We start from the raw sequence: 110,037 nt of genomic DNA on the forward strand, positions 1-110,037 counted from the left end.
GCCGGTGTCCTGCCACACCGACTCCATGACGGTGAACCCCATCGCCAGCGGCCCGAGCACGGCGACGACGAGGGTCAGCGTGGGGGTCCGGCGGACGGCGTAGATCGCGAGCATCACGATGGCGATCTGCACCACCCCGAGGATGGCGCGGCCGGCCGTCGAGCTGTCGAGGAACGGGTAGGCCAGCACGGCCACCACCTGGGCGACCAGCAGCAGCCCGGACGGGTGGCGCCGCACGGTCGTGGGGTCCAGCGCCGGCACGGCGTGGTCGTTCACGCGATCACTCCTCCGGTCCCTCGCCTCAGGCGCATCCTAGGGCGCGCTTCCGGGTGGCACCCTTGAGCCGAGGCGGTCCGGCGCGCCAAGATCGCGACGTGCCTGCCGACAGCCGCCGGGTCGAGACCGACCTGCTGATCATCGGGGCCGGTCCGACCGGCCTCTACGCCACCTACTACGCCGGTTTCCGGGGCCTGCGGGTCGCGGTCGTCGACTCGCTGCCCGAGCTCGGCGGGCAGATCACGGCGATGTACCCGGAGAAGGCGATCCTCGACGTCGCGGGGTTCCCCACCGTCAAGGGCCGCGAGCTGGTGGAGGGCCTGGTCGAGCAGGCCGGCACCGCGCACCCCGAGTACCTCCTCGACCGCACCGCCGTCCGCCTCGAGCAGCACCCCGACTCCGTGACCGTGGGGCTCGACGACGGCACCGAGGTCGGCGCCGGCGCGGTCATCGTCACCGCCGGCATCGGGAAGTTCAGCCCGCGCCCGCTCCCCGCCGGCGAGGGCTGGCTGGGCCGTGGCCTCGAGTTCTTCGTGCCCAGCTTCGCGCCGTACGCCGGCAAGGACGTGGTGGTCGTCGGCGGCGGGGACAGCGCGTTCGACTGGGCGCTGCACCTCGAGCCCGTCGCGAGGTCGGTGGCCCTGGTGCACCGGCGCGACGCCTTCCGGGCCCACGCGCGGACGGTCGAGCAGGTGCGGGCGTCCTCCGTCGAGATCATCACCCGGGCCGAGGTGAGCGCGCTGCGCGGCAACGGGACCGTCGAGGAGGTCGACATCACGGTCGACGGCGAGACGACGACCCGCCCCGCCCAGGCGGTGGTCGCGGCGCTCGGCTTCGTCGCCGACCTGGGTCCGCTGCAGCAGTGGGGGATCGAGGTCCACAAGCGGCACGTGGTCGTCGACTCGTCGATGCGGACCAGCCTCGACCGGGTGTTCGCCGCCGGCGACGTCACCGAGTACCCCGGCAAGGTGCGGCTGATCGCGGTCGGGTTCGGAGAGGCCGCGACCGCCGTCAACAACGCCGCCGTCGTGCTCGACCCGAGCGCCCACGTGTTCCCCGGGCACTCGAGCGAGGGCAGCTGATGTCTCGCGACCGGGTGCGGATGACCCCGGAGGAGGTCGCCGCGTTCCTGGCCGACGAGGCCAAGGTGCAGGTGGCCAGCATTGGGCGCGACGGGGTGCCCCACCTGACGACGCTCTTCTACGTGCTCGACGAGGGCCGGATCGCCTTCTGGACCTACGGCCGCAGCCAGAAGGTGCGCAACCTCGAGCGCGACCCGCGGCTGACCTGCCTCGTCGAGTCCGGCTCGGCGTACGCCGAGCTCCGCGGCGCCTCGGTGACCGGTCGCGCGGAGCTGGTCCGCGACCCCGACCGGGTCCGGGCGATCGGGACCGCCGTCGCGGTCCGGATGCTCGGTGTCGGGTCGGCGGAGGACCTCGGCGAGATCGGCCGGGCCGAGGTCGAGCGGCAGGCCGCCAAGCGGGTGGCGGTGGTGGTCCACCCGGAGCGGGTGGCGAGCTGGGACCACGCGAAGCTCTGACCGGCCGGTAACCCGACCGGCGGACTGCCCGGGACCGGCGACTACGCTGACCCCCTCCGGGGCCCGTGGGGGCCCGTCCACGGGTCGGTCGGAAGGGGGCGCTGGGATGCGCGTCGCACTGCTCTCCTACCGCAGCAAGCCGCACTGCGGGGGTCAGGGCATCTACGTGCGCCACCTCAGCCGCGAGCTCGTCGCGCTCGGCCACGACGTGGAGGTGTTCTCGGGCCAGCCCTACCCCGAGCTCGACGTGGGTGTCCGCCTCACCAAGGTGCCCAGCCTCGACCTCTACCGCGAGCCCGACCCGTTCCGGGTGCCGGGGCTGCGGGAGTTCCGCGACCTGGTGGACGTCGAGGAGTTCCTGACGATGTGCACCGCCGGCTTCCCGGAGCCCAAGACGTTCAGCACCCGGGTGGCCCGGCTCCTCGCCGAGCGGGCCGACGACTTCGACGTCGTCCACGACAACCAGGTGCTCGGCTACGGCATGCTCCGCATCGAGAAGCTGGGCCTGCCGCTGGTGACCACGATCCACCACCCGATCACCTTCGACCGCCGCATCGACCTCCAGGCCGCGCCCACCTGGCGCAAGCGGCTCAGCCTGCGCCGGTGGTACGGCTTCCTGCGGATGCAGGGCAAGGTCGCCCGCCGGGCCCGGATGGTCCTGACGCCGTCGGAGAGCTCGCGCCGCGACATCGCCCGCGACTTCGGCGTCGACCCGGCGCGGATGCGCACCATCCTGCTCGGCGTCGACGAGGGCTTCGCCCCACCGACGACGCCGCGGGTGAAGGGCCGGATCCTGGCGATGGCCAGCGCCGACGCCCCGATGAAGGGCATCGACACGCTGCTCGAGGCCTTCGCCAAGCTGCGCACCGAGCGCGACGTCGAGCTGGTCCTGGTCACCCGGCCGCAGCCCGGGGGCCGCACCGACCAGCTGGTCGACCAGCTCGGGATCGCCGACCACGTCCGCTTCGTGCACGGGCTCAGCGATGCCGAGCTCGTCGAGCTGATGGGGTCGGCCGAGGTCGCCTGCGTCCCGTCGCTCTACGAGGGCTTCAGCCTGCCCACGGCCGAGCTGATGGCCTGCGCCACCCCGCTCGTCGTGTCCCGCGCCGGCGCCATCCCCGAGGTCGTCGGGCCCGACGGGCTGTGCGCCGACCTGGTCACGCCGGGCGACGTCGGCGAGCTCGAGCTGGCCCTGCTGCGGATGCTCGACGACGACGACCGACGTGCCCGGATGGGGGCGGCCGGCCGGCGACGCGTGGAGGAGCTCTTCAGCTGGCGGGCGGTCGCGGCGGCCACCGCCGCGGCGTACGACGACGCGGTGCGCGAGTACCGCTCCGAGAGAGGGATGTGACGACATGCTGACCGTCGACTTCGACCGGCTCGGCCTGCGGCCGGGCGAGCGCGTCCTCGACATGGGCTGCGGCGCGGGCCGGCACGCCTTCGAGATGTACCGGCGCGGCGCCGACGTCATCGCGTTCGACCAGGACGCCGACGAGCTCGCCGGCGTCCGCGAGCTCTTCGCCGCGATGAAGGACCAGGGCGAGGTCCCGGACGGCGCCGAGGCCGACGTGAAGGAGGGCGACGCCCTCGCGCTGCCGTTCGGGGACGGCGAGTTCGACCGCATCGTCGCCGCCGAGGTGCTGGAGCACATCCCGGCCGACATCCAGGCGCTCGACGAGCTGGCCCGGGTGCTGCGCCCGGGCGGCACGATCGCGATCACGGTGCCGCGGTGGCTGCCGGAGGCCGTCTGCTGGCGCCTCTCCGACGAGTACCACGACACCCCCGGCGGGCACATCCGCATCTACACCGACAAGGAGCTGGCCACCAAGGCGGCCAACGCCGGCCTCGTCCTCGACGGTCGCGACTACGCGCACGGCCTGCACACGCCGTACTGGTGGCTCAAGTGCGCGGTCGGCGTGAACCGCGACGACCACCCCCTCGTCCGCGCCTACCACCGGCTGCTGGTCTGGGACATCATGAAGCGGCCCCGGACGACGCGGGTAGCCGAGCGGCTCCTCGACCCGATGATCGGCAAGAGCCTGGTGCTCTACTTCCACAAGCCGCTGCGCGAGGCCGCCCGTGCAGACTGACATCCCGTACGTCGAGGGCGTGCTGACGGCGCCGCAGGTCGAGCAGACCGCCGCGGCGATCGCCGCGATGCAGGAGCCCGACGGCGCCATCCCGTGGACGACCGGCCAGCACACCGACGCGTGGAACCACGTCGAGGCGGCGATGGCGCTGCTCGTGGGCGGCGAGTCGGCCGCGTCGGCGCGCGCCTACCAGTGGTGCCTCGACACCCAGCGCGAGGACGGCTCGTGGCCCATGAAGATCGTGGGCGGCCGGGTCGAGGACGCCAGCGGCGAGACCAACATGGCCGCCTACCTCGCCGTCGGGACCTGGCACCACTGGCTGCTGCGGCGTGACGCCTCGGTCGTCGAGCGCCACTGGCCGTCCGTGCGCCGCGCGCTCGACTGGGTCGTGTCGATGCAGCTGCCCTGGGGCGGCATCGCCTGGTCGCAGGAGTGGGCCGACGGCCGGCCGGGCCGCGTCAACGAGGAGGCGCTGCTGGCTGGGTCCTCGAGCATCCACCACGCGCTGCGGGCAGGCTTGGCCCTCTCGGAGCTGGTGGAGGACCCGCAGCCCGGCTGGGAGCTCGCCTGCGGCCGGCTGGCGCACGCGCTCCGCGAGCACCGCGACCTGTTCCTCGACAAGGCGACGTTCTCGATGGACTGGTACTACCCGGTCCTCGGCGGCGCCGTTCGTGGTGAGGAGGCGCGGCGGCTGCTCGCCTCGCGCTGGGACGACTTCGTCGTGCCCGACCTCGGGATCCGCTGCGTCGACACCAACCCGTGGGTGACCGGCGCCGAGACCTGCGAGCTGGTGCTCGCACTCGAGGCGCTGGGCGAGCGCGAGCGTGCGCTGCGGCTCTTCACCGACGTGCAGCACCTGCGGACCGCCGACGGCGGCTACTGGACCGGCTTCGTCTACGAGTCCGAGGAGCACGAGGGGGGTGCCGTATGGCCGCGCGAGAGCACGACCTACACCGCCGCCGCGGTCATCCTCGCCGCCGACGCGCTCGGGGTCGGCACGCCGGGCGCGGACATCATGCGCGGCGCCACCCTGCCGGAGCCGGCGGAGCTGGCGCTGGACTGTGGCTGCGCCTCAGGCGAGCGGGTCGCCGGCGTCCCCGCGCACGCGTCGTAGCACCCTGACCGAGCCGAGGACCTCGACCTCGGCGAAGCAGTCCTCGAGTGCCCGCAGGTAGACCTCGTACGGCGGCCGGCCGCCGTCGGCGGGGTCGGGGAAGACGTCGTGGATGACGAGCAGCCCGCCGGCCATGACCCACGGCGCCCAGCCGTCGTAGTCGTCGTGGGCGGGCACCTCGCCGTGCCCGCCGTCGATGAAGAGCATGGACAGCGGGGTGCGCCAGTGCGCGGCGACGGTCCGCGACGCCCCGACGACCGCGACGACCTGGTCCTCGAGACCGGCGCGCTCGATGGTCCGGCGGAAGCGCGGCAGGGTGTCCATCCGGCCCGACTCGGGGTCGACGAGCGACGCGTCGTGGTGCTCCCAGCCGGCCTGGTTCTCCTCCGAGCCGCGGTGGTGGTCGACGGTGAACACCGTGCCGCCCACCTCGCGCGCCGCGGCGCCGAGGTAGACCGCCGACCTGCCGCAGTAGCTGCCGACCTCGAGCACCGGGCCGTGGGGCAGCCGCTCCCGCGCCACCCGGTGCAGCAGCAGGCCCTCGTCGTCGGGCATGAATCCCGTAGCCGCGCGGGCGTGGGCGAGCAGGTCTGCGGGCATCTCCTCGGGCACCCGAGAACCCTAGGGGGCAATGGCTAGGGTCGCGGCATGGCGTCGTCGCGCAGCACGTCCAGTGGGGCGTCGGGGAGGGGGTCCGGCAGGTGCGTGCGGCTGGTGCTGCCCCACCAGCTCTTCGCCGAGCACCTCGAGGCCCCCGCCGGCACGGTGTTCGTGCTCGTCGAGCACGACCTGCTCTTCCGCCAGTACCGCTTCCACGCGCAGAAGCTCGTCCTGCACCGGGCGTCGATGCGCCGGTTCGCCGACCGGCTGCGGGAGGCGTCGTACGACGTGGAGGTGGTCCCGACCGATGCGTCCCGCAGCAGCCGGGAGCAGCTCGCGGCGCTGCTCCGCGAGCTCGACCCGGACGAGGTCACCGTCCTCGACGTCGTCGACGACTGGCTCGCCCGGGACCTGCGCGCGGCGGTGTCGGACGCCGGGCTCGAGCTGGGGGAGGAGCAGGTGCTCGAGTCGCCGGGCTTCCTCACCAGCCGGGCCGACCTGCGCTCGTTCTTCGGCGACGGCCGGCCGCGGATGCAGTCCTTCTACGCCTGGCAGCGCCGCCGGCTCGACGTGCTCGTCGAGGACGGCGGGCCCGTCGGCGGACGCTGGTCCTTCGACGAGGAGAACCGCAAGAAGCTGCCGAAGGGGCACCCGGTGCCGGACGTGCCCTCGCCGGACCGGCACCCCGAGGTGGAGGAGGCGATCGCCTGGGTGTCGGAGGAGTTCCCCGACGCGCCGGGCTCGGCCGAGTCGTTCCGCTGGCCGACCTCCCCGGACGAGGCAGAGGCGGCGCTCGAGGCGTTCCTCGCCGACCGGCTCGGGGAGTTCGGCCCCTACGAGGACGCGATCTCCGCCGAGCACGCCGTGGTCTTCCACTCCCTGCTCACGCCGGCGCTCAACATCGGCCTGATCTCTCCCCGGCGGGTGCTCGAACGCGTCCTCGAGCACGCCGAGGACCGCGCCGGTGGTGACGACGAGGTGCCGCTGGCGTCGCTGGAGGGCTTCGTCAGGCAGCTGATCGGCTGGCGCGAGTACATGCGCGCCGTCTACGAGCTCCACGGCCGCCGGTTGCGCAGCGGCAACCACCTCGGCCACGCCCGGCCGCTCGGCGAGGGCTGGTGGACCGGCGAGACCGGGCTCGACCCGGTCGACCTCGTGCTGCGGCGGGTCCTCGACACCGGCTACGCCCACCACATCGAGCGGCTGATGGTGCTCGGCAACGCGATGTGCCTGCTGCGGGTCGACCCGGACGCGGCGTACGAGTGGTTCATGGAGATGTTCGTCGACGCCTACGACTGGGTGATGGTCCCCAACGTCTACGCGATGAGCCAGTTCGCGGCGGGCGACGCGATCACCACCAAGCCCTACGTGTCCGGCTCGAACTACCTGCGCAAGATGTCCGACCTCCCGCGCGGGGACTGGTGCGACGACTGGGACGCGCTCTACTGGACGTTCGTCCGCGACCACCAGGACGTCTTCGCGGGCAACCCCCGCTCGCGGATGATCAGCAACCTCTACGACCGGATGGACCCCGGCACCAAGGGGGCCCACACCCGGCGGGCCCGCGGGCTGATGGGCGGCTGACGCCCATGCCGCTGCACTCGCTCGAGCTGCTGCCCGACGCGGCCGGCCACGCGGCGGTACGCCGGGACTGGCAGGCGCTGCGCGACGCCGGGCTGCCGTCGCAGCTCGACCACCAGGGCGACACGAACGCACCCCACGTGACGCTGCTCGAGGCGACGGCGATCGACGCCGAGGTCGAGGCGCTCGCGCGGGAGCTGGTCGCCCCGCTGCTCCCCTTCACCGTCCGGGCCGCGGGGCTGGTCCTCCTGGGCGGGCGAAGACTCACGGTGGCCCGACTGGCCGAGGTGCCCGAGCCGGTGGTGCGGGCCGCGCTGGAGCTGCGGGCGGCGGTCGCCGACCGACGCCACGACGGCTGGCTCCCGCACGTCACGCTGGCGCGCCGGATCGACCGGTCGCAGGTGCAGGCCGCTGTCGACGCCGTCGGCAACGGCGAGCTCGCGCTGACCATCACCGAGCTCCGCCGCTGGGACCCGGACTCGCGTTCGGTGCGCACCCTCAGCCGGACGTGAGGTGGCCGGAGAGCCAGGTGAGCGCGGTGACCGTGTGCCGGTTCCAGAAGACGCGGGTGTGTCCGGCGTCGGCCCACGTGGTGATCTCCGGGGGCTCCGGGAGCCGCCGGACGAGGGTGCGCACCGGCTCGTAGAAGATGTCGCGGGTCCCGCACCAGACACCGAGCGGCAGCGTCGCGAGCGGCGTCAGATCCTGGAGCTCCGGCTCCGCGTCGCCGACGGCGGGGCTGAAGAGCGCCGCCGCGCGTGCCCACCCCGGGTGGTCCAGCGCCAGCCGCAGGGCGCCGTACCCGCCCCGCGACCAGCCCCACACGGCGATCCGGCCGGCGTCGAAGCCACGCTGCGCGAGCCAGCGCGGCAGCTCGGTGAGCAGCATCGCCGGCGGGTCGGCACCGCCGCCGGGCAGCCAGCCCGCCGGTCCGTCGTCGGTGCCCGCCAGCACGAAGGGCGGTGCTCCCGCGGCCACCGCGGCGGAGACGAAGCGGCCCAACCCTAAGCCCCGCAGGGCCGCTGCCGACGCGCTCGAGCCGTGCAGCACGACGACCACCGGCAGCCCGAGGCCGGCGCCCAGCCCGGCGGGCACCGCCGTGAAGAGGTCGACGGCGGCGCCCATCGCCACCGAGGGCACCCGTTCGAGCCCCACGAGGCCCTCGGGGGCGTCCGGCACCCACGGCTCGGGGGCGGCGCTCCACACCGCGGTGGCCGTGCCGCCGACGGCGAGCAGCGTGGCGCCACCGAGGAGCAGCTGCCGCCTGGTGGGACGTGGCGCGGGCACTGGCGCGTGCCTCCTGAGGGGGGAGAAGGTCCCCGCACGGTAGGTCCGTCGCCGGGGCCGTGACGGCCCCGCCGACGGACATCACCAGAAGTGGCGAGCGGGGCTCCCCAAGACCGGGTACACCGCGCCCGCGTGCGTTCTCAGGCGTCGACCAGGTCGCGCTCGCCCACGGGTCCGCCGGTGCGCGGGGCGTCGTACGCCGCCCGGTCGAGGATGCCCTCGCGCTGGGCCACGATGGTCGGGACCAGCGCCTGGCCGGCCACGTTGGTGGCGGTGCGCACCATGTCGAGGATCGGGTCGATGGCCAGCAGCAGGGCCACGCCCTCGAGCGGGAGGCCGAGCGTGGTGAGGGTGAGGGTCAGCATCACCACCGCGCCGGTCAGGCCGGCGGTGGCCGCGGAGCCGATCACCGAGACGAAGGCGATGAGCAGGTAGTCCTGCAGGCCGAGCTCGATGCCGAACACCTGCGCGACCGTGATGGCCGCCAGTGCCGGGTAGACCGCCGCGCAGCCGTCCATCTTGGTGGTGGCGCCGAAGGGCACCGCGAAGGACGCGTACTCCTGCGGCACGCCGAGGTGCCGGGTGGTGACCTGCTGGGTCAGCGGCATGGTGCCCACCGAGGAGCGCGACACGAACGCGAGCTGGATCGCGGGCCACGCGCCGGAGAAGTACTTGACGGGGGAGAGCCCGTGCAGCTTGAGCAGCAGCGGGTAGACGCCGAACATGACCAGCGCGCAGCCGACGTAGACGTCGATGGTGAACACGGCGAGCGGGGCGACGAGGTCCCAGCCGTACGTCGCGACCGCGGCGCCGATGAGGCCGAGCGTGCCCAGCGGTGCGAGGCGGATGATCCACCAGAGGACCTGCTGGATCACGGCGAGCGCGGAGCGCAGCACGCCCAGGAACGGCTCCGCCTTCTCGCCGGTCCTGAGGATCGCCGCACCGACGACCAGCGCGAGCACCACCACCTGCAGCACGCTGAAGGACGGGCCGTTGTCGTTGACCGACAGCCCGAGGTAGTTCGACGGGACGAGCCCGGTGAGGAAGTCGAGCCACGAGCCGGTGGTGCCGTCGTACGTCGCGCCCTCCGGCGAGATGTCTGCGGCGCGGCCGGGGTTGGTGAGCAGGCCGAGGCCGAGGCCGATGCCCACGGCGATCAGCGACGTGATCATGAACCACAGCAGCGTCTGCGCCGCCAGCCTGGTGGCGTTGGCGACCTCGCGGAGGTTGGCGACGCTCACGGCCACGGCGGTGAAGACGAGCGGCGGCACCGCCGCCTTGAGCAGGCCGACGAAGATGCCGCCGATGGTCTGCAGGGCCGTGGTCAGAGCCACGACCTCCTGGGTCCGGGCGACGAGGCCCAGCAGGACGCCGAGGACGAGACCGGCGACGATCTGCGCCCAGAAGGGCGTCTTGCGCAGCGCGAGCAGCATGGAGTGCCTTTCCACCGTGGGGAGGAGTAGTGGTTGCCGATCCCCATCAACACGGCGGCGCCGGGTGCCATGCCCCTTCGCAGGGTGAGGTCCCTCACCCCTTCGGGAGTGACCCGGCGGGCCTCAGCGCTTCAGCGCGGCGAAGAGGCGGAGCGAGCTGCTCACGATGACGACGGGAGCGATCACGATCAGGGCGAGGAGGACGAGGGTCTCGAGCACCGGGAGACCGTAGGTGCGGCGATGCGCCCGCCGGGCATCCGCGCGGTCATAAGGTTCGTCACATGACCCGGTACGGCGCCCAGTACGGGCCCGACATCACGTTCCTCGGTGTGCCCCGGTGCGACCTCGACGACGAGGCGACGTACTCCGGTGCCGACGTCGTCGTCCTGGGGGCGCCGTTCGACGGCGGCACGTCCCACCGCCCCGGGACCCGCTTCGGGCCGCAGGCGATCCGGATGACCGACTACCTGCCGCACGACGGCTCGCGGCCGTCGCTCGCGCTCCGCACCGACGGCCTCGTGGACCTGCGGGTCGTCGACGCCGGCGACGTGGAGATGTTCTCCGGCGACATCGAGCGGTCGCTGTCCGCGCTGGAGGCGGCCGTCGAGCGGGTCGCGCGGGCCGGGGCGATCCCGGTCGTGCTCGGCGGCGACCACGCCATCGCGTTCCCGGACGCCAAGGGCGTCGCCAACGTGCTCGGCCACGGCCGGGTCTCGATGATCCACTTCGACGCGCACGCCGACACCGGCGACATCGAGTTCGGGTCGCTGTGGGGCCACGGCCAGCCGATGCGACGACTCATCGAGTCCGGCGCGCTGCGCGGCGACCGGTTCCTCCAGGTCGGGCTGCGCGGCTACTGGCCGCCGCCGGAGACGCTGGACTGGATGGCGGGGCACCGGATGCGGTCCTACGAGATGACCGAGATCGGCCACCGCGGGCTGCAGGAGTGCCTCACGGAGGCGTTCGCGATCGCGACCGACGAGTGCGACGGGGTGTTCCTGTCCGTCGACATCGACGTCTGCGACCCCGGCCACGCCCCGGGGACGGGCACGCCCGAGCCGGGCGGCCTGACCGCCCGGGAGCTGCTCGACTCGGTGCGCCGTATCTGCCTCGAGCTGCCGGTGGTGGGCGTCGACGTGGTCGAGGTGAGCCCGCCGTACGACCACGCCGACATCACGGTGGCCCTGGCGAACCGGGTGGTGCTGGAGGCGCTGAGCGCGATCGCCCGGCGCCGGCGCGACGAGCGCGACGGGACCGGGTGGGACCCGTCGCGCCCGCTGCTCGACCGGTAGGGGTCAGGCGGGGGTGCGGTGCGCCGCCCAGATCATCCGCATCCGCTCCGCCTGGCCCTCGGTGAAGTGGTCCATGCAGGAGTCGTAGGTGTAGTCCATGAAGTTCGTGACCGGGTCGGTCCCGGGCTGCGGGCAGGTGTCGCGCCCGATCTCGCAGTCGAACGCCGGCACGGCCTCGTACGGCGTGTCGTCGACGTGGTCGCCCTCGCCCTCGCAGCCGTTCTCGAACGTGTGGAAGAGGCCGAGCCAGTGCCCCACCTCGTGGGTGCCGGTGTCGCCGAGGCCGTAGAACTGCCCGTACGCGCCGCCCGGCAGGGTGCGGTAGTCGACGACGACGCCGTCGAGGTAGCGCGGCAGCGTCTCGCCGTTGTCACCGGTGAAGTCCCAGGGCAGGTACGCCCAGCCGAGGAGGTACTGCGCGAGCGAGGAGGAGTAGATGTTGAGGGTCTGCGCGTCGCCCTGACGCAGCGACTCCTTCATGTTCACCTCCTTGCTGCCACCGCGCACGAAGCGCCGGTCGCTGCCCTGCGTGGGCAGCAGCGGGAACCACTGCGGGGCGGTGGTCCGGGTGGTGCCGACCAGCTCGAAGTCGAAGCCGGTGCCGGCGAAGCTGGTGTTGAGGACCTCGACCTGGTCGACGATCTGCTGCTGGTCCACGTCGCCCGGGCCGCCCTCCGACTTGCGGATGACGTGGAAGTGCACCGGGATCGTCACGGTCTCGCCGGCCTGCAGGGTCGCGGCGGCGCCCGCCTGGGCGGGGTGCTCGGCGACCCACGCCTCGAGCGGGTCCTTGTCGACGTGGATGGCGTCGTCGCGCGGGATCATGCCCTCGGGCGCCGCGACGAGGTCGCCGTACTGGGTGCAGCTCTTGTCCTTGCCGCCGCCGTTCCCGTTGGACTTGTCCGCGGGGGCGGCGCCGACGGGGCTGCCGAGGGTGGTCACGACGCCGAGGGCGACGCAGGCGGCGGCCACCCGGGCGAGGCGGCGACCGGTCGTGGGGCCAGTGGTGGGGCCGGTGGTGGGGCGAGTGATCGGGGGAGTGGACATGGGGGGAGGACCCTTTCCCGGGAGAGGACACACTGCGCCCCAAACTAGGCCGTGACCGGTGCGGCGTCAGGGATTTGGCGGAGCCCGTCCCCGCGCGCGCCTACTCGAGCGTGGCGCTGTGGTCCGGGACGTACGTCGAGTGCTCGCGGGGCGTGCGGACGTAGCCGGTGGACTCGGGCCGGTGGGGGATCTCGAGGGCCGGTCCGTCCACGTCGGTGTAGTCGAGCGTCGAGAGCAGGTGGGCGATCGTGTTGAGGCGGGCCCGCTTCTTGGAGTCGCTCTCGACGACGTACCAGGGCGCCTCGGGGATGTCGGTGTGGACCATCATCATGTCCTTGGCACGGGAGTAGTCCTCCCAGCGCGTGATCGACTCGAGGTCCATCGTCGACAGCTTCCACCGGCGCAGCGGGTCGTCGAGCCGCGACCGGAAGCGCTTGAGCTGCTCCTCGTCGCTCACCGAGAACCAGTACTTCCGCAGGTGGATGCCGTCCTCGACGAGGAGCCGCTCGAAGATCGGGCACTGGTGGAGGAAGCGGCGGTGCTCGGTGGGGGTGCAGAAGCCCATCACCCACTCGACGCCGGCGCGGTTGTACCAGGACCTGTCGAGCAGCACGATCTCGCCGGCCGCCGGGAGGTGCTCGACGTAGCGCTGGAAGTACCACTGCTGCCGCTCGCGCTCAGTCGGCGCGGGCAGTGCGACGATGCGGGCGACGCGGGGGTTGAGGTACTGCGTGATCCGCTTGATCGTGCCGCCCTTGCCGGCGGCGTCGCGCCCCTCGAAGACGACCACCAGACGCTCGCCCTCGGCCCGGACCCACTCCTGGACCTTGACGAGCTCCGCCTGCAGCCGGGCGAGCTCGGCCTCGTAGACCTCCGTCTTCATGCCTCGACTCTCGCACCGCGGAGGCGAGCGCGCGACCGTTCCGCCGCCCTGCCATGCTGGGGCCATGTCGTCCGCCCGCCCGAGCCAGCCCCGGCCCGCGGAGCCCGACGGCTTCGAGTGGCGCCGCGGCGAGACGAGCCCGGTCCAGTCGGCGGACCCGGTCGCCGCAGCGGCGGCCCGCCGCTTCCGCGACGTGCTGGGCCGCTTCGCCTCCGGGGTGACCGTGGTGACGGGTGTCAGCCGCGGCGAGCCGGTCGGGATGACCTGCCAGTCCTTCTCGAGCGTCTCCCTCGACCCGCCGCTCGTGCTGTTCGTGCCGGCGACCACGTCGCGCGCCTGGCCGCGGATGCGGGAGGCCGGCACGTTCTGCGTCAACGTCCTCGCGGCCGGGCAGGAGGCGCTGTCGGAGCGGATGGCCAGCCGCGGCACCGACAAGTTCTCGGGCGTCGACTGGCGACCCTCGGCGGCCACCGGGTCGCCGGTGCTCGGCGGCGCGATCGCCTGGGTGGACTGCCGGATCCACGCCGTCCACGAGGCGGGCGACCACCACGTCGTCCTCGGCCGGGTGCTGGACCTCGGCGTTCCGGGGCCCGGCGACGCGGGTGCCGACGCGGAGCCGCTGCTCTTCTTCCGCGGCGACTACATTCCCCCTTCATGACGACCGACGATCCCCCCGTGGCGACCGGCACCCATCCGCTCTGGCGCCCGTTCGAGCTCGCCGACCTCGACGAGGTCGCGAGGGCCCGGGTCGGCGGCGGGCCCTCCCGGCCGGTCGAGGTCGTGCCGTACGACGAGGGGTGGCCGGCCGCCTTCGACCGGGTCGCCGCGCGGGTGCGCGACGCCCTCGGCGACGGCGTGCTCGCGCTGGAGCACGTCGGCTCCACAGCGGTGCCCGGCCTCAGCGCCAAGCCCGTGATCGACGCGGACCTCACCGTGGCCGACCCCGCCGACGAGGCGTCGTACGTCCCGGCGCTCGAGGCGGCCGGCTTCACGCTCCGGATCCGCGAGCCCGAGTGGGAGGAGCACAGGCTCCTCGTGCTGGACGACCCGCGCACCAACCTCCACGTCTTCCCGCCCGGCGCCCGCGAGCCCCGTCGCCACGTCCTCTTCCGCGACTGGCTGCGGGGCGACGACGAGGACCGTGCGGCCTACGGCGCCCTCAAGGCGGAGCTCGGCGGGCGGGGCTTCAGCGACGCCATGGACTACAACAACCACAAGGCCGCGCTCGTCTACGACATCTACGAGCGGGCGTTCGCGGCCGACCCGGGCCACCCGCACGAGGCTCGGCCGCGTCGCTGAGGGTCCGTCCGAGAAACCGGTGGCGGGCGCCCGTCGGGGCGGCCATGCTCGGGGTATGACAGGCAAGTCCGGCGCGCAGCTGCGGGAGCTCGGCCCCGACGACGCGGTGGCGGTGCATGCCTTCGTCACCGTCGAGAACGCCGTCCGGGCCCATGACGCGCCGTGGCAGCACCCGGACACGCCGTTCCGTCGTGAGATGACCATGCGCCACGGCTGGGACGGCGAGGTGGGCCGGCACTTCCTGTGGCTCGCCGAGGGAGCCCCGGTCGGGACCGTCGTCGTCGAGACCAGCGAGTGGGACAACCGAGACCTCGCCTGGCTCCACGTGGCGATCCACCCCGACCACCGCCGGCGCGGGCACGGCACCGCAGCGCTGGAGGCGGCGTTCGACGTCGCCCGGGGCATGGGCCGCACCCTGGTGGGCCTCGACGGCTGGGACAGCGAGCGCACCACGGGCTTCGCCACGGCGACGGGCTTCGACCTGAAGTCGCAGTCGATCAACCGGCGCCAGCACCTGCGCGAGCTCGCCCCGGGCCTCGCCGAGGAGGTGCGGGACGAGGCGGCGCGGCACGCCGCCGACTACGAGCTGCTGCGCCTGCAGGGCACGAGCCCCGACGACCTGCTGGAGGAGCTGGCCGAGGTCTCCGCGGCCATCAACGACGCCCCGCTCGACGACCTCGAGCTCGAGGACGAGGTCTACACCGCCGACCGGCTGCGGGACTACGAGGCGGCCCAGGCCGCCGGGGGCTACCGCCTCTACCGGGTCGTGGCCCGGCACCGTGGCACGGGCGCACTGGCGGGCCACACCGCCGTGGCCGTCGACGCCGAGCGGCCCGAGCTCGGGGAGCAGCACGACACCGCGGTCGCTCGGCAGCACCGCGGCCACCGGCTCGGGGCGCTGGTCAAGGCCGACATGATGCTGTGGCTCGCCGAGGCGGAGCCCCAGCTCGCCACGGTCGACACGTGGAACGCAGAGTCCAACGACCACATGATCCGGGTCAACGAAAGGCTCGGCTACCGTGTCGTGGCGCGCCAGCTGGAGTTCCAGCGGCGGATCTGAGCACGGGGAGGACGAAGCAGGCGATGGTGACGGGGGAGACGCACGAGCGTCGGTCGTGGCGCCGGCTCGTGGTCGTCGGCGTCGCGGTCGTGCTGGGTGCCTCGCTGCTCGCGGCGGACCCGAGGCCCGCGACCGGGCGCTCGTTCCCGCCGCCGACCCCCGCTGCCGACTGCGGTCCCGGTGCTCGCGAGGAGACCGACATCCAGGGACGGGTCCCGCAGGCGGACTACGAGTCCGGCCGCGTGGAGAAGGGCTACCGCTGCAACACCCGGCCCGTCGCCGGCCACGGCAGCACCGGCGGGTTCAAGGTGCAGCGCTACCGCGACGACGACGGCCGCGTCTGCGCGTTCTACGACTCGACCCTGCTGTTCCCCAAGGACACCCTCATGAACCCCGCCGAGGGGATCGGCGTCGTCGTGCTCGACATGACCGACCCGCGAAAGCCGCGGCAGACCGCCATGCTGACCACCCCGGCCATGGAGAGCCCTCACGAGTCGCTGCTCCTCAACCGCCGCCGCGGGCTCCTCGCAGCGACGCTCGGCAACGCCGCGACCAATGTCGGCGTCCTCGACGTCTACGACGTCCGCGACGACTGCCGCGAGCCGCGGCTGCTGTCGTCGACGCCGGTGGCGCTCCTCGGCCACGAGAGCGGCTGGTCACGCGACGGGCTCACGTTCTGGGCCGCCAGCACCGCCGGCCAGACGCTCGTGGCCCTCGACCTGACCGACCCGGCGACGCCGGTGCCGGTCTTCGAGCAGGCCGGTGTCAACTACCACGGACTGCGGCTCTCGCGCGACGGCCGGACCATGTACGTCGCCAACATCGGGACCGAGGCCAACGGTGCCTTCGCCTCCGGCGGGCTGCGCATCCTCGACGTCTCCGAGGTGCAGGAACGGCACCCGACCCCGGCGGTGCCGGTGCTGGCCGACCTCACCTGGCCGGAGATGTCCATCCCGCAGGTCGCCGAGCCCTTCCGGCGGGGCGGTCGCGACTACCTGCTCGAGGTCGACGAGTTCGCCAACTACAGCACCGACGCCGGCGCTGACCAGTCCGGCGCCCCGGTCGGCGCGGCCCGGATCGTCGACGTCACCCACCCCCGCCGGCCGCGCGTGGTCTCCCACCTGCGCCTCGCCGTCCACCAGCCGGCGGCGCGGAGAGGGGAGCAGCAGGACGACCCCGGGGCGCAGAGCCCGGTCCAGGGGTACGCCGCCCACTACTGCTCGGTGCCGCGCTACCGGAACCCGAAGGCCGTCGCCTGCTCGATGATCGCCTCCGGGCTGAGGCTCTTCGACATCCGTCGCCTCGACGCCCCGCGCGAGGTCGGCTACTTCAACACGCCCGTCCGGCCCGGCTCCCAGCCGGAGAACCCGGAGGCCGAGGGCGGCTACGCCATGGCCCAGCCGGCGTGGGACCTGCGCCGCCGGTCGGTGTGGTACTCCGACGGCCACACCGGCTTCCACGTCGTCCGGCTGACCAACGGCACGGGCCGGCTGCTGCGGCGCTGACCTGCACCGGAGGTCTACCAGCCCCGCTCGCGCCAGTCCCTGAGGTGGGGCCGCTCGGCGCCCAGCGTCGAGTCGTTGCCGTGGCCGGGGTAGAACCAGGTGTCGTCGGGCAGCCGGTCGAACAGCTTCGCCTCGACGTCGTCGACGAGCGACCGGAAGTCCTCGTCCGACCAGGTCTTCCCGACGCCCCCGGGGAACAACGAGTCGCCGGTGAAGAGGTGCGCGGGGCCGCCGGGCTCGGCGTACAGCAGCGCGATCGAGCCGGGCGTGTGGCCCACGAGGTGGATCACGTCGAGGCGGCAGGAGCCGACGGCGACCGTGTCGCCGTCGCCCACCCGGTCGGTCACCTCGACGCCGGTCTGCTCGGTGATCGCGTCGGCGTCCGGCGCGCCCGCGACGACGCGGGCCCCGGTCGCGGCGACCACGTCGGCCAGTGCGCGGTGGTGGTCCCAGTGCTGGTGGGTGGTGACCACGGCGACGAGCCCCGCGTCGCCGACCAGCGGCAGCAGCCGCTCGGGCTCGGCGGCCGCGTCGACGAGCACCTGGTCGCCGGTGGCCCGGCAACGGAGCAGGTAGCAGTTGTTGGACATCTCGGGGTCGACCGCGACCTTCGTGATGGTGATCCCGCCGGCATGCCGGGTCTGGGCGTCGCCCCCGGGCGTCACCTCTCCGGTGTAGCCCTCGGTCACCACGCCTCGATCCCCGGCAGCTCCCCGTCGCTGGTCAGCCCCTCGCCGTCGCCGCGGCCGGTGAGCCACCAGGCCAGGTCGGCGGCGGTGCCCTGCACGGTCGGCCCGCCCTCGCCGTACTCCCAGGTGCCCTCGAGGTCGGTCGGGTCGACGACGACCGGGCCGCGGGGGAGCCCCCGGGCGACCATCCCGTCGAGGAGCAGCCGGGTGAACTCCGGCGACCAGTCGTGCCGGGTGAAGCCGGCGCTGAGGTCGACATGGTGGATCTCCACCTCGCGAAGCCGCATCGAGACCGCCTCCCGGGCGGTGATCTCCTTGCCGCCGGGGGTCCGCTCGAACGTCGCGTCCCAACGGTCGTCCGGCACCTCGGACACTGCCTCGGAGAAGGCGGTGCAACCGCCCATCAGCCGGTCGCGCAGCTCGTCCGGGTGTGCCTCGCCCAGCTCGTCGATGGCCTGGTCGCGCTCCTCCTGAGAGGGGTACATCGGCACCGGCCGCTCCCGGGCGATGCCGTCCAGCGCCCCGGCCAGCCCCTCGGCGTTGAGCGCGAGATGGGCGACCACGTGGCCGCGGGTCCACCCCGGCAGCGCCGAGTCCTGGGTCCAGTCGTCGTCGCCGAGGCGGTCGACGGTGCGGACGAGACGGACCGTGGCGGCCGCCAGCAGCCCGCGCTCCGCGGCGAACTCGGACGGGTCGTCGGTCCCGCCGGGGCTCGTGGGGTCGGCACTCGTGGGGTCGGCGGGGCCCTCGTGCATGTCGTCGCTCACGCGTCCATCCTCACATCCCGGGCCGTCCTTCCCCTCCGAACGGGTGAACGTTTCTCCAGCGTGTCGGACCCCCCACGTAGGCTGGCGCGCGTGGATCAGCTGATCATCCGTGGCGCCCGCGAGCACAACCTCAAGGACGTCTCCCTCGACCTGCCCCGTGACTCCCTCATCGTGTTCACGGGGCTCTCCGGGTCCGGGAAGTCCAGCCTGGCCTTCGACACGATCTTCGCCGAGGGCCAGCGCCGCTACGTCGAGTCGCTGTCGGCCTACGCCCGGCAGTTCCTCGGCCAGATGGACAAGCCGGACGTCGACTTCATCGAGGGCCTGTCCCCGGCGGTCTCCATCGACCAGAAGTCCACGTCGAAGAACCCCCGCTCCACCGTCGGCACCATCACCGAGGTCTACGACTACCTCCGCCTGCTCTACGCCCGCATCGGCCGTCCCCACTGCCCGACCTGCGGCGCGCCGATCGAGCGGCAGACGCCGCAGCAGATCGTCGACCGCGTGCTCGCGCTCGAGGAGGGCCGCCGCTTCCAGGTGCTCGCTCCGGTGATCCGGGGCCGCAAGGGCGAGTACGTCGAGCTCTTCCGCCAGCTCCAGGCCCAGGGCTTCTCCAGGGCCCGCGTCAACGGCGAGACCTACACGCTGGACGCGCCTCCCACGCTCGACAAGCAGAAGAAGCACACCATCGAGGTCGTCGTCGACCGGCTCGCGGTCAAGGAGTCCGCCAAGCGGCGGCTGACCGACTCGGTCGAGACCGCCCTCAACCTCGCCTCCGGCCTGGTGCTCCTCGACTTCGTCGACCTGCCCGACAAGGACCCGCAGCGCGAGCTGCGGTTCTCCGAGCGGATGGCCTGCCCCAACGAGCACCCGCTCGACACCGACGAGCTCGAGCCGCGGTCGTTCTCGTTCAACTCGCCGTTCGGCGCCTGCCCGGTCTGCCACGGCCTCGGCACCCGCATGGAGGTCGACCCGGAGCTCGTGGTCCCCGACCCCGAGGCCACGCTCGGCGAGGGCGCGATCCAGCCGTGGGCGGGCGCCCACGTCGCCGACTACTTCCTGCGGCTGATGGGTGCGCTGGGCGACGAGCTCGGCTTCGACCTGAACACGCCGTGGAAGGACCTGTCCGCCAAGGCGCGGAGGTCGATCCTCCAGGGCCACGGCACCAAGGTCCACGTCGTCACCCGCAACCGCTACGGCCGGCAGCGCGCCTACTACGCCGAGTTCGAGGGCGTGCAGAGCTACATCGAGCGCCGCCACCGCGAGGCCGAGTCCGACACCAGCCGGGAGCGGTTCGAGGGCTTCATGCGCGAGGTGCCGTGCCCCGCGTGCGAGGGGAGCCGGCTCAAGCCGGTGTCGATGTCCGTGACCCTCGGCGGGCGCAACATCGCCGAGGTCTGCGCGCTGCCCATCAACGAGACCGCCGACTTCCTGCGCGGCCTCGACCTGTCGCCTCGCGAGAAGCAGATCGGCGAGCGGGTGCTCAAGGAGATCCAGGAGCGCCTCGCCTTCCTGCTCGACGTCGGCCTCGACTACCTCTCCCTCGACCGGCCCTCGGGGTCGCTGTCGGGCGGCGAGGCGCAGCGGATCCGGCTCGCCACCCAGATCGGCGCCGGCCTCGTCGGCGTCCTCTACGTCCTCGACGAGCCGTCGATCGGCCTCCACCAGCGCGACAACCAGCGGCTCATCGAGACGCTGGTGCGGCTACGCGACCTCGGCAACACGCTGATCGTGGTCGAGCACGACGAGGACACGATCCGCACCGCCGACTGGATCGTCGACATCGGTCCGGGCGCCGGCGAGCACGGCGGGCAGGTCGTCCACTCCGGCAAGGTCCCCGACCTGCTGACCCACCCCGACTCGATGACCGGCCAGTACCTCTCCGGCCGCCGCGAGATCCCGGTGCCCGAGGTCCGGCGGCCGCGGACGAAGGGCCGCGAGCTCACGGTCCACGGCGCCCGCGAGCACAACCTGAAGAACGTCGACGTGACGTTCCCGCTCGGCCTGTTCGTGTCGGTGACCGGCGTCTCGGGGTCCGGCAAGTCCACGCTGGTCAACGACATCCTCTACACCTCGCTGGCCAAGCAGATCTACAACGCCCGCACCGTCCCGGGGCGCCACCAGAAGATCACCGGCCTCGAGCACGTCGACAAGGTGATCCACGTCGACCAGTCGCCCATCGGCCGCACCCCGCGGTCCAACCCGGCGACGTACACCGGCGTCTTCGACCACATCCGCAAGCTCTTCGCCTCCACGCCGGAGGCGAAGATGCGCGGCTACCTCCAGGGCCGCTTCTCGTTCAACGTCAAGGGCGGCCGCTGCGAGGCGTGCGCCGGCGACGGCACGATCAAGATCGAGATGAACTTCCTCCCGGACGTCTACGTCCCGTGCGAGGTCTGCCACGGCGCCCGCTACAACCGCGAGACGCTGGAGGTCCACTACAAGGGCAAGACCATCGCCGAGGTCCTCGACATGCCGATCGAGGAGGCGGCCGAGTTCTTCGCGGCGGTGCCGGCCATCGCGCGCCACATGAAGACGCTGTGCGAGGTCGGCCTCGGCTACGTTCGGCTCGGCCAGCCCGCCACGACGCTGTCGGGCGGCGAGGCGCAGCGCGTGAAGCTCTCCTCCGAGCTCCAGAAGCGCTCGACCGGTCGCACCGTCTACGTCCTCGACGAGCCCACCACCGGGCTGCACTTCGAGGACATCCGCAAGCTGCTCCTCGTCCTCGGCCGGCTCGTCGACCAGGGCAACTCCGTCCTCGTCATCGAGCACAACCTCGACGTGATCAAGACGTCCGACTGGATCATCGACATGGGGCCCGAGGGCGGCTCCCGCGGCGGCACGGTCGTCGCCCAGGGCACCCCCGAGGAGGTCGCGGCGGTCGCGGAGAGCCACACCGGCCAGTTCCTGGCCCCGCTCCTCGACGGCCGCGAGGCGAGGCAGTCCGCCCCCGTCCGGGCGGCCGCTGCCACGGCGCCGGCGAAGAAGCCGGCGAAGAAGGCGGCCAAGAAGGCGACGACGAAGAAGGCGACGGCGAAGAAGGCGCCCTCGAGGAGGACCGCCTCGTGACCTGCCCCGCGGGTCTCAGGGATTTCCAAGGTTGCTGAGTAATGTCACGGGCATGACCACTCACGGAGTCAGCCGCCGTCATGCCCTCCAGGGTGCAGCGATCGTGGGCGTGGGACTGCCGGTCCTCGCAGCCTGCGGCAACGACGACAGCGGCGAGGCCGCCGACCCGGCGACCGACACGGGGAACGGCACGAACGGCGAGACCGACGAGGCCTCGTCGGTCATCCGCTGCGGCTGCCACGGCAGCCGGTTCTCGGTCGAGGACGGGTCGGTGCTCGGTGGCCCGGCGACGGCGGCGCTGGCCGAGAAGTCGGTGACCGTCAACGGCGACGACGTCGAGGTCGACGGCGAGGTCGTCGGCAGCGCGGCGGACGTCCCCGAGGGCGGGGGAGCGGTCTTCCCCGACGCCGAGGTGGTCGTGACGCAGCCGGAGGCCGGCAGCTACAAGGCCTTCACCGCGGTCTGCACCCACCAGGGCTGCATCGTCGCGGGCGTCGAGCCGGCCTGACCGTGGCTGTCCGGGGTCGCCCGTAGGGTTGGGGCGTGCCCCGCCGCCCCACCCTCAGCTACCGGCCCGAGCCCGGCTCGGTCCCCACCCAGCCGGGGGTCTACCGGTTCCGCGACGCCAAGGGCCGCGTGGTCTACGTCGGCAAGGCCAAGAACCTCCGGGCCCGGCTGTCGTCGTACTTCCAGGACATCGGCAACCTCCACCCGCGCACGGCCACCATGGTCACCACGGCGGCCAGCGTGGAGTGGACCGTGGTCACCACCGAGGTCGAGGCCCTGCAGCTGGAGTACTCCTGGATCAAGGAGTTCGACCCCCGCTTCAACGTCAAGTACCGCGACGACAAGTCCTACCCGTGGCTGGCCGTCACGGTCGGCGAGGAGTTCCCGCGGGTGATGGTCGGCCGGGGCGCCAAGAAGCGCGGCACCCGCTACTTCGGCCCCTACAGCCACGCCTGGGCGATCCGCGAGACCGTCGACGTGCTCCTGCGCGTCTTCCCCATGCGCTCCTGCAGCAACGGCGTCTTCAAGCGCTCCCAGCAGGTCGGCCGGCCCTGCCTGCTCGGCTACATCGACAAGTGCTCGGCCCCCTGCGTCGGCAACGTCTCCGCCGAGGAGCACCGCCGCATCGTCGACGACTTCTGCGACTTCATGGCAGGGCAGACCAAGCCGTTCATGAACCGCATCCGCAAGGAGATGTACACCGCCTCCGAGGAGCTCGACTTCGAGCGCGCCGCCCGGCTGCGTGACGACCTCGGCGCGATGGAGCGGGCGCTGGAGAAGCAGGCCGTGGTGCTCGGCGACGGCGCCGACGCCGACGTCGTCGCCTTCGCCGAGGACCCGCTCGAGGTCGCCGTCCAGGTCTTCCACGTCCGCGGCGGACGCATCCGTGGCCAGCGGGGCTGGGTCGCCGACCGGGTGGAGGAGGGCGGGACCGCCGACCTCGTCGACCACTTCCTGCTGCAGTTCTACGGCGGGACCCCCTCCGACGACAACGGCGGCACCATCCCGCGCGAGATCCTGGTGCCGGCGCTGCCGCCCGACGTCGAGACCTTCGAGCGCCTGCTCGGCGACCTCCGCGGCAGCAAGGTCTCGGTGCGGGTGCCGCAGCGCGGCGACAAGAAGGCGCTGCAGGAGACCGTGGCGCGCAACGCGGCGCAGGCGCTGGCGCTCCACCGGACGAAGCGCGCCAGCGACCTGACCACCCGCAACCGCGCGCTCGAGGAGATCCAGGAGGCGCTGGCGCTCGACGAGGTGCCGCTGCGGATCGAGTGCTACGACGTCTCCAACCTCCAGGGCACCGAGGTGGTCGCGTCCATGGTGGTCTTCGAGGACGGGCTGGCCCGCAAGAGCGAGTACCGCCGCTTCGTCATCAGGGGCGTCGACGGCCAGAACGACGTCGCGTCGATGCACGAGGTGATCACCCGCCGGTTCCGCCGGCTCCTCGACGAGCAGGCCGGCTCGCAGCAGGTGGAAGGTGACGACGGGCCGATGCTGGTCGACCCCGAGACCGGCCGTGCCCGCAAGTTCGCCTACGCCCCCGGCCTCGTGGTCGTCGACGGCGGCCCGCCCCAGGTGGCGGCGGCGCAGCGGGCGCTCGACGAGCTCGGCATCGACGACGTGCCCGTGTGCGGGCTGGCCAAGCGGCTCGAGGAGGTCTGGCTCGCCGGCGAGGAGGACCCGGTGATCCTGCCGCGCAGCTCCGAGGGCCTCTACCTGCTGCAGCGGATCCGCGACGAGGCCCACCGGTTCGCAATCGCCCACCACCGTTCGCGCCGGTCGAAGACCATGGTCGAGAGCGTGCTCGACGACGTGCCGGGCCTCGGCGAGGTGCGGCGCCGGACCCTGCTCAAGCACTTCGGCTCGCTGCGCAAGCTGCGCGCCGCGACCGTCGAGGAGATCGCGCAGGTGCCGGGCATCGGTGCCCGCACCGCCGCTGCGATCAAGGATGCGGTGGCCGACGGGAGCGGCCAGACTGTGGCGGTCAACACTGCCACCGGAGAGATCGAGGAGTCCTGATGACGGACGGCCAGCAGGTCGGGGGCCAGCAGGCCGGGAACCACCAGCCCGGCGGCGAGCTCGTGGTGGTGACCGGGATGACCGGCGCCGGCCGCAGCACCGCCGCCAAGGAGCTCGAGGACCTCGGCTTCTACGTCGTCGACAACATGCCGCCCAGCCTGCTGCGCGACGTCGTGCGGCTCGTCGACGAGAGCAGCGGCGTCGAGCAGCCCATCGCCGTGGTCGTCGACGTCCGCTCCGGCTCGTTCTTCCGCTCGCTCCAGGCCAACCTCGCCCAGGGCGCGACCGGCCGTCAGGCCACGCTCGTCTTCCTCGACGCCAGTGACGAGGTGCTCGTCCGCCGCCAGGAGGCCGCGCGCCGTCCCCACCCGCTCCAGGGCAGCGGCCGGCTGCTCGACGGGCTGCAGCGCGAGCGCGAGGTGCTCGGCGAGCTGCGCAGCGAGGCGGACCTGGTCATCGACACCTCCAACCTCAACGTCCACCAGCTCACCGACCGGGTCGCCGAGGCGTTCGGGTCGGCCGACGCCACGCGGCTCAAGGTGACGGTCACCAGCTTCGGCTTCAAGTACGGCATCCCCGTCGACGCCGACTTCGTCGCCGACATGCGCTTCCTGCCCAACCCGTTCTGGGTCCCCGACCTGCGCCCGCTCACCGGCTGCGACACCGAGGTCGCCGACTTCGTCAAGAGCCAGCCAGGCGCCCAGGAGTTCCTCGACGCCTACCTCCCGGTGCTCGAGGGCGTCGCCGAGGGCTACCTGCGCGAGGGCAAGCGGTTCATGCACATCGCCATCGGCTGCACCGGCGGCAAGCACCGCAGCGTCGCCATGACCGAGGAGGTCGCCCGTCGCCTCGCCGACCGCGGCCACAGCGCCCAGGCCACCCACCGGGACCTCGGGCGTGAGTGAGCTCTCCGTCGTCGCCCTGGGCGGCGGGCACGGCCTCCACGCCTCGCTGTCCGCGCTGCGCCACGTCGTGGCGCAGCCGACGGCGGTCGTCACCGTCGCCGACAACGGCGGCTCCTCGGGCCGGCTGCGCGGGGAGTTCGGCGTGCTGCCCCCCGGCGACCTGCGGATGGCGCTGGCCGCGCTCTGCGGCGACGACGAGTGGGGCCGCACCTGGGAGCAGGTCGTCCAGCACCGCTTCGCCGGCGAGGGGGACATGCGTGGCCACGTCGTCGGCAACCTGCTCATCGTCTCGCTGTGGGAGCTGCTCGGCGACCACGTGCAGGCACTCGAGTGGGTCGGCCGGCTGCTGGGGGCCTCCGGCAGGGTGCTGCCGATGGCGCTGACCCCCCTCGACATCACCGCCGAGGTGCGCGGGCTCGACCCGGCGCTGCCGGAGGAGTGCACCACCGTCCGCGGCCAGGTCGCGGTGGCCACCACGCCGGGTGAGATCGTGTCGGTCAGCCTCGACCCCCACGACCCGGTCGCCTGCCCGGAGGCGGTCGCCGCGGTGCGCGCCGCCGACTGGGTCGTGCTCGGGCCGGGCTCGTGGTTCACCTCCGTGATCCCGCACCTCATGGTCCCCGAGCTCCGGGAGGCCCTCGTCGGGACCGCCGCACAGGTGCTGGTCGTGCTCAACCTCGAGGCGCAGGACGGCGAGACCGGCGGCTTCGACGCCGAGGACCACCTCGCCGCTCTGCTCGAGCACGCGCCCGACCTGAAGGTCCACACCGTGCTCGCCGACACCCGGAGCGTCGCCGACGGCGACGGGCGGGCAGGGCTCGCCCGGGCGGTCGCGGCGTACGGCGCGGAGCTGGTGGTCGAGGACGTCGCCGTCGGCGACGGCACCCCCCGCCACGACCCCGACCGGCTCGCCGCGGCCTATGCCCGGATCTTCCGACAGGGGTCCGAGGGTCGTTGACGCGCGTGGCAGGATCACCCGCATGGCGATGACGGCTCAGGTGAAGGCGGAGCTTGCGAGCACCCCGGTCACCAAGACCTGCTGCCGCAAGGCGGAGGTCGCATCGATGCTCAGGTTCGCCGGCGGGCTCCACCTCGTGAGCAGCCGGATCGTGGTCGAGGCGGAGCTCGACACGGGCGCCGCCGCGCGAAGGCTCCGCAAGGACGTCGCGGAGGTCTACGGCCACCAGTCCGACGTCGTGATGGTGCAGGGCAACGGCATCCGCCGCGGTAGTCGCTACCTCGTCCGGATCGCCCGCGACGGCGAGTCACTCGCCCGCCAGACCGGCCTCCTCGACCAGCGCGGACGCCCGGTGCGCGGCCTGCCGCCCCATGTGGTCTCCGGCGGCGGCTGCGACGCCGTCGCTGCCTGGCGCGGCGCCTTCCTCGCCCACGGCTCGCTCACCGAGCCGGGCCGGTCCTCGTCGCTCGAGGTCACCTGCCCCGGCCCCGAGGCCGCGCTGGCGCTCGTCGGCGTCGCCCGACGGCTCGGCATCTCGGCCAAGGCCCGCGAGGTCCGCGGCGTCGACCGGGTCGTCATCCGTGACGGCGACGCGATCGGGGCCCTGCTGACCCGGCTGGGCGCCCACGAGTCGCTGATGGCCTGGGAGGAGCGCCGGATGCGGCGCGAGGTCCGGGCGACCGCCAACCGGCTCGCCAACTTCGACGACGCCAACCTGCGCCGGTCCGCCCGGGCCGCCGTCGCGGCCGGGGCCCGTGTGGGCCGCGCGCTCGAGATCCTCGGCGACGACGTACCCGACCACCTCAAGCTGGCGGGCCACCTGCGGCTCGAGCACAAGCAGGCCTCGCTGGAGGAGCTCGGCCAGCTCCACGACCCGGTCCTCACCAAGGACGCCATCGCCGGCCGGATCCGCCGGCTGCTGGCGATGGCCGACAAGCGTGCCGAGGAGCTGGGCATCCCGGACACCGAGGCGTCGCTGACCCCCGAGATGCTGGCCGACGAGGCCTGAGCCCCGGTTACCCGTACGTACGACGGACAGACCCGTGAGGGGGCTGTCCGGCCGCGCGATAGGGTCGCCACGTCCGCTGATAGCACCCGAGGAGCACCCCCGTGACCGTACGTGTAGGCATCAACGGCTTCGGCCGCATCGGCCGCAACTTCTTCCGCGCTGTGAGGGCGTCCGGCGCGGACATCGAGATCGTCGGCGTCAACGACCTGACCGACAACGCCTCCCTGGCGCACCTGCTCAAGTACGACTCGATCCTGGGTCGCCTCGACGCGGAGGTCTCCTCGACGGAGTCCGCGATCAAGGTCGGCGACCAGGAGATCGCCGCCTTCGCGGAGCGTGACCCGGCCAGCCTCAAGTGGGCCGACCTCGGGGTCGACGTGGTCGTCGAGTCGACCGGCTTCTTCACCGACGCCACCAAGGCGAAGGCCCACGTCGACGCCGGCGCCAAGAAGGTCATCATCTCCGCGCCCGCCTCCAACGAGGACATCACCGTGGTGATGGGCGTCAACCACGAGCAGTACGACCCGGCGGCGCACACCGTCATCTCCAACGCGTCGTGCACCACCAACTGCCTCGCGCCGATGGCGAAGGCCCTCAACGACGGCCTCGGCATCACCAAGGGCCTGATGACGACCATCCACGCCTACACCGCGGACCAGAACCTTCAGGACAACATCCACAAGGACCCGCGCCGGGCCCGCGCAGCCGCGCTCAACATCGTGCCGACCTCGACCGGCGCCGCCAAGGCGATCGGCCTGGTCCTGCCGGAGCTCAAGGGCAAGCTCGACGGCTACGCCCTCCGGGTGCCGACCCCGACCGGCTCGCTGACCGACCTCTCCTTCGAGGCGTCGCGCGAGACCTCGGTCGAGGAGGTCAACGAGATCGTGAAGGCGGCCGCCGACGGCCGCTTCATGCGCTACTCGACCGACCCGATCGTCTCCTCCGACATCGTGACCGACCCGGCGTCGTGCATCTTCGACGCGCCGCTGACCAAGGTCATCGGCAACCAGGTCAAGGTCGCCGGCTGGTACGACAACGAGTGGGGCTACTCCAACCGCCTCGCGGACCTGATCACCTACATCGGCGAGTCCCTCTGACCGTGACGATCGAGAGTCTCGGAGACCTCCGCGGCAAGCGGGTCCTGGTCCGGTCCGACCTGAACGTCCCGCTCGACGGGAGCACCATCACCGACGACGGCCGGGTGCGCGCCAGCGTCCCGACGATCCGCCGCCTCGCCGAGGCGGGCGCGCGGGTCGTCGTGGTGGCCCATCTCGGCCGCCCGAAGGGCGAGCCCGACCCGGCGTACTCGCTGGCACCGGTGGCCGAGCGGCTCGGCGAGCTGCTCGGCGCCCCGGTCGCGTTCGCGACCGACACGGTGGGGGAGAACGCGACCGAGACCGTGGCCGGCCTGGAGGACGGGCAGGTCGCGGTGCTGGAGAACGTCCGCTTCAACGCGGGCGAGACCAGCAAGGTCGACGAGGAGCGGGCCGCCTTCGCGGGCGAGCTCGCCAAGCTCGCCGACGCGTTCGTCTCCGACGGCTTCGGGGTCGTCCACCGCAAGCAGGCCTCGGTCTACGACGTGGCCCTCCGGCTGCCCCACGCGATGGGGCAGCTGGTGGCCGCGGAGACCGAGGTGCTGCGCCGGCTCACGGTCGACCCCGAGCGCCCGTACGTCGTGGTGCTCGGCGGCTCGAAGGTCTCCGACAAGCTGGGCGTCATCGACAACCTGCTCGGCAAGGCCGACAAGCTGCTGATCGGCGGCGGCATGGTCTTCACCTTCCTCAAGGCCCAGGGCCACGAGGTCGGGCGCAGCCTCCTCGAGGAGGACCAGCTGCAGACCTGCCGCGACTACCTCGCCCGGGCCGAGGAGTCCGGCGTCGAGATCGTGCTCCCGTCCGACGTCGTGGTCGACACCGAGTTCCCGTCGGGCGGCCGTGCGCCGCAGCCGCGGGTCGTGGCGGCCTCGGAGATCCCGGCCGACGCGCTCGGCCTCGACATCGGGCCGGAGTCGGGCGAGGCGTTCGCCGCCGCGTTGGCCGGCGCCCGCACCGTCTTCTGGAACGGCCCGATGGGCGTGTTCGAGGTCTCCGCCTTCGCCGAGGGCACCCGCGCGGTGGCCGAGGCCCTCACCCGGGTCGAGGGCCTCTCGGTGGTCGGCGGCGGCGACTCCGCCGCCGCGGTGCGTGCCCTCGGCTTCGACGAGGACGCCTTCGGCCACATCTCCACCGGCGGCGGCGCGAGCCTCGAGTTCCTCGAGGGCCGCGAGCTGCCCGGCATCGCCGTCCTCGAGCGCTGAGACCCGCCCCGGTCCTCACCCTCCATCACCGTCACAAGGAGTCCCATGCCCGCGAAGCAGTCCGACCGCACGCCGCTCATGGCCGGCAACTGGAAGATGAACCTCAACCACCAGGAAGCGGTGGTGCTGGTCCAGAAGCTCGCGTGGACGCTGGCCGACAAGAAGCACGACTACGGCCAGGTCGAGGTCGCGGTGGTGCCGCCGTTCACCGACCTGCGTTCGGTGCAGACGCTCGTCGACGGTGACCGGCTGCTCGTGAAGTACGGCGCGCAGGACGTCTCGATGCACGACTCGGGCGCCTACACCGGCGAGATCTCGGCGGGGATGCTGGCCAAGCTCGGCTGCTCCTACGTCGTGGTCGGCCACTCCGAGCGTCGCGAGTACCACGCGGAGACCGACGAGGTCGTCAACGCCAAGGCCCACAAGGCGCTCGACGCCGGGATGACCCCGATCGTCTGCGTCGGCGAGGGTCTCGAGGTCCGCCAGGCCGGCGACCACGTGTCCTACACGCTCGCCCAGGTCGACGGCTCGCTGGCGGGCTTCTCGGCCGAGCAGGTCGCCGGGCTCGTCATCGCCTACGAGCCGGTCTGGGCGATCGGCACCGGCGAGGTCGCCACGCCCGACGACGCGCAGGAGGTCTGTGCCGCGATCCGCGAGCGGATCCGCGAGGTGCACGGCGACGCCGCCGCCGACGGCGTCCGGATCCTCTACGGCGGCTCGGTGAAGGCCAACAACGTCGCCGGGATCATGGACCGCAAGGACGTCGACGGGGCGCTCGTCGGGGGTGCGAGCCTCCAGGCCGACGAGTTCGGTGCCATCTGCCGGTTCTACGACATGCCGCTCCTCTGAGCGCGGGAAGCATCACGTAGGCTTCGGGACGTGGAAACCTTCTTCACCATCATCCTCATGGTCACCAGCGCGCTGATGATCCTGCTGGTGCTCCTGCACAAGGGCCGTGGGGGCGGCCTGTCCGACATGTTCGGCGGCGGCGTGTCCAGCTCGCTGGGCGGCTCGTCGGTCGCCGAGCGCAACCTCGACCGGCTGACCATCGGCATCGGGGTCATCTGGTTCGCGGTCGTCATCGCCCTGGGCCTGGTCAAGGCCTACTGACACGCCCGGGCCGCTGAGTCCGAGGGCTACTGAGAAAGGGTTCACCCTGTGGCTGGTGGAGGAAACGCAATCCGCGGGAGCCGGGTCGGCGCGGGCCCCATGGGGGAGGCCGAGCGCGGCGAGGCAGCCCCGCGACAGGCGGTCACCTACTACTGCTCCCACGAGCACCGCTCGGTGGTGACGTTCTCCGTCGAGGCCCAGGTGCCCGACTCGTGGGACTGCCCCAAGTGCGGCCTGCCGGCGAGCCTCGACTCGGAGAACCCGCCCCCGGCCCCCAAGATCGAGCCCTACAAGACACACCTCGCCTACGTGAAGGAGCGCCGCTCCGACGCCGAGGCGGAGACGATCCTGGACGAGGCCATCCAGCTGCTGCGCACCCGCCGCAAGAACGGCGAGATCATCTTCTGAGCATCGCGGCCCGGAGCCTGCCGGCCCCGGCGCTGCTAGAGCTCCGAGGCCGCCGGCCGGTCGAGGAACCACGTGGTCTCCTCGCGGCCGGCCAGCGCGGCCGCCGGGATCTCGTGGCGGTCCGTCCCCTCGTCGAGCGCGCGGGCCACGGCCCCGGCCTTCGCGTCCCCGCTGACGAGGAACCACACCACCCGGCTGCGCTCCAGCGCCGCACAGGTCAGGGTGATCCGCTCCGGCGGCGGCTTGGGCGAGCCGGTGACCGGCACCGCGACGCGGTCGGTCACGTCGAGCTGCGGGAACCCGGGGAACAGCGACGCGACGTGGCCGTCGGGCCCCACACCCAGCATCACGACGTCGAACTCGCCGGCGCCGTGCGCGCGCACCTCGTCGGCGTACGCCGCGGCGGCGTCCTCCAGCGAGCGGCCCTCGTCGGCGGCGGGCATCTCGTGCACGCGGGAGGGGTCCACCCCGACCGCGTCGAGCAGCGCAGCCCGCGCCTGGCCGGCGTTGCGGTCCGGCGAGCCGCGCTCGACGAAGCGCTCGTCGCCCCACCAGACCTCGACCCGGCCCCAGTCGACCTCGGAGTCCGGGGAGAGCCGGGCCAGCTCACGGTGGATCGCGTCGGCGATCGTCCCGCCGGTCAGCACGACCTGGGGGACGCGGCCGGCGCGCTGCACGTCGACGAGCCGCGACAGCAGCTCGCCCGCGACGGCCGTCGCCAGTGCCGCCGCGTCGTCGTGGACCTCGATGAGGGGGGACGGTGCGCTCAACTCTTCCTCCCGCGCTGCTTGGCGAGCCGCCGGGCGGTGGCGGCGTAGACGTCGTCCTCGTCGAGGCGACGGAACTCCTCGGCGAGCAGCTCCGGCAGTTCCCGACGCTTGAGCGCCACCGGCCGGTCCGGACGGCCCGGCGAGGAGAAGATCGCGAGCTTGCCGTCGGGACGGCTGATGGTGATCGGGCCCTCCTTGGTCTCGAGCACCACCTCGGTGATGCCGGGGCCTTCGCTCGTGCGACGGTCGACCCGGACCCGGAGCCGGTCGCTGAGCCACGCGGCGAGCAGGTCGGCCGAGGGGCTGATCCGCTCGGAGGTCACCGAGGCGCGCGTGACCTTGAGCCGGTGCTGGTCGAGCGCGGCGGCGAGCAGCGCGCGCCACGGCGTGATGCGTGTCCAGGCGAGGTCGGTGTTGCCCCGCGAGTAGGCCATGCACTGCAGCTGGATGGCGCGGGTACGACGTCGCGTCGCCGCCGCCGAGTCGGTGACCCGACGCTGCGCCAGCGACCCCAGCGGGTCGGCGGCCGGGTCGTCGGGGCTGTCGGTGGGCCACCAGATGGCGACGGGGGAGTCGGGGAGCAGCAGCGGCAGCACCACGGACTCGGGGTGCTTGGTCACCTCGCCCTTGAGCCGGATCAGTGCGGTCTCACCCGTCCAGCCGGAGCCCGAACCGATCCCCACCTGGGCATTGACCTGCGACGAGCCGCGGCCGTCGCCGAGGATCACGCCGAGGACCCGGGCGGGGTGCTCGTGCGAGGCCGCCTGGGCGGCCTCCATGGCGTCCTCCGCGTCGTCCTCGTCGACCACGATGATGAGGGTCATCACCATGCCCATCGCCGGGCTGCCGGCGCGGGTGCGGGCCCGCACGAACTCGGCGGCGATCTCTGCCGAGTTGGTGTCGGTGAGCTCGATCATCGCTGTCCCTCCGCCGTCACGGTCGCCTCCACACCCGGCCGTCGCGGGCCAGCATCTTGTCCGCCGACGCGGGTCCCCAGGAGCCGGACGGGTAGGGCTCCGGCTTGCCCTTGCGCGAGGAGTCCTGCCGCGCCCAGTGGTCGAGGATCGGGTCGAGGATCTTCCACGACAGCTCCACCTCCTCGTGGCGCGGGAACAGCGGCGGGTCCCCGAGCAGCACGTCGAGGATCAGCCGTTCGTAGGCTTCGGGGCTGGCCTCGGTGAAGCTGCCGCCGTAGGCGAAGTCCATGTTGACGTCGCGGATCTCCATGGAGGTGCCTGGCACCTTCGACCCGAAGCGCATGGTCATGCCCTCGTCGGGCTGAACCCGGATCACCAAGGCGTTCTGGGTGAGCTCCTCGGTCGAGGACGCCGCGAACGGCAGGTGCGGGGCCCGCTTGAAGACGATGGCCACCTCGGTCACCCGGCGGCCGAGCCGCTTGCCCGTGCGCAGGTAGAACGGCACCCCGGCCCATCGCCGGGAGTCGATGTGGAGCGTCACCGCGGCATAGGTCTCGGTGGTCGACGAGGCGGGGATCCCTTCCTCGTCGAGGAAGCCGCCGACCTTCTCGCCGCCCGCCCAGCCGGCGGCGTACTGGCCGCGGGCGGTGGTGAGGTCGAGCCGGTTCGGAAGCCGGACGCTCGCCAGCACCTTCTGCTTCTCGAATCGGAGGCCCTCGGCGTCGAACGACGTCGGCTCCTCCATCGCGACGAGCGCCATCAGCTGCAGCAGGTGGTTCTGGATGACGTCGCGCGCGGCGCCGATCCCGTCGTAGTAGCCGGCCCGGCCCCCGATGCCGATGTCCTCGGCCATCGTGATCTGGACGTGGTCGACGTAGTTGGAGTTCCAGATCGGCTCGAACAGGGTGTTGGCGAAGCGCATCGCGAGGATGTTCTGGACGGTCTCCTTGCCGAGGTAGTGGTCGATCCGGAAGATCGAGCCGGACGGGAAGACCTGGCCCAGGACCTCGTTGAGCTCCCGGGCCGACTCGAGGTCGTGCCCGAACGGCTTCTCGACCACGACCCGGCGCCAGCTGCCGTCGCGCTCCGTGGCGAGGCCGTGCTCCTTGAGCTGGCCGACGACGTCGCCGAAGAAGCCCGGCGGGATGGCGAGGTAGAACGCGTGGTTGCCGCCGGTGCCGCGCTCCTCGTCGAGCTCCTCGATCGTGCGCCGCAGCTGGTCGAACGCCTTGTCGTCGTCGAACTCGCCCGGCACGAACCGGAAACCCTCGGAGAGCTGGCGCCAGACCTCCTCGCGGAACTCGGTACGGGAGTGCTCCTTGACGGCGTCGCGGACGATCTGCTCGAAGTCCTGGTTGGCCCAGTCACGCCGCGCGAAGCCGACCAGGCTGAAGCCCGGCGGCAGCAGCCCCCGGTTGGCCAGGTCGTAGATCGCCGGCATCACCTTCTTGCGCGACAGGTCGCCGGTGACGCCGAACAGCACGAGGCCACAGGGCCCGGCGATCCGGGGGAGCCGACGGTCCTGCGGGTCCCGCAGCGGGTTGACGTACGTCATCGAGTGCGGTGCCTCCGGTAGTAGTCGATGAGGGAGCGGGTGGCGGGGTCCTGTGCTGCGAGGGCCTCCTCGTCGCCCCCGACGGCCGGGGCGACCTGCTGCGCCAGCTGCTTGCCGAGCTCCACGCCCCACTGGTCGAAGCTGTCGATGCCCCAGACGACGCCCTGCACGAAGGTGATGTGCTCGTAGAGCGCGATCAGCTGGCCGAGCACGGCGGGGGTGAGCTCGGGCGCCATGATCGAGGTGGTCGGACGGTTGCCGGCAAACGTGCGTGCCGGGACCAGCGCCTCGTCGGTCCCCTCCGCGCGGACCTCGTCGGGCGTCTTGCCGAAGGCCAGTGCCTTGGTCTGCGCGAAGAAGTTCGAGAGGAACAGCTCGTGCACGTCCTGGTCGCCGTCCGCCAGGGGGTACGCCGGGCGGGCGAACGCGATGAAGTCGGCCGGCACGAGGCGCGTGCCCTGGTGGATGAGCTGGTAGAACGCGTGCTGCCCGTTGGTGCCGGGCTCGCCCCACCAGACCTCCCCGGTGCCGGTCGTGACCGGCGAGCCGTCCCAGCGCACGGACTTGCCGTTGGACTCCATCGTGAGCTGCTGCAGGTAGGCCGGGAACCGGTGCAGCAGCTGGGCGTAGGGCAGCACGGCATGGGTCTCGGCGCCCAGGAAGTCGGAGTACCAGACGTTGAGCAGCCCCATCAGCGCCGGGACGTTGCCTGCAAGCGGGGTGGCGCGGAAGTGCTCGTCCATCGCGTGCATCCCGGCCAGCAGCTCGGCGAACCGCTCGGGACCGATCGCGACGACCAGCGACGCGCCGATCGCGGAGTCCATCGAGTAGCGGCCACCGACCCAGTCCCAGAACCCGAACGCGTTGTCGGGGTCGATGCCGAAGTCGGCCACCTTGTCGAGGGCGGTCGAGACCGCCACGAAGTGGCGCGAGACCGCCTCGCCGCTGTCGTGACCCGACAGCCCGTCCAGCAGCCACGCCTTGCAGAGCCGGGCGTTGGTCAGCGTCTCGAGGGTGGTGAACGTCTTGCTGGAGACGATGAAGAGCGTCGTGGCCGGGTCGAGCCCCTCGAGCGTCCGCGCCGCGTCGGTGGGGTCGATGTTGCTGAGGAACCGGCACTCCAGCCCGTCCTGCACGTACGGCGCCAGTGCCTCGTAGGCCATCACCGGTCCGAGGTCGGAGCCCCCGATGCCGATGTTCACGACCGTCCGGACGCGCTCGCCGGTCACGCCGGTCCACTCGCCCGAGCGCACCCGCCCGGCGAAGTCGTAGACCCGTCCGAGGACCTCGTGGACGTCCGTCACGACGTCCTGCCCGTCGACCTCGAGCTTCGCGTCGGCGGGCAGCCGCAGGGCGGTGTGCAGGACTGCGCGGTCCTCGGTCACGTTGATGTGGTCGCCGCGGAACATCGCCTCGCGGCGCTCCAGGAGCCCGACCTCGCCGGCGAGGTCGAGGAGCGCCGCCAGGACGTCGTCATCGACCAGGTTCCGGGAGAGGTCGACGTGGAGGTCGGCGGCCCCGAGCGTCAGCCGCTCGACCCGCCCGGGCTCGTCGAGCAGCGCCCGGAGGTCGGGTGCGAACCCGTCGGCCAGGCGGGCCAGCCGTCCCCACGCCTGCGTCGTGCTGGCGTCGACCGGCGCGTCGCTCACTGCTTCGCCGCCTCCAGCTGGCCCTGCACGGTCTCGAGCAGCTCGTCCCACGACGCCACGAACTTGTCGACGCCCTCCTGCTCCAGGGTGGCGATGACGTCGTCGTAGTCGATGCCGACCTCCGCGAGCGCCGCCATCACCTGCTCGGCGTCGTCGTACTGCGTGGTGACCTGGTCGCCGTCGACCTCGCCGTGGTCGGCGAAGGCCTCCATCGTCTTCTCCGGCATGGTGTTGACGATGTTGGCGACCACGAGGTCGGAGACGTACATCGTGTCCCGGTAGTCGGGGTTCTTCACGCCCGTGGACGCCCACAGCGGACGCTGGGTGTTGGCGCCGGCCTCGGCCAGCGCCTGCCAGCGGTCGCCGGAGAAGAACTCGCGGTAGGCGCGGTAGGCGAGCCGGGCGTTCGCGACGCCGGCCTTCCCGCGCAGCGCCAGCGCCTCGTCGGTGCCGATCGCCTCGAGCCGCTTGTCGATCTCGGTGTCGACGCGGGAGACGAAGAACGACGCGACCGAGTGGATGCTCGAGAGGTCGCGGCCCGCGGCGTGCGCCTTCTCGAGACCGGCGACGTAGGCCTCCATCACCGAGCGGTAGCGGTCGAGGCCGAAGATCAGCGTGACGTTGACGCTGATGCCCTCGGCCAGGGCGTCGGTGATCGCCGGCGCCCCCTCGGTCGTCGCGGGGATCTTGATGAAGAGGTTCTCGCGGTCGACGGCAGACCACAGCTCCTTGGCGGAGGCGAGCGTGCCGTCGGTGTCGAAGGCCAGCGTCGGCGCCACCTCGATGGAGACGCGGCCGTCGACGCCACCGGTCGCCTCGAACACGGGGCGCAGGACGTCGCACGCGGCGCGGACGTCCGCGGTGGTCAGCTCGAAGACGGCGCTGTCGACGTCGGTGCCGCGGCCGGCGAGCTCGCGGACCTGGTCGTCGTAGCGCTCGCCGTCGGCCACCGCGGCGGCGAAGATCGTCGGGTTGGTGGTGACCCCGACGACGGAGCGGTCCTTGATGAGGTCGGCGAGGTTGCCGGTCTCGATCCGCTCGCGCGACAGGTCGTCGAGCCAGACGGAGACTCCGGCCTCGCTGAGCTTCTGGAGACGGTCGAAGGTGTCGGACATGGTGGTGCTCCCTTCCCGGGTCAGCGTGCTGCCTTCTCGACGGAGCGAAGGCTGTCCTGCGCAGCGAGCACCACCGCGTCCGCGGTGATGCCGAACTGCTCGAAGATCGTGGCGTAGTCGGCGGAGGCGCCGAAGTGCTCGAGCGAGACGCTGCGGCCGTGGTCGCCCACGACCTCGCGCCAGCCCTGGGCGACGCCGGCCTCGACGCTCACCCGGGCCCTGACCAGCGGCGGCAGGACGCTGTCGCGGTAGGCCTGGTCCTGCTCGTCGAACCACTCGCGGCACGGCATCGACACGACGCGTGCGGCGACGCCCTGCTCGCGGAGCAGGCTGCGCGCCTCAACCGCGAGCTGGACCTCGGAGCCGGTCGCGACGAGCACCACGTCGGGGGTGCCGTCGCGGTCCTCGAGCTGCGGCGCGTCGAGCAGGACGTAGCCGCCGCGGCGGACGCCCTCGACGCCACCCCACTGGGCGCCGTCCTCGCCCGCGCCGCGCGGCAGCACCGGGACGTCCTGGCGGGTGAGGCAGAGGCCGGCGGGACGGTCGGTCCGCTCGAGGACGGCCTGCCAGGCGGCGACGGTCTCGTTGGCGTCGGCGGGGCGGACCACGTCGAGGCCCGGGATGGCGCGCAGCGCCGCGAGGTGCTCGACGGGCTGGTGCGTCGGACCGTCCTCGCCGAGGCCGATCGAGTCGTGGGTCCAGACATAGGTGACCGGCAGGCCCATCAGCGCGGCGAGCCGCACCGCGGGGCGCATGTAGTCGGAGAACACCAGGAAGGTGCCGCCGTACACGCGGGTGCCGCCGTGCAGCGCGATGCCGTTCATGATCGAGGCCATGCCGTGCTCGCGGATGCCGAAGTGGAGCACCCGGCCGTAGCGGTCGCCCTGGAAGTCGCCGGTCGAGCGCTCCTGGGGGATGAACGACGGCTCGCCCTTGGGCGTGGTGTTGTTCGAGCCTGCGAGGTCGGCCGAGCCGCCCCACAGCTCCGGCAGGACGGGCGCGACGGCGGAGAGCACGGCGCCCGAGGCCTTGCGGGTGGCGACGCCCTTGGCGTCCGCGTCGTACGACGGCAGCGCGTCGGCCCAGCCCGCGGGCAGCGTCCGCGAGGACATCCGGTCGAGCAGCGCCTTGCGCTCGGGGTTGCTGGCGGCCCAGCCGTCGAGCTGCTCCTGCCACAGCTTCTGGGCCTCCCGGCCGCGCTCGACCAGCGAGCGGGTGTGGGCGAGCACCTCGTCGGGGACGTCGAAGGTCTTGCTCGGGTCGAAGCCGAGGATCTCCTTGGTGGCGGCGACCTCGTCGTCGCCCAGGGCGGAGCCGTGCGAGGCGCCGGTGTTCTGGGCGTTCGGCGCGGGCCAGGCGATGATCGTCCGGAGCACGACGAGGCTGGGCTTGTCGGTGACCCGGTCGGCCTCCTCCAGCGCCTCCCAGAGCGCCGGCACGTCCTCGGCGTACTCGTCCGAGTCGCCGGTCCAGTCGACGGTCTGGACGTGCCAGCCGTAGGCCTCGTAGCGCTTCGCGACGTCCTCGCTGAACGCGATGTCGGTGTCGCCCTCGATGGAGATCCGGTTGTCGTCGTAGACCACCGTGAGGTTGCCGAGCTGCTGGTGGCCGGCGAGGGACGAGGCCTCGGCGCTCACGCCCTCCTGCAGGTCACCGTCGCTGCAGACGGCGTACACGTGGTGGTCGAAGGGGCTCTCGCCCTCGGCGGCGTCGGGGTCGAGCAGGCCGCGCTCGCGGCGGGCGGCCATGGCCATGCCGACGGCGTTGGCGACGCCCTGACCGAGCGGCCCGGTGGTGGTCTCCACGCCGGCGGTGTGGCCGTGCTCGGGGTGGCCCGGGGTCTTGGAGTCCCAGGTGCGCAGCGCCTTCAGGTCGTCGAGCTCGAGGCCGAAGCCACCGAGGTACAGCTGGGTGTAGAGCGTGATGCTCGAGTGGCCGCACGAGAGCACGAAACGGTCCCGGCCGGCCCACGTCGGGTCGGCGGGGGAGTGCCGCATCTTCTTCTGGAAGAGCAGGTAGGCGAGCGGCGCCAGGCTCATGGCGGTGCCGGGGTGGCCGTTGCCCACCTTCTGCACGGCGTCCATGGCGAGCACCCGGCAGGTGTCGACTGCCTTGGCGTCGAGGTCGGTCCAGTTCAGCTGGGTCACGGGGGTCCTCTCGTGTTGCAGATCACCGACGGCGGCGGGGGCGTCGAGTCCCCGCGAGCCTATCGACCCGGGGCGATAGACTGCGAGCCGCACCTGACGCACCCCCACCCGAGGTTCCCCGTGACGCATGTCGGCCAGTCGGCCTCCGCTGTCGAGCAGCAAGAGCCGACTCGCGCGACCGTCGGTGACGTCGTCGCGGCGTACGTCGGCCTGACCAAGCCCAGGGTCATCGAGCTTCTCCTCCTCACGACGGTGCCGGTCATGTTCTTCGCCGCCCGGGGCGTCCCCGAGCTGTGGCTCGTCGTCGCCACTGTCGTCGGCGGCACCCTCTCCGCGGGCTCCGCGTCGGCGCTCAACTGCGTCTACGACCGCGACATCGACGAGCAGATGCGCCGTACCCGACGCCGGGCACTTCCACGCCACATCGTCTCGCCGCGATCCGCGCTGGTCTTCGGCCTCGCGCTCGGCGTGCTGTCGACGGTGATCCTCGCCGTCTGGGTGAACTGGCTCTCGGCCGGTCTCGCGCTCCTGGCCAACGCGTTCTACGTGCTCGTCTACACGATGGTGCTCAAGCGCCGGACGACGCAGAACATCGTCTGGGGCGGCCTCGCCGGCTGCTTCCCGGCCCTCATCGGCTGGACCGCGGTCACCAACCAGCTCTCCTGGGTGCCCGTGGTGCTCTTCATGGTGGTCTTCTTCTGGACCCCGCCCCACACCTGGGCGCTGGCGCTGCGCTATCGCGAGGACTACGCCAACGTCGACGTGCCGATGCTGCCCGTGGTCGCCTCCGCCCGCGAGGTCGGCAAGCAGATCGTCCTCTACTCGTGGGTGATGGTCGCGACCTCGCTGCTGCTGTGGCCGGTCGCCGGCACCGGCCCGTTCTACCCCGCCGCCGCCGCGGTGCTGGGCGCGGTGTTCCTCGTCGAGGCGCACCGGATGTGGGGCCGCACCCGCGGCACCGAGGACCTGAGCCGGATCCAGCCGATGCGGCTGTTCCACTCCAGCAACCTCTACCTGTCGCTGCTCTTCGTCGCGGTCGCGCTAGACCCGCTGCTCGGGGGCTGACCCCCGCGGGTCGGTGGGCCGTCAGCGGCCCTCGCGCACCTCGAGCACGGCGTGCGTCATGGCGGCGGAGATGACGGCTGCGCCGAAGAGATGGATCCCGACGAGCAGCTCGGGCAGGTCGGTGTAGTACTGCACGAACCCGACGAGGCCCTGCGCCAGCTGGATCCCGAGCAGGGCTGCCACGGCAGTGGCGACGGCGCCGCTGCGCCCGGCGACGCGCACGGCGAGCAGCAGGCCGACCGTGAGACCGACGAAGAGGAACACCGCGTCTGCGTGAAGCTGGCTGAGCTGCAGCGGGTCGAGGCCGTTGCGCGGCGAGTCCGCGTCGCCGGCGTGCGGCCCGGCGCCGGTCACGATGGTGCCGATGTAGAGCACCACCCAGCCGGCGGCGAAGGTCAGCCAGGCGAGGGTCAGCAGCGGCCCGTGGTGGACCACGGGGGCGGACTGGTCGATGCGGCGCAGGAAGAGCACCGCGAGCCCGATCAGCCCGAGGGACAGCACCAGGTGCAGGCTGACGATCCACGGGTTCAGGTCGGTGAGGACCGTGATCCCGCCGATCACCGCCTGGGCGGGGATGCCGAGGGCCAGCACGAGGGCCAGCCGGCGCAGCTCGCGCCGGCCGGTCTGCCAGGCGGCCATGAAGGTGAGCAGGGCGACCGCCACGAGGACGAAGGTCAGCAGCCGGTTGCCGAACTCGATGGCGGAGTGGATGTCCATCTCGCCGTGCGGCGTGAACGACTCCTCGGTGCATCGCGGCCAGGTCGGGCAGCCCAGGCCGGACCCGGTGAGGCGGACGGCGCCACCGGTGACCACGATCATGATGTTGGCGGCCAGGGTCGCCCAGGCCAGCGCCTTCACGCGGCCGGCCAGCTGGGGCACTCTCACTCCCACCGGAAGGTCCTCGTGGTAAGGGCCGTGCCCGCGACCGCCCAGACGAGCAGCACGAGCAGAGCGGCCGAGTCGGTGCGGCCGTCGGTCAGGGCGGCCCGCATGGCGTCGCCGAGCGCGCCGGACGGCAGCCACGGGGTGACGCCGCCCCACGCGCCGTACGCCGACGAGGGCAGCACGACCGCGCCGCCGGCAAGCAGCAGCAGGTAGACGAGGTTGGCGGCGGCCAGCGTGGCCTCCGCGCGGAGCGCGCCTGCGAGCAGCAGTCCCAGTGAGGCGAACGCCGCCGTGCCGAGGACCAGCGCCAGCAGCGCGCCCAGCGGGGCGATCTCCGGCGACCAGCCGAGGACGAGCGCCACGGGGACGATCACGGCGAGCTGGAGCCCCTGCACGAGCAGCAGCGCCAGCACCTTGCCGGCGAGCAGGCCGGCGCGCGGCAGCGGGGAGGCGCCGAGGCGCTTGATGACGCCGTAGCGCCGCTCGAAGCCGGTCGCGATGGCCAGCGAGGTGAAGGCCGTGGACATCACGGCCAGCGCCAGGACGCCGGGAGTGAAGACGTCGACCGCCGGGCGCGAGAAGTCGAGACCGAGGCGGTCCGAGCCGGCGACACCGCCGACGAGGACGATCACCGGGATCACGACCGCCAGCAGCAGCTGCTCGCCGTTGCGCAGCATCAGCCGCGACTCCATCGCCGCCTGGGCGACCACCTGGCGCGGCAGTGGCGCGGCGCCCGGCCGGGGGGCGAAGGTGCCGGCGCCGGGCTCGTGACGGCTCATGACTCGAGCTCCCGTCCGGTCAGCTGGAGGAACACGTCCTCGAGGTTGCGCTGCCCCAGCGTCAGCGACTCCGGCAGCACCCCTGTCTCCTCGCACCACGCGGACACCTTGGCCAGCGTCGAGGCGTCCGCGGGCCCGGTCACCAGCAGGCTCACCTCGTCGAGCTGGGTCACCTCGGTGGCCTCGCCGAGGGCGAGTCGCAACGACTCGGGCGCACCGGGCGGGAAGGGCTTGGTGACGACGAGCCGGATGGTCGCCGTGCGGCCGCCGCGGGTCAGCTCCAGCGGCGTGCCGCTCGCGATGAGCCGGCCGCGGTCGATGATGTGGATCCGGTCGGCGAGCCGCTCGGCCTCGTCCATGTAGTGGGTCGTCAGCACGACGGTGACACCGTCGCCGCGCAGCTCCTCCAGCAGCTCCCAGGTGCCGCGGCGGGCCTGCGGGTCCATGCCCGCGGTCGGCTCGTCCACGAAGACGATCTCGGGACGGCCCACGACCGCCAGCGCCAGGCCGAGCCGCTGCTGCTGCCCGCCGCTGAGCCGCCGGTACGGCGTGCTGCCGCAGTCGTCCAGGCCGAGCCGGTCGGCGACCATGTCGACGTCGAGCGGGTGGGCGTGGAGCCGGGCGACGTGGCGCAGCATCTCCATGGCCCGGACGCCGCTCCACGCTCCGCCGGCCTGCAGCATCACGCCGATCCGCGGCAGCAGGTCGCGCCGTTGACGCACCGGGTCGAGGCCGAGCACGCGGACCGTCCCGTGCTGCGGGCTGCGGTAGCCCTCGCAGGTCTCCAGCGTGGTCGTCTTGCCGGCGCCGTTGGGGCCGAGGACGGCCGTGATGGTGTGCTGCTCCACCTCGAGCGAGAGGTGGTCGACGGCGACCTTGTCGCCGTACCGCATCACCAGGTCGTCGACGACGACGGCGGCGGAGGAGGCGGGCACCGCACCAGTCTAGGAAGCGGTGCCACGCCTCAGGATCGTCGGGCCAGCAGCGAGTGCAGCACGTGAGGCTCGTCACTGATGATGCCGGTGACGCCGAGGGACAGCACCTCGTCCAGGGTGGTCTCGTCGTTGACCGGCCAGGTCATCACCACCTCGACCTGTGCGGCCAGCTCCGCGACGACCTCGTCGTCGAGGAGCGAGACGTGCACCGAGACCCCGTGCGGGGGTCGTTCGGGTCCGCGCAGCCGTCGCCGCAGCCGGGTGAGCTCGCGGTTGTTGCGCGCGGAGAGGACCGGCGAGACGTAGGGCAGGGCGCCCACGGCGTCCACCGTGGGCCACCAGCGGCCGCACACCAGCAGCGGGTGCTCGACCCGCTCGTGCAGCAGCCGGGCGACCCGGCGCGCGGTCGACGGGCGGCGTCCCTTGACGTCCAGCATGAGGGTCACGCCGGCGTGGTCCGCGGCCAGCAGCTCCTCCAGCCCGAGCCGCGGTTCGCTCGCGGGGGCGAGCTCCCAGGTGTCCCAGAGGAACGGCAGCGGTCCCGCGGACTTGAGGTGGCGCACCTCGAGTCGGCCGCGGTACTCCCGGACGTCGCACTCGATGACGTCGACCCCCATCTCGCGGGCCGCGTGCAGTCCGGCGAGCGAGTTGCCGGCCCGGTGGGCCACCGCCAGCGGCGTCATGAGGGTGCCCCGTGCCCGGGTCGGTGCCCCGTGCGCCGGTGACGGCGCCTCTCGAGGTACAGGGCGGCGACGTGGCCCAGCAGTGCCAGCGCCACCCCGGCGACCACGTCGAGCACGTAGTGGTTGGCGGTGGCGACCACCGCCAACCCCATGAGCACGGGCAGGGTGTAGCCCACGACCTTGAGCGCGGTGGTGGTGGCCGCGGTGACGATGGCGATGCCCACCAGCAGGTCCCAGCCGGAGTGCAGGCTCGGCATGGCGGCGTACTGGTTGGTGAACGCGGGCGGTTGCAGCACGCGGTAGGCCTGCGAGCTCTCGGTCACGGTGTCGACGAGCCCGAGGTCCATCAGCCGAGGCGGCGCCACGGGGTAGGTGACGAAGACGACCAGTCCGAGCGCCCCTGAGACCAGCATCCCGTCACGCAGCCGGAGGAAGACGTCGCGGTGGCGCCACACCAGCCACACCATGGTGGTGACGATGACCGGCCAGTGGCCCCAGATGTAGACCCAGTTGGCGAACGTCTCGAGGGTCGCGGACGGTGCGACCACCGCCTGCAGCTCCGCCTCGACGTGGATGCCGAGCGTCCGCTCCAGCGCCACGATGTCGCGGGCGTGGGCCTCGGCGACTGCCGACGAGCCCTCGTTGAGGCCGCGGGTGCGGAAGTAGACGAAGACACCGAGCACCACCACCACGGCCTGGGTCGTCACCCACAGGACGGGCGAGCGTCGCACGGCCCGGGAGACGTCGACGACCCCCCGGGTGGAGATGTCCATCTGTCCCTTTCCCAGTCCCGTCCGTCAGGCCCCCGCGCCTCCGGCCATCGTGCGTGACGGGCGGCGCATGCGTGACGGGGCGAAGGTCCCGACTCGGGCCCGGGGCTCAGGCGGCGGCGGGCGCCGGCGCGCCGCCCAGCGCCCGGCGCCCGGCGCGACGGGTCAGCACCAGGCTGACGCCGCCGAGGAGCAGCGCGGGCAGCCACGCGACGGCTGCCTTGACGGCGACGGCCGCGGCCGCGGCCGCCCACGGGACGCCCATCGCGGCCAGGGCGACGACCAGCGCGCCGTCGCGGGGGCTGGCGCCGTGGGGTCCGGGCAGCGCGCCGGCGAGCTGGCTGGCACCGAACGCGCCGAGGAGCGCCCAGGGGGACAGCTCGTGGCCGGTGGCCGCAACGGTGCCGAACAGCAGTGCCGCGATGCTCAGCTGGTAGCCGGTCGAGAGCAGCAGCCCGTGCGCGAGCTGGCGCGGGCGCGGTAGCGGGCGCTGCGGCAGCAGCTGCGGCCGGAACCGGCGCAGCAGCAGCCCGACGCCGAGCAGGCCGACGCCGACCGCGCCGGCGACCAGCAGGTACTGGACGGGCAGGGTGGTCCCGGCCAGCACCACGAACGCCGCGAGACCGAGGGCGCCCACCAGCCGGTCGACGCCGACGCTGAGCATCGCGTCGGGACGGCGCATGCCGGTGCCGTGCAGCCGGTGGACCCGCCAGGCGTCCGCGCCGACGTGGCCCGGGGTCAGCAGGCCCAGCAGCTCGGACTCGGCGTACGCCCGGAGGTGCCAGCGGCGCGACAGTCCCGCGTCCGTGAGCACCCGCCAGCGCAGCGGGCACAGGACGTACTTCCCGACGACCCAGGGAAGGAGGCCCAGCGCCACCGGCCAGAGGCTCACGTCGGGGAGCCGGGGCAGCGTGAGGGCCGGGACGAGGATGCTGACGGCGACGCCGAGCAGCAGGACGGTCCGGGAGTGGATGACACGGTGGAGGCGCGGAGGCAGGGTCACGGCGTGCGGTTCCGAAGGCGGTCTCGGGGGCGGGACCTGTCGAGTTCAGCATGTCCGCCAAGGCCTCACCCAATCTTCGAGACCGGGATCACGGGCCGTCGGGACGGTCCGAGCGGGCCGGTGTGGCGCACGTCGCACGGCTGCGACCCCACCTTTAGGCGACCCTTACTTGAACGCCCCGGCGCATTAACAGCACACTGGCGTTGTGGAATTCGAGGACCGGCACCCCCAGGTGCACGACCAGCCGACGCGTGAGCGCGTCGTGCGGTCGATCCTGGTCAACGGGCCCTCCACCGCCGCGGCGCTCGCCGAGCGTCTCGACATCACCCCGGCGGCGGTGCGCCGCCACCTGGACCAGCTGCTCGACGAGGGGACGCTCGAGGCGCGGGAGCCGCGCCACGGCACCACCCGGGGCCGCGGCCGCCCGGCGAAGGTGTTCGCCCTCACCGAGGCGGGGCGCGACCACTTCGAGCAGCAGTACGACGACCTCGCCAACCAGGCGCTGCGGTTCCTGCGCGAGACCGGCGGCGAGGAGGCCGTCCGGGAATTCGCGAACCGTCGCGTGGCGTTCGTCGAGGAGAGGTTCGAGACGGTCTCCGCGGAGCACCCCGAGCTGAGCCCGGTCGAGGTACTGGCCCGGGTCTTCAGCGACGCCGGGTACGCCGCCTCCGTCAAGGACGCACCCGTGGGGGAGCAGCTGTGCCAGCAGCACTGCCCGGTCTCCCACGTGGCCCACGAGTTCCCCGAGCTCTGCGAGGCCGAGACCGAGGCCATCGGTCGCGTGCTGGGACACCACGTCCAGCGCCTCGCCACGATCGCCCACGGTGACGGGGTGTGCACCACCTGCATCCCGTCGGCCGCCACGTTCACCAACCAGAAGGAGCGGGTCACCACATGACCTCGATTGAAGAGCTGAACCCCGAGCTGCAGGGCATCGGCCGCTACGAGTTCGGCTGGGCCGACCCGGACGTCGCCGGCGCCTCCGCGCAGCGTGGTCTGAACGAGGCCGTGGTCCGCGACATCTCGGCCAAGAAGGACGAGCCGCAGTGGATGCTCGACCTCCGGCTGAAGGGCCTGAAGCTCTTCGAGCGCAAGCCGATGCCGACCTGGGGCTCGGACCTGTCGACGATCGACTTCGACAACATCAAGTACTTCGTGCGCTCCAGCGAGAAGCAGGCGACCTCGTGGGAGGAGCTCCCCGAGGACATCAAGAACACCTACGACAAGCTCGGCATCCCGGAGGCGGAGAAGCAGCGCCTCGTCGCCGGCGTCGCGGCGCAGTACGAGTCCGAGGTCGTCTACCACTCGATCCGTGAGGACCTCGAGGCGCAGGGCGTGCTGTTCCTCGACACCGACACCGCGCTGAAGGAGCACCCGGAGCTCTTCAAGGAGTACTTCGGCACCGTCATCCCGGTCGGTGACAACAAGTTCGCCGCGCTCAACACCTCGGTGTGGTCCGGCGGCTCGTTCATCTACGTGCCCAAGGGCGTCCACGTGGACATCCCGCTGCAGGCCTACTTCCGGATCAACACCGAGAACATGGGCCAGTTCGAGCGGACGCTGATCATCGTCGACGAGGACGCCTACGTGCACTACGTCGAGGGCTGCACCGCGCCGATCTACTCCTCCGACTCGCTGCACTCCGCAGTCGTGGAGATCATCGTGAAGAAGGGCGGCCGCTGCCGCTACACGACCATCCAGAACTGGTCGAACAACGTCTACAACCTCGTCACCAAGCGGGCGACCTGCGAGGCCGGCGCCACCATGGAGTGGGTCGACGGCAACATCGGCTCCAAGGTGACGATGAAGTACCCCGCCGTCTACCTCATGGGCGAGCACGCCAAGGGCGAGACGCTGTCCATCGCCTTCGCGGGCGAGGGCCAGCACCAGGACGCCGGCGCCAAGATGGTGCACGCGGCGCCCCACACCTCGTCCTCGATCCTCTCCAAGTCGGTGGCGCGCGGCGGTGGCCGGACGTCGTACCGCGGGCTGATCCAGGTCAACGAGGGCGCCCACGGCTCGAAGTCGAACGTGCTGTGCGACGCGCTGCTGGTCGACCAGATCAGCCGCTCCGACACCTACCCGTACGTCGACATCCGCGAGGACGACGTGTCGATGGGCCACGAGGCGAGCGTCTCCAAGGTCTCCGACGACCAGCTCTTCTACCTCATGTCGCGCGGCATGGAGGAGGACGAGGCGATGGCGATGATCGTCCGCGGCTTCGTCGAGCCGATCGCCAAGGAGCTGCCGATGGAGTACGCCCTCGAGCTCAACCGCCTGATCGAGCTGCAGATGGAGGGCGCGGTCGGCTGACGCCGTACCAGCCCCGCTGCCACCACCGATCGACGACCAGAAAGCAGAACCTGTGACTGTGACCGACACCCCGGCTGTTGCCGAGGCGATCGAGACCACCAAGGTCGAGAGCCACCTCCACCCGGAGGGCTCCTTCGACGTCGCGGACCACGCCGTCCCGACGGGCCGTGAGGAGATCTGGCGGTTCACCCCGCTCAAGCGGCTCCGCGGCCTGCACGCCGACGCCGAGTTCATGCCCAGCGCCACCGCCTGCACCTGGAACACCCCCGAGGGTGTCCGGGTCGAGGGCGTCAGTGGCGACGAGGCCCGTGCGCTGCGCGGCGTGAGCGGCCTCGTGCCGAACACCCGCTTCGCGGCCCGCGTGCTGGCCGAGGTGCCCGACACCCTCCTGGTGGACGTGCCCGACGACCTCGTGGTCGCCGAGCCGATCACCGTCGACCTGACCGGCGAGAACGCCGAGGTCACCGAGGCCGGCCACATCGTCCTCCGCTTCGGCCGCCACAGCAAGGCCATCGTGGTGCTCAACCACACCGGCCACTCCTCGATGGCGCAGGTCGTCGAGGTCGTCGTCGGCGACGGCGCCCAGGTCAACGTGATCTCGCTGCAGGACTGGGCCGACGACGCGGTCCACCTGACCCACCACGAGGCGAGCGTCGGCCGCGACGCGACGTACAAGCACGTCGCGATCTCGTTCGGTGGCGACGTGGTCCGGATGGACTCCAACGTCCGGTACGCCGGTCCCGGCGGCGACGCGGAGATGCTCGGCCTCTACTTCGCCGACGAGGGCCAGCACCTCGAGCACCGCCTCTTCGCCGACCACACCGCGCCGCGCACCAAGAGCCACGTGCTCTACAAGGGCGCGCTGCAGGGCGAGGGTGCCCACACCGTGTGGGTCGGCAACGTGCTGATCCGCAAGGTCGCCGAGGGCATCGAGACCTACGAGGAGAACCGCAACCTCGTGCTCTCCGACGGCTGCCAGGCCGACTCGGTGCCGAACCTCGAGATCGAGACCGGCGAGATCGAGGGCGCGGGCCACGCGTCGGCGACCGCCCGGTTCGACGACGAGCAGCTCTTCTACCTGCGCTCGCGCGGCGTGGAGGAGAAGGAGGCGCACCGCCTCGTCGTGCACGGCTTCTTCAACGACCTCATCCGCAAGGTGGGCCTCGAGCCGCTCGAGGAGCGGCTGCTGGCCACGGTCGAGGAGGAGCTCGCGAAGAACGTGCTGAAGGCGGACGCCTGATGGCCTTCGAGCGCGTCTGCACCACGAGCGAGGTCCCGGCCGACGAGGCGCTCGGCGTCACCGTCGGCGACCTCGACCTGGCGATCGCCCGGGAGGGCGAGGAGTACTTCGCCGTCCAGGACCTCTGCTCGCACGCCGCGGTGGCGCTGAGCGAGGGCGACGTCGCCGACTGCTCCATCGAGTGCTGGCTGCACGGCTCGCGCTTCGACCTCCGCACGGGCAAGCCGATCGGGCCGCCCGCCACCGAGCCGGTGTCGACCTTCCCCGTGGAGGTGCGCGACGGCGACGTCTACGTCGACGTCGAGAACCCGCTCAACGGCGTCCAGCCCGGCTGACCCCCCAGACTTCGAACACAGGAAAGAGACACGAACTGATGAGCACGCTGGAGATCAAGGACCTGCACGTCTCGGTCGACGCTGACAACACTGCGGACGGCACCGGTCAAAAGCAGATCCTCAAGGGCGTCACGCTGACCATCAAGGACGGCGAGACCCACGCGATCATGGGTCCGAACGGGTCCGGCAAGTCCACGCTGGCCTACTCCATCGCCGGCCACCCGAAGTACACCATCACCGGTGGCTCGGTGACCCTCGACGGCGAGGACGTCCTCGAGATGTCCGTCGACGAGCGCGCCCGCGCCGGCCTCTTCCTCGCGATGCAGTACCCCGTCGAGGTGCCCGGCGTCTCGGTCGCGAACTTCCTGCGGACCGCGAAGACCGCCATCGACGGCGAGGCCCCCAAGCTCCGCACCTGGGTCAAGGACGTCAACGGCGCCCTCGAGCGGCTCAACCTCGACGCGTCGTTCTCGCAGCGCTCGGTCAACGAGGGCTTCTCCGGTGGTGAGAAGAAGCGTCACGAGATCGCCCAGCTCGAGCTGCTGAACCCGAAGGTCGCGATCCTCGACGAGACCGACTCCGGCCTCGACATCGACGCGCTGAAGATCGTCTCCGAGGGCGTCAACCGGTTCCGCGAGCAGGAGGGCAAGGGCGTCCTGCTGATCACGCACTACACCCGGATCCTGCGCTACATCCAGCCGGACTTCGTCCACGTCTTCGTCGACGGCAAGATCGCCGAGGAGGGCGGGCCCGAGCTCGCCGAGCAGCTCGAGGCCGAGGGCTACGACAAGTACACCCGCACGGCGGTCTGAGATGACCCGCCTGGAGGGTCTCCTCCCGGAGCTCGAGGTGGTCCGCAAGGACTTCCCGATCCTGACGCGGTCGGTGGCCGGCGGGCACCCGCTGGTCTACCTCGACAGCGCCAACACCTCGCAGAAGCCGCAGGTGGTGATCGACACGATGGTCGACCACCTCGAGCGGCACAACGCCAACATCGCCCGCGCCATGCACACGCTCGGCGCGGAGGCGACGCAGGCGTTCGAGGAGGCGCGCGACAAGGTCGCGTCGTTCGTCAACGCCCCGAGCCGCGACGAGGTGATCTTCACCAAGAACGCCTCCGAGGCGCTCAACCTGGTGGCGAACACGCTCGCGTGGGCACGCGGCGACTGGGCGGACGGCGTCGGGTCGCTCGGTGAGGGCGACGAGGTCGTCATCACCGAGATGGAGCACCACTCCAACATCGTGCCGTGGCAGCTGCTCACCGAGCGGACCGGCGCGACGCTGCGGTGGTTCGGGCTGACCGACGAGGGCCGGCTCGACCTGTCGAACATCGACGACCTCATCACCGAGCGCACCCGCGTGGTCTCGCTGACCTGGGTGTCCAACATGCTCGGCACCGTCAACCCGGTCGCCGAGATCGCCCGGCGCGCCAAGCAGGTCGGTGCGCTCGTGGTCGTCGACGCCTCGCAGGCCGTGCCGCAGCTGCCGGTCGACCTGACGGCGATGGCCGAGGCGGGCGTCGACCTCGCCGCCTTCACCGGCCACAAGGTCGTCGGTCCGACCGGCATCGGCGTGCTGTGGGGCCGCAAGGCCGTTCTGGACCAGCTGCCGCCGTTCCTCGGCGGCGGCGAGATGATCGAGACCGTCCGCATGGAGCGCTCGACGTACGCCGGGATCCCGCACAAGTTCGAGGCGGGCACGCCGCCGATCGTCGAGGCCGTCGGCCTCGGCGCCGCGGTCGAGTACCTCGGCCACCTCGGCATGGACGCCGTGCACCGCCACGAGCAGGCGATCACGGCGTACGCGCTGCAGGGGCTCGCGTCCGTGCCGGGCGTCCGGATCCTCGGGCCGACCGACGCCGCCGAGCGCGGGGGAGCGGTCAGCTTCGAGATCGAGGGCGTCCACCCGCACGACGTGGCGCAGGTGCTGGACTCGCGCGGCATCGCCGTGCGCGCCGGGCACCACTGCGCCAAGCCCGCCCACGCCCGTTTCGGGGTCCAGAGCTCGACCCGGATGTCGTCGTACCTCTACACGACGCCGGCCGAGATCGACGCGCTCGTCGAGGGCCTCGAGTACACCCGTTCCTACTTCAAGGTGGGTTGATCCTTTGTCCGCTGAACTGGACGCGCTGTACCAGGAGATCATCCTCGACCACTACAAGAACCCGCACCACGCGGGCCTGCGGGAGCCCTTCGAGGCCGAGGTCCACCACGTGAACCCCACGTGCGGGGACGAGGTCACCCTGCGGGTGCACCTCGAGGACGGGGTCGTCTCCGACGTGTCGTACGACGCGGTCGGCTGCTCGATCTCGCAGGCCTCCACCTCGGTGATGACCGACCTCGTCATCGGCAAGTCGGTCGAGGAGGCGATGGCGATCCACCAGTCGTTTCTCGAGGTGATGCAGGGCAAGGGGACCGTCGAGCCCGACGAGGACGTGCTCGAGGACGGCATCGCCTTCGCGGGCGTCGCCAAGTTCCCGGCCCGCGTGAAGTGCGCACTACTGTCGTGGATGGCCTGGAAGGACGCCACGACCCAAGTACTGGAGGAGAGCAGCAATGGCTGACCAGACCGAGCAGACCGGCCAGACCCCGGAGACCGCCGTCGACCACGGCGACCTGCCGGAGGTGCCGGAGGCCGGCACGGCCACCGCGCCCGTCGGCACCTCGACGGTGACCGTCGACGACGTGACCGAGGCGATGAAGGACGTCGTCGACCCCGAGCTCGGGATCAACGTCGTCGACCTCGGCCTCGTCTACGGCGTGCACCTCGACGAGGACACCAACGCCGTCATCGACATGACGCTGACCTCGGCGGCCTGCCCGCTGACCGACGTCATCCAGGACCAGACCAACTCCGCGCTGGAGGGCCTCGTCAACGACGTCGCCATCAACTGGGTCTGGATGCCGCCGTGGGGCCCGGACAAGATCACCGAGGACGGTCGCGAGCAGCTGCGGGCGCTCGGCTTCAACGTCTGAGCCGATGGCTGACCGGACGCTCGGCCTCGCCGACCACCTGGCGGACTACGTCCGCCGGGTCGGGACGCGCGAGGTCGAGGTCCTCGCCCGGCTGCGCGGGGAGACCGCCGCGCTGCCGCAGCACCGGATGCAGGTCGCGCCCGAGCAGGGCGCGTTCCTCGCGCTGCTGGTCGAGCTCACCGGCGCCCGGCGCTGCCTCGAGGTCGGGACGTTCACCGGCTACTCCTCGCTGGCCGTCGCCCTGGCGCTGCCCGACGACGGCCGGATCGTCTGCTGCGACGTCTCGGAGGAGTGGACCTCGGTCGCCCGGCGCCACTGGGAGGCGGCCGGTGTCGCGGACAAGGTCGACCTGCGGATCGGCCCCGCGGCTGAGACCCTCGACGCGCTGATCGCCGACGGCGAGTCCGCGTCGTACGACTTCGCGTTCGTCGACGCCGACAAGACCGGGTACGACGGCTACTACGAACGGCTGCTGCGCCTCGTCCGCCCCGGCGGCCTCATCGCGATCGACAACGTCCTGTGGGGCGGCAAGGTCGCCGACCCTTCCGTGGACGACACGGACACGGCCGCGCTGCGAGCGCTCAACGAGAAGCTCGCCGCCGACGAGCGGGTCTCGCTCGTGATGCTGCCGATCGCCGACGGGGTGACGCTCGCGCGGGTGCGGTGAGCGTGGGAGGGTGTCGGCCGTGCTGACCACGGCCTGGCCCCTCTTCGGGCTGACGATCGAGACTCCTCGCCTGACGCTCCGACTGGCCCGCGACCACGAGATCGCGGAGCTCAGCGAGGTGGCCGCCGCGGGCGTCCACGAGCCGCACGAACGGCCGTTCCTGACGCCATGGGCGGAGGGCAGCCCGGAGGACCGCGCCCGCTGGGTGATGCAGGGACACTGGGACGCCCTCGGCGCCTGGGAGACCGAGCAGTGGCGCCTCGCCCTCGCCGTCTTCCACCGTGACCGTCCCGTGGGACTCGTCTCCCTGCGTGCCCGGCAGTTCCCGGTGGTCCGCGAGGTGACGACCACCTCCTGGCTCGGGCTCCCGCACCACGGCCAGGGCCTCGGGACCGAGGCGCGTGCCGGCGTGCTGACCCTGGCCTTCGACCACCTCGGCGCGGAGTCGGCGGTGACCGAGGTGTTCCCGGACAACCACGCCTCGCAGGGCGTCTCCCGCAAGCTCGGCTACGAGCGCGACGGCATCTCGCGGGATGCGCGTGGGGACGAGGTCCTCGTGTCGGACCGGCTCCGCCTCACCCGTGAGCGGTGGCGGTCCCTGGCCCCCGAGCGGCCGCCGGTGTCGGTCCTGGGCTTCGAGGCGAGCCGCACCCTCTTCGGCGTCTGACTCGGCTCTGTCCCCAGACCGACCCGGACTGTTCGGACCATGGCCCATCGCTCACCCGCCTGACAACGTGGGAACGGACGACCGACCACGGAGAGGGTGGCGAGGATGGACAGGCAGGTCATCGCTGACGGGCCGTTCAAGGCGATCATTCCCGACGGGGTGCGCGTGGGGGACGTGATCCACCTGTCCGGGGCGGTGAGCGTCGACGACGAGGGCAACCCGGTCCACGCGGGCGACTTCATGAAGCAGAACCAGCGCGCCTACGAGAACATCCGAAAGGTGCTGGCGGGCTTCGGCGCCGACCTGGACAACGTCGTCAAGGAGACGGTCTTCGTCACGGACATGTCCATGCCGGCGGGCAGCGCGGACGCTCCCTGGGAGGCGTACGCCGCCATGCGGGACGAGGTGTACGGCGGCCGTGGCAACGAGGTTGCGCAGTCACTGATCCAGTGCGCGGGCCTGGTGATGCCGGAGCTGCTGGTGGAGATCGAGGTGACGGCCCACCTCTGACCTGTGGCGTCGGCTACTTGTCAGCCGGAACCACGCAGCTCGCCGTGACGGGTGCGCCCTCGCAGCACGGACGGATGTAGCCGCACCGGTCGCACCGCGAGTGGGAGGTCTCCCAGCGCATCCGCGCGCCGCAGTTGTCGCAGTCCATGTCGTCCATGACCCCCGATGCTGTCACGCCGGCTGCGCCTCCGGTCGGTGCCGCGCGGGAAGCCGGTCGAGGTGGTGGTCGAGCATCAGCCTCGACAGCGAGTAGTCGAGGGCGTCGTCGGACAGCAGCCCCGACCCGAGGTCCTCGGGGAGGTGGTGGGTTCCGCGGTGGTCGACCAGCCGGTAGTGGCCGTGGGGTGTTCGCCAGACGTACTCGCCCGGCCCGAGTTGTCGGCACTTGTAGGGCAGGTGGGTCTTGGTGCGGTGGCTGCGGCGGCTCAGTGGCTGGGAGTTGTGGGTGCCGGTCTGTCCGGCTGGGCCCCGCGCCCGGAACTCTGTCGGGTGGTCGAAGTCGACGGAGTGGCGGCGGCCACCGGTGGCGTGGGGGAACCGGTCGCCCGGGCTGGTCAGCCAGACCCGGTCCTTGAGGAACTCGGGGTGCTCGTAGCTGGTCACCGCCACCCGGTCGTTCAGGTCGAGGACCGGAAGGACGGTGACGCGGTCGTGCCCGAGCAGGTCCGCGACCTGCTTTGCGAGCAGCGGCTCGAGGCCCTCGCAGCGGGCGGTCGCACCGGCCGGACCCTCGAGCGCAGCCTGGTGGAGGTGGACGTGGAGGACCGCGCGCGGCCGCAGCCGGTCACGGGTCGGGCCGTCCATCGCCTGCAGCGTCGCGAGCAGCTCGCGGTCGTCGTCGCCGAGGTCCTCGCCGTTCTCCAGCAGGAGCCGCAGGACGTCGAGCGGCCGGGCCAGCCAGCCGAGCGCGATCGAGCGCCGCTCGTCCTTGCCGGCCTCGGGGTGCTGCGTGGTGAGCAAATCCGCGACCCGGTCGACCATGGCGTCGAGTCGTGCGGCATCCCCCAGGGACATCCGCGCGACGAGGCAACGGTGGCCCAGCCCGTCGGAGCGGGTGAGGCCTGCGAACCGACGGTGCTTCTGCTCCGCCACACGGTCGGAGTGTGCCTGCGGGTCGGCCTCGATGACCTTGGCGTCCACGACGTCGAAGACCCGCGACGGGGACTCCGTCGCGAGGACGTCGGCCACCGCGGCGTCGACCAGCGGCATGGCGTCGCGGGGGAGTGCGCGCGTCCTGACGGCGACCCGGCGAGCGACCCAGGCGTCGACCTGGAGCTCCTCGACCAGCCGCCAGCAGGTCGGGAGCCGGTGCTGCAGGTCGAGCACGTCGGCCATGGTGGCGCGCAGGGAGAGGACGTGGACCTCGCGCACGATTGCGAGCTCGGCGAGGCAGAGCTCCCGCACCCGCGGCGTGCCCTCGCCGCCGACGTCGACCAGGCGGTCCTCACCGCACCACACCCGCCGGCTGTCCCGGCCGCCGCGTGGGTCGGTGGAGTGGAGGGCGGCCCAGTGGGAGACGACCCGCAGGTCGGCGAGCTCGGCCCGGCGCCGCTCGAGCACCAGCTCCTCCGCGAGGGCCAGCGTGGCCGCCGCGTCGAGGGAGTCGATGGTCCCGAGATCCATGCCTGATTGTATCGAACAAATGTTCGAGTAGGCAAGAGGTTGCCGACCAGTATGTGGGAGACATGACCTCCCCTCAGCGGGCGTGTCCCCCCGAGGCTGACCGACGAGCAGTGGGAGCTGCCGGAGCCGGTGCTCAACACGCCGGGTGTTCGGGCGGGGCGCGGGTTATCTTCGAGCCGCCCATAGTGAACGAAGGGGTCTGAGTGGACCGCACGAGCGTCGTCTCGCTGAGAGACGTTGACCTGTTCGTCCGAGAGATGGGTCCCGACGGTGTCGAGCCGCCATTGGTGGTCATCCACGGAGGACCGGATTGGGACCACACCTACCTTCTGCCGGGCCTCACTCCCGTTTCCCAGCATCGTCGCGTCGTCATGTTCGACATGCGCGGCTGCGGGCAGAGCACTCGCGGTCTCGGCCCGGATGGCTACCAGCCCGAGTTCGTTGTCGAGGATCTCGCGCAGCTGATCCAAGCCCTCGGGTACGACAGCGTTGACCTTCTCGGTTTTTCCACCGGCGGGCAGGTGGCTCAGTTGTTCGTCGAGGCGCACCCCGACATCGTTCGCCGGCTGGTCCTGGCGTCCACCACCGCGTACTCCAGCGTGGACAGCTACCTGGCCGGGTGGCCGGACTACGAGCGCAGGCTGGAAATCGAGGTCGAGCGCCCGGCCTGGGCTCGTTGCCGGTCGGACGAGCACGACCAATACGTCCGTGGAACCGTGCAATGGGCGCTGGAAGGGGCTCCGACTGCGATCTGGGACCTCGACCGCCTGTCCGAGTACCTGCAGCTGCTCGGAAGGGTGTCCTTCTCAGGCGAATGGCTCCGTCCGTTCCGCGAAGGCCGCCTACACGCATGGCGGCCCGCCGACCCTGAGCAGGTTCTTCGTGACTTCGCCGGCCCGATCCTCATCCTCCACGGCGCCCAAGACATGGGGTTTCCCGTATAAGTAGCGCGACGACTTCATGACGCCGTCCCAACGGCATCATTGGGGGTCATCGACCGTGCGGGTCACATGGCGCACTTCGATCGACCAGAGCCATGGTCGTCCGCAGTGCTTGACTTCCTCGACTCGTGAGGACCCGTGCCTCGCCCCGTCCGCGCGAACTCATTGCCCCGAGGCGCCGCCGCGAACGCCTGGACAGGGAAACACCCAGTTGGTCCAGAAGCACCTCCCGCGCTGGTGACCAGTTGTCCGAGTAGGGTCCGCGCATGGTCGGCTCGGGCTCCACCTCACGCAAGGCAGTCAAGGTGCTCCTCCTCGACCCGGACGACCGGGTTCTGCTGCTCAGCGGTCGCGAGGACGAACACAGTGACCCGTTCTGGTTCCCAGTCGGCGGAGGCATCGAGCCCGGGGAGGACGCGGCGACTGCCGCGCGGCGTGAGGTGGCGGAGGAGACGGGCCTCGGGGACCTGCGACTCGGTCAGGAGGTCTGGACCCGGCGGTCGACGTACGCGTGGCGGGGTGAGTCCAGGGTTGTCGAGGAGCGCTGGTTCGTGGCGCGGACCGAGAGGTTCGAGCCCTCGGGAGAGGCGATGACGCCAGACGAGCGCGGCTACGTCACCGGCTTCCGTTGGTGGACCGTTGCCGATCTGGCCGCCAGCTCGGCGAGCGTGTTCCCAGCCGACCTCGCCTCGCGCCTGGGCGACCTGCTGCTCCGCGGTGTGCCCTCGGCGCCCATCGACATCTCCTCGGGGAAGGTGTCCACGTGATCATCTGGATCAACGGCACCCACGGCGCCGGCAAGACGACGACCAGCGCACTCGTGCAGCAGCTCATCCCGGAATCCCGGGTGCTGGACGCCGAGAAGGTGGGCGAGACGCTCATGGACGTCGAGCCGGGACTTCCGGAGCTGGGCAACTTCCAGCACTGGCCCCCGTGGCGGCCGCTCGTGGTCGAGACCGCCCGCCGTGTGCTCGACTACACGGGCGGCACGCTCGTCATGCCGATGACGGTCCTGGTCGAGCAGTACTGGCGCGAGATCAGCGAGGGGCTCGCCGGCCACGGCATCCCGGTCCGCCACTTCGTCCTGCACGCTGACCAGGAGACCCTGCGCCGGCGCATCCAGGAGGACGCCGTCCTCGGCCCGTCGACGTTCCGGTTCGCTCATCTCGAGCCGTACGCCGAGGCGTCGCGCACCTGGCTGCACGACGAGGCCGAGGTCGTCGACACCACCGACCTCACGCCCGCCCAGGCGGCCGCACACATCGCGGACGCTGTCGCGGGCTGAGGCGGCTCAGCGCTTGCGCTGCTGCTTGAGCTTGTCCACGGTAGAGCGGATCTTCGCCTGGTTGTGCGGCTTGCGGGCCTCGTCGTAGACCTTCTTGGCGATGCCGGCCATGGCGGCCATCCTCAGGAGCTTCATCCCTGAGGTCTATCACGACTGCATCCCGGCGAAGGCCCTCCGTAGGGTGACCGCATGGCCCACGTCCACGTCCCCGCCGAACGCTTCGAGCGCTGGGTGCAGAACTTCCAGGGCCGCCACGGGGTGACCGCGCTCGCGGTCGTCGACGGCGCGCTGACGGGGGCGGCGAGTGACGGCTCGACGTTCGCGGCGCACCTCCCGTTCGGCACGTCGTACGCCGGTCTGCCGGACGTGGGCGCCTTCGCCCACGACGTCGAACCGCCCGCCACCTGGGGCGTGCTGCTGGTGCGCAAGGGCGGGTTCGCGGTGGCCCGGCTCGAGGGCGGCAGGACAGTGGAGTCGAAGGTGGGGCAGCGCCACGTGCAGGGCCGCACCAAGGCGGGCGGGCAGAGCCAGCAGCGGTTCGCCCGGCGGCGGGCCAACCAGGCGCGGCAGGCGTACGAGGCGGCGGCGGAGCACGCCGTGCGCATCCTGGGCGGGGTCACTCCCGTCGCCGTCGGCGGCGACCACACCGCCGTCGACGAGGTGCTGGCGGACCCGCGTCTCGGCCACGTGCAGCGGCTCGAGCCGTGGCTGACGGTGCCCGACCCGAGGCGGGGCGTGCTCGAGGACGCCGTCGCCCTGGCGCAGTCGATCCGCGTCGAGGTCCACAACGCCGACACCCCGCCCGCCTAGAGTCGAAGGCGTGAGCGAGGAGACCGCCCATACCGAGAGCCCGACCGAGAGCTCGATCGAGAACCCCGTCGAGATCCGGGGCCTGGTCAAGACGTTCGGGGCCACCCGGGCGCTCGACGGGCTCGACCTCACGGTGCGCCGAGGCGAGATCCACGGGTTCCTCGGCCCCAACGGCGCCGGCAAGTCGACGACCATCCGGGTGCTGCTCGGGCTGCTGCGCAAGGACTCCGGCGAGGTTCGGCTCTTCGGTGGCGACCCCTGGCACGACGCGGCGGAGCTCCACAGGCGGGTGGCCTACGTGCCGGGCGATGTGAACCTGTGGCCCAACCTCACCGGCGGCGAGGCGATCGACCTGCTGGGTCGGCTGCGCGGCGGCCTCGACGAGCAGCGCCGCGCCGAGCTGGTCGAGCGGTTCGAGCTCGACCCGACCAAGAAGGGCCGCAGCTACTCCAAGGGCAACCGGCAGAAGGTCGCGCTCGTCGCGGCGCTCTCCTCCGACGTCGAGCTGCTGCTGCTCGACGAGCCCACCTCGGGCCTCGACCCGCTCATGGACGCCGTCTTCCGGGAGTACGTCGACACGTTCCGCGACGAGGGCCACTCCGTGCTGCTGAGCAGCCACATCCTCGCGGAGGTGGAGCACCTCTGCGACCGGGTGAGCATCATCCGCAACGGCGTCACGGTCGAGTCCGGGACGCTCGGCGAGCTGCGCCACCTCACCCGCACCCTGATCGCCGCCGACCTGCGCACCACGCCCCACGGGCTGTCCGCGCTGCCCGGCGTCCACGACGTCGAGGTCGACGGCACCCGGGTCCGGCTCCAGGTGGACACCAACTCCCTCGACCCCGTCCTCGACGCCCTGCAGGCGGCGGGGGTGCTCTCGCTGACCAGCCAGCCGCCGACGCTGGAGGAGCTGTTCATGCGCCACTACGGCGACCGGGTGCCGGCCGCGCCGCCGGCGGAGGAGCCGTGACCGGCAGCGGGATCCTGCTCGGCGCCTTCCTGCGCCGCGACCGGCTGATGGTCCTGCTGTGGTCCGTCGGCGGGATGTTCCTGTACTGGACGCAGGCGTTCAGCGTGGACGGCCTCTACGCGACGCAGGCCGAGTTCGACCGCGCCGCCGCGAGCATGGAGGGCAACGCCGCGTTCATCGCGATGGCCGGGCCGCCACGTGCGCTCAACACGATCGGCGGCCAGGTCACCTGGCAGGCCACGGCGTTCGGCGCCATCCTCGCCGGGCTGATGAGCATGGTGCTGGTGGGGCGCCACACCCGCGCCGAGGAGGAGAGCGGCCGCGACGAGCTCGTGCGCGCGGCCGCCATCGACCGCCGCGCGCCGATGACCGCGGCGGTCGTGGTCGCCCTGCTGGCCAACGTCCTGCTCGGGCTGCTCGTGGCCGCCAGCCTCGTCGCCTACCCGCTCGCGGTCGCCGACTCCGTCGCCCTCGGCGTGGGGCTGATGCTGTGTGGCTGGCTGTTCACCGGGGTGGCGCTGGTCGCCGCGCAGCTCACCGCGACCACCCGGTCGATGTACGGCATCACCGGCGCCGTCATCGGCGTCGCATACGTGCTGCGGGCGGTCGGCGACGTCGGACCCACGGCCCTCAGCTGGCTCTCGCCGATCGGCTGGTACCAGGCCATGCACGCGTTCTCCGGGCTCCGCTGGTGGCCGGCGCTGCTCCTCGTGGCGGCCGCGGCGGTGACCTTCGTGGCGGCGTACGCCGTCTTCGAGCGGCGCGACTCCGGCTCGGGCGTCCTCGCCGCCCGGCCCGGCCCGGACAGGGCGGGCCGGGGCCTGCGCAGCGCCGTGGGCCTGGCCTGGACCCTCCACCGCGGGGCCGTCATCGGCTGGACGGTCGGGCTGGGGCTCACCGGCCTGTCCTACGGCGCCATCGGTGACGAGGTCGAGGAGCTGATGGGGGACGCGGGCGCCTCCGAGATGTTCGCGCAGGGCGGCGGGTCGCTGGTCGACGGCTTCTACGCCACCGCCGCGGTGATGCTGGCGCTGCTCGCCTCGGGCTACGCCATCTCCTCGGCCCTCCGCCCGCGCGCCGAGGAGGACGCCGGCCGTGTCGAGGCGCTGCTGGCGACGGCGCTGCCGCGTCGCCGCTGGCTGCTCGGGCACGTCGCCGTCACCGTCGGCGGCGTGGTGGCGGTGCTGCTGGCCGCGGGTGTCGGCCTGGCCCTCGGCTACGCACTGGTCACCGGCGACCCCGCCGCGGGCGCGCGCCGCGCGCCGCCGGTCCTGCTGTACGTCGTGCCGGTCCTCGTCCTCAGCGGCGTGGCGCGCCTGCTGGTCGGGATCTCGCCCCGTCTCGGCACGCTGGCGTGGCTGCCGCTGGTCCTCGCGGTCGTCGTCCTGCTGTTCGGGGAGGTGTTCCGGCTGCCGCAGTGGTTCCAGGACCTGTCGCCGTTCGAGCACGTCCCGCTGGTGCCGGTCGAGGACTTCCGGTGGCAGCCCCTCGCCGCGCTGGGCGCCGTCGCCCTGGCGCTGAGTGCCGCGGGCCAGGCGGCGTTCGCCCGACGCGACGTGAGCTGACGGCCGCCGACGACCGCCGAGGTCCACAAGATCCGGGCCCCGCTCTGCCACGATGTGGTCATGTGGCAGCCCGAGCCCGGGTGGCACCCCCTGCCCGGCGGGACCTCGCTCTCGTCGGTGGGCGTCTGGCGCACCGAGGTCGACGGCCGGCCGGTCGTCGTCAAGCGGTTCCGCGCCCCGGGGGAGCACGACCCGGCGGAGCTGAGCGACCCGCACCACTTCGCGTGGTGGCGCCGCGAGGTCGAGGTCGCCCGGACCAAGGCCGTCGTCGCGACGCCGGGCCTGCGCGGGCCGCTCGAGGCGCGCGTCGAGGAGGACGTCGACGGCGCCACGCTCATCAGGGACTGGATCGAGGACGGCGCGGTCTCCGGGCTGTTCGCCGCCCACGCCATGGGCCGGTTCGCCGGGGCCGAGCTCGGGGACGTGCCCTGGCTGGCGCGCGACCAGCTGCGCGACCGGCTCGCCCGGGTGGCGCGACGCGGTGGCTGGGAGACGCTCGCGCGTACGACGGTCGCGGACGTCGCGGACCACCTCTGGCGCCACCGCGAGAGCCACCTCGACGCGCTCGACGGGATCCCGCAGGTGGCGCAGCACGGCGACCCGGTCCCGGGGAACCTCCCCGGCCGCGAGGGCGACGAGCTGGTCGCGGTCGACTGGGGGATGCTCGGCACCGGCCCCGTGGGCGCCGACCTCGGCTACTACCTGCTGTCGGCGCGCGAGGGGTTCGAGCCGCTCGTCGAGGCGTACCTGCTGGGCCTGCCGGACGGGCTGGCCGAGCCCGAGGAGGTCGTCCTCGGCGCCCGGGTCACCGCCGTCTACACCGTGCTGACACGTGCCGACTGGGCGCTGGCCCGGGTCGCGACCGGCGAGGGCGCGCTCGCCGCGAAGTACCGCCACCCCGCCGTCGCGCCGTACCTCCGGGCGCTGCAGCGGCAGTTCCCGCAGATCGAGGCCCTGGTCGGCTGAGGGGCCGCGGACCGGTCAGAGCGACGACGCGGCGAAGGTGTCGCAGTCCTCGAAGCTTCCGTTCTCGTAGCCGACGAGGAACCACCGCACCCGCTGCTCGGACGAGCCGTGGGTCCAGCCGTCGGGGTCGACCCGGCCGCCGCTGCGCTGCTGGATGCGGTCGTCGCCGACCGCCTTCGCCGCACCGACGGCCTCCTCGATGTCCTCGCGGGTGAGCTCGGTGAAGAGCGGCTCGCCGCCCGCGTCGTCGGTCGAGCTCGCGGCGCCGGCCCACATCCCGGCGTAGCAGTCGGCCTGGAGCTCGAGCCGGACCGCGTCGCTCTCCGGACCCTGCTGGGTGCGGACCCGGCCCAGCGCGCCGGTGAGGTTCTGCAGGTGGTGGCCCATCTCGTGGGCGAGCACGTAGGGCTCGACGAAGTCGCCGTCCCCGCCGCCGAGCTGCCGGTCGAGCACCTCGTCGAAGAAGGTCGTGTCGAGGTAGATCGTGCGGTCCGCCGGGCAGTAGAACGGGCCGGTCGCCGATGTGGCGGGCCCGCAGCCGGTGTCGACCGACCCGTCGAAGGTGACGAGGTCGCGCTGCGGCCGGAACTCCACCCCGGCCTGCTCCGGCAGCGTCTCGGACCAGTAGTCGTGGAGGGAGTTCTCGACGGCCACCCGGGCGCAGTCGGCGCTCTCGTTGGCGTCGGCACCGGTCAGGCACTGCTCGTAGCGGCCGTCGTCGGCGGACCCGCCGCCACCGCCCGTGTCGCCGCCGCCGAGCTGGGTCAGCAGCAGGAAGGCGATGACCACGACGACCAGGCCGATGCCGCCTCCTGCGGCGGCTCCGCCGGGCACCGGCAGCCGGGTCCCGCCGCCTCCGAGACCGCCGCCGCCACCGCCACCGCGGCTGCGGTGGGAGACCCGACGGGTGTCGAGCCGGGCCTTGGGGTTGAAGCGCATCGGGTGCCTCCCGGACAGTCCTCGCCGGACCCCCGGGGTGGGGCCGACTCCCAGAGGAATACCCGCCCGACGGCGGCACTACACTGGCGACCCTCATGATCACCGCCCAGCACCTGGAGGTCCGTGCCGGGGCCCGCCTCCTCATGGAGGACGTCAGCTTCCGGGTGGCCGCCGGCGACAAGGTCGGACTCGTCGGCCGCAACGGCGCCGGCAAGACCACCCTCACCAAGATCCTGGCCGGCGAGGCGCTGCCCGCGTCGGGCACCGTCACCGCCGCCGGCCCCGTCGGCTATCTCCCTCAGGACCCCCGCACCGGCGACCCCGAGGTCCTGGCGCGCGACCGGATCCTGTCCGCGCGCGGCCTCGACGACGTCGTACGCCGGCTCCGCGAGGCTGAGGCCCAGATGGGCAGCGACGACCCCAACGTCCGGGAGAAGGCGATGCGGCGGTACTCCCGTGCCGACGCCGAGCTCCACGCCGGCGGCGGCTACGCGGCCGAGTCCGAGGCGGCGACGATCGCGAGCAGCCTCGGCATCGAGGACCGGATCCTCGGCCAGCCGCTGCGCACCCTGTCCGGCGGCCAGCGGCGCCGGGTCGAGCTGGCCCGGATCCTGTTCTCGGGCGCCGACACGCTGCTGCTCGACGAGCCCACCAACCACCTCGACGCCGACTCCATCGTGTGGTTGCGCGAGTTCCTCAGGGCCCACAAGGGCGGGCTCATCGTGATCAGCCACGACACCGGGCTGCTCGAGGCGACGGTCAACAAGGTGCTCCACCTCGACGCCAACCGCGCCGAGATCGACGTCTACAACATGGGCTGGAAGGCCTACCTCCAGCAGCGCGAGACCGACGAGAAGCGCCGCAAGCGGGAGCGCGTCAACGCGGAGAACAAGGCGAAGACGCTCACCGACCAGGCCAACAAGATGCGCGCCAAGGCCACCAAGGCCCAGGCCGCGCAGTCGATGCTCAAGCGCGCCGAGAAGCTGATGGCCGGTGTCGAGGCCGAGCGGCAGTCGGACCGCGTCGCACGGATCGCGTTCCCCAAGCCCGCGCCGTGCGGGAAGACGCCGCTCACCGCCTCGGAGCTGTCGAAGTCCTACGGCTCGCTGGAGGTCTTCACCGACGTCGACCTCGCGATCGACCGCGGCTCGCGGGTGGTCATCCTCGGCCTCAACGGTGCCGGCAAGACCACGCTGCTGCGGATCCTGGCGGGCGTCGACCAGCCCGACACCGGGCAGGTCGAGGCGGGCCACGGGCTCAAGGTCGGCTACTACGCCCAGGAGCACGAGACCCTCGACACCGACCGGACCGTCCTGGAGAACCTCCAGAGCGCCGCGCCGCAGCTCACCGACACCGAGGCCCGTTCGGTGCTCGGGTCGTTCCTCTTCTCCGGCGACGACGCGCACAAGCCGGCGAAGGTGCTGTCCGGCGGCGAGAAGACCCGGCTGGCGCTGGCGACGCTGGTCGTCTCGAGCGCCAACGTGCTGCTGCTCGACGAGCCCACCAACAACCTCGACCCCGCCTCCCGCGAGGAGGTGCTGGCGGCGATCCGGTCCTACGAGGGCTCGATCGTGCTGGTCACCCACGACGAGGGGGCCGTCACCGCGCTGGAGCCGGACCGGGTGCTGATCCTGCCCGACGGCGTCGAGGACCTCTGGACCGCGGAGTACGCCGACCTGGTCTCGCTGGCCTGACCGGGTCGCTGGGCTGACCGAGTCGCTGGCCTGACCTACCCGTCGGTAACTATGCTCGGGGCATGACTCCGGAAGAGCTCGCCGCCGCAGGTCTGCGCTACGCCGTCGACGGCGCGGTCGCGACGATCACCCTCGACCGCCCCGAGGTGCGCAACGCCCAGACGCCGACCATGTGGCGCGCGCTCGCGCAGCTCGCCCGCGAGATCCCCGACGAGGTGCGGGTCGTCGTGGTCCGGGGGAGCGGCCACAGCTTCTCGGCCGGCCTCGACCGGGCGATGCTCGACCCCACCGGCGGCGGCAGCCACGAGTCGGTCGCCGACCTGCTGCGGCTGAGCGACGAGGAGATGTCGGCGACGATCGACGAGTACCAGCAGGGCTTCACGTTCCTGCGGGACCCGCGCTTCGTCTCCGTGGCCGTCGTGCAGGGCTACGCCATCGGCGCCGGCTTCCAGCTCGCCCTGTCGTGCGACCTGCGGGTGCTCGCGGACGACGCGCTGCTGTGCATGAAGGAGCCGGCCCTGGGCCTGGTGCCGGACCTGACGGGAACAAAGCCGCTGGTCGCCAGCGTTGGCTACGCCAGGGCACTGGAGATCTGCGCCACGGCACGGATGGTGACCGCCCGCGAGGCCGTCGAGATCGGCCTGGCGACGGCCGCCGTACCCGCGGCGGAGCTCGACGGCACCGTCGAGGACCTCGTCGGCGCCCTCACCGCACCCCTGGCGGGCGCGGTGCGCGAGACCAAGGCGCTGCTGCTCGACGCCTCGGACCGCTCGCTGGAGGAGCAGCGTAGGTTCGAGCGCGAGGCGCAGGTGCGGCGCTTCCGGGAGGTGGCCCGGCTGATGGCCGGGGTGGAGTAGCCGGGGTGGAGTAGCCGGGGAACGAGGAGGACGTCGTGTCGCTGAGCATGGGAATGGGGCCGGCCTGGCGCCACATGCGGACGGACCGCGAGGCGGCCAAGGCGCGCATCGACCCGCGCACGCTCCGGCGCGTGCTCACCTTCGCAGGCCCCCACAGGGGCACGATCGCGGTGTTCCTGGCCGTCACCGTCCTCGACGCGGCGCTCGTCGTGGTCAACCCGCTGCTGGTGCAGCGGATCATCGACGACGGCATCGCCGAGGGCGACGGCCGGCTCATCACGCTGCTGGCGCTCGGCATGGCGCTCACCGCGCTCGTCGGCGCCGTGCTCGGCGTCCTCGGCGGCTGGCTCTCCGCACGGATCGGCGAGGGCCTGATCTACGACCTGCGCACGCGGGTCTTCGGGCACGTCCAGCGGCAGTCGCTGGCGTTCTTCACCCGCACCCAGACCGGCGCGCTCGTCTCCCGCCTGAACAACGACGTGATCGGCGCGCAGCGCGCCTTCACCTCCACCCTGTCCGGGACCGTCTCCAGCACCATCTCGGTCGTGGTCGTCGGCATCGCGATGTTCGCGCTGAGCTGGCAGGTGACGCTGCTGTGCCTGGCGCTGTTCCCGCTGCTCTTCCTCTCCTCCCGGCTGGTGAGCTCGCGCATCGCCCGGCTGACCCGGGAGCAGATGGACGGCAACGCCGACATGGGCAACGTGATGACCGAGCGCTTCAACGTGGGCGGCGCCATGCTGCTCAAGCTGTTCGGCCGCCGGGACGAGGAGGACGCCCACTTCGCCGGCCGTGCCCGCACGGTCCGCGACCTCGGCGTCCGGATCAGCCTGGTGACCCGCATCTTCGTGTCGACGATGCTGCTGGTCCCGGCCCTGGCGACGGCGGTCGTCTACGGCGTCGGCGGCCACCTGGTGCTCTCGGACGCCCTCACCGTCGGCACCGTCATCGCGCTCGGCACGCTGCTGGTGCGGCTCCTCGGGCCCCTGCAGAGCCTGTCCAACGTCCGCATCGACGTGATGACCGCGCTGGTCAGCTTCGAGCGTGTCTTCGAGGTGCTCGACCTGCCGTCGATGATCAGCGAGAAGCCGGACGCGTCGGACCTGCCGCCGACGGCGGCGAAGCTCGAGTTCGACCACGTCGCGTTCACCTACCCGCGCGCCGACGAGATCTCGCTCGCCTCGCTGGAGGCGGTCGCCCGCACTGAGAGCCGCGACACCGGCCAGGTGCTCAACGACATCTCCTTCACCGCCGAGCCGGGGCAGATGGTGGCGCTGGTCGGCCCGTCCGGGGCCGGCAAGACCACGGTGACCCACCTCGTCGCCCGGCTGTACGACGTCGAGTCCGGCGCCGTGCGGGTCGACGACCACGACGTCCGCGACGTCACGCTGCAGTCCCTCGAGGACACGGTCGGCTACGTCACCCAGGACGCGCACATGTTCCACGACACCATCCGCGCGAACCTGCTCTACGCGCGGCCCGGCGCCTCCGACGAGCAGGTCTGGTCGGCGCTGGAGGCGGCGCAGATCGCGACCCTCGTCCGCTCGCTGCCGGACGGTCTCGACACCGTCGTCGGCGACCGCGGCTACCGCCTCTCCGGAGGCGAGCGGCAGCGGCTCGCGATCGCCCGGCTGCTGCTCAAGGCGCCGTCCATCGTCGTGCTCGACGAGGCCACCGCCCACCTCGACAGCGAGTCCGAGGCCGCCGTGCAGCGCGCCCTCGACGCCGCGCTCGAGGGCCGCACGTCGCTGGTCATCGCGCACCGGCTCTCGACCGTCCGCGGCGCCGACCGGATCCTCGTGCTCGACGAGGGGCGGATCGTCCAGGCCGGCACCCACTCCGAGCTGCTCGCGCAGGTCGGGCTGTACGCCGACCTCTACCGCACGCAGTTCATCGAGGACGCGCCCGTCGCCTAGTCCTGCCGCCGGCGCCGGATCGTTGATCTGGGCGATGCGCCGGGCCACCGGGCCGGCACACGATCGAGGCATGAGCCAACCCCCACGCGCCAGCAAGGGGCGGAGCGCCCCACGCCCACAGCTCGAGGCCCTGGACAAGCTGATGATCGGCTTCGTCGCCGCCCTGTTCGGGCTGCTGCCTGCCACTCTCGTCGGGCTCTTCGGCGGCGACGTGGCCGTGGCCACGGCGGCCTACGTCGTCGGCTCGATCCTCTTCTACCTCGTCATCTGCGAGGGACTGAGCCGCCGACCCCGCTCGCGACGCCGTCACCCGTAGTCGCACCGGGCCGCGAGCCGCGTCCGGGGCGCTTGCGCCACTCGTCCCAGGCCAGGTAGCCGAAGCCGACGAGGGCGAGCAGGCCGAAGAACCACCACTGCAGGCCGTAGAAGAAGTGCGGGCCGCTGTCGAGCTCGGGGAGCTCGGCGGGGGCCAGCGGCTCGGCGGGCGCGGGGCTCTCCTCGCGCAGCTCGACGAAGCCGCCGTACACCTCCCGGTCGAGGGCCTCGCCGATCGCGTCGCTGGAGATGGCGCGGGTCGACTGGTCGGTGACGGAGGAGCTGTCCCCGGTGGCGTCCACGCGGACCCAGCCGGTGACGGTGACCTCGCCCTGCGGCGGGGCCGGCACGTCGTCGGGGTCGGCGGTGCCCCGGTTGTCCGTCGGCAGCCAGCCGCGGTCGACCAGCAGGGCGGTGCCGTCGGCGGTCACCAGCGGCACCACGACCTCGACGCCCGCGGCGCCGTCGCGGGTCCGGTAGCGGACGATGACGGTGTCCTCGACAGCGTAGGTGCCGGTCGCGGTGACGGTGCGCCACTCGTCCGAGGCGGCCACGTCGTCGCCGACGGGCATCAGCTCGCCCGGCGGCACGGGCGGCGCCTGCTCGTTGCGCTCGATGAGGGCGTTGCGGTCCTGCCGCTCCTCGAGGCGGTCGAACTGCCACTGCCCGAGCACCCACGCCAGGTAGGCGAGCAGCCCGACGACGAGGGCGAAGAGCACCCAGCGCCGGCTGAGCAGGAACCGCAGGGAACTCACCCCCGAAATCTATCGGGCGGCCCGAACCGCCCGGCCCGCCGGTGGTCGCTCGGCTTCCTGCTCCGTGGCGCCTAGACTCGCGAACGTGACGACGCACACGCTCGAGGACCGCTACGGCCGGGTCGCGACGGACCTCCGGGTCTCGCTGACCGACCGCTGCAACCTGCGGTGCTCCTACTGCATGCCCGCCGAGGGTCTCGACTGGCTGCCCGGCGAGGACGTGCTCACCGACGACGAGGTCGTCCGGCTGATGGGGATCGGCGTCCGGCTGCTCGGCATCCGCGAGGTCCGCTTCACGGGAGGCGAGCCGCTGGTCCGCCGAGGGCTCGTGGACATCGTGCGCCGCACGAAGGAGATCGACCCGTCGGTCGAGCTGTCGCTCACCACCAACGCCCTGGGGCTCGCCCGCACCGCCGGCGCGCTGCGCGAGGTGGGCCTCGACCGGGTCAACGTCAGCCTCGACACCGTGCGTCCCGACACGTTCCTGGAGATCACCCGACGCGACCGGTTCCACGACGTGGTCGCGGGGCTCGAGGCGGCTCGCGAGGCGGGCCTGACGCCCGTGAAGATCAACGCCGTGCTACTGCGCGGCGTCAACGACGACCAGGCTCCGGAGCTGCTGCGGTGGGCCCTCGCGGAGGGTTACGACCTGCGGTTCATCGAGCAGATGCCGCTCGACGCCCAGCACGGCTGGAGCCGCACGGCGATGGTGACCGCCGACGAGATCTTCGACCACCTCCGGCGCGAGTTCGAGCTGACCCCGGTGTCCGAGCCGCGCGGCAGCGCGCCGGCCGAGCTCTTCCACGTCGACGGCGGCCCGGGGACGGTGGGTGTCATCGCGTCGGTCACCCGGCCCTTCTGCGGCGACTGCGACCGGGTGCGGCTCACCGCCGACGGGCAGGTCCGCAACTGCCTGTTCGCTCGCGAGGAGTCCGACCTGCGGGCGGCACTGCGCGGCGGGGCCGACGACGAGGACCTCGCCGAGCGCTGGGTCGCGGCGATGCGCGGCAAGCGCGCGGGGCACGGCATCGACGACCCGGCGTTCCTGCAGCCGGAGCGGCCGATGTCGGCGATCGGCGGCTGATCGTGACCGGGTCTAGGCGTCCGGCCGCTCGTCGACGGGGACGACGTCCCTGAGGAACCCGCGGGCGCCCAGGAAGTCGCCGAGCGTGCTGCGGTGCTCGTCGCACGCGAGCCAGGTCTTGCGCCGGTCGGGCGTGTGCAGCCGCGGGTTGTTCCACAGCAGGGCCCACGCGGCGTCCGCCGTGCACCCCTTGGCGGAGCAGGACAGCAGCTCGGCCGGCTCGTCGGAGGCGTCACTCACCGGGACAGGCTCTCAGGTCCGTTGGGGGCGCCGGGCAGCGGCCGGCACGTGCCCAGGATGTGACAGTGCCGGACGACCACGCGGACCGTCCGGCACTGCTTGGGCTGGAACGGGGGAGACCCAGCCCGAAGGGGGATTCTTGGCCAACGGCCGTCGGACGTCAACCGGTGGACTGGCCCGGTCCGCGTACGGATTCCGTGCCGGACGTGAGCTGCGGCCGCTGGGTCAGGTCGTCCTGGAGCGCGAAGTCGTCGGACTTCGACGCCACCGCGTTGGCCATCACCACGGCGATGTAGGGCAGCACGATGGCACCTGCCACGAGAACCCATCGGAACCAGCCGGGACCCACGAGGATCGCGCCGACGAAGCAGATCGTGCGCAGCGACATCGAGTAGAGGTAGCGCCGCTGCCGGGCCTTGAGGTCGGCCTGCGGGCTCGTCGCGGCCGTCGTGATGCGTACCGCGTCGGAGGATGCTCGCTTGTCCCTGCCCATGCTTCGAGCGTACGTGGCTACGATCCGGGTTCAACGTGGTGTGCGTCGCGCGCACCGGATCGTCGAGAGGAACCCATGTCGAACCGCACCTACCGCGTCACCGAGATCGTCGGCACGTCCCCCGAGGGCGTGGACCAGGCGATCCGCAACGGCATCGACCGGGCCAGCCGCACGCTGCGCCACCTCGACTGGTTCGAGGTCACCCAGATCCGCGGCCAGGTCAAGGACGGCGGCGTCGAGCACTTCCAGGTCGGCATGAAGATCGGCTTCCGGCTCGAGGACGAGTGAGTCCTTTTCGGATACCCCGCGGTAATCGCTAGCGTCGCGTGACGTGAGCCAGACCACGGGAACCGACCCCGACCAGCCCGACAAGCAGTCCGAGCCGAGGTCCGTCCTCGTCACGGGCGGCAACCGTGGCATCGGCCGTGCCATCGCCGAGGCGTACCTCGCCGCCGGCGACAAGGTCGCGGTGACCACCCGCAGCGGCGGCGCCCCGGTGGGCGCGCTCGACATCCGCTGCGACGTCACGGACCCGGCCGCGGTCGAGGCGGCGTTCGCCGCCGTCGAGAAGGAGCACGGGCCGGTCGAGGTGCTCGTCGCCAACGCCGGCATCACCGCCGACACGCTGCTGCTGCGGATGTCCGAGGACGACTGGTCGTCGGTCCTCGAGACCAACCTGACCGGCTCCTTCCGGCTCGCCAAGCGCGCCGCCAAGGGGATGCTCCGGCTGCGGCGCGGCCGGATCGTCTTCATCTCCTCCGTCGTCGGCCTGCTGGGCTCTGCCGGCCAGGTCAACTACGCCGCCTCCAAGGCCGGGCTCGTGGGCATGGCCCGATCCCTGGCGCGGGAGCTCGGGTCACGCTCGATCACCGCCAACGTCGTCGCGCCCGGCTTCATCGACACCGACATGACCGCGGTGCTCACCGACGACCAGAAGGACGCCATCAAGGGCCAGGTGCCGCTGGGCCGCTACGGCTCGACGGACGAGGTCGCGCAGACCGTGCTCTGGCTGACCGGCCCCGGCGCCTCCTACGTCACCGGTGCGGTCATCCCGGTCGACGGCGGACTCGGCATGGGTCACTGACCCACCGACGGCACAGGTCACTGAGCGAAGGAACGGGAGACGGACATGGGAATCCTCGACGGCAAGCGCATCCTGGTCGCCGGAGTCACGATGGACACCTCCATCGGCTTCGCCACCGCCAAGGTTGCCCAGGAGCAGGGCGCCACGGTGCTCATCTCCAACTTCGGGCGCGCGCTCGGCATCACCAGGCGGATCGCCAAGCGGCTGCCGACCGAGCCACCGGTCCTCGAGCTCGACGTCACCGATGACGACCACCTCGCCGGGCTGGCCGACGCGGTCCGCGAGCACGTCGACGGCCTCGACGGGGTCGTCCACTCGATCGCCTACGGCAACCCCGAGACGCTGCTCGGCGGCAAGTTCCTGGACGGCCCGTGGCCCGACGTGGCCCAGGCGGTGCAGGTCTCGGCGTACTCGCTGAAGTCGCTCGCGACGGCCTGCAAGCCGCTGATGTCCGAGGGCGGCTCGGTCGTCGGGCTGACCTTCGACGCGACGGTGGCCTGGCCGGCGTACGACTGGATGGGCGTCGCCAAGGCGGGGCTGGAGTCGTGCGCGCGCTACCTCGCCCGCGACCTCGGCCCCGACGGGATCCGGGTCAACCTCGTCTCCGCCGGGCCGCTCAAGACGCTGGCTGCCAAGGCGATCCCCGGCTTCGAGGAGCTCGAGTCCATGTGGAGCGACCGCGCCCCGCTCGGCTGGGACGAGACGGATCACACGCCCACGGCGCGTGCGGTGTGCGCGCTGCTGTCGGACTTCTTCCCGGCGACCACCGGCGAGATCGTCCACGTCGACGGCGGCTTCCACGCGATGGGCGCCTGAGCGAGCGGCCTGGGGGGTCACCCCTCGTCGGACAACCGCAGCAGCGCGTCGAGCAGGTCCGTCGTGCAGTCGTATGTGCCCGGCACCCGGCTCTCCCGGGGACCCGCCACGTTGAGCACCAGCCCGTCCCGCAGCCAGTCGAGCACGGCCTCCGGGTCGGTGCCGTCGGTCATCAGGTGGGGACGCCCCAGGCGGACCGCCTCGTCGCGGGTGTACGCCGTGCCGCCGGTCAGCGCGTGGCCGGGTGGGACGAGCAGCAGCGTCGCGTCGCTGTCGCGGACGTTCCAGGAGGTGCGCACGGCGTACTCGGCCGTGGGGGTGGCCCGGAGCCCGGGGTAGTCGTCGAGCAGGCCGGGCGGGTCCGGCCGGTCCTCGGCGAGGCCGCCCGCGGGGCACCAGCCGCCGTGGGGCACCCCGTGGCGGACCGCCCAGTCCAGGGCGGCCCGGTCGGCTCCGGTCTGGCCGCCGGACACGAGACGGGAGGGCGGGAAGCGTCCGCTCACGGCTTCGAGGCTAACGCCCCCGGCGAGCTCCGGTCCGGCCCCGATAACGTGTCCCGGTGACGTCCCTCGTCGAGCTCCGCGTCCTCGAAGGCCCCAACCTGTACTTCCCGCGTGCAGCCATCAAGCTCACGCTCGACGTCAGCCCGCTCGTGAACGCCTCGGAGGAGACATCCCTGCGCCTCGCGCGCCGGATCGGTCTGAAGAACGCCCGCCCGGGGCCGAGCGAGTCCGGCTTCCGGCAGCGCTTCGCGGCCCGGGCGGTGGCAAAGCTCGTCCGTGCCGTCGCGCTGGAGTCGGGCACGGTGCGGCTCGCAGTCCGGGTGCGGCCGACGCCCGACCCGCACCGGCTCGTCGTCGCCTACCCGTGGCGCCACCGCAACCGGGCCCAGGAGATGGGGCGCGCCGTCGCGGACGTGCTCGACGCCGTGCCCGGGGCCGACGTCGAGGCGGCCGTGGGGCGCGCCGCCGAGCGGGTCATGGCTGCCGAGGACGGGGAGGGGCCGCGCACGCTCGTCCCCCGGGTCCCGGTGGTCGCGGTGACGGGGACGAACGGCAAGACCACGACCTCGCGGATGATCGCGCACCTCGCCCGGACGAGCGGGCTGCTCGCCGGCTGGTCGAACACCGACGGCATCTACATCGACGGCACGCTGGTCGAGGCGGGCGACTACTCCGGGCCCAGCGGGGCCGGTCGGGTGCTCGCCCACCCGGAGGTCCAGCTCGCCGTCACCGAGACCGCACGCGGCGGGATCCTGCTCAAGGGCATCGGCCTCACCCGCAACGACGTCTCCGTCGTCACCAACGTCTCGGCAGACCACCTCGGCCTCCACGGCATCGACACCGTCGACCAGCTGGCCGAGGTGAAGTCGGTGGTCGCCCGGATCACCCGCAAGAGCGGGTGGTCGGTGCTCAACGCCGACGACCCCCGCGTGCTCGCCATGCGGGCGGCGATCAAGGCCCAACCGTGGGTGTTCTCCCGCGACCCCGACTCCCCGGCGATCCGCGAGGTCCTCAGCACGGGTGGCCGGGCGACCACCGTGATCGACGGCTGGGTGTCGGTGCTGCGTCCCGACGCCGACCCCGACCCCCTGGTGCCGCTGGTCGACGTGCCGATGACCCTGGCCGGGCTCTCCCGCTTCAACGTCGAGAACACCCTCGCGGCCGCCTCCGCCGGGTTGGCCGTCGGGCTGCCGCGCGAGGCCGTGGTCGAGGGGCTGCGCACCTTCCGGCCGGACGCCGAGCACAACCCGGGCAGGATGAACGTCTTCAGCCTCGGCGAGGTGTCGGTGGTCGTCGACCTCGCCCACAACGAGGCCGGCCTCGAGGCCCTGCTGGAGATCATGAACGGCATCCGGCCACAGGGGGGCCGGCTGCTGCTCGCCCTCGGCGTCGTCGGCGACCGCCAGGACGAGCTCATCGAGAAGCTCGGCGAGATCGGGGCGCGCGACAGCGACCTGATGGTCGCCGCCCACAAGGGCCGCTACCTGCGTGGCCGCAGCATGGAGGAGCTCGACGGGCTGATCCGGGCCGGAGCGGCCCGGGTGGGCGTCGAGGAGGTGCCGTCGTACCCCACCGAGGTCGAGGGCCTCGCCGCCGTGGTGGAGCAGGCCGAGCCGGGCGACGTGGCGGCGCTGATGTGCCACGAGGACCGCGAGGGCGTCTACCGCTGGATCGCCGACCACGGGGGCACGCCGGACACGCCCGAGACGCTGCGGGACAAGGTGCTCCGCGCGCAGCCGTAGGCTGGGTGGATGCCAACGCTCCCGCGTGACGGCTGGGCCCTCCACTACGAGGAGCGGGGTGCCGGTGCGCCACTGCTGGGGATCCACGGCAGCCCGGGCTCGGCCGCCTTCTGGGAGGACGCCGCCCGAGAGCTCGCGTCGAGGGCCCGCACGATCGTCTACGACCGCCGCGGCTACCACCGCAGCGGGCCGGACCGTCCTGCGCTTGTGGACCTCGACGACGCCGTCGACGACGCCGTCGCGCTGCTGGAGCACCTCGACGCCGCGCCGGCGGTCGTGATGGGGCGCAGCACGGGCGGGCTGGTCGCGCTGGCGCTCGCCGTGCGTCGCCCGGACCTGGTGCGCGCGCTGGTGCTGCTCGAGCCGGCGGTCTTCGCCCTCGACCGGCACGCCCAGCGCTGGGCAGACGGGCTGCGGAAGGCCCTGCTGGCCGCCGGCGACCAGCCCGACCCGGTCCAGGCCTCGCGCGCCGTGCTGGACCTCGTGCTCGGGCCCGGCACCTGGGCGGGGCTCGACCGTGTGTCGCGGGAGGTCTACGAGAACGCCGGCGCAGTGCTGCTGGCCGAGGTCCGCGGGCAGGGCCTGGACCTCTCCGCGGAGCCGTTCGCCCCGACGGCCGAGGAGCTCGCCGGGGTGGACCTGCCGGTGCTCGTGGTGACGGCGGCGGCCTCCTCGGAGACCGCCCGGGCCGTCGACGACCGGCTCGCGGACCTGCTGCCCGACGTCCGGCACGTCGTCGTGCCGGACGGCCGGGTGATCCACCCGGCCCACGCGACGGTCCGGGAGTTCCTCGGCGAGGTGCTGCCCGCCACGGAGCGGTAGTGGGTCAGGACTCCGGTGAGGACGGGGCGTAGTCCGGGTCCGCGGCCGGTGCGTCGGCGCTGGCGCCCGACCCGGCCTGGGCCTGGTGCGACCAGCCCTCGAGCTCGGTCATCACCGCCGAGTGCTGGTCGACGCAGACCACCACCAGGTCGCCCCGGTTGGCGCGGCTCATCGCGTGGCGGACCGCCTCGATCTCCTCGAGCACGGTCTCGACCTGCTTGCACCGCGCGCCCTCACCCATCGCCTTCTGCACGCCCTCGACGACCAGCGCCGCGACGTCGCCGCGCTCCCGGCCCCTCAGCTGGACGTCCTCGCGGACGATGACCACGTCGAAGTGCTGGGCGGCCACCTCACCGAGCTCGCGGGCGTCCTCGTCACGACGGTCGCCGGCGGTCGACACGATGCCGATGCGGGACGGCCGGGCGAGGTCGTGCGAGGAGGACATCGAGTCGCCCATGCGGTCGACGAAGTCGCCCAGCATCCGCATGCCCGGTGCGTTGTGGCAGTAGTCGACGATGACGCTGATGCCGTCGACGTCGACCTGGTTGAGCCGGCCGGGGGAGAGGTAGTAGCTGGTGGAGAAGGTGCGCAGGCCCTGCCGGATGTCGTGCAGCGGCGCACCCGCGGCGAAGGCCGCGGCGGCGGCGGCGAGCGCGTTCTGGACGTTCATCCGCGCCTTGCCGCCGAAGGTCGCCGGGAGCAGGTGGGTCCAGGCGAGCTGCATCTCGCGCGGACCGTGCTTGACCACGATCATCTCGCCGCGCTCCGAGGAGTTCAGCACGAGCGCCTTGCCGCCGCGGCGGCAGTGCGCCTCGATCATGTCGCGCACCTCGGAGCCGGGCGGCTCCATGGAGAACCACACCACCTGGCCGGAGCAGCGGCGCCGCATCTCGCGGACCAGCGGGTCGTCGGCGTTCAGGACGGCGTGGCCGTCGCGGGGGACGGCCTCGACGATGACGGCCTTGACGTCGGCGAGCTGCTCGACGGTGTCGATGCCGCGCAGCCCGAGGTGGTCGGGCTGCACGTTGAGCACGACCGCGACGTCGTTGCGCTCGTAGCCGAGGCCCTCGCGCAGTATGCCGCCGCGTGCCACCTCGAAGACGGCGAAGTCGACTCGGGGGTTCTGCAGCACCATCCGGGCGGAGCGCGGACCGGAGGCGTCGGCGCGGATCAGCAGCCGCTCGTCGATCACGACGCCGTCCGTCGAGGTCATCCCGACCTTGCGGCCCATCCCCTTGAAGACGTGGGAGATCATCCGCGACGTCGTGGTCTTGCCGTTGGTGCCGGTCACCGCGACGATCGGGATCCGTGACGGGGCGCCCGGCGGGAAGAGCATGTCGATCACCGGCTTGGCGATGAACTGCGGCTCGCCGATGGTCGGGTGGGTGTGCATCCGGAAGCCGGGCGCGGCGTTGACCTCGCAGATCGCGCCGCCGGTCTCGCGGACGGGCTCGGTGATGTCCGGGCAGATGAAGTCGATGCCGGCGATGTCGAGTCCGATCATCTGGGCCGCCTCCTCGGCGATCTCGACGTTCTCCGGGTGCGCCTCGTAGGTGCGGTCGATGGAGATGCCGCCCGTGGACATGTTGCCCGTCAGGGTCAGCTTCACCATCTCGCCGGCCGGCGGCACGGAGTCGAGGTCGTAGCCCTGGGCGGCCAGCAGCTCCTCGGCCGCGGCGTCGACCTTGATCCGGGTCAGCACCTTCTCGTGACCGACACCGCGGCGCGGGTCCGCGTTGGTGAGGTCCACGAGCTGGCGGACCGTGGAGGTGCCGTCACCGACGACGTGGGCCGGCACCCGCTCGGCGATCGCGGCCATCTTCCCGTCGATGATCAGGCACCGGTAGTCCTTGCCGGTGATGAACGACTCGACGATCACCGTGCCGCGGCGCGACTGCTCCTGGGCCACGGGGAACGCCTCGCGCACCGCGTCCTCGTCGCGCAGGTCGAGGCAGACGCCCCGGCCGTGGTTGCCGTCGAGTGGCTTGACGACGACCGGGAATCCGATCCGTCGGGCGACGGCGACGGCCTGGTCGACGGTGCGCACCGACTCCTGCTTCGGCACCGGCAGGCCGGCCGCGCTGAGCAGCCGGGTCGTCAGGTCCTTGTCGGAGGCGACGTCGACCGCGATGGAGGAGGTCTCCGACGTCATCGTGGCGCGGATCCGCTTGGCGTGGACGCCCTGCCCGAGCTGGACGAGGGAGTACTTGTTGAGCCGCAGCCACGGGATGTCGCGCGAGACCGCCTCGTCGACCAGCGCCTGGGTGGACGGGCCGAACGCCGTCCGCTCGGCGCGCAGGATGAAGGCCTCGAGCTCCTTCTCCCAGTCGAACTCGGGGTCGGCCTGCACGAGGTGGTTGACCAGCCGCACCGCCAGCCGCCCGGCCGCCAGGCCGACCTGCTCGTCGATGTAGCCGTAGATGACGTTGTAGACGCCGGTCGTCCCCTTGACCTGCCGCGTCTTGCCCCGGCGTACGTCGTGCCCGACGACCTGCTGGAGCGCGAGGGCGCAGTGCTCGGCGACGTGGCCCAGCCAGGTGCCCTCGTGGAGCCGCTCCACGAAGCCGCCGCGGCGGCCGCGCGAGCAGGAGTGCTCGCGCAGTCCGGGCAGCGCCTGGAGGAGGTGGTCGGTGAAGCCGGGCAGCGTGTTGGTGGGGTGCTGCTCGAGGACGCCGAGGTCCACGACGAGGTGGATGGCCTTGTCGTAGGACCAGACGTTCGGTCCCCGGTAGACCCTCGTCTCGACGATCGACAGGTCGGGGGTCGGTCGTTCGGTCATCGGGAGGCTCCGTCCTCGTCGGGGGTGGGGGACTGTGGGCGTCGGGAGCGCGCCAGCCTGCGTCGCAGGGCCGACGGCGAGGCGTCGGCGGCCGCGATGTCGCGGGCCAGCTGGCGCAGGTCGCGGCCGGCCTCGGCGATCTCGGCCGCCTCCGCGGGGTCGACGGTGGCGGGCTGGGGGACCAGGGTGCGGGTGGTGAGGTCGAAGGTGCTGCCATGGGGGAGGACGTGCAGCACCACCCCGCTGGCCAGCAGCGGCGAGGAGCGCTTCGCCTCGTAGGCGTTGGTGACGATCCGGGCCGGGTCGAAGATCGCGACCGCGCCCCGGCCGACGACCCGGAGGAGCTCGTGGCCGTCCACGTGCTCGACCACCGCGGCCGTGTCCTCGTCGACGCCGATGCCGAGCAGGGACGGCGACTGGCTCACGATCATCAGCAGCCGGCCGTAGCGGTTGCGCTGGTCGAAGTGCTGGTCGATCACCGCGGACTGCAGCAGCCCGAGGCCGGCCGCCACCTGCGTCATGCGCTGCTTGGGCGTCGAGCCCGGGCCACCGAACGCCACCATGTGCGACGACTGGATGCTGGCCCCGGCGGAGGTGCCGCCGACGACCACGCCGCGCTCGTGGGCCTCCACGAGGGCGTCGCCGAACGGGGTGCCGCAGATGACAGCGGAGAGCTTCAGCTGGTTGCCGCCGGTCATGAAGATGCCGGTGGCCTTGCCGAGCTGCTCGACGAGGTCGGGGTCGTGGGCGTCCTCGCGGCTCTCCGGCCGCACCGAGACCACCTCGGCGGCGCCCAGCTTGCGGAACAGCGCGTCGTACACCTCGACGACCTCGGGACCGAGGGACGACGCCGTCGCGATGACCGCGATCCGGGACTCCTCGCCGCCGGCCGCCGCGACGAACTCCCGCAGGATGGTGCGCTTGCCGAGCTTGTCCTCGGCGCCGCCGATGATCATGAGGGGTCCGGGCATGACAGGGAGGCTATCGGCTGCCAGAGTGGGCCCGTGCAGCAGCAGCAGCGACGGACGCGCCACCTCGTGGTGGTCCGGCACAGCAAGGCCGAGCAGGACGGCCCCACCGACTTCGAGCGACGGCTCACCGACCGCGGGCACGACGACGCGGCCGCCGCCGGCCGCTGGCTGGCGGCCCGCGGCATCAGTCCGGACCACGCCCTGGTCTCGGCGGCGTCGCGTGCCGTCGGGACCTGGGAGTCGCTCGCCCGGGGCGCCGGCTGGGACGTCGAGGCGGACCTCGACCGCGGCCTCTACGCCGCTTCGCCGGAGACCGCTCTCGACCTGGTGCGGCTGACCCCCGACGAGGCCACGACCCTCGTGGTCGTCGGGCACAACCCGACCGTCGCCACGCTCGCCAGCCTGCTCGACGACGGTGACGGCGACGCCGGCGCGTCGGCGGAGATGATGGCGGGCTACCCCACGAGCGGGATCGCGGTGTTCGCCTACGAGGGCAGCTGGGGCGACCTCGCGGAGGGCACGGCGCGGCTCGAGGCCTTCCACGTCGGACGCGGCTGAGCCGCGGCCGGACCCGGCCCGGTCAGCCGAGCGGCGGCGCGGGGGTGACGATGCCGGCCTCGGCGTCGGCGGCCTCGATCTCCTCCCGGGAGATCCCGAGGAGGTACATGATCGCGTCGAGGTAGGGGACGTTCACCGCGGTGTCCGCGGCGTCGCGGACCACCGGCTTGGCGTTGTAGGCGATCCCGAGGCCGGCGGCGCTGAGCATGTCGAGGTCGTTGGCGCCGTCGCCGATGGCGATGACCGAGGCCACCGGGACGCCCACCTCGGCGGCGAACTGGCGCAGCGCTGCCGCCTTGCCGGCGCGGTCGACGACGTCGCCCACGATGCGGCCGGTGAGCTTCCCGTCGACGACCTCGAGCTCGTTGGCGCGCGAGAAGTGGATGCCGAGCTCGTAGGCGAGCCGGTCGGTGATCTGGCTGAACCCGCCGGAGACGATGGCGAAGCGGTAGCCGAGGCGGCGCAGCACGCGGACCATGGTGCGCGCGCCCGGCGCGAGCTGGAGGTCGTCGTGGACCCGGTCGAGAGCGCTCGCGTCGAGGCCCTCGAGCAGCGCGACCCGGGCCCGCAGCGACTCCTCGAAGTCGAGCTCGCCGCGCATGGCCCGCTCGGTGATCTCCGCGACCTCGGCCTCGTGCCCCGCGTGGGCGGCGAGCATCTCGATGACCTCGCCCTGGACCAGCGTCGAGTCGACGTCCATGACGATGAGCCGCATCCCGCGTCGCATCAGGTTGGCGGGCTGCACCGCCACGTCGATGCCCTGCTTCGCGGCCTCGAGGGCGAGCAGCGCGCGCAGCTTGTCGGGGTCGGCGCCGGAGACGTGGAGGTCGATGGCGGTGACGGGGTAGCGCGCCATCCGCTCGATGCGGTCGATGTTGGCGCCGCTGTCGGCGATCCGGCCGGCCACCGCCGCCATGGCGGCCGCGCGCAGCGGCGTACCGATGACGGTGACGTGGGCGCGCCCCTCGCGACGCGGCTTGTTGTCGCCGACCCCGCGCTCGGTCTCGACGGTCATGTCGAGCTCCTGCGCCGTGCGCTCGACGGCGTCGCGCAGCCGCTTCCAGTCGCGGGGGAGCGTGACCAGGACACCGAGCACGAGCCGGCCGCGGAGCAGGATCTGCTCGATGTCGAGGACCTCGACGCCGGCGCGGGACAGGGTGTCGAAGACGGTGGAGGTGACGCCCGGCCGGTCCCTCCCGGTGAGGGTGATCAGCAGGGTCTGCGGGGCGTCCCCGTGGGTGGCGTCGCTGTGCTCCATGGCGGGCACGAGGCTAGCGGCCCGGAGGCCTCCCGCCTCACTCCGGCCATCAGTCGGGCCTCACTCCGGCCATCAGTCGGGCCTCACTCCGGCCAGACCTCGGGCGAGCAGGCGGCCACCACCGCGTGCCGGCCGGCCGTCGCGAGCGGCTGCAGCGCGTCCCGCCGCCGCTGCATCTCGTGCGCCGACACGGCGCCGCCGTCGTCCTCGAGGGCCAGGTCGACGATCGTGATCGCCTGCAGCCCGCGACCGGCGAGGTCGAGGCAGCGGGCCGGGGTGCCGGGCGGCGCGGCTACCGGTCGCGGGTGGCGCAGGTCCATGAGCTCGTCGGCCACCTCCGGCCGCCACCGGGCGACGTCGAGGGCGGCGAGAGCGTCGGCGGTGTCGAGGAGCGCCCGACGCAGCGCGCGGTCCGCCTCGCCGACGTCGGGCAGCGGCCGCCGGTCGGCGGGCAGCACCTGCCACACGACCGCCGCGCCCACCCGCTGCGGGACCAGGCCGAGCCCCGTGCCGGTCGCGACCACGGCCTGGCCGGCCTCGAGGGCGGCGCTGTTGAACTCCCGCGGCCCGCCGAGGCCGACCGGGTCGCCGGGCGTCGGCACGGCACAGCCGAGCGCGCTCGCACCGGCGGCGCGCAACGCGGCCAGCCCCGCCAGCAGCGTGGTGGTGCCCTCCCCGTCCGGTGCCGGCATCCCGGCGACGGCGTGGGTCGCGTCGCCGCCGATCACCGCGTCGAGCAGGTCGTCGGGCGCCGCGTGACCGCGGAGCCACGCGGTGCCCCACCACGCGAGCACGGCGGAGACGGGGAGGTCGGAGGTCACGGCGAACGACGATACGCAGGGTGCCCTAGGGTTGCCGTCATGTCCGCCGTGCTCGAGTTCGCCGACGTCACCGTCCGGCGGGGCAGGGCCACCCTCCTCGACCGGGTCAGCTGGACCGTCCACGCCGACGAGCGGTGGGTGGTGCTGGGCCCCAACGGTGCCGGCAAGACCACCCTGCTGCAGGTCGCGTCCGCCCAGATCCACCCCAGCTCCGGCGTCGCCGGCATCCTCGACGAGGTGCTCGGGACCGTCGATGTCTTCGACCTCCGCCCGCGGATCGGGATCACCAGCGCCGCGCTGACCGACCGCATCCCGCGCAGCGAGCGGGTCCACGACGTCGTCGTGTCGGCGTCGTACGGCGTGGTGGGGCGCTGGCGCGAGACCTACGACCACCTCGACCACGACCGGGCGCGCGACCTGCTCGTCGAGGTCGGCATCGCGCACCTCGAGGACCGCACGTTCGGCACCCTCAGCGAAGGGGAGCGGAAGCGGGTGCAGATCGCCCGGGCGCTGATGACCGACCCGGAGCTGCTGCTGCTCGACGAGCCGGCCGCCGGGCTCGACCTCGGTGGCCGCGAGGACCTCGTGTCGACGATGTCGGTGCTGGCCACCGACCCGGACTCGCCGGCGACCGTGCTGGTCTCCCACCACGTCGAGGAGATCCCGCCCGGGTTCACCCACGCGCTCCTGCTCCGTCAGGGGCAGGTCGTGGCTGCCGGACCCGTCGACGAGGTGGTCACCGAGCCCCACCTCTCGGCGACCTTCGGGATGCCGCTGCAGGTGACCCGGGAGGACGGCCGCTTCGCGGCGCGCCGCCGCACCAGACGGCAGGCGACCTCACCGGTCAGCGGCTAGGGTCACTGCATGGAGTGGTTCCAGGAGCACGCGTGGCAGGCGTGGCTGGGGCTCGGTATCGCGCTCGGCGCGGCCGAGATGCTCGGCCTCGACCTGATCCTGCTGATGCTCGCCATCGGAACGCTGGCCGGCGTGGTCACCGCCCTGCTCGGCGCCCCGGTCGCGGTTCAGCTCCTCGCCGTCGCGGGCGCGTCGGCGGCGATGCTGGCCCTGGTCCGTCCCAACCTCGTCAGGCGCATGCACAACGGCCCCGAGCTCCAGCTCGGCCACGGCAAGCTCGTGGGCCGGCAGGGGATCGTGACCGAGTCCATCAGCGCCGTCACACCCGGCCAGGTGCGGCTCGGCGGCGAGATCTGGTCGGCGCAGCCGTTCGACGAGACGCTGACCATCGATGCGGGGGAGACCGTCGAGGTCCTGGAGATCCGGGGCGCCACGGCGTACGTCCATCCGCTTCCCAAGCTGGAGCCGTGACGTCTACGCCGTGTTCTCGGCACTGAGAGGAGCCTGACCGTGGAATTCCTACTGGTCCTGATGGCCCTGCTGTTCCTGTTCGTGGTGGTCCTCCTCGCGAAGACCATCCGGATCGTCCCGCAGGCCCGCGCCGGCATCGTCGAGCGCTTCGGCAAGTACAAGGGCACCCTGCCCGCCGGACTCAACGTGGTCGTCCCCTTCATCGACCGGGTGCGCTACATGATCGACCTGCGCGAGCAGGTGGTCTCGTTCCCGCCGCAGCCGGTGATCACCGAGGACAACCTGGTCGTCTCCATCGACACGGTCATCTACTTCCAGGTCACCGACCCGGTGTCGGCGACCTACGAGATCGCCAACTACATCCAGGCGGTCGAGCAGCTCACCATGACCACGCTGCGCAACATCGTCGGCGGCATGGACCTCGAGGAGACGCTCACCAGCCGCGACGCGATCAACAGCCGGCTGCGCGGCGTCCTCGACGAGGCGACCGGCAAGTGGGGCATCCGCGTCAACCGCGTCGAGCTCAAGGGGATCGACCCGCCGCCGTCGATCAAGGACTCGATGGAGAAGCAGATGCGCGCCGACCGCGACAAGCGGGCCGCCATCCTCGCCGCCGAGGGCCAGCGGCAGTCCGCGATCCTCACGGCCGAGGGCGCCAAGCAGTCCGCGATCCTCAACGCCGAGGGTGACCGCGAGTCGCAGATCCTGCGGGCCCAGGCCGACCGCGAGGCCGCGATCCTCCGCGCGCAGGGTGAGGGCCAGGCCATCCAGACGGTCTTCCAGGCCATCCACGACGGGCAGCCCGACCAGTCGCTGCTCGCCTACCAGTACCTCCAGATGATGCCGAAGATCGCCGAGGGCGACGCCAACAAGGTGTGGATCGTCCCCAGCGAGATCGGCAAGGCGCTCGAGGGCCTCGGTTCCACCATGAACAACCTGCAGGGCATCCCGCAGGACGCGGAGCCTCGGAAGCGGGTCGACATGGGCCCGAGCGAGCCGCAGCTCGAGCGCGGCGCCCAGGAGGACGCCGAGCTGCGCAGCACCAGCGAGGCGGTCGAGGCCGCGATCGCGGAGGCCGCGACCGCCGCCAACCCGGGGGCCGGCAAGTCCGCCGACGTGCCGGAGGGTGACTCCGGGTCGAGCGGGGAGGCTCCCACCGGTCCGTGACCGGGCTGGAGATCGCCGCGGTCCTGCTGGCCGGGGTCGCGGCCGGGACCATCAACACGGTCGTGGGGTCGGGAACGCTGATCACGTTCCCGACCCTGCTGGCGTTCGGCGTGCCGCCGGTGACGGCCAACGTCTCCAACACGATCGGCCTGGTGCCGGGCAGCCTGTCCGGGGCGATCGGTTACCGACGCGAGCTCGTCGGGCAGCGGGAGCGGCTGCGGCGGCTGGCCCCCGCCTCCGTGCTCGGCGGCGTCGCCGGCGCGCTGCTGCTGCTGGTGCTGCCTGCCGCCGCCTTCGGGGCGATCGTGCCGGTGCTCATCGCGCTCGGGGTCACGCTCGTGGTGCTCGGCCCGGCAATCGGCCGTCGGGTCGCGGCCCGGCACGCCGCCCGCGGGGGACTGCCCGACCATGGTGCCCCCTGGGTATGGCCGGCCGTCTTCGGCACCGGCGTCTACGGCGGCTACTTCGGAGCGGCCCAGGGGGTGCTGCTGGTCGCCGTGCTCGGCATCGGCATCGACGACGACCTGCAGCGCCACAACGCCACCAAGAACGTGCTGGCGCTGCTCGTCAACACCGTCTCCGCGCTGGTCTTCGTGCTCGTCGCCGACGTCGACTGGGCCGCGGCCGGACTCATCGCGCTCGGCTCGGTCGTGGGCGGGCAGATCGGCGCCGGCGTCGGACGGCGGCTCCCCGCGGTCGTGCTCCGCGGCGTGATCGTCGTCGTGGGCGTGGTCGCCCTCGTCAACCTGCTCCGCTGACCTGCCGCCCGGGTGGTTCAGCCGCGCTTGAGCACGTAGGTGCCGCCCGCGAACTGGTCGTGGTAGCCCTGGCGCCGGTTCGGGTCGTTGTTGATCGACACCGCGATCAGGATCACGACCGCGAGGGACGCCAGGGGTCCGACGACCCAGCCGACGAACGGGATGATCGTGATCAGCTGGATCGCGTAGAACGCGTTGCGGCGGACCGCCTGCTCCATCGTGGGCAGGGAGCCGTCGGGGCCGTGCACCTCGAGCTTCATCAGCATCTTGCCGAGGGTCTGGCCACGCGTGGACTCCAAGTAGGCGAAGTAGCCGATCGCGACCGCGACGAACGAGATCGACAGGAAGAGGCTGTAGAGGAAGATCTCGCCGGTCGAGTAGACCAGGCCGCGCCGGAAGATCGGCGAGAAGATCGCGGACAGGATCGAGTAGGCGATCCCGAGGAGCACGCCGTCGATGAGTCGGGCCAGGAACCTGTCCAGCAGCTCGCCCGGATGGCCGCTGACAGCCTCTCCGCTCTGCTGGGGATGGGTGGGCATGTCGGTCACGGGAGGCCTCCTCGTGTCGGTTCACCTCCACGTTAGGAGCGCCGCGCCCGGGTCCGCATGGCCCATTCGGGTGGTCTGCTACCCGTCACCCACGCTGATCGGCTGCGACTCGACGTACGACTCGACCCAGCGGCCCATCTCGTCGTAGACGCGCTTGCGGACGTCCGGGAGCGACAGGACCACGTCGTGCCGGGCGTCCTGGATGGCGACGCTGGTGACGTGGCGGCCGAGCGAGGTCGCCCACCGGCGGATCTGCCGGACGTCGAGGACGATGTCGTGGCGGTGGACGTCGTCGCCCATCTCGACCGGTTGGGCGCTGCCCAGCGACGACATCACCAGCGCCGGGCAGCCGACGTCGAGGCCGCGGTGCAGCCGGGCGTGGCCGTGCCGGATCGCGCGCAGCCAGCCGGCGTAGACCGGCCACGACTCGACCGGCTTCCACGCCAGGTCGAACTCCCACTCGCCCTCGTGGTCGCGGTGGAGGCTGCGGGTGTAGAAGCCGGTCACCTCGCGCTTGATCTCGCGCAGCGGCTGCCGGGCGCCGAGCCCCTTCACCACCGCCATGCCGACAGTGCGGACCAGCATCGAGCCGTGCATGTCGAACCACGGCGAGTTGAGCACCAGGCCGGCGGCGGCGGGCTTCCGGGCGTCCGCCCACAGCGAGATCGTCAGCCCGCCCGTGGAGTGGGCGCTCAGCACCACGTGGTCGTGGCCGTCGCGCTCGGTGACCCGCTGCCAGGCGGCGTCGAGGTCGGGCCAGTACTCCGCGAGGTCCGTCACGAAGTTGGGCGTCTGGTGCGGCCGCAGCGACCGGCCGTACTTGCGCAGGTCGACGGCGTAGAAGTCGTAGCCTCGGGCGTTCCACCACTCGGCGTACTCGGTCTGGAAGAAGTAGTCGGCGAAGCCGTGCACGTGCAGGACCGCCCGGCGGGTGGGGGAGTCGGCGGGCCGCTTCACCAGCGTCGCCACCACGGGTCCCTCGCGGTCCGGCGGGAAGGCGATCGTCTCCGCGGTGTACGGCGCGCCCAGCACGTCCGTGGGCGGGGCCGGGTAGGTCATGCCTGAACCCTAGGGCCTCTCGTCAGGGCCGCTCGTAGGAGGCGGCCGCGCGCACCAGCCCGGCGAGCAGACCCACGTCCTCGGCGGTCTCCGGGTGCCACTGGACGGCGACGCAGAACCGCTCGCCGGTCGCCTCCATGGCCTCGAGCGTCCCGTCGGCGGCGTGCGCCGCCGGCAGGTAGCCCGGGTGCGAGGCGACCGACTGGTGGTGGTGGCAGGAGACGCGTAGTGCGTCCCCCAGCAGCCCGGCCACCCGGGTGCCGCCCACCGTGGTCACGTCGATGTCGCCGAACGTGTCGCCGCCGGGGCTGTGCTGCTCGTGCCCGACGAGGTCCGGCGTGTGCTGGTCGAGCTTGCCGCCGGCGTGGACGGCCATCAGCTGCATGCCGCGGCAGACCCCGAGCACCGGCAGCGCCGCCGCCTCGGCCGCGTCGAGGAGCGCGAGCTCCCACGCGTCGCGGTCGGGGCGCCAGCCGGCGGTCCGCTCGTGCGGCGCCGCGCCGTACCGCTCCGGGTCGACGTCGGCGCCGCCGCTGATGACCAGTCCGTCCAGCCGCGCCACCACGGCGTCCGCCGCCCCGGGCTGGGTGACGGGCGGCAGCAGCACGGGGATGCCCCCGGTGGCCTCGACGGCGGCGGCGTACTGCGCGGGCAGCACGTCGGCGCGCTGGTGCCAGACGCCCCACGCGGCGTCCTCGCGGTAGGTGGTCAGCCCGATGAGTGGTGCGGTCACGAACCGGCCCGCCTCACAGCGGGGTGACGTAGGCGCCCGAGATGCCGCCGTCGACCAGGAAGGTGTTGGCCGTGATGAAGCTCGACTCGTCGGAGGCGAGGAAGACCACGGCGTTGGCCATCTCCACGGGCTCGGCGAACCGGCCCATCGGGACGTGCACCAGCCGGCGCGCGGCCCGCTCCGGGTCCTTGGCGAAGAGCTCCTGCAGCAGCGGGGTGTTGACCGGTCCCGGGCAGAGCGCGTTGACCCGCACCCCCTCGCGGGCGAACTGCACGCCGAGCTCGCGCGACATCGACAGCACGCCACCCTTGGACGCCGAGTAGGAGATCTGCGAGGTGGCGGCGCCCATGACGGCCACGAACGAGGCGGTGTTGATGATCGACCCCGACCGCTGCTCGAGCATGTAGGGGAGCGCGGCCTTGCAGCACAGGTAGACGCTGGTGAGGTTGACCTCCTGCACCCGGCGCCAGGCGTCGAGGTCGGTGTCGAGGATGGAGTCGTCCTCCGGGGGCGAGATGCCGGCGTTGTTGAACGCGATGTCGACCGAGCCGTAGGTCTCCTTCGCCGTCCTGAACAGCGCGTCGACCTGCTCCTTGTCGGTGACGTCGACCCGGACGTACGTCGCCTGGTCGGTGCCGCCCAGCTGGCCGACGAGGGCGTGGCCGCGCTCGTCGTCGATGTCGCCGATGACGACGCGTGCGCCCTCCTCGACGAAGCGGTTGACGGTGGCGAGGCCGATGCCCGAGCAGCCGCCGGTGACGACGGCGGTCTTGCCCTGGAGGCGTCCTGGCATGGGTGTTCCTTTCGGGGGTGTGAGACGGACCGACCCGGGGGTCAGTGCGCGATGAAGACGTTCTTCTCCTCGGTGAACGCCTGGGGCGCGTCGGGGCCGAGCTCCCGGCCGAGGCCGGACTGCTTGTAGCCGCCGAACGGCGTCCAGTAGCGCACCGCGGAGTTGGAGTTGACGCTGAGGTTGCCGGCCTCGACGCCGCGCGCGACCCTGAGCCCCCGACCCAGGTCGCTGGTGAAGATGGAGCCGGACAGGCCGTACTCCGTGTCGTTGGCGAGCGCCACGGCGTCGGCCTCGTCGTCGAACGGCATCACCGCCACGACGGGACCGAACACCTCCTCCCGCCAGATCGGCGCCCCGGGGTCGTCGGCGAGGACGACCGTCGGCGGCACCCAGAAGCCGTCACCGCCCGGCGTGGAGCCCGCGAAGGCCACCTCGACACCGTCGAGGTAGCCCTGCACCCGGGCCTTCTGCTGCGCGGAGATGAGCGGCCCCATCTCGCTGCTCTCGTCGCTGGGGTCGAGCACGCGCATGCCGGTCACGGCGGGCTCGAGCAGGGAGAGGAGCTCGTCGTACGCCGAGCGCTGGACGAGGATCCGGGACCGGGCGCAGCAGTCCTGCCCGGCGTTGTCGAAGACGGCGTACGGCGCGGCGGCCGCGGCTGCCTTCAGGTCGGCGTCGGCGAAGACGATGTTCGAGGACTTGCCGCCCAGCTCGAGGGTCACCCGCTTCACCTGCTCGGCGCAGCCGCGCATGATCTGCTTGCCGACCTCGGTGGAGCCGGTGAAGGCCACCTTGCGCACGAGCGGGTGGGTGACGAAGCGCTGGCCGACGACGGAGCCCTTGCCTGGGACCACCGTGAAGACGTGCTCGGGCAGCCCCGCCTCGAGGGCGAGCTCGCCGATCCGGATCGCGGTGAGCGGCGTCAGCTCGGCGGGCTTGAGGACGACGGTGTTGCCGGCCGCGAGGGCGGGCGCCATGCCCCAGCCGAGGATCGGCATGGGGAAGTTCCACGGGACGATGATCCCGACGACGCCGAGCGGCTCGTGGAACGTGACGTCGGTGCCGCCGGGCACCGGGATCTGCCGGCCGAACAGTCGCTCGGGCGCGCCGGCGTAGTAGTTGAGGCAGTCGCGGACGTTGCCGGCCTCCCAGCGGGCGTTGCCCCAGGTGTGGCCGGCGTTGCGGACCTCCAGCTCGGCGAGCTCGTCGACGTGCGCGTCGATCACCGCCGCGAAGTGGCGCAGCAGGGCGGCCCGCTCGCCGGGGGCGACGGCGCGCCAGGAGTGGAACGCCTCCTGGGCGGCCTCGATGGCCCGGTCGGCCTCCGCCTCGGACGCCAGCGGCACATCGGTCAGGGGCTTGGCATCGGCCGGGTTGACGACCGTGAACAGCTCGGACATCCCTAGAGCCTCTCGAAGCCGCGCCGGAGCTCCCAGTCGGTGACCGCGGCCTCGAAGGCGCGGAGCTCGACGTCGGCCATGTTCGTGTAGTGGTCCACGACCGCGTCACCGAGGGCAGATCGTGCCACCTTCGAGTCGGTGAACGCATCCCGGGCCTCGCGCAGCGTCGTCGGCACCCGCTCGGCCCCCGACTTGTAGGCGTTGCCCTCCGTCTCGGGCACCGGGTCGAGCCCCTGCTCGATGCCGTGGAGGCCGCCGGCGAGCATCGCCGCCAGCGCCAGGTAGGGGTTCACGTCCCCGCCCGGGATCCGGTTCTCGAGTCGGGCGGACGCGCCCTGACCGACCAGCCGGATCGAGCAGGTCCGGTTGTCGAGCCCCCACGCGACTGCGGTCGGCGCGAACGACGCGTCGGCGAAGCGCTTGTAGGAGTTGACGTTGGGCGCGTACAGCAGCGTGAAGTCGCGCGCCGTCGCGAGCAGGCCCGCCACGAACTGGTCGTAGAGGGCGGTCCGGGCGTTGAGCTCCTGGTCCCAGAACACCAGGTCGCCGTCGACGCCGCGCAGCGAGAGGTGGATGTGGCAGGAGTTGCCCTCGCGCTGGTCGTACTTGGCCATGAAGGTGATCGACTTGCCGTGCTGGGCGGCGATCTCCTTGGCGGCGTTCTTGTAGACCGCGTGGTTGTCGGCGGTCACCACGACGTCGTTGTAGAGGAAGCCGATCTCGTGCTGGCCGAAGTTGCACTCGCCCTTGGCGCCCTCGACGTCCAGCCCCGCGGCGTACATGTGGTTGCGGATGTCGCGCAGCAGCGGCTCGACCCGGGTGGTGCCGAGGATGGAGTAGTCGACGTTGTACTGGTTGGCCCCGCGCAGCCCCTGGTAGTTCGAGGCGAACGCCTCCTCGTAGGTGTCCTCGAAGACGATGAACTCCAGCTCCGTGCCTGCGTGTGCGGTGAAGCCCATCTCGCGGGCCCGGTCGACCTGCTTCTGCAGGATGGCGCGGGGCGACTCGGCGACGGGGCTGTGGTCGGGCCACAGCAGGTCGCACTGCACCATCGCGGTCGCCGGCAGGTAGGTCAGCAGCCGTAACGTGCTCCAGTCCGGGACGAACTCCATGTCGCCGTAGCCCTTGTCCCACGACGAGATGGCGTAGCCGTCCACGGTGTTCATGTCGACGTCCACCGCGAGCAGGTAGTTGCAGCCCTCGGTGCCGGCGGAGAGTGCGACGTCGAGGAAGTACTGCGCGTGCAGCCGCTTGCCCTGCAGTCGGCCCTGCATGTCGGTGAAGGCCATGACCACCGTGTCGACCTCGCCACCTGCGACGAGGTGTCGCAGCCGGTCGAGCGTGAGCATGCGGTCGTTGACCGGCTGGTCGGTTCCCTCGGTCAGGTGGCTCACTGTCAGTGCAGTCCCTTCTCGGCCTTCTCGATGTCGGCGAACTCCTCCTCGGGAGCGCCCTGGACGATGTGGTGGCGGCTGTAGAGGCCGAAGTAGGCGATGGCCAGCGCGAAGACGACGGCGGTGACGATCAGCACGCGCGGCTCGACGAGGAAGCCGGCGACGACGGCGACGCAGGCCAGCACCAGCGCGATGCCCGTGGTCACGACGCCGCCCGGCGTGCGGTACGGCCGCTCGAGCTCGGGCTCGCGGACCCGCAGCACGATGTGCGACAGCATCATCAGCACGTAGGAGATCGTGGCGCCGAAGACGGCGACCAGGATGAGCAGGTCGCCCTGGTTGAGGACCGCCATGACGAAGCCGATGACGCCGGGCACGATCAGCGCGAGGTACGGCGTCTTGCGGGTGCCGGTCTTCGAGAGCACCTTCGGCAGGTACCCAGCCCGCGACAGCGCGAACGTCTGGCGCGAGTAGGCGTAGATGATCGAGAAGAAGCTGGCGATCAGGCCGAGCAGGCCGACGATGTTGACGAAGGTGCTGACCGCGTTCGAGCCGCCGTACGCCGCCTCGAGGGTGTCGACGAGCGGGTTGCCGGACTCCTGGATCACCGAGGCGCCGGCGGCGCCCGGGGCGACGACGAGGATGAGCGCCGCGAACGCCAGCAGCGTCAGCATGGCCGCGATGATGCCCTTGGGCATCGACTTCGCCGGGTCCTTGGTCTCCTCGGCCGCCAGCGGCACGCCCTCGACGGCGAGGAAGAACCAGATGGCGTAGGGGAGTGCCGCCCAGATGCCGACCAGGCCGAACGGCAGCAGCTCGCTGGCGCCGGCTGCGTCGGTGGGGGCGATGTCGGTCAGGTTGGACGCGTCGAACTTCAGGGCCGCGGCGACGACGAAGACGGCGAGCGCCACGACCGCGATCGCGGTGATCGCGAACATCAGCCGCAGCGCCTCGCCCACGCCGTAGAGGTGCAGACCCACGAAGACGACGTAGAAGACGAGGAAGACGATCGGGCCGCTGATGCCGATGAGCGAGTCGACGTAGGCGCTGATGAAGTTCGCGATCGCGGCGGGGGCGATGGCGTACTCGACGAGGATCGCGGTGCCGGTCAGGAAGCCTCCCCACGGCCCGAGCGCGCGGCGGGCGAAGGCGTAGCCGCCGCCGGTGGTCGAGATCGCCGAGGACAGCTCCGCGAGCCCGAAGACCATGAAGAGGTACATCGCGCCCATGATCAGCGTGGCGAAGAGCAGACCACCCCAGCCGCCCTCGGCCAGGCCGAAGTTCCACCCGGCGAAGTCACCCGAGATGACGTAGGCGACGCCGAGACCGGCCAGCAGCACCCAGCCGGCGACGCCGCCCTGGAGCTGGCGCTCGGCGAAGTACTCGTCGCCCTCGCGCTCGTACTCGACTCCACCGTGGTGGTGGCCCTTGCCGTGTGCAGCCATGGGTGTGTTCCTTCCCGTCGAGAAGAAGAACCGGGACCCGGACCCGGGGGGTGTGGGCAGGCTAGTGCCGCGCGACACGCCGCCACAAGGAACTCGCGGGGCGAGTGCCACCCTCGTCCGTACAGGTCGCGGATGACGATCACTTCGGTCACGGGCCGTAACGAATCACGTCGGTGTCGTTTGCTTGGTCATGACGACACGAAAGAACGCCGTCCGTCACGGACTCGCCGTCACCGCCGCGCTTGCCGCGGCGGCTCTCGGGGCGAGCCCGGCGGTCGCGGACCCGGGCTCCGGCCGGGGTGGCGAGCACTCCCAGCAGGACGGCAAGAAGAAGGGTCACGAGACCCCTGACGACACCGACGACACCGACGACACCGACACCGACGACGAGGACAGCGACGACACCGACACCGGCGACGAGGACACCGACGACGAGGGCGACGGGGACGACACCGACGAGGAGTCGGACCCCGAGGACGACGGCGAGTCCGACGAGGGCGACGACTCCGAGGGCGACGCGGACGACGACGCCGGAGACCCGGCCGGCAACAACGGGACCGTGAAGATCTCGCCGCACGGCGAGCTCGACGGGATCCCGCAGAACTCCCCGCACCCCGGCTGCACCTTCGACGTCGAGTGGTACGGCTTCGACGAGGGCGAGGACGTCGTCTCGACCGTCACGTTCGCGATGCAGGCTCCCACCGCCGACACCGTGCTCACCGTGGACGGCCCGGCCGAGGTGTGGGTCGGCGAGGACGCCGCCTCCGGCGCCGGCACCGACAGCGGCCTCGACGGGAAGGAGGCCTACACGCTCTCCTTCGACGGCGAGCCGCACCGCCAGCAGGGCTACCACGTGAAGCTCACGGTCACCACGCCACACTCGCTCGGCAACGACACCAAGTCGAAGGTGTTCTGGGTGGAGGCGTGCGCCGCCACGGGTGCCGACATCGGCACCCCCGCGTCCGGCAAGGCGCCGCAGGTGCTCGGTGTGCAGGCTTCCGCCGCGGACGAGGAGTCCGCCGTGGAGGCAGCCGCCGCCGAGCGCGCCGGGGACGACTCGTCGGTGCCGACCTCGGTCGACGCCGGCGGCCTCGGCGCCACCATGGCGGACGCCGCCTCCTCGCCGTGGGGTGGCCTGCTGGCCGTCGGCGCGGGAGCAGCGCTGCTCGGCGGCGCCGCCGCCCGCCGGCGAGCCGGAGCCTGACCGCGCGCGGACGTGGTCTTCGACACGTCCGCACGGATTCCGGACCTCTGCGGGTTTGCACCCGCGGAGGTCCGGGGAAATCCGTTCGACATCCGGACACGTCGTACGACGTCGCCGGACCACCGCCGTCGAGCCAGGTGCCTGCCTGGGGGAGTCAGGAGACCCGACATGTCACGCCCCGTCCACGTCCGATCCGTCGCCGCCGCTGCCGTCCTCGGCCTGACCGCCTGGGGGACCGCTGCCCCGGCGCTGGCCGAGCCCGGGAACGGCAAGGGCAAGGGCCACGCCCACGGCCACGCCAAGCAGGGGGAGCGCAAGCAGCAGGACAAGCAGGAGAACCGGCGCAAGCAGCAGGGCAAGTCCGAGAACCGGGGCCAGCAGGGCAAGCCGGAGAACCCGGGTCAGCAGGCGCCGGCGTCGGGCAAGGGCAAGGGCAAGGGCGAGCACGGCGGCGGAGCCGGCGACCCGGCCGGCAACAACGGCACGGTCAAGGTCGCGCCCTACGGCGAGATGGACGGGATCCCGCAGAACAGCCCGCACCCCGGCTGCGAGTTCCAGGTCGAGTGGTACGGCTTCGACGAGGGCGAGGACGTCGTCTCGACGGTCTCGTTCGCGATGCAGGCGCCGACGCGCGACGTCGACCTCTCGGTCTCCGGCCCGACCGAGGTGTGGGTCGGTGAGGACCCCGCCAGCGGTGCCGGGACGGAGACCGGCCTCGACGGGACCGAGACCTACACGCTCTCCTTCGACGGCGAGCCCCACGCGCAGCAGGGCTACCACGTGAAGCTCACGGTGGCGACGCCGCGCTCGCTGGGCAACGACACCAAGAGCAAGGTCTTCTCGGTCGAGCCGTGCGAGACCGACTCCAGCATCACCACCGCGTCGCGCGAGCGCACCGGCGACTCGACCGACGACACCGCCGGGGAGACCGTCGAGGAGGAGACCCAGGACGGGCAGGTGCTGGGCGTGCGCGCCTCCACCGGTGACGTCTCGGACGAGAAGGCCGCCGCCGCCGAGGGCGCCGCCGAGGGTGCCGCCGACGTGCCGACCGCGGTCGACGCGGGCGAGGACGCCAACCCGGTGGTCGAGCTCGTGGCCTCGCCGTGGGGTGCCCTGGGCGTCGTCGCGCTCGGTGCCGCGCTGGTCGGCGGCGTCGCGGCGCGGCGCCGCTCCTCGGTCCAGGGCTGACCGCGTGCCCGCGGAGTCCCGCCGTCCCTGGTGGCCGGCGCTGCTGGGTGCGGTCCTCATGGCGGCGGGCCTCGCGTGGTTCCTGCAGGCGCCCACGGCCAGCAAGACCGACATCCCCGGCCGGGCGGAGAGCACACTGCCGCCGCCCGGCACCGGCACCACCGCCCAGGCGACCCCGGGGGAGTGGCGACCGGGCGCGCCCAGGCGCGTGCGGATCCCCGCGCTGGGCGTCAGCGCCCCGGTCGAGCCGGTGACGGCGCCGAACGACACGCTCGTCCCCCCGGCCGACCCCACGCGGCTCGGGTGGTGGTCGGACGGCGCCAGGCCGGGCGACGAGCTCGGCAGCGCCCTGGTCGCGGGCCACACCGTCAACGGCGGCGGCGGCGCGCTCAACCGGCTCGAGCAGCTCGAGGCCGGCGACGTGGTGACGGTGACGACCTCGCGCGGCCGGATCGACTACGTCGTCCAGCGCACGCAGGTGTTCCGCAAGGGTGCGCTCGCCCGCGAGGCCCAGCGGCTGTTCAGCCAGGAGGTGCCGGGACGGCTCGTGCTCGTGACGTGCGAGGACTGGGACGGCACCCGCTACCTGAGCAACGTGGTGGTCACTGCTGTCCCGGAGTAGCCGCGCCGCGGAATAGCCGGTCGGGGCCGCGTGTTGGCAGGATGGTTCGCGTTTCAACCACCCAGCAGGGAGCCCGCATGCAGTTCGGCATCTTCACCGTCGGCGACGTCACGCCGGACCCGACGACCGGTCGCACCCCGACCGAGCACGAGCGGATCAGGGCCACGGTCGAGATCGCGAGGAAGGCCGAGGAGGTCGGCCTCGACGTGGTCGCCGTCGGCCAGCACCACAACCCGCCGTTCGTCGCGTCCTCGCCGACGACCACGCTCGCCTACATCGGCGCGCACACCGAGCGGGTCATCCTGTCGACGTCCACCACGCTGATCACCACCACCGACCCGGTCCGGATCGCCGAGGACTACGGCACCCTCCAGCACCTCGTCGACGGCCGGATGGACCTCATGCTCGGCCGCGGCAACACCGGCCCGGTCTACCCGTGGTTCGGCAAGGACATCCGCGAGGGCATCAACCTCGCGATCGAGAACTACGCGCTGCTCCACCGGCTCTGGCGCGAGGACGTCGTCGACTGGCAGGGCCGCTTCCGCACCCCGCTGCAGGGCTTCACCGCGACGCCGCGGCCGCTGGACGGCATACCGCCGTTCGTGTGGCACGGCTCGATCCGCAGCCCCGAGATCGCCGAGCAGGCGGCGTACTACGGCGACGGCTTCTTCGCCAACCACATCTTCTGGCCGAAGACCCACACCGAGCAGATGGTCGGCCTCTACCGTCGCCGGTTCGAGCACTACGGCCACGGCTCGGCGGACCAGGCGATCGTCGGCCTCGGCGGCCAGGTGTTCATGCGCCGCAACAGCCAGGACGCGGTGCGCGAGTTCCGCCCGTACTTCGACAACGCGCCGGTCTACGGCCACGGCCCGTCGCTGGAGGACTTCTCCGCACAGACCCCGCTCACCGTCGGCTCGCCGCAGCAGGTCGTCGAGCGCACGCTCGGGTTCCGCGACTACGTCGGCGACTACCAGCGACAGATGTTCCTGGTCGACCACGCCGGGCTGCCGCTGAAGACGGTGCTCGAGCAGCTCGACCTGCTCGGTGAGGTGGTCGCCGAGCTGCGGCGCGAGTTCGACGCCCTGCGCCCGGCACACGTGCCGGACGGCCCGACGCACGCGAGTCGGCTGCAGGCTGCGCGCGAGGCGACCGAGGTGACGGCGTGACCGCGCGCCTCGTCGTCGTCACCGCGGGACTGGCGGTCCCCTCGTCGACCCGGCTGCTGGCCGACCGGCTCGCCGACGCCACCTTCGACGCCCTCGGCGAGGCCGAGATCGAGGTCGTCGAGCTGCGACCGCTCGCCCACGCGCTGGCCGACCACATGCTCACCGGCTTCGCGTCCGGGGAGCTGGCGGAGGCACTGGCAACGGTTGCCGCCGCCGAGGGGCTGATCGTGGTCACGCCGGTGTACGCCGCGTCGTACAGCGGGCTCTTCAAGTCTTTCTTCGACGTGCTCGAGCCCGGTTCGGTCGACGGAACGCCCGTGCTGCTGGCCGCGACCGCCGGCACCGCCCGGCACTCGCTGGTGCTCGAGCACGCGCTCCGCCCGCTGTTCGCCTACCTGCGGGCGGTCCCGGTCCCCACCGGGGTCTTCGCCGCGACCGACGACTTCGGGACCGACGCGGACCTCGGCGGCCGCATCGACCGGGCGGCCGGCGAGCTCGCCGCACTCATGGGCAAGGTCGACCCGACGGCGCGGCAGCGGCGTACGACCGGCGACGAGGTCGCCGACCCCACGCCGTTCGAGGAGCTGCTGCGCCGCGCGTCCGGCTAGTGCTGGTAGGTCCCGTGCAGGATCGCGCGCCCCGCGGTCTTGAAGGCGAGGTTGAACGACACCACCGCCGGGGAGGCGTCGGAGTCGACGCCCAGGGTGTCCTCGGCGACGGCGTGTACGACGAAGTAGTAGCGGTGGACCTGGTCGCCCTGCGGGGGCGCCGCGCCCATGAAGCCCTTGTCGCCGCCGTCGTTTCGGCAGTGGAAGGCCTTGCCGGGCAGGTCGCCGGCCGCGGCGCCGGCCGGGAGCGAGGTGACGTCGGCGGGGACGTCGACGAGGACCCAGTGCCAGAAGCCGCTCGGCGTCGGGGCGTCCGGGTCGAAGCAGGTGATGGTGTAGCTCTTCGTGCCCTCCGGTGCGCCCGCCCAGGAGAGCTGGGGAGAGGTGTTGCCCTTGGCGGCGACCTGGTCGTCCTTGAGGGGCTGGCCGTCGGTCACGTCCTCGCTGGTCACCGTGAAGGACGGGACGGGCGGGAGCAGGTCGTAGGGGTTCGGGCTGACCGGACGGTCGAGGCTCATGGTTCTCCTAACTCGTGGACGGGCTCGCGCTCAACCTAGTCCGCGGACTGAACGGTGGCCACGGTCCGCCCCTCGCCCTTTCGACAATGGCCGGGTGACCGACTTCCCGACCTACCCCTCCGGCCTGCGACTCGCGGGCCGGCGCGTCGTGGTGGTCGGCGGCGGCCACGTCGCCCAGCGGCGGGTGCCCTCGCTGCTGGCCGTCGGGGCGGACGTCGTGGTCGTCTCCCCGGAGGTCACCCCGGCGCTCGAGGGGCTGATCGGGGCGGGCGAGGTGCGCTGGGAGCAGCGGGGCTTCGAGGACACCGACCTCGACGAGGCGTGGTACGTCGTCGCGGCGACCGACGACCGGGCCGTCAACGAGCTGGTCAGCGAGGGCGCGGAGCGGCGTCGCGTCTTCTGCGTGCGCGCCGACGACGCGACGGCGGCCACCGCCTGGACGCCTGCCGTCGGGCGGCACGCCGGCGTCACCGTGGCGGTGCTGGGGAATCGCGACCCGCGACGGTCGGCGTCGGTGCGCGACGAGATCGTCGAGGCGCTGCGCGAGGGCCGGATCGTGGCCCGCCACCACCGCGGCAAGAAGCCGGGCGTGACCCTCGTCGGCGGCGGACCCGGCGACCCGGAGCTGATGACCGTCGCCGGCCGTCGCGCCCTGATGGAGGCCGACGTCGTGGTCGCCGACCGGCTGGCGCCGCGCGAGCTGCTGGGCGAGCTGTCGCCCGACGTGGAGCTCGTCGACGTCGCGAAGCTGCCGCGCGGCCGCTCGGCACTGCAGGAGGAGATCAACCGGGTCATCGTCGACCGCGCGCTGGCCGGCAAGCGGGTGGTGCGCTTCAAGGGCGGTGACAACTTCGTCTTCGGCCGCGGCTACGAGGAGGTGCTGGCGTGCCGCGAGGCGGGCGTGCCGGTCACCGTCGTACCCGGTCTCTCGAGCCCCATCGCGGTCCCCGGCGTCGCCGGCATCCCGGTGACCCACCGCGGCGTCGCGCACGAGTTCACCGTCATCTCGGGGCACCTGCCGCCCGGACACCCGGAGTCGCTCGTGAACTGGTCCGCGGTGGCGCAGCAGGCCGGCACCGTCGTGCTGATGATGGCCGTCGAGAACGCCCCGCACATCGCGGCGGCACTGATGGACGGCGGGCGTGCGAAGGAGACGCCGGTCGCGGTCGTGTGCGACGGGACGATGCCGGGGGAGCGGACCGTGCTGTCCACGCTCGGCGGGCTCTGCGACGACCTGCTGGCCCACGGGGTCCGGCCGCCGGCCATCATCGTGGTCGGTGAGGTGGTCGCGGTGGCGCACCCCGGGCACTACGCCTGAGATCCTTCTCGGACCATGGCGAGCCTGCACGAGATCTCCGACCCCGACGACCCCCGGCTGAGCGACTACCGCGACCTGCGCGACGTCGAGCTGCGCAAGCACCTCGAGGCCGAGCACGGGCTCTTCCTCGCGGAGGGCGAGAAGGTGGTGCGGCGTGCCGTCGAGGGCGGCTACACGCCGCGGTCGTTCCTGATGGCGCCGCGCTGGCTCGACGGCCTGGCCGACGTTCTCGACGCATCCGACGCGCCCTGCTTCGTGGTGAGCGAGCAGCTCGCCGAGGAGGTGACCGGCTTCCACGTGCACCGCGGTGCGCTGGCCTCGCTGGAGCGGCGGCCGCTGCCGTCCGTGGAGTCCGTCCTCGAGGGGGCGCGGTCCGTGCTGGTGCTCGAGGACATCGTCGACCACACCAACGTCGGGGCCATCCTGCGCTCCGGGGCGGCGCTCGGCTTCGACGCGGCGCTGCTCGCGCCGCGGTGCGCCGACCCGCTCTACCGCCGCGCGATCAAGGTCGGGATGGGCGCGGTGTTCTCGACGCCGTGGACCCGCCTGCCCGACTGGTACGACGCCCTGCCGACGCTGTCGTCGTACGGTTTCACCACGGTGGCGCTGACCCTGGCCGACGACGCGGTGCCGATCGAGTCGGCCGTGTCCGGGTTGGACAAGGTGGCGCTGGTGCTCGGGTCCGAGGGGCACGGCCTGTCGCCGCGGTGGGAGCAGTCGGCCGACCGGCGGGCGATCATCCCGATGCGCGAGGGCATCGACTCGCTCAACGTCGCGGCCGCGACGGCGGTGGCCTGCTACGTGACGGCGCGGCGCTGATCCCGCCCGCTCGGGGTGGCGTCTAGGTTGCTCGGGTGAGCGACTACGAGACCCACCACGCCGACTCGCCGTACCACCGCCTGCTTCCCGTCGGGAAGCAGCTCTCTGCCCAGCCGCTGGTAGACGACGAGCTGTCGTGCTTCGAGCACGTGACGTTGAGGCCGCTCGAGCCGATGCGGGTGCCGGAGCAGCCGCGGGTGGGTGAGCTCGACGGGGCCGCGTGCCCGCACTGCCGGCCCTCGGAGCACACGATCTGGCGCGACGAGCTGTGGCACGTCAACGCCGGCTTCGAGCCGATGCGGATCCCGTTCATCGGCGGCCTCGCACCCAACCAGCACTGCCGGCTGGAGGACGCGCCCGTCGAGCTGCTGGCCACGCTGGGCCCGCTGCTGCAGCGGCTGAGCACGGCGGTGAAGGCGATCCCGGGCGTGGCGCGCACGCACTTCGCGCGGTGGGGCGACGGGTCGGAGCACTTCCACATGTGGGCGCTCGCCCGGCCCGAGGGGATGATGCAGGGCCGCGGGGCGATGCTGGCGTTCTGGCAGGACGTCCTGCCGGAGGTGCCCGAGGAGATGGCCGCCGAGCACCTGCGGATCGTGGCCGAGTCGCTGGCCGAGTGTGGGGGAGAGGTGTTCCCCTACCGCGAGACGTCGAGCTCGTAGACCAGCTCGAGGCCGTCCTCGTCGTCCCACTGCTCGCCGACCTGGGCGAAGGGGTGGTGGGCGATCAGGTGCAGCGAGGCCTCGTTGTCCGGGGAGATGCTGGCGAGCAGCCGCGTGGCTCGTGGTTCCTGCCGTGCGCGGGCGATCATGGCGTCGAGCGCGGCGCGCGCGTAGCCCCGGCGGCGGTGCGCCGGGTCGACGGCGTAGCCGACCTCCACCATCCCGTCCTCGTCCGGCGCCGCGTGGAAGCCCGCCTTGCCGACGGCCCGCTGGGCGTCGTCGTCCCAGATGACGCCGGTGACCCAGTCGAGGTCGTCGGGGTTCGCCACCACCTGGGGTGCGCGGTACTGCCAGGTCCGCCGGCACTCCGGGCCGGCGAGCCAGTCGGTGAGCTCGACGGGTGAGGTGGCCCGGGCTCGCTCGGCGTCACCGTCGGCGAGGGCCTGCAGGGTGGCGGGGTCGAGCTGGACGATGCGGATGCTTGGCGGGGTCACGGGGGCAGTGTGACGCAACCCGGTCAGGCGGCGAGAGCCAATTTCTTCCAGGAGATCCGCAGGTGGCCCCATCCGGTGGTCGAGTAGCGGAGCGTGTCGAGACCGGGCAGCGGTGGCGCGTGGGAGTGGTGCTGGTGGCCGGTGGGGGTGGTGACCTCGATCCGGTGCGGTTCGCCTGACCTTGATCGTGGTCGGGCGCGCCAGCCGGGGGCTTCCTTGGCGTGGTTGCAGGCCTCACACCGTCCGGTCAGGTTGATCTCGGAGGTGGGGCCGTCGGCGTGGGCCGGCGTGGTGTGGTCGGTGTGCCTGATGGGGGCGTCGCACCAGGGGGTGCGGCAGGTGCCGCCGTCGCGGAGCCTCACCAGTTGGGCGAGGCCGGCGGGGACCTTGCGTTGCCGGGAGTCCATGCCGACCAGGGCGCCGGTGGCGGGGTGGGTGAACAGCCTGCGCAGCCACGCACCTGCACCAGAGTCGGCGTCGAGGGCTTGGGCGACCAGGTCGCGGGCCCAGGCGGCCGGGACGGGGCCGTAGCCGTCGACGTGGGCCGGGGTGGGGTCGCCGTCGAAGAGGCTGGTTTCGGTGATGACGAGGTTGACCGCGACCGGGACCTCGTCGGCCAGTGCCTGGCCGGTGACGCGTTCGACGAAGGTGTCGGCCATGACCTGCCCACGACCCCGCTCGTCACCGGACGTGCGCGCCTGCTCGGCGGCGCGGGTGAGCGCGGCGAAGGCGGCGACGCCCTGCTCGACCGGGAGCAGCGCGGTCAGCCAGGTCATGGTGTCGGGTGCGGGACGCAGGCTGACGCGGCGCTCGTTGTGGGCCTTGGCGCGGCGGCGGACCACGGCTTCCTGGTCGAGCTTGATGGCGAGCTTCTGCGCCGCGGCCACGATCGCGCGGTCGCCGAGGCCGTCGAGGGTCGCGGGGTCGGCGCAGAGCGCCTGGTCGACGTACTGCCGGTGCTCGCGGGTGAGGCAGGCGGTCTCGCGGGCGAGCAGGGTGGCCCGCCACTCCGAGAGGTCGCCGGCGGTGAGCCGGGCGAGGGTGTGGGGCATCTCGGTGGTGAGGACCTTGGCGAGGCCGAGGTGCTGCGCGCCGCGGTTGGGCGACTCCCGGCGCGCCAGTCCGACCTGGGCGGCGATGCCCACCCCGACCCGGCGGGCCGGCAGTCCGGCCGCTTCCTGCTCGGCGCGCTGGGAGGCGTCGAGGTCGGCAGTGAGCTTGGCCTGGGCGGCTGCGGCGGCGGCCTTGAGCCGCTCGAGCTCGGTGATCAGTTCGACCCGGTCGGCGTCGCTGATCCGGTCGCGGGGTACCTCGGCCAGCCGGTCGACCAGGGCGGTGACCTGCCCGGTGGGCAGCGCGACGGCGGTGGCGGTCTGGCCGGCCCCGCTGCCGTGAGCACTTCCCCCGTCGAACATGTGTTCGATTCTACGTGGCGCCGCCGACATGCACAAGGGAGCTACGGCAAGCTGTGGACGACTGCTCAGGGCGCGCCGTGTCGGCCTGACTCGGACCTACGGGTCTACGGTGGCCGGCGATGCAACATCTGCCTCGGAGCGCGCCCACTTGTGCCGCCTCGGAACGGCCTCCGGCACTGAGCGCGGGACGCGGAGGCCGACTTCGATGTGCTGGCCACCGTCGTCGAGCGGGCCTTGAGTGGACTGGTGCACACGGCACTCGTAACTCTGGGTGGCGGTTCGAGGGAGTGCCCGACGCCGACCTCAGGGACCCGCAAGGGCGCTCGCTGGGCACGGCCCTTCATGAGGAGTGGCCGGACCTCGGTCCCCGCGAGGGCGGCTGATCCGATCGCGCTGACGTGACAGTCGGTGAACAGCCGGCGTCAGGCCGGCCAGTCCGCCGGGAAGTCGTCGGCCATCTTGTCGTGCTCCTTCTGGAGCTTCTTGCGCGCCTTGGCGGAGAGCCGGTCGCCGAAGACGGTGCCCAGGGTGTGGTCGGTCTCGTGCTGCAGGCAGCGCGCGAGCAGGCCGTCGCCGGAGAACTCGACGGGCTCGCCGTCGAGGCCGGTGCCGCGCACGGTCGCGAAGTCGGGACGCGCGCAGGGCGTGAAGGCGCCGGGGAACGACAGGCAGCCCTCGTCGCTCTCCTCGAGCCGGCGGTCGCGCCCCTCGGGAAGCTCGAGGACCGGGTTGCAGACCACGCCGACGACCCGCTCGCCGCTGTCGTCGGGGCAGTCGAAGACGAAGACCGCCTGGTCGACGCCGATCTGGCAGGCGGCGAGGCCGACGCCGTCCGCGGCGTACATCGTCGCCACCATGTCGGCGACCAGCTCGCGCAGCGCGTCGTCGTACGCCGTCACGGCCTGCTGCGGGCGGTGCATGACCTCGGTGCCCCAGCGGGTGATCGGGCGGACGGTGCCGCCCTCGGGCAGTGGACCGTGTGGTGCGCGGACGGGCTCGTCGGTCATGGGCAGCGACCTTATCGCCCGGGCACTCCCCAGCAGGAGTCCGCGTCGACGACAAGCAGCACCACTGTGACGACGGCCACCGGACAACCTGTAGCCTGGAGTGTAACTCGGAGTTACATTGAGGGGCATGCCCCTCGCCAACACCCAGAGACCGCGCCGGCACGGCCTCGCCTCGACGGAGTCCCGCGACCCCATCGGGCTCGCAGTCGCCGCACTGAGCCGGGTCGCGCAAAGCGACCTCCTCGACCGCCTCGGCCTCCGTAAGCAGGCCGAGCAGGCGGTCTTCACCGTCACCCGCCACGGCTTCGCCACCGCGACCGCCGCGAGCCGCACCTTCGCCCGCGCCGGCAAGCGCGGCAAGGCGGGAGTCCGCCCCCAGGCGGCGCCGCGCCCCGGCGTCTTCGACCTCACCCCGACCGAGGACGAGCAGATGCTCGTCGACGTCGTCACCGAGCTCGCCGACGAGGTGGTCCGTCCCGCCGCCGCGGTGGCCGACGAGGCCTGCGCCGCCCCCGAGACGGTCCTCAAGGCGGCCGTCGAGGTCGGCCTGCCGCTGCTCGGCGTCCCCGAGGAGCTCGGCGGCATCACCGAGCACCGCTCCGCCATGGCCGGCACCCTCGTCGCCGAGGCGCTCGCCCGCGGCGACATGGGCCTCGCCGTCGCCACCCTCGCCCCCGGCTCGGTGGCCACCGCCCTCGGCCTCTGGGGCACCGACGAGCAGCAGCGCACCTACCTCCCGGCCTTCACCGACGACGAGGTCCCGGCCGCCGCGCTCGCCCTCAACGAGCCGGCCGTCCTCCTCGACGTGCTGAGCCCGTCGACCATCGCCGAGCGCGACGGCGACGGCTTCGTCCTCACCGGCACCAAGTCCCTCGTCGCGCGCGGCGCGGAGGCCGAGCTCTTCGTGGTCGGCGCCAGCCTCGAGGGCAAGCCCGTCCTGTTCCTCGTCGAGTCCGGGGCCCAGGGGCTCACCGTCGAGGGCGACCCCGGCATGGGCGTCCGCGCCGCCTCGCTCACCCGTCTCCACCTCGACGGAGTCCGCGTCGACTCCGGCGCGGTCCTCGGCAGCACCGACGGCACGACGTACGCCGAGTGCGTGCGGCTCTCGCGTCTCGCCTGGTGCGCCCTCGCGGTCGGCACCGGCCAGGCCGTCCTCGACTACGTGACGCCGTACGTCAAGGAGCGCGAGGCGTTCGGCGAGCCGATCGCCCACCGCCAGTCCGTGGCGTTCAAGGTCGCCGACATCGCCACCGAGCTCCAGGCGATGCGGCTGCTGACGTACAAGGCGGCCAGCCGCGCCGCCGCGGGCAAGGACTTCGCCCGCGAGGTCGCGCTCGCCCGCAGGCTCTGCGCCGACAAGGGCATGCAGATCGGCCTCGACGGCGTGCAGCTGCTCGGTGGCCACGGCTTCGTGAAGGAGCACCCGGTGGAGCGGTGGTACCGCGACCTGCGTGCGATCGGCGTGATGGAAGGGACGGTGCTGGTCTGATGGCCATCAACCTCGACGACCCGAAGAAGTTCCGGCCGCTGCGCAGCCAGGCGCACCAGGTCGCGATGAACATGCTGCGGCCGATCTCGCGCAAGTACGACCGCGCCGAGCACGAGTACCCCCGCGAGCTCGACATGCTCGCCGCGATGATCGACGGGCTGAGCGACTCCGGCGCCGCGGAGGGTGCCGGTGCCGCCGGCGTACGCCGCGACGAGAAGGACGACGACCCGAAGGGGACCGCCCGCAACGGCGCCAACCTCGCCTCGGTGATGTCCATCGCCGAGATGTGCTGGGGTGACGTCGGGCTGCTGCTGTCGATGCCGCGCCAGGGCCTGGGCAACTCCGCGATAGCCAGCGTGGCGAACGAGGAGCAGCTCGAGCGCTTCGCCGGCGTCTGGGCTGCCATGGCGATCACCGAGCCCGGCACCGGCTCCGACTCCGCCAACATCCGGACGACGGCCGTGCTCGACGGTGACGAGTATGTCCTCAACGGCGAGAAGATCTACGTCACCTCCGGCGACCGCGCCGACCACGTCGTCGTCTGGGCGACGCTCGACCGCGACCTCGGCCGCTCCGCGATCAAGTCGTTCGTCGTCCCGAAGGGAACCCCCGGGATGCGGGTGGACCGGCTCGAGCACAAGCTCGGCATCCGCGCCTCCGACACTGCGACGATCATCTTCGAGGACTGCCGGGTGCCGAGGGAGAACCTTCTCGGCTCCCCGGAGATCGACACCAAGCAGGGCTTCGCGGGCGCCATGGCGACCTTCGACAACACCCGACCGCTGGTCGCGTCGATGGCGGTCGGCTGCGCCCGTGCCGCGCTCGACCTGACCCGCGAGCTCCTCGCCGACGCCGGGGTCGAGGTCGACTACGACCGCCCCGCCCAGGTCCAGTCGGCGGCCGCCGCGAAGTTCCTCCAGCTCGAGGCCGACTGGGAGGCCGCGCACCTGCTGACGCTGCAGGCCGCCTGGATGGCCGACAACCGGAAGCCGAACTCGCTCGAGGCCTCGATGGCGAAGGCCAAGGCCGGCCGGATGGGCTCGGACGTCACGCTCTCGTGCGTCGAGCTCGCCGGCTCCGTCGGCTACAGCGAGGCGGAGCTGCTCGAGAAGTGGGCGCGCGACTCCAAGATCCTCGACATATTCGAGGGCACCCAGCAGATCCAGCAGCTGATCATCGCCCGGCGGGTGCTGGGGCTCTCCAGCGCCGAGCTGAAGTAGCGGCAACGCACCCGGCCTCAGCGGGCCAGCGGCGCCAGCATCGCCACGTCGTCCGGCCCGGCGAGGTCCGGCAGTGCGACGTACACCGTGTCGACGCCCCGGTCGGCCAGCGCACCCCAGCGGTCGCGGTGGTCGGCCGGGGTGGCGGCGTTGGTTCGCCGGGCGTAGGCCGCGGCTGCGGTGCGGCCGCGCAGCCGCTCGACCCGCGCCCACACGTCGTCCCGGTCGCGGCCGACGACCGGCAGGTCGAGGACGGTGACCGCCACCTCGGCCGGGTCGCGGCCCACCTCGTGGCAGTGCGCGCGGAGCACCTCGATCTTGCGGTCCAGGGTCTGCGGGTTGTTGCGGACGTTCATCGCGTCGCCGAGCCGGGCGGCGATACGCAGCGTCCGCCGCTCGCCGCCGCCGCCGACCACGACGGGGATCCGCCCCTTCGGCCGCGGGTAGCAGGTGGTCTCCGGCAGCGACACCCGCCCGCCGTCGTACGCCTTCGTGCCCGCGGACCACAGCGCGCGCATCGTCTCGATGTCGGCCTCCAGCGCGTCGAGGCGCTCGCCGTCCGGCGGGAAGGCCAGTCCGTACGCCGCGTGCTCGCGCTCCCACCACCCGGCGCCGACGCCGACGAAGGCACGGCCGCCGGTGAGCGCGTCGAGGGTGGCGGCGGCCTTCGCGGTGATGCCGGGGGCGCGGAAGGTGACCGGGGTGACGAGGGTGCCGAGCGCGAGGCCGGTCTCGAGGCCCGCGAGCAGCCCGAGCGTCACCCACGGCTCGGGGATCGGCTCCCAGGCCCGGTCGACCTGGGGGATCTGGATCAGGTGGTCCATGAGGGCCAGCCCCGCCAGCCCGGCGTCGTCGGCGGCCAGGGCCACGTCGCGCAGCCAGCGCTGCGGGGCCTCGCCCCACGGGAACCGCGAGATCTGGAGGACCACGCGCAGGCCCTGGGAGCTGCGGCGGTCGCCAGTGCTGTCCGGGCCGGCCGCGGCCTGGGTCGCGGTCGCTTCGCTCCGCTCCTGCTGGGTCGCGGTCGCTTCGCTCCGCTCCTGCTGGGTCGCGGTCGCTTCGCTCCGCTCCGTGCCCCTCTCGACGTGGATCGCGTCCCAGCCCTCGTCCCGGAGGCTCTCCACCACCTCGCGGTGGCGGCGCAGCTGTGCGGTCAGTGTGGCCGCGGGGACGGGGCGGTCGCGGCCGGCGTTGCGGCGCCGGCACTCGGCGTCGGGGGTGTCGAGCACGACCGCCACGGCGGGCAGGCCCGCCGCCCGGGCGAGGTCGCGCCAGCGGGCGCGCCGGGCGGCGTCGGTGCCGAGCGTGTCGACGACCGTGGTGAGGCCGCGGCCGAGCCGGGCGTCGACCACGGTCTCGAGCACCGAGAACGCGTCGGCGCTGGCGTCGAGGTCGTGCGGGCCGCTGCCGACCACGCCGCGCAAGGCGTCGGACGACACGATCTCCGGGGCCCGGTACCGCGACGCCGCCCAGGCGGACTTGCCGGCCCCGGACGGCCCGACCAGCACGACGAGCGCGGGATCGGGGATCCGGGGGAGCGGGCTCACCCGGTGACTATGACGTCCGCGAGGCCTTCTTCGCCACGGGCTCCTCCTCGGTCACAGGCTCTCGCGGAAGAGGCGGCAGCTTGGCCCCCGGGGCCGCCTCCTTCGCGGGCTTGCTGCGGGGCTTCGTGCCGGCCGCCGGCCGGGGGCGCTTGGCGGCGGGCTTCGCCTCCACGACCTTCGCGACGTCGGCGGGCGTCGGGATCTCGTCCTCGGCGGGCCGCTCCTGAGGCGCCGAGCCCGGCTGGCGGACCGGTCGCGGTCCGGGCTCCGGCGCAGCCTCACCTCCGCCCTGGCGTCGTTCCTGTACCGCCCCGACCGCACGGCTGAGGCCGCCGGCCGCCAGGTGCAGGCCCTTGCGGGCCAGCTCCTTGCCGGCGCCGAGGCCGGCACGGGCGAGGTTGTTGATGCGGTCGAGGGGCAGGCGCTGGGACACGATCCGGTCCTTCCGTCGTCAGTGAGCTCTGGTCGACTGCTCTGCTGTCCGGGTACCCGACGCTAGGCGAATCACGACACCGAGCGGAAGGGATCGTGCTCGGCGAGGATCTTCTCGACGCGGGCCTGGTCGAGGCGGGCGTACACCGACTGGTTCTCCTGGGCGTCGCGGACGCACTTGGCGAGCGTGAACGACGACGTCGTGAGGTACATGACGCCGATGCCGAGGAACGCCCGGATCCACGGGTCGACGGGCAGGTAGATGATCGCGAAGACGAGCGTCAGCAGCGCGACGGCGAACGACAGCCCGGCCTGCAGGTAGAAGGCGTTGGTGTTCTTGGGGTGCGTGGGTGCGTTGTCCATGCCTCCCAGCGTCCCGGCGAGGCCGTGCCGCCGGCACCCGCCGGCGTACCCTAACCGGGCTGAGTACCCCCACTCATTCCTCCGGCTGGCCATACTGGCCCGCATGGCCGTCGCCCTCCAGTCGGACCGCAAGCGGACCGAGCTGATCGTCTCCGCCCTCGACGACGCGTTCGCCCCGCTGATGGCGGCCGACCCCGTCGCCTTCCGCACGAAGTACCGCAAGATGGCATCCGACCCCCACGCGTTCTACCGCGGGTCGGCGTGCGTCTTTTACGCCGACGTCACCCGCGAGCAGGACCCGTTCGCCGACGACCGCAGCGGCCGGATCTGGATCCACGGCGACCTGCACGTCGAGAACTTCGGCACCTACCTCAACTCCGACGGCCGCCTCGTCTTCGACGTCAACGACTTCGACGAGGCCTACCTCGGTCGCTTCACCTGGGACCTGCAGCGCTTCGCCGCGTCGCTGGCGCTGGTGGGCTGGCAGAAGGCGCTGCCCGAGGAGGACGTGCGGCGGCTCGTCACCCGCTACCTGCGCGCCTACCTCTCGCAGGTCGACGAGTACCGCCGGAGCGAGGACGACGACGACTTCGCGCTCCACCTGGACAACACCCACGGCCCGATCCAGGAAGCGCTGGTCTCCGCGCGGATGCGCCGCCGCGCCGACCTGCTCGAGGCCACGACCGTGCTCGAGGACGGGACCCGGCGGTTCCGCGAGGACGGCTCGGTGCGGCGGCTGTCGAAGACGGAGCAGGGCAAGGTGGTCCGCGCGTTCGAGCGGTACCTGGAGACGATCCCGGACGACAAGCGCTTCGACCGCGCGCTGTTCTACGACCTGCGCGACGTGGTCGGGAAGTCCGGCTTCGGGATCGGCAGCGCCGGCCTCCCGGCGTACAGCCTGCTCGTGGAGGGGTACAGCCAGGCCCTCGACAACGACGTCGTGCTGTCGATGAAGCAGGCGAACGTGCCCGCGGTGAGCCGGTTCGTCGACACCAAGGAGGTCGAGCGGTACTTCGACCACGAGGGGCACCGGACGGTCGTCAGCCAGCGGGCGCTGCAGGTCCACACCGACCCGCTGCTCGGCCACACGACGATCGACGGCACGGGCTACGTGGTGTCGGAGGTCTCGCCGTACGAGGTGGACCTGGACTGGTCGGGCCTCACCGAGCCGGACGACATCGCCGCCGTGGTGGACCTGCTGGGCCGGGCAACGGCCAAGATCCACTGCGCCTCCGACGAGGACAGCGAGCAGGACCTCGTCGACTTCCAGGTGGAGGACGCGATCGCCGACTCGCTGCACCGGAGGCGCCGCGAGTTCACCGAGCACGTCACCGACTGGGGCGTGGCGTACGCCGACCGGGTGCGCGCCGACCACGCCCTGTTCGTCGACGCCTTCCGCGAGGGCCGGATCGGGGTCTCCGCGACCTGAGGCCCGCCGGGGGTCAGCGGGGCAGCGCCCCCGCGCGGCCCGACGGCTCGGCCACGAGGTGGTCCGGCGCCCCGAAGCCCTCGGCGGCGAACGCGGTGTCGACCGCGCGGACCACCGCGTCGAGCCGGTCGCGGGGGACGACCGCCACCGAGGACCCCCCGAACCCGCCGCCGGTCATCCGCGCGGCGACGGCGCCGGCCTCGACCGCGGTCGCGACCGCGACGTCGAGCTCGTCGCAGGAGATCTCGAAGTCGTCGCGCATCGACCGGTGGGACGCGGCGAAGAGCCGGCCCACCTCGTTCCAGTCGCGCGACCCCAGCGCGGCCACGGCGGCCTCGACGCGGACGATCTCGGTGACCACGTGACGGGCGCGGCGCCGCACCAG

115 protein-coding genes (2 of these 115 running past the window's edge) are annotated in these 110,037 nt (G+C 72.5%); 68 read left to right on the forward strand and 47 right to left on the reverse strand.

The window, feature by feature from the left end:
- Positions 1 to 276 carry the 5' portion of an ion channel gene (locus ACFP2E_RS00775; RefSeq protein WP_378521721.1) on the reverse strand. The gene continues 405 nt to the left of window position 1, outside the view, so only the first 276 of its 681 coding nucleotides appear in the window; the start codon lies at positions 274 to 276; the stop codon falls past the left edge of the window.
- A gap of 98 nt (positions 277 to 374) precedes the next feature.
- On the opposite strand from ACFP2E_RS00775, the gene ACFP2E_RS00780 reads away from it, so the two are divergent.
- The 5 genes from ACFP2E_RS00780 (at position 375) to ACFP2E_RS00800 (ending at position 5,020) form a co-directional block, all read left to right on the forward strand.
- Positions 375 to 1,358, forward strand: a complete 984-nt coding sequence (locus ACFP2E_RS00780; RefSeq protein ID WP_378521722.1) for an NAD(P)/FAD-dependent oxidoreductase — start codon at positions 375 to 377, stop codon at positions 1,356 to 1,358.
- Positions 1,358 to 1,816, forward strand: a complete 459-nt coding sequence (locus tag ACFP2E_RS00785; protein ID WP_378521723.1) for a pyridoxamine 5'-phosphate oxidase family protein — start codon at positions 1,358 to 1,360, stop codon at positions 1,814 to 1,816. The genes ACFP2E_RS00780 and ACFP2E_RS00785 overlap by 1 nt, the downstream gene beginning before the upstream one ends.
- A gap of 106 nt (positions 1,817 to 1,922) precedes the next feature.
- Positions 1,923 to 3,167 carry a glycosyltransferase family 4 protein gene (locus tag ACFP2E_RS00790; protein ID WP_378521724.1) on the forward strand — a complete coding sequence of 415 codons (1,245 nt, stop codon included), beginning with the start codon at positions 1,923 to 1,925 and terminating at the stop codon, positions 3,165 to 3,167.
- Between the two features lie 4 nt (positions 3,168 to 3,171).
- Complete coding sequence (locus ACFP2E_RS00795) at positions 3,172 to 3,906, forward strand: class I SAM-dependent methyltransferase (RefSeq protein WP_378521725.1); 735 nt, start codon at positions 3,172 to 3,174, stop codon at positions 3,904 to 3,906.
- Positions 3,896 to 5,020 carry a prenyltransferase gene (locus ACFP2E_RS00800; RefSeq protein ID WP_378521726.1) on the forward strand — a complete coding sequence of 375 codons (1,125 nt, stop codon included), beginning with the start codon at positions 3,896 to 3,898 and terminating at the stop codon, positions 5,018 to 5,020. Before ACFP2E_RS00795 ends, ACFP2E_RS00800 begins: the two co-directional genes overlap by 11 nt.
- On the opposite strand, the gene ACFP2E_RS00805 is transcribed toward ACFP2E_RS00800, so the two are convergent.
- Positions 4,979 to 5,632: a class I SAM-dependent methyltransferase gene (locus ACFP2E_RS00805; RefSeq protein ID WP_378521727.1), complete on the reverse strand. Its 654-nt coding sequence runs from the start codon at positions 5,630 to 5,632 to the stop codon at positions 4,979 to 4,981. The genes ACFP2E_RS00800 and ACFP2E_RS00805 overlap by 42 nt on opposite strands.
- A 93-nt stretch (positions 5,633 to 5,725) precedes the next feature.
- Here ACFP2E_RS00805 and ACFP2E_RS00810 point away from each other — a divergent pair, with 93 nt between their 5' ends.
- Both ACFP2E_RS00810 and ACFP2E_RS00815 read left to right on the forward strand, forming a co-directional pair.
- Entirely contained in the window at positions 5,726 to 7,204 is a 1,479-nt protein-coding gene (locus ACFP2E_RS00810; protein ID WP_378521728.1) for a cryptochrome/photolyase family protein, read from the forward strand.
- Positions 7,205 to 7,209: 5 nt separating this feature from the next.
- Positions 7,210 to 7,713, forward strand: coding sequence for a 2'-5' RNA ligase family protein (locus ACFP2E_RS00815; protein WP_378521729.1), 504 nt, complete (start codon positions 7,210 to 7,212; stop codon positions 7,711 to 7,713).
- Here the strand turns inward: ACFP2E_RS00815 and ACFP2E_RS00820 are convergent.
- The gene (locus ACFP2E_RS00820) at positions 7,700 to 8,488 is read right to left on the reverse strand and encodes an alpha/beta hydrolase (RefSeq protein ID WP_378521730.1); all 789 of its coding nucleotides are present in this window, start codon (positions 8,486 to 8,488) and stop codon (positions 7,700 to 7,702) included. The genes ACFP2E_RS00815 and ACFP2E_RS00820 overlap by 14 nt on opposite strands.
- A 140-nt stretch (positions 8,489 to 8,628) precedes the next feature.
- Positions 8,629 to 9,936, reverse strand: coding sequence for a dicarboxylate/amino acid:cation symporter (locus ACFP2E_RS00825; RefSeq protein ID WP_378521731.1), 1,308 nt, complete (start codon positions 9,934 to 9,936; stop codon positions 8,629 to 8,631).
- Positions 9,937 to 10,202: 266 nt separating this feature from the next.
- Here ACFP2E_RS00825 and speB point away from each other — a divergent pair, with 266 nt between their 5' ends.
- Positions 10,203 to 11,213 (forward strand): agmatinase, encoded by a 1,011-nt coding sequence (gene speB / locus ACFP2E_RS00830; RefSeq protein ID WP_378521732.1) that lies wholly within the window; start codon positions 10,203 to 10,205, stop codon positions 11,211 to 11,213.
- 3 nt (positions 11,214 to 11,216) lie between these two features.
- On the opposite strand, the gene ACFP2E_RS00835 is transcribed toward speB, so the two are convergent.
- Complete coding sequence (locus ACFP2E_RS00835; protein ID WP_378521733.1) at positions 11,217 to 12,260, reverse strand: zinc metalloprotease; 1,044 nt, start codon at positions 12,258 to 12,260, stop codon at positions 11,217 to 11,219.
- 100 nt (positions 12,261 to 12,360) lie between these two features.
- Positions 12,361 to 13,143: a polyphosphate kinase 2 gene (ppk2, locus tag ACFP2E_RS00840; RefSeq protein ID WP_378521734.1), complete on the reverse strand. Its 783-nt coding sequence runs from the start codon at positions 13,141 to 13,143 to the stop codon at positions 12,361 to 12,363.
- A gap of 64 nt (positions 13,144 to 13,207) precedes the next feature.
- On the opposite strand from ppk2, the gene ACFP2E_RS00845 reads away from it, so the two are divergent.
- The 4 genes from ACFP2E_RS00845 to ACFP2E_RS00860 are packed head-to-tail and all read left to right on the forward strand — an operon-like array spanning position 13,208 to position 17,007.
- Complete coding sequence (locus tag ACFP2E_RS00845) at positions 13,208 to 13,801, forward strand: flavin reductase family protein (RefSeq protein ID WP_378521735.1); 594 nt, start codon at positions 13,208 to 13,210, stop codon at positions 13,799 to 13,801.
- On the forward strand, positions 13,798 to 14,442 hold the full coding sequence (locus ACFP2E_RS00850) for a GrpB family protein (RefSeq protein WP_378521736.1): 645 nt from the start codon (positions 13,798 to 13,800) through the stop codon (positions 14,440 to 14,442). The genes ACFP2E_RS00845 and ACFP2E_RS00850 overlap by 4 nt, the downstream gene beginning before the upstream one ends.
- Before the next feature lie 55 nt (positions 14,443 to 14,497).
- A complete protein-coding gene (locus ACFP2E_RS00855; protein ID WP_378521737.1) occupies positions 14,498 to 15,502 on the forward strand; it encodes a GNAT family N-acetyltransferase in 1,005 nt (334 codons plus the stop codon).
- 26 nt (positions 15,503 to 15,528) lie between these two features.
- Complete coding sequence (locus tag ACFP2E_RS00860) at positions 15,529 to 17,007, forward strand: LVIVD repeat-containing protein (protein ID WP_378521738.1); 1,479 nt, start codon at positions 15,529 to 15,531, stop codon at positions 17,005 to 17,007.
- A gap of 14 nt (positions 17,008 to 17,021) precedes the next feature.
- On the opposite strand, the gene ACFP2E_RS00865 is transcribed toward ACFP2E_RS00860, so the two are convergent.
- Positions 17,022 to 17,696 carry an MBL fold metallo-hydrolase gene (locus ACFP2E_RS00865; protein ID WP_378521998.1) on the reverse strand — a complete coding sequence of 225 codons (675 nt, stop codon included), beginning with the start codon at positions 17,694 to 17,696 and terminating at the stop codon, positions 17,022 to 17,024.
- A complete protein-coding gene (locus tag ACFP2E_RS00870; RefSeq protein ID WP_378521739.1) occupies positions 17,693 to 18,463 on the reverse strand; it encodes a maleylpyruvate isomerase family mycothiol-dependent enzyme in 771 nt (256 codons plus the stop codon). Before ACFP2E_RS00870 ends, ACFP2E_RS00865 begins: the two co-directional genes overlap by 4 nt.
- Before the next feature lie 90 nt (positions 18,464 to 18,553).
- Here ACFP2E_RS00870 and uvrA point away from each other — a divergent pair, with 90 nt between their 5' ends.
- The 11 genes from uvrA to ACFP2E_RS00925 all read left to right on the forward strand — a co-directional run bounded on the left by uvrA (position 18,554) and on the right by ACFP2E_RS00925 (position 30,741).
- A complete protein-coding gene (gene uvrA / locus ACFP2E_RS00875; protein ID WP_378521740.1) occupies positions 18,554 to 21,532 on the forward strand; it encodes an excinuclease ABC subunit UvrA in 2,979 nt (992 codons plus the stop codon).
- Positions 21,533 to 21,584: 52 nt separating this feature from the next.
- A complete protein-coding gene (locus ACFP2E_RS00880; RefSeq protein WP_378521741.1) occupies positions 21,585 to 22,040 on the forward strand; it encodes a hypothetical protein in 456 nt (151 codons plus the stop codon).
- 35 nt (positions 22,041 to 22,075) lie between these two features.
- Positions 22,076 to 24,055 (forward strand): excinuclease ABC subunit UvrC, encoded by a 1,980-nt coding sequence (uvrC, locus tag ACFP2E_RS00885; protein WP_378521742.1) that lies wholly within the window; start codon positions 22,076 to 22,078, stop codon positions 24,053 to 24,055.
- Complete coding sequence (rapZ, locus tag ACFP2E_RS00890) at positions 24,055 to 24,960, forward strand: RNase adapter RapZ (protein ID WP_378521743.1); 906 nt, start codon at positions 24,055 to 24,057, stop codon at positions 24,958 to 24,960. The genes uvrC and rapZ overlap by 1 nt, the downstream gene beginning before the upstream one ends.
- Complete coding sequence (gene yvcK, locus ACFP2E_RS00895) at positions 24,953 to 25,918, forward strand: uridine diphosphate-N-acetylglucosamine-binding protein YvcK (protein WP_378521744.1); 966 nt, start codon at positions 24,953 to 24,955, stop codon at positions 25,916 to 25,918. Before rapZ ends, yvcK begins: the two co-directional genes overlap by 8 nt.
- Positions 25,919 to 25,940: 22 nt before the next feature.
- Positions 25,941 to 26,927, forward strand: coding sequence for a DNA-binding protein WhiA (gene whiA / locus ACFP2E_RS00900; protein ID WP_378521745.1), 987 nt, complete (start codon positions 25,941 to 25,943; stop codon positions 26,925 to 26,927).
- A gap of 101 nt (positions 26,928 to 27,028) precedes the next feature.
- The gene (gene gap / locus ACFP2E_RS00905; RefSeq protein WP_378521746.1) at positions 27,029 to 28,024 is read left to right on the forward strand and encodes a type I glyceraldehyde-3-phosphate dehydrogenase; all 996 of its coding nucleotides are present in this window, start codon (positions 27,029 to 27,031) and stop codon (positions 28,022 to 28,024) included.
- A 2-nt stretch (positions 28,025 to 28,026) separates the two neighbouring features.
- On the forward strand, positions 28,027 to 29,223 hold the full coding sequence (locus ACFP2E_RS00910; protein ID WP_378521747.1) for a phosphoglycerate kinase: 1,197 nt from the start codon (positions 28,027 to 28,029) through the stop codon (positions 29,221 to 29,223).
- A 45-nt stretch (positions 29,224 to 29,268) separates the two neighbouring features.
- Entirely contained in the window at positions 29,269 to 30,072 is an 804-nt protein-coding gene (tpiA, locus tag ACFP2E_RS00915) for a triose-phosphate isomerase (protein WP_378521748.1), read from the forward strand.
- Between the two features lie 30 nt (positions 30,073 to 30,102).
- Entirely contained in the window at positions 30,103 to 30,333 is a 231-nt protein-coding gene (gene secG / locus ACFP2E_RS00920) for a preprotein translocase subunit SecG (RefSeq protein WP_378521749.1), read from the forward strand.
- 48 nt (positions 30,334 to 30,381) lie between these two features.
- On the forward strand, positions 30,382 to 30,741 hold the full coding sequence (locus tag ACFP2E_RS00925) for an RNA polymerase-binding protein RbpA (RefSeq protein WP_378521750.1): 360 nt from the start codon (positions 30,382 to 30,384) through the stop codon (positions 30,739 to 30,741).
- 35 nt (positions 30,742 to 30,776) lie between these two features.
- Here the strand turns inward: ACFP2E_RS00925 and pgl are convergent, their stop codons facing one another.
- The 6 genes from pgl to tkt are packed head-to-tail and all read right to left on the reverse strand — an operon-like array spanning position 30,777 to position 38,894.
- The gene (gene pgl / locus ACFP2E_RS00930) at positions 30,777 to 31,511 is read right to left on the reverse strand and encodes a 6-phosphogluconolactonase (RefSeq protein ID WP_378521751.1); all 735 of its coding nucleotides are present in this window, start codon (positions 31,509 to 31,511) and stop codon (positions 30,777 to 30,779) included.
- Positions 31,508 to 32,428: a glucose-6-phosphate dehydrogenase assembly protein OpcA gene (locus ACFP2E_RS00935; RefSeq protein WP_378521752.1), complete on the reverse strand. Its 921-nt coding sequence runs from the start codon at positions 32,426 to 32,428 to the stop codon at positions 31,508 to 31,510. Before ACFP2E_RS00935 ends, pgl begins: the two co-directional genes overlap by 4 nt.
- Positions 32,429 to 32,444: 16 nt before the next feature.
- Positions 32,445 to 33,983 (reverse strand): glucose-6-phosphate dehydrogenase, encoded by a 1,539-nt coding sequence (gene zwf, locus ACFP2E_RS00940; protein WP_378521753.1) that lies wholly within the window; start codon positions 33,981 to 33,983, stop codon positions 32,445 to 32,447.
- Entirely contained in the window at positions 33,980 to 35,632 is a 1,653-nt protein-coding gene (gene pgi, locus ACFP2E_RS00945; RefSeq protein ID WP_378521754.1) for a glucose-6-phosphate isomerase, read from the reverse strand. The genes zwf and pgi overlap by 4 nt, the downstream gene beginning before the upstream one ends.
- On the reverse strand, positions 35,629 to 36,747 hold the full coding sequence (tal, locus tag ACFP2E_RS00950) for a transaldolase (protein WP_378521755.1): 1,119 nt from the start codon (positions 36,745 to 36,747) through the stop codon (positions 35,629 to 35,631). Before tal ends, pgi begins: the two co-directional genes overlap by 4 nt.
- Before the next feature lie 20 nt (positions 36,748 to 36,767).
- Positions 36,768 to 38,894, reverse strand: a complete 2,127-nt coding sequence (gene tkt, locus ACFP2E_RS00955) for a transketolase (RefSeq protein ID WP_378521756.1) — start codon at positions 38,892 to 38,894, stop codon at positions 36,768 to 36,770.
- 120 nt (positions 38,895 to 39,014) lie between these two features.
- Here tkt and ACFP2E_RS00960 point away from each other — a divergent pair, with 120 nt between their 5' ends.
- Positions 39,015 to 39,959, forward strand: a complete 945-nt coding sequence (locus tag ACFP2E_RS00960; protein ID WP_378521757.1) for a heme o synthase — start codon at positions 39,015 to 39,017, stop codon at positions 39,957 to 39,959.
- A gap of 21 nt (positions 39,960 to 39,980) precedes the next feature.
- On the opposite strand, the gene ACFP2E_RS00965 is transcribed toward ACFP2E_RS00960, so the two are convergent.
- The 6 genes from ACFP2E_RS00965 to ACFP2E_RS00990 form a co-directional block, all read right to left on the reverse strand.
- The gene (locus ACFP2E_RS00965) at positions 39,981 to 40,838 is read right to left on the reverse strand and encodes a heme A synthase (RefSeq protein WP_378521758.1); all 858 of its coding nucleotides are present in this window, start codon (positions 40,836 to 40,838) and stop codon (positions 39,981 to 39,983) included.
- A 2-nt stretch (positions 40,839 to 40,840) separates the two neighbouring features.
- Complete coding sequence (locus ACFP2E_RS00970; protein WP_378521759.1) at positions 40,841 to 41,623, reverse strand: ABC transporter permease; 783 nt, start codon at positions 41,621 to 41,623, stop codon at positions 40,841 to 40,843.
- Positions 41,620 to 42,558: an ABC transporter ATP-binding protein gene (locus ACFP2E_RS00975; protein WP_378521760.1), complete on the reverse strand. Its 939-nt coding sequence runs from the start codon at positions 42,556 to 42,558 to the stop codon at positions 41,620 to 41,622. The genes ACFP2E_RS00970 and ACFP2E_RS00975 overlap by 4 nt, the downstream gene beginning before the upstream one ends.
- Before the next feature lie 29 nt (positions 42,559 to 42,587).
- On the reverse strand, positions 42,588 to 43,241 hold the full coding sequence (locus tag ACFP2E_RS00980) for a glycerophosphodiester phosphodiesterase (protein WP_378521761.1): 654 nt from the start codon (positions 43,239 to 43,241) through the stop codon (positions 42,588 to 42,590).
- Positions 43,238 to 44,014, reverse strand: coding sequence for a phosphatase PAP2 family protein (locus tag ACFP2E_RS00985; RefSeq protein WP_378521762.1), 777 nt, complete (start codon positions 44,012 to 44,014; stop codon positions 43,238 to 43,240). The genes ACFP2E_RS00980 and ACFP2E_RS00985 overlap by 4 nt, the downstream gene beginning before the upstream one ends.
- Positions 44,015 to 44,120: 106 nt before the next feature.
- The gene (locus ACFP2E_RS00990; RefSeq protein ID WP_378521763.1) at positions 44,121 to 45,014 is read right to left on the reverse strand and encodes a lysylphosphatidylglycerol synthase domain-containing protein; all 894 of its coding nucleotides are present in this window, start codon (positions 45,012 to 45,014) and stop codon (positions 44,121 to 44,123) included.
- A gap of 205 nt (positions 45,015 to 45,219) precedes the next feature.
- Between ACFP2E_RS00990 and ACFP2E_RS00995 the strand changes: the two genes are divergently transcribed.
- From ACFP2E_RS00995 to ACFP2E_RS01045, 11 genes are all read left to right on the forward strand, one after another.
- Positions 45,220 to 45,912 (forward strand): helix-turn-helix transcriptional regulator, encoded by a 693-nt coding sequence (locus tag ACFP2E_RS00995; RefSeq protein ID WP_378521764.1) that lies wholly within the window; start codon positions 45,220 to 45,222, stop codon positions 45,910 to 45,912.
- The gene (sufB, locus tag ACFP2E_RS01000) at positions 45,909 to 47,327 is read left to right on the forward strand and encodes a Fe-S cluster assembly protein SufB (protein ID WP_378521765.1); all 1,419 of its coding nucleotides are present in this window, start codon (positions 45,909 to 45,911) and stop codon (positions 47,325 to 47,327) included. The genes ACFP2E_RS00995 and sufB overlap by 4 nt, the downstream gene beginning before the upstream one ends.
- A gap of 58 nt (positions 47,328 to 47,385) precedes the next feature.
- Positions 47,386 to 48,567 (forward strand): Fe-S cluster assembly protein SufD, encoded by a 1,182-nt coding sequence (gene sufD / locus ACFP2E_RS01005; RefSeq protein WP_378521766.1) that lies wholly within the window; start codon positions 47,386 to 47,388, stop codon positions 48,565 to 48,567.
- Entirely contained in the window at positions 48,567 to 48,902 is a 336-nt protein-coding gene (locus tag ACFP2E_RS01010; protein ID WP_378521767.1) for a non-heme iron oxygenase ferredoxin subunit, read from the forward strand. The genes sufD and ACFP2E_RS01010 overlap by 1 nt, the downstream gene beginning before the upstream one ends.
- Positions 48,903 to 48,940: 38 nt before the next feature.
- A complete protein-coding gene (sufC, locus tag ACFP2E_RS01015) occupies positions 48,941 to 49,714 on the forward strand; it encodes a Fe-S cluster assembly ATPase SufC (protein WP_378521768.1) in 774 nt (257 codons plus the stop codon).
- Between the two features lies 1 nt (position 49,715).
- The gene (locus ACFP2E_RS01020) at positions 49,716 to 51,005 is read left to right on the forward strand and encodes a cysteine desulfurase (RefSeq protein WP_378521769.1); all 1,290 of its coding nucleotides are present in this window, start codon (positions 49,716 to 49,718) and stop codon (positions 51,003 to 51,005) included.
- Between the two features lie 4 nt (positions 51,006 to 51,009).
- Positions 51,010 to 51,465, forward strand: a complete 456-nt coding sequence (gene sufU, locus ACFP2E_RS01025; protein ID WP_378521770.1) for a Fe-S cluster assembly sulfur transfer protein SufU — start codon at positions 51,010 to 51,012, stop codon at positions 51,463 to 51,465.
- On the forward strand, positions 51,458 to 51,877 hold the full coding sequence (locus tag ACFP2E_RS01030; RefSeq protein ID WP_378521771.1) for a metal-sulfur cluster assembly factor: 420 nt from the start codon (positions 51,458 to 51,460) through the stop codon (positions 51,875 to 51,877). The genes sufU and ACFP2E_RS01030 overlap by 8 nt, the downstream gene beginning before the upstream one ends.
- A 4-nt stretch (positions 51,878 to 51,881) precedes the next feature.
- Positions 51,882 to 52,544, forward strand: a complete 663-nt coding sequence (locus ACFP2E_RS01035) for a class I SAM-dependent methyltransferase (protein ID WP_378521772.1) — start codon at positions 51,882 to 51,884, stop codon at positions 52,542 to 52,544.
- A gap of 19 nt (positions 52,545 to 52,563) precedes the next feature.
- The gene (locus ACFP2E_RS01040) at positions 52,564 to 53,211 is read left to right on the forward strand and encodes a GNAT family N-acetyltransferase (RefSeq protein ID WP_378521773.1); all 648 of its coding nucleotides are present in this window, start codon (positions 52,564 to 52,566) and stop codon (positions 53,209 to 53,211) included.
- Positions 53,212 to 53,316: 105 nt separating this feature from the next.
- A complete protein-coding gene (locus tag ACFP2E_RS01045; RefSeq protein ID WP_378521774.1) occupies positions 53,317 to 53,721 on the forward strand; it encodes a RidA family protein in 405 nt (134 codons plus the stop codon).
- A gap of 13 nt (positions 53,722 to 53,734) precedes the next feature.
- On the opposite strand, the gene ACFP2E_RS01050 is transcribed toward ACFP2E_RS01045, so the two are convergent.
- Both ACFP2E_RS01050 and ACFP2E_RS01055 read right to left on the reverse strand, forming a co-directional pair.
- Positions 53,735 to 53,878, reverse strand: coding sequence for a hypothetical protein (locus tag ACFP2E_RS01050; RefSeq protein ID WP_378521775.1), 144 nt, complete (start codon positions 53,876 to 53,878; stop codon positions 53,735 to 53,737).
- A gap of 14 nt (positions 53,879 to 53,892) precedes the next feature.
- Entirely contained in the window at positions 53,893 to 55,344 is a 1,452-nt protein-coding gene (locus ACFP2E_RS01055; RefSeq protein WP_378521776.1) for a hypothetical protein, read from the reverse strand.
- A gap of 203 nt (positions 55,345 to 55,547) precedes the next feature.
- Between ACFP2E_RS01055 and ACFP2E_RS01060 the strand changes: the two genes are divergently transcribed.
- From ACFP2E_RS01060 to ACFP2E_RS01070, 3 genes are all read left to right on the forward strand, one after another.
- Positions 55,548 to 56,288 carry an alpha/beta hydrolase gene (locus tag ACFP2E_RS01060; RefSeq protein WP_378521777.1) on the forward strand — a complete coding sequence of 247 codons (741 nt, stop codon included), beginning with the start codon at positions 55,548 to 55,550 and terminating at the stop codon, positions 56,286 to 56,288.
- A gap of 263 nt (positions 56,289 to 56,551) precedes the next feature.
- On the forward strand, positions 56,552 to 57,052 hold the full coding sequence (locus ACFP2E_RS01065; protein ID WP_378521778.1) for an NUDIX hydrolase: 501 nt from the start codon (positions 56,552 to 56,554) through the stop codon (positions 57,050 to 57,052).
- Positions 57,049 to 57,570, forward strand: coding sequence for an AAA family ATPase (locus ACFP2E_RS01070; protein ID WP_378521779.1), 522 nt, complete (start codon positions 57,049 to 57,051; stop codon positions 57,568 to 57,570). The genes ACFP2E_RS01065 and ACFP2E_RS01070 overlap by 4 nt, the downstream gene beginning before the upstream one ends.
- 6 nt (positions 57,571 to 57,576) lie before the next feature.
- Here the strand turns inward: ACFP2E_RS01070 and ACFP2E_RS01075 are convergent, their stop codons facing one another.
- On the reverse strand, positions 57,577 to 57,705 hold the full coding sequence (locus ACFP2E_RS01075; protein ID WP_378521780.1) for a hypothetical protein: 129 nt from the start codon (positions 57,703 to 57,705) through the stop codon (positions 57,577 to 57,579).
- A 54-nt stretch (positions 57,706 to 57,759) separates the two neighbouring features.
- Here ACFP2E_RS01075 and ACFP2E_RS01080 point away from each other — a divergent pair, with 54 nt between their 5' ends.
- Genes ACFP2E_RS01080 through ACFP2E_RS01095 form a run of 4 tightly spaced genes read left to right on the forward strand, consistent with a single transcriptional unit; the run spans position 57,760 to position 61,881 of the window.
- Positions 57,760 to 58,380 (forward strand): acVLRF1 family peptidyl-tRNA hydrolase, encoded by a 621-nt coding sequence (locus tag ACFP2E_RS01080; protein WP_378521781.1) that lies wholly within the window; start codon positions 57,760 to 57,762, stop codon positions 58,378 to 58,380.
- Positions 58,381 to 58,435: 55 nt separating this feature from the next.
- On the forward strand, positions 58,436 to 59,350 hold the full coding sequence (locus tag ACFP2E_RS01085; RefSeq protein ID WP_378521999.1) for an ATP-binding cassette domain-containing protein: 915 nt from the start codon (positions 58,436 to 58,438) through the stop codon (positions 59,348 to 59,350).
- Entirely contained in the window at positions 59,347 to 60,915 is a 1,569-nt protein-coding gene (locus ACFP2E_RS01090; RefSeq protein WP_378521782.1) for an ABC transporter permease, read from the forward strand. The genes ACFP2E_RS01085 and ACFP2E_RS01090 overlap by 4 nt, the downstream gene beginning before the upstream one ends.
- 60 nt (positions 60,916 to 60,975) lie before the next feature.
- Entirely contained in the window at positions 60,976 to 61,881 is a 906-nt protein-coding gene (locus ACFP2E_RS01095) for an aminoglycoside phosphotransferase family protein (protein WP_378521783.1), read from the forward strand.
- Positions 61,882 to 61,896: 15 nt separating this feature from the next.
- On the opposite strand, the gene ACFP2E_RS01100 is transcribed toward ACFP2E_RS01095, so the two are convergent.
- Entirely contained in the window at positions 61,897 to 62,820 is a 924-nt protein-coding gene (locus ACFP2E_RS01100) for a neutral zinc metallopeptidase (RefSeq protein WP_378521784.1), read from the reverse strand.
- A 95-nt stretch (positions 62,821 to 62,915) separates the two neighbouring features.
- Here ACFP2E_RS01100 and ACFP2E_RS01105 point away from each other — a divergent pair, with 95 nt between their 5' ends.
- The 4 genes from ACFP2E_RS01105 to ACFP2E_RS01120 all read left to right on the forward strand — a co-directional run bounded on the left by ACFP2E_RS01105 (position 62,916) and on the right by ACFP2E_RS01120 (position 67,600).
- Entirely contained in the window at positions 62,916 to 64,514 is a 1,599-nt protein-coding gene (locus ACFP2E_RS01105; RefSeq protein ID WP_378521785.1) for an ABC-F family ATP-binding cassette domain-containing protein, read from the forward strand.
- Between the two features lie 62 nt (positions 64,515 to 64,576).
- Positions 64,577 to 65,371, forward strand: coding sequence for an enoyl-CoA hydratase/isomerase family protein (locus ACFP2E_RS01110; protein ID WP_378521786.1), 795 nt, complete (start codon positions 64,577 to 64,579; stop codon positions 65,369 to 65,371).
- A gap of 47 nt (positions 65,372 to 65,418) precedes the next feature.
- Positions 65,419 to 67,284 (forward strand): ABC transporter ATP-binding protein, encoded by a 1,866-nt coding sequence (locus ACFP2E_RS01115; protein WP_378522000.1) that lies wholly within the window; start codon positions 65,419 to 65,421, stop codon positions 67,282 to 67,284.
- 70 nt (positions 67,285 to 67,354) lie between these two features.
- On the forward strand, positions 67,355 to 67,600 hold the full coding sequence (locus tag ACFP2E_RS01120; protein WP_378521787.1) for a hypothetical protein: 246 nt from the start codon (positions 67,355 to 67,357) through the stop codon (positions 67,598 to 67,600).
- On the opposite strand, the gene ACFP2E_RS01125 is transcribed toward ACFP2E_RS01120, so the two are convergent.
- Complete coding sequence (locus ACFP2E_RS01125; RefSeq protein ID WP_378521788.1) at positions 67,548 to 68,354, reverse strand: SURF1 family protein; 807 nt, start codon at positions 68,352 to 68,354, stop codon at positions 67,548 to 67,550. The two genes, ACFP2E_RS01120 and ACFP2E_RS01125, sit on opposite strands and share 53 nt — an antisense overlap.
- Before the next feature lie 85 nt (positions 68,355 to 68,439).
- Here ACFP2E_RS01125 and moaA point away from each other — a divergent pair, with 85 nt between their 5' ends.
- Complete coding sequence (gene moaA, locus ACFP2E_RS01130) at positions 68,440 to 69,438, forward strand: GTP 3',8-cyclase MoaA (RefSeq protein WP_378521789.1); 999 nt, start codon at positions 68,440 to 68,442, stop codon at positions 69,436 to 69,438.
- A 12-nt stretch (positions 69,439 to 69,450) separates the two neighbouring features.
- Here moaA and ACFP2E_RS01135 read toward each other — a convergent pair whose 3' ends face one another.
- Positions 69,451 to 69,678, reverse strand: coding sequence for a hypothetical protein (locus tag ACFP2E_RS01135; RefSeq protein WP_378521790.1), 228 nt, complete (start codon positions 69,676 to 69,678; stop codon positions 69,451 to 69,453).
- 160 nt (positions 69,679 to 69,838) lie between these two features.
- Positions 69,839 to 70,171, reverse strand: a complete 333-nt coding sequence (locus tag ACFP2E_RS01140) for a DUF3099 domain-containing protein (protein WP_378521791.1) — start codon at positions 70,169 to 70,171, stop codon at positions 69,839 to 69,841.
- Between the two features lie 75 nt (positions 70,172 to 70,246).
- On the opposite strand from ACFP2E_RS01140, the gene ACFP2E_RS01145 reads away from it, so the two are divergent.
- The 3 genes from ACFP2E_RS01145 to fabI are packed head-to-tail and all read left to right on the forward strand — an operon-like array spanning position 70,247 to position 72,071.
- Positions 70,247 to 70,459: a dodecin gene (locus ACFP2E_RS01145; protein WP_378521792.1), complete on the forward strand. Its 213-nt coding sequence runs from the start codon at positions 70,247 to 70,249 to the stop codon at positions 70,457 to 70,459.
- 43 nt (positions 70,460 to 70,502) lie between these two features.
- The gene (gene fabG, locus ACFP2E_RS01150; RefSeq protein WP_378521793.1) at positions 70,503 to 71,255 is read left to right on the forward strand and encodes a 3-oxoacyl-ACP reductase FabG; all 753 of its coding nucleotides are present in this window, start codon (positions 70,503 to 70,505) and stop codon (positions 71,253 to 71,255) included.
- Positions 71,256 to 71,300: 45 nt separating this feature from the next.
- Positions 71,301 to 72,071: an enoyl-ACP reductase FabI gene (gene fabI, locus ACFP2E_RS01155; RefSeq protein WP_378521794.1), complete on the forward strand. Its 771-nt coding sequence runs from the start codon at positions 71,301 to 71,303 to the stop codon at positions 72,069 to 72,071.
- Between the two features lie 17 nt (positions 72,072 to 72,088).
- On the opposite strand, the gene ACFP2E_RS01160 is transcribed toward fabI, so the two are convergent.
- Positions 72,089 to 72,574, reverse strand: a complete 486-nt coding sequence (locus tag ACFP2E_RS01160; protein ID WP_378521795.1) for a putative molybdenum carrier protein — start codon at positions 72,572 to 72,574, stop codon at positions 72,089 to 72,091.
- 56 nt (positions 72,575 to 72,630) lie between these two features.
- On the opposite strand from ACFP2E_RS01160, the gene ACFP2E_RS01165 reads away from it, so the two are divergent.
- A complete protein-coding gene (locus ACFP2E_RS01165) occupies positions 72,631 to 74,316 on the forward strand; it encodes a Mur ligase family protein (RefSeq protein WP_378521796.1) in 1,686 nt (561 codons plus the stop codon).
- A gap of 9 nt (positions 74,317 to 74,325) precedes the next feature.
- Entirely contained in the window at positions 74,326 to 75,138 is an 813-nt protein-coding gene (locus tag ACFP2E_RS01170; protein WP_378521797.1) for an alpha/beta fold hydrolase, read from the forward strand.
- Positions 75,139 to 75,142: 4 nt separating this feature from the next.
- Here ACFP2E_RS01170 and cphA read toward each other — a convergent pair whose 3' ends face one another.
- Positions 75,143 to 77,917, reverse strand: coding sequence for a cyanophycin synthetase (gene cphA / locus ACFP2E_RS01175; RefSeq protein WP_378521798.1), 2,775 nt, complete (start codon positions 77,915 to 77,917; stop codon positions 75,143 to 75,145).
- A complete protein-coding gene (locus ACFP2E_RS01180; protein WP_378521799.1) occupies positions 77,914 to 78,888 on the reverse strand; it encodes a cyanophycinase in 975 nt (324 codons plus the stop codon). Before ACFP2E_RS01180 ends, cphA begins: the two co-directional genes overlap by 4 nt.
- Before the next feature lie 33 nt (positions 78,889 to 78,921).
- Between ACFP2E_RS01180 and ACFP2E_RS01185 the strand changes: the two genes are divergently transcribed.
- Positions 78,922 to 79,446 carry a SixA phosphatase family protein gene (locus tag ACFP2E_RS01185; protein WP_378521800.1) on the forward strand — a complete coding sequence of 175 codons (525 nt, stop codon included), beginning with the start codon at positions 78,922 to 78,924 and terminating at the stop codon, positions 79,444 to 79,446.
- A gap of 22 nt (positions 79,447 to 79,468) precedes the next feature.
- Here the strand turns inward: ACFP2E_RS01185 and serB are convergent, their stop codons facing one another.
- Positions 79,469 to 80,704 (reverse strand): phosphoserine phosphatase SerB, encoded by a 1,236-nt coding sequence (serB, locus tag ACFP2E_RS01190; protein ID WP_378521801.1) that lies wholly within the window; start codon positions 80,702 to 80,704, stop codon positions 79,469 to 79,471.
- 83 nt (positions 80,705 to 80,787) lie between these two features.
- Positions 80,788 to 81,525, reverse strand: a complete 738-nt coding sequence (locus ACFP2E_RS01195) for a hypothetical protein (RefSeq protein WP_378521802.1) — start codon at positions 81,523 to 81,525, stop codon at positions 80,788 to 80,790.
- A gap of 39 nt (positions 81,526 to 81,564) precedes the next feature.
- Between ACFP2E_RS01195 and ACFP2E_RS01200 the strand changes: the two genes are divergently transcribed.
- From ACFP2E_RS01200 to ACFP2E_RS01215, 4 genes are read left to right on the forward strand one after another with little or no spacing between them, the layout of a single operon-like run.
- Entirely contained in the window at positions 81,565 to 82,380 is an 816-nt protein-coding gene (locus ACFP2E_RS01200) for an ABC transporter ATP-binding protein (protein WP_378521803.1), read from the forward strand.
- A 9-nt stretch (positions 82,381 to 82,389) separates the two neighbouring features.
- A complete protein-coding gene (locus ACFP2E_RS01205) occupies positions 82,390 to 82,851 on the forward strand; it encodes an NfeD family protein (protein WP_378521804.1) in 462 nt (153 codons plus the stop codon).
- Between the two features lie 60 nt (positions 82,852 to 82,911).
- Positions 82,912 to 84,018 (forward strand): SPFH domain-containing protein, encoded by a 1,107-nt coding sequence (locus ACFP2E_RS01210; protein ID WP_378522001.1) that lies wholly within the window; start codon positions 82,912 to 82,914, stop codon positions 84,016 to 84,018.
- Positions 84,015 to 84,776: a sulfite exporter TauE/SafE family protein gene (locus ACFP2E_RS01215; protein ID WP_378521805.1), complete on the forward strand. Its 762-nt coding sequence runs from the start codon at positions 84,015 to 84,017 to the stop codon at positions 84,774 to 84,776. The genes ACFP2E_RS01210 and ACFP2E_RS01215 overlap by 4 nt, the downstream gene beginning before the upstream one ends.
- A gap of 17 nt (positions 84,777 to 84,793) precedes the next feature.
- Here the strand turns inward: ACFP2E_RS01215 and ACFP2E_RS01220 are convergent, their stop codons facing one another.
- The 7 genes from ACFP2E_RS01220 to eat form a co-directional block, all read right to left on the reverse strand.
- Complete coding sequence (locus ACFP2E_RS01220; protein ID WP_378522002.1) at positions 84,794 to 85,315, reverse strand: RDD family protein; 522 nt, start codon at positions 85,313 to 85,315, stop codon at positions 84,794 to 84,796.
- An 87-nt stretch (positions 85,316 to 85,402) separates the two neighbouring features.
- Positions 85,403 to 86,383: an alpha/beta hydrolase gene (locus ACFP2E_RS01225; RefSeq protein WP_378521806.1), complete on the reverse strand. Its 981-nt coding sequence runs from the start codon at positions 86,381 to 86,383 to the stop codon at positions 85,403 to 85,405.
- 22 nt (positions 86,384 to 86,405) lie between these two features.
- Positions 86,406 to 87,116, reverse strand: a complete 711-nt coding sequence (locus tag ACFP2E_RS01230) for a gamma-glutamyl-gamma-aminobutyrate hydrolase family protein (RefSeq protein WP_378521807.1) — start codon at positions 87,114 to 87,116, stop codon at positions 86,406 to 86,408.
- 13 nt (positions 87,117 to 87,129) lie between these two features.
- A complete protein-coding gene (locus tag ACFP2E_RS01235; RefSeq protein WP_378521808.1) occupies positions 87,130 to 87,909 on the reverse strand; it encodes a 3-oxoacyl-ACP reductase in 780 nt (259 codons plus the stop codon).
- 41 nt (positions 87,910 to 87,950) lie between these two features.
- The gene (locus tag ACFP2E_RS01240; RefSeq protein ID WP_378521809.1) at positions 87,951 to 89,309 is read right to left on the reverse strand and encodes an aldehyde dehydrogenase family protein; all 1,359 of its coding nucleotides are present in this window, start codon (positions 89,307 to 89,309) and stop codon (positions 87,951 to 87,953) included.
- 2 nt (positions 89,310 to 89,311) lie between these two features.
- Complete coding sequence (locus tag ACFP2E_RS01245; RefSeq protein WP_378521810.1) at positions 89,312 to 90,703, reverse strand: glutamine synthetase family protein; 1,392 nt, start codon at positions 90,701 to 90,703, stop codon at positions 89,312 to 89,314.
- Between the two features lie 2 nt (positions 90,704 to 90,705).
- Positions 90,706 to 92,148: an ethanolamine permease gene (gene eat / locus ACFP2E_RS01250; RefSeq protein WP_378521811.1), complete on the reverse strand. Its 1,443-nt coding sequence runs from the start codon at positions 92,146 to 92,148 to the stop codon at positions 90,706 to 90,708.
- A gap of 190 nt (positions 92,149 to 92,338) precedes the next feature.
- Here eat and ACFP2E_RS01255 point away from each other — a divergent pair, with 190 nt between their 5' ends.
- The 5 genes from ACFP2E_RS01255 (at position 92,339) to ACFP2E_RS01275 (ending at position 96,939) form a co-directional block, all read left to right on the forward strand.
- Positions 92,339 to 93,352: a hypothetical protein gene (locus tag ACFP2E_RS01255; RefSeq protein WP_378521812.1), complete on the forward strand. Its 1,014-nt coding sequence runs from the start codon at positions 92,339 to 92,341 to the stop codon at positions 93,350 to 93,352.
- A gap of 168 nt (positions 93,353 to 93,520) precedes the next feature.
- A complete protein-coding gene (locus ACFP2E_RS01260; RefSeq protein WP_378521813.1) occupies positions 93,521 to 94,540 on the forward strand; it encodes a hypothetical protein in 1,020 nt (339 codons plus the stop codon).
- Between the two features lie 4 nt (positions 94,541 to 94,544).
- Entirely contained in the window at positions 94,545 to 95,162 is a 618-nt protein-coding gene (locus ACFP2E_RS01265) for a class F sortase (RefSeq protein ID WP_378521814.1), read from the forward strand.
- 77 nt (positions 95,163 to 95,239) lie between these two features.
- A complete protein-coding gene (locus ACFP2E_RS01270) occupies positions 95,240 to 96,331 on the forward strand; it encodes an LLM class flavin-dependent oxidoreductase (RefSeq protein ID WP_378521815.1) in 1,092 nt (363 codons plus the stop codon).
- Positions 96,328 to 96,939 (forward strand): CE1759 family FMN reductase, encoded by a 612-nt coding sequence (locus tag ACFP2E_RS01275; RefSeq protein ID WP_378521816.1) that lies wholly within the window; start codon positions 96,328 to 96,330, stop codon positions 96,937 to 96,939. Before ACFP2E_RS01270 ends, ACFP2E_RS01275 begins: the two co-directional genes overlap by 4 nt.
- Here ACFP2E_RS01275 and ACFP2E_RS01280 read toward each other — a convergent pair.
- Entirely contained in the window at positions 96,936 to 97,457 is a 522-nt protein-coding gene (locus ACFP2E_RS01280) for a YbhB/YbcL family Raf kinase inhibitor-like protein (protein ID WP_378521817.1), read from the reverse strand. The two genes, ACFP2E_RS01275 and ACFP2E_RS01280, sit on opposite strands and share 4 nt — an antisense overlap.
- Before the next feature lie 94 nt (positions 97,458 to 97,551).
- Between ACFP2E_RS01280 and cobA the strand changes: the two genes are divergently transcribed.
- Genes cobA through ACFP2E_RS01295 form a run of 3 tightly spaced genes read left to right on the forward strand, consistent with a single transcriptional unit; the run spans position 97,552 to position 100,256 of the window.
- Positions 97,552 to 98,775 carry a uroporphyrinogen-III C-methyltransferase gene (cobA, locus tag ACFP2E_RS01285; RefSeq protein WP_378521818.1) on the forward strand — a complete coding sequence of 408 codons (1,224 nt, stop codon included), beginning with the start codon at positions 97,552 to 97,554 and terminating at the stop codon, positions 98,773 to 98,775.
- Between the two features lie 15 nt (positions 98,776 to 98,790).
- Positions 98,791 to 99,594, forward strand: coding sequence for a TrmH family RNA methyltransferase (locus tag ACFP2E_RS01290; RefSeq protein WP_378521819.1), 804 nt, complete (start codon positions 98,791 to 98,793; stop codon positions 99,592 to 99,594).
- A 35-nt stretch (positions 99,595 to 99,629) separates the two neighbouring features.
- On the forward strand, positions 99,630 to 100,256 hold the full coding sequence (locus ACFP2E_RS01295; protein ID WP_378521820.1) for a hypothetical protein: 627 nt from the start codon (positions 99,630 to 99,632) through the stop codon (positions 100,254 to 100,256).
- On the opposite strand, the gene ACFP2E_RS01300 is transcribed toward ACFP2E_RS01295, so the two are convergent.
- The 3 genes from ACFP2E_RS01300 to def all read right to left on the reverse strand — a co-directional run bounded on the left by ACFP2E_RS01300 (position 100,232) and on the right by def (position 103,172).
- Positions 100,232 to 100,750 carry a GNAT family N-acetyltransferase gene (locus ACFP2E_RS01300; RefSeq protein WP_378521821.1) on the reverse strand — a complete coding sequence of 173 codons (519 nt, stop codon included), beginning with the start codon at positions 100,748 to 100,750 and terminating at the stop codon, positions 100,232 to 100,234. The two genes, ACFP2E_RS01295 and ACFP2E_RS01300, sit on opposite strands and share 25 nt — an antisense overlap.
- Before the next feature lie 23 nt (positions 100,751 to 100,773).
- Positions 100,774 to 102,165 (reverse strand): HNH endonuclease, encoded by a 1,392-nt coding sequence (locus tag ACFP2E_RS01305; protein ID WP_378521822.1) that lies wholly within the window; start codon positions 102,163 to 102,165, stop codon positions 100,774 to 100,776.
- Between the two features lie 422 nt (positions 102,166 to 102,587).
- The gene (gene def, locus ACFP2E_RS01310; RefSeq protein ID WP_378521823.1) at positions 102,588 to 103,172 is read right to left on the reverse strand and encodes a peptide deformylase; all 585 of its coding nucleotides are present in this window, start codon (positions 103,170 to 103,172) and stop codon (positions 102,588 to 102,590) included.
- Between the two features lie 127 nt (positions 103,173 to 103,299).
- Between def and ACFP2E_RS01315 the strand changes: the two genes are divergently transcribed.
- Together ACFP2E_RS01315 and ACFP2E_RS01320 are read left to right on the forward strand one after the other, a co-directional pair.
- The gene (locus tag ACFP2E_RS01315; protein ID WP_378521824.1) at positions 103,300 to 104,661 is read left to right on the forward strand and encodes an acyl-CoA dehydrogenase family protein; all 1,362 of its coding nucleotides are present in this window, start codon (positions 103,300 to 103,302) and stop codon (positions 104,659 to 104,661) included.
- A complete protein-coding gene (locus ACFP2E_RS01320; protein ID WP_378521825.1) occupies positions 104,661 to 105,881 on the forward strand; it encodes an acyl-CoA dehydrogenase family protein in 1,221 nt (406 codons plus the stop codon). The genes ACFP2E_RS01315 and ACFP2E_RS01320 overlap by 1 nt, the downstream gene beginning before the upstream one ends.
- A 17-nt stretch (positions 105,882 to 105,898) precedes the next feature.
- Here the strand turns inward: ACFP2E_RS01320 and ACFP2E_RS01325 are convergent, their stop codons facing one another.
- The 3 genes from ACFP2E_RS01325 to ACFP2E_RS01335 form a co-directional block, all read right to left on the reverse strand.
- On the reverse strand, positions 105,899 to 107,428 hold the full coding sequence (locus ACFP2E_RS01325; protein WP_378521826.1) for an LLM class flavin-dependent oxidoreductase: 1,530 nt from the start codon (positions 107,426 to 107,428) through the stop codon (positions 105,899 to 105,901).
- Positions 107,429 to 107,435: 7 nt separating this feature from the next.
- A complete protein-coding gene (locus tag ACFP2E_RS01330; protein ID WP_378521827.1) occupies positions 107,436 to 107,861 on the reverse strand; it encodes a hypothetical protein in 426 nt (141 codons plus the stop codon).
- Positions 107,862 to 107,932: 71 nt separating this feature from the next.
- The gene (locus ACFP2E_RS01335) at positions 107,933 to 108,223 is read right to left on the reverse strand and encodes a YiaA/YiaB family inner membrane protein (protein ID WP_378521828.1); all 291 of its coding nucleotides are present in this window, start codon (positions 108,221 to 108,223) and stop codon (positions 107,933 to 107,935) included.
- A gap of 103 nt (positions 108,224 to 108,326) precedes the next feature.
- Here ACFP2E_RS01335 and ACFP2E_RS01340 point away from each other — a divergent pair, with 103 nt between their 5' ends.
- On the forward strand, positions 108,327 to 109,652 hold the full coding sequence (locus ACFP2E_RS01340) for a DUF2252 domain-containing protein (protein ID WP_378521829.1): 1,326 nt from the start codon (positions 108,327 to 108,329) through the stop codon (positions 109,650 to 109,652).
- Positions 109,653 to 109,665: 13 nt separating this feature from the next.
- Here the strand turns inward: ACFP2E_RS01340 and galK are convergent, their stop codons facing one another.
- Positions 109,666 to 110,037: the final stretch of a galactokinase gene (galK, locus tag ACFP2E_RS01345; RefSeq protein WP_378521830.1), read on the reverse strand. The gene runs 807 nt beyond the window's last position; 372 of the gene's 1,179 nt are visible here — the last part of the coding sequence; its start codon lies off the right edge, out of view — the gene reads right to left on this strand; the stop codon is at positions 109,666 to 109,668.

The sequence above is a fragment of the Nocardioides sp. GCM10027114 genome, from assembly GCF_042659625.1.
Lineage (GTDB): Bacteria > Actinomycetota > Actinomycetes > Propionibacteriales > Nocardioidaceae > Nocardioides.

What these genes read in the sequence shown, in the direction of transcription:
- ACFP2E_RS01290 (WP_378521819.1), top strand. Translation starts at nt 98,791, where the DNA reads ATGGCGAGCCTGCACGAGATCTCCGACCCCGACGACCCCCGGCTGAGC.
- cphA (WP_378521798.1), bottom strand. Translation starts at nt 77,917, where the DNA reads ATGACCGAACGACCGACCCCCGACCTGTCGATCGTCGAGACGAGGGTC.
- ACFP2E_RS01340 (WP_378521829.1), top strand. Translation starts at nt 108,327, where the DNA reads ATGGCCGTCGCCCTCCAGTCGGACCGCAAGCGGACCGAGCTGATCGTC.
- ACFP2E_RS01055 (WP_378521776.1), bottom strand. Translation starts at nt 55,344, where the DNA reads ATGGATCTCGGGACCATCGACTCCCTCGACGCGGCGGCCACGCTGGCC.
- ACFP2E_RS01200 (WP_378521803.1), top strand. Translation starts at nt 81,565, where the DNA reads ATGTCCGCCGTGCTCGAGTTCGCCGACGTCACCGTCCGGCGGGGCAGG.
- ACFP2E_RS01255 (WP_378521812.1), top strand. Translation starts at nt 92,339, where the DNA reads ATGACGACACGAAAGAACGCCGTCCGTCACGGACTCGCCGTCACCGCC.
- tpiA (WP_378521748.1), top strand. Translation starts at nt 29,269, where the DNA reads ATGCCCGCGAAGCAGTCCGACCGCACGCCGCTCATGGCCGGCAACTGG.
- ACFP2E_RS01240 (WP_378521809.1), bottom strand. Translation starts at nt 89,309, where the DNA reads ATGTCCGAGCTGTTCACGGTCGTCAACCCGGCCGATGCCAAGCCCCTG.
- ACFP2E_RS01080 (WP_378521781.1), top strand. Translation starts at nt 57,760, where the DNA reads ATGGCCCACGTCCACGTCCCCGCCGAACGCTTCGAGCGCTGGGTGCAG.
- ACFP2E_RS00785 (WP_378521723.1), top strand. Translation starts at nt 1,358, where the DNA reads ATGTCTCGCGACCGGGTGCGGATGACCCCGGAGGAGGTCGCCGCGTTC.
- ACFP2E_RS01170 (WP_378521797.1), top strand. Translation starts at nt 74,326, where the DNA reads ATGCCAACGCTCCCGCGTGACGGCTGGGCCCTCCACTACGAGGAGCGG.
- ACFP2E_RS01010 (WP_378521767.1), top strand. Translation starts at nt 48,567, where the DNA reads ATGGCCTTCGAGCGCGTCTGCACCACGAGCGAGGTCCCGGCCGACGAG.
- ACFP2E_RS00845 (WP_378521735.1), top strand. Translation starts at nt 13,208, where the DNA reads ATGTCGTCCGCCCGCCCGAGCCAGCCCCGGCCCGCGGAGCCCGACGGC.
- tal (WP_378521755.1), bottom strand. Translation starts at nt 36,747, where the DNA reads ATGTCCGACACCTTCGACCGTCTCCAGAAGCTCAGCGAGGCCGGAGTC.
- ACFP2E_RS01270 (WP_378521815.1), top strand. Translation starts at nt 95,240, where the DNA reads ATGCAGTTCGGCATCTTCACCGTCGGCGACGTCACGCCGGACCCGACG.
- ACFP2E_RS01220 (WP_378522002.1), bottom strand. Translation starts at nt 85,315, where the DNA reads ATGCCCACCCATCCCCAGCAGAGCGGAGAGGCTGTCAGCGGCCATCCG.
- serB (WP_378521801.1), bottom strand. Translation starts at nt 80,704, where the DNA reads ATGGAGCACAGCGACGCCACCCACGGGGACGCCCCGCAGACCCTGCTG.
- ACFP2E_RS01095 (WP_378521783.1), top strand. Translation starts at nt 60,976, where the DNA reads ATGTGGCAGCCCGAGCCCGGGTGGCACCCCCTGCCCGGCGGGACCTCG.
- ACFP2E_RS01260 (WP_378521813.1), top strand. Translation starts at nt 93,521, where the DNA reads ATGTCACGCCCCGTCCACGTCCGATCCGTCGCCGCCGCTGCCGTCCTC.
- ACFP2E_RS01100 (WP_378521784.1), bottom strand. Translation starts at nt 62,820, where the DNA reads ATGCGCTTCAACCCCAAGGCCCGGCTCGACACCCGTCGGGTCTCCCAC.
- ACFP2E_RS00815 (WP_378521729.1), top strand. Translation starts at nt 7,210, where the DNA reads ATGCCGCTGCACTCGCTCGAGCTGCTGCCCGACGCGGCCGGCCACGCG.
- ACFP2E_RS01110 (WP_378521786.1), top strand. Translation starts at nt 64,577, where the DNA reads ATGACTCCGGAAGAGCTCGCCGCCGCAGGTCTGCGCTACGCCGTCGAC.
- ACFP2E_RS00970 (WP_378521759.1), bottom strand. Translation starts at nt 41,623, where the DNA reads ATGAGCCGTCACGAGCCCGGCGCCGGCACCTTCGCCCCCCGGCCGGGC.
- ACFP2E_RS00985 (WP_378521762.1), bottom strand. Translation starts at nt 44,014, where the DNA reads ATGGACATCTCCACCCGGGGGGTCGTCGACGTCTCCCGGGCCGTGCGA.
- ACFP2E_RS01065 (WP_378521778.1), top strand. Translation starts at nt 56,552, where the DNA reads ATGGTCGGCTCGGGCTCCACCTCACGCAAGGCAGTCAAGGTGCTCCTC.
- ACFP2E_RS01020 (WP_378521769.1), top strand. Translation starts at nt 49,716, where the DNA reads ATGACCCGCCTGGAGGGTCTCCTCCCGGAGCTCGAGGTGGTCCGCAAG.
- ACFP2E_RS01305 (WP_378521822.1), bottom strand. Translation starts at nt 102,165, where the DNA reads ATGTTCGACGGGGGAAGTGCTCACGGCAGCGGGGCCGGCCAGACCGCC.
- ACFP2E_RS01140 (WP_378521791.1), bottom strand. Translation starts at nt 70,171, where the DNA reads ATGGGCAGGGACAAGCGAGCATCCTCCGACGCGGTACGCATCACGACG.
- fabI (WP_378521794.1), top strand. Translation starts at nt 71,301, where the DNA reads ATGGGAATCCTCGACGGCAAGCGCATCCTGGTCGCCGGAGTCACGATG.
- ACFP2E_RS00850 (WP_378521736.1), top strand. Translation starts at nt 13,798, where the DNA reads ATGACGACCGACGATCCCCCCGTGGCGACCGGCACCCATCCGCTCTGG.
- ACFP2E_RS01280 (WP_378521817.1), bottom strand. Translation starts at nt 97,457, where the DNA reads ATGAGCCTCGACCGTCCGGTCAGCCCGAACCCCTACGACCTGCTCCCG.
- ACFP2E_RS00835 (WP_378521733.1), bottom strand. Translation starts at nt 12,260, where the DNA reads ATGTCCACTCCCCCGATCACTCGCCCCACCACCGGCCCCACCACTGGC.
- ACFP2E_RS01335 (WP_378521828.1), bottom strand. Translation starts at nt 108,223, where the DNA reads ATGGACAACGCACCCACGCACCCCAAGAACACCAACGCCTTCTACCTG.
- ACFP2E_RS01115 (WP_378522000.1), top strand. Translation starts at nt 65,419, where the DNA reads ATGGGAATGGGGCCGGCCTGGCGCCACATGCGGACGGACCGCGAGGCG.
- sufC (WP_378521768.1), top strand. Translation starts at nt 48,941, where the DNA reads ATGAGCACGCTGGAGATCAAGGACCTGCACGTCTCGGTCGACGCTGAC.
- ACFP2E_RS00790 (WP_378521724.1), top strand. Translation starts at nt 1,923, where the DNA reads ATGCGCGTCGCACTGCTCTCCTACCGCAGCAAGCCGCACTGCGGGGGT.
- ACFP2E_RS00855 (WP_378521737.1), top strand. Translation starts at nt 14,498, where the DNA reads ATGACAGGCAAGTCCGGCGCGCAGCTGCGGGAGCTCGGCCCCGACGAC.
- ACFP2E_RS01145 (WP_378521792.1), top strand. Translation starts at nt 70,247, where the DNA reads ATGTCGAACCGCACCTACCGCGTCACCGAGATCGTCGGCACGTCCCCC.
- ACFP2E_RS00935 (WP_378521752.1), bottom strand. Translation starts at nt 32,428, where the DNA reads ATGATCGAGCTCACCGACACCAACTCGGCAGAGATCGCCGCCGAGTTC.
- whiA (WP_378521745.1), top strand. Translation starts at nt 25,941, where the DNA reads ATGGCGATGACGGCTCAGGTGAAGGCGGAGCTTGCGAGCACCCCGGTC.
- ACFP2E_RS00880 (WP_378521741.1), top strand. Translation starts at nt 21,585, where the DNA reads ATGACCACTCACGGAGTCAGCCGCCGTCATGCCCTCCAGGGTGCAGCG.
- ACFP2E_RS01045 (WP_378521774.1), top strand. Translation starts at nt 53,317, where the DNA reads ATGGACAGGCAGGTCATCGCTGACGGGCCGTTCAAGGCGATCATTCCC.
- ACFP2E_RS01320 (WP_378521825.1), top strand. Translation starts at nt 104,661, where the DNA reads ATGGCCATCAACCTCGACGACCCGAAGAAGTTCCGGCCGCTGCGCAGC.
- zwf (WP_378521753.1), bottom strand. Translation starts at nt 33,983, where the DNA reads ATGACGTACGTCAACCCGCTGCGGGACCCGCAGGACCGTCGGCTCCCC.
- def (WP_378521823.1), bottom strand. Translation starts at nt 103,172, where the DNA reads ATGACCGACGAGCCCGTCCGCGCACCACACGGTCCACTGCCCGAGGGC.
- sufB (WP_378521765.1), top strand. Translation starts at nt 45,909, where the DNA reads ATGACCTCGATTGAAGAGCTGAACCCCGAGCTGCAGGGCATCGGCCGC.
- ppk2 (WP_378521734.1), bottom strand. Translation starts at nt 13,143, where the DNA reads ATGAAGACGGAGGTCTACGAGGCCGAGCTCGCCCGGCTGCAGGCGGAG.
- ACFP2E_RS01030 (WP_378521771.1), top strand. Translation starts at nt 51,458, where the DNA reads ATGGCTGACCAGACCGAGCAGACCGGCCAGACCCCGGAGACCGCCGTC.
- ACFP2E_RS00980 (WP_378521761.1), bottom strand. Translation starts at nt 43,241, where the DNA reads ATGACGCCGCTGGCGGTGGCCCACCGGGCCGGCAACTCGCTCGCCGGA.
- ACFP2E_RS01225 (WP_378521806.1), bottom strand. Translation starts at nt 86,383, where the DNA reads ATGACCTACCCGGCCCCGCCCACGGACGTGCTGGGCGCGCCGTACACC.
- eat (WP_378521811.1), bottom strand. Translation starts at nt 92,148, where the DNA reads ATGGCTGCACACGGCAAGGGCCACCACCACGGTGGAGTCGAGTACGAG.
- ACFP2E_RS01050 (WP_378521775.1), bottom strand. Translation starts at nt 53,878, where the DNA reads ATGGACGACATGGACTGCGACAACTGCGGCGCGCGGATGCGCTGGGAG.
- ACFP2E_RS01120 (WP_378521787.1), top strand. Translation starts at nt 67,355, where the DNA reads ATGAGCCAACCCCCACGCGCCAGCAAGGGGCGGAGCGCCCCACGCCCA.
- ACFP2E_RS01180 (WP_378521799.1), bottom strand. Translation starts at nt 78,888, where the DNA reads ATGCCCGGACCCCTCATGATCATCGGCGGCGCCGAGGACAAGCTCGGC.
- ACFP2E_RS01075 (WP_378521780.1), bottom strand. Translation starts at nt 57,705, where the DNA reads ATGAAGCTCCTGAGGATGGCCGCCATGGCCGGCATCGCCAAGAAGGTC.
- speB (WP_378521732.1), top strand. Translation starts at nt 10,203, where the DNA reads ATGACCCGGTACGGCGCCCAGTACGGGCCCGACATCACGTTCCTCGGT.
- ACFP2E_RS01235 (WP_378521808.1), bottom strand. Translation starts at nt 87,909, where the DNA reads ATGCCAGGACGCCTCCAGGGCAAGACCGCCGTCGTCACCGGCGGCTGC.
- ACFP2E_RS01105 (WP_378521785.1), top strand. Translation starts at nt 62,916, where the DNA reads ATGATCACCGCCCAGCACCTGGAGGTCCGTGCCGGGGCCCGCCTCCTC.
- rapZ (WP_378521743.1), top strand. Translation starts at nt 24,055, where the DNA reads ATGACGGACGGCCAGCAGGTCGGGGGCCAGCAGGCCGGGAACCACCAG.
- ACFP2E_RS01205 (WP_378521804.1), top strand. Translation starts at nt 82,390, where the DNA reads ATGGAGTGGTTCCAGGAGCACGCGTGGCAGGCGTGGCTGGGGCTCGGT.
- ACFP2E_RS00795 (WP_378521725.1), top strand. Translation starts at nt 3,172, where the DNA reads ATGCTGACCGTCGACTTCGACCGGCTCGGCCTGCGGCCGGGCGAGCGC.
- ACFP2E_RS01035 (WP_378521772.1), top strand. Translation starts at nt 51,882, where the DNA reads ATGGCTGACCGGACGCTCGGCCTCGCCGACCACCTGGCGGACTACGTC.
- ACFP2E_RS01210 (WP_378522001.1), top strand. Translation starts at nt 82,912, where the DNA reads ATGGCCCTGCTGTTCCTGTTCGTGGTGGTCCTCCTCGCGAAGACCATC.
- ACFP2E_RS01315 (WP_378521824.1), top strand. Translation starts at nt 103,300, where the DNA reads ATGCCCCTCGCCAACACCCAGAGACCGCGCCGGCACGGCCTCGCCTCG.